100 protein-coding genes, 2 pseudogenes and 1 riboswitch are annotated in these 115,343 nt (G+C 37.4%); of the genes and pseudogenes, 88 read left to right on the forward strand and 14 right to left on the reverse strand.

Features of this window, described 5'->3' with window-relative positions:
• Nucleotides 1-244: 244 nt before the first annotated feature.
• From ncs1 to ABIE66_RS10785, 3 genes are all read left to right on the forward strand, one after another.
• A complete protein-coding gene (ncs1, locus tag ABIE66_RS10775; RefSeq protein ID WP_370014674.1) occupies nucleotides 245-1,663 on the forward strand; it encodes an NCS1 family nucleobase:cation symporter in 1,419 nt (472 codons plus the stop codon).
• 461 nt (nucleotides 1,664-2,124) lie between these two features.
• Entirely contained in the window at nucleotides 2,125-2,874 is a 750-nt protein-coding gene (locus ABIE66_RS10780) for an aspartate/glutamate racemase family protein (RefSeq protein ID WP_289324677.1), read from the forward strand.
• A 285-nt stretch (nucleotides 2,875-3,159) separates the two neighbouring features.
• Nucleotides 3,160-4,620, forward strand: coding sequence for an NCS1 family nucleobase:cation symporter-1 (locus ABIE66_RS10785; RefSeq protein ID WP_370014675.1), 1,461 nt, complete (start codon nucleotides 3,160-3,162; stop codon nucleotides 4,618-4,620).
• Here the strand turns inward: ABIE66_RS10785 and ABIE66_RS10790 are convergent.
• Complete coding sequence (locus tag ABIE66_RS10790) at nucleotides 4,613-4,906, reverse strand: hypothetical protein (protein WP_370014676.1); 294 nt, start codon at nucleotides 4,904-4,906, stop codon at nucleotides 4,613-4,615. The genes ABIE66_RS10785 and ABIE66_RS10790 overlap by 8 nt on opposite strands.
• Before the next feature lie 201 nt (nucleotides 4,907-5,107).
• Between ABIE66_RS10790 and ABIE66_RS10795 the strand changes: the two genes are divergently transcribed.
• From ABIE66_RS10795 to ABIE66_RS10870, 15 genes and pseudogenes are all read left to right on the forward strand, one after another.
• Entirely contained in the window at nucleotides 5,108-5,272 is a 165-nt protein-coding gene (locus ABIE66_RS10795; RefSeq protein WP_289324680.1) for a hypothetical protein, read from the forward strand.
• A gap of 440 nt (nucleotides 5,273-5,712) precedes the next feature.
• The gene (locus tag ABIE66_RS10800; protein ID WP_370014677.1) at nucleotides 5,713-6,522 is read left to right on the forward strand and encodes a histidinol-phosphatase; all 810 of its coding nucleotides are present in this window, start codon (nucleotides 5,713-5,715) and stop codon (nucleotides 6,520-6,522) included.
• A 554-nt stretch (nucleotides 6,523-7,076) separates the two neighbouring features.
• Nucleotides 7,077-8,003, forward strand: a complete 927-nt coding sequence (gene yhfZ / locus ABIE66_RS10805) for a GntR family transcriptional regulator YhfZ (RefSeq protein ID WP_289324682.1) — start codon at nucleotides 7,077-7,079, stop codon at nucleotides 8,001-8,003.
• Nucleotides 8,004-8,071: 68 nt separating this feature from the next.
• Nucleotides 8,072-8,437, forward strand: a complete 366-nt coding sequence (locus ABIE66_RS10810; RefSeq protein ID WP_260357358.1) for a PRD domain-containing protein — start codon at nucleotides 8,072-8,074, stop codon at nucleotides 8,435-8,437.
• 12 nt (nucleotides 8,438-8,449) lie between these two features.
• Nucleotides 8,450-8,812, forward strand: a complete 363-nt coding sequence (locus ABIE66_RS10815; protein WP_260357359.1) for a DUF2620 domain-containing protein — start codon at nucleotides 8,450-8,452, stop codon at nucleotides 8,810-8,812.
• A gap of 23 nt (nucleotides 8,813-8,835) precedes the next feature.
• On the forward strand, nucleotides 8,836-10,134 hold the full coding sequence (locus ABIE66_RS10820; RefSeq protein ID WP_260357360.1) for a YhfT family protein: 1,299 nt from the start codon (nucleotides 8,836-8,838) through the stop codon (nucleotides 10,132-10,134).
• A 146-nt stretch (nucleotides 10,135-10,280) separates the two neighbouring features.
• The gene (locus tag ABIE66_RS10825) at nucleotides 10,281-11,150 is read left to right on the forward strand and encodes a phosphotriesterase family protein (RefSeq protein ID WP_289324683.1); all 870 of its coding nucleotides are present in this window, start codon (nucleotides 10,281-10,283) and stop codon (nucleotides 11,148-11,150) included.
• 9 nt (nucleotides 11,151-11,159) lie between these two features.
• A complete protein-coding gene (locus ABIE66_RS10830) occupies nucleotides 11,160-12,269 on the forward strand; it encodes an aminotransferase class V-fold PLP-dependent enzyme (protein ID WP_260357362.1) in 1,110 nt (369 codons plus the stop codon).
• A 40-nt stretch (nucleotides 12,270-12,309) separates the two neighbouring features.
• Nucleotides 12,310-13,530 carry a phosphopentomutase gene (locus ABIE66_RS10835; RefSeq protein ID WP_370014678.1) on the forward strand — a complete coding sequence of 407 codons (1,221 nt, stop codon included), beginning with the start codon at nucleotides 12,310-12,312 and terminating at the stop codon, nucleotides 13,528-13,530.
• 15 nt (nucleotides 13,531-13,545) lie between these two features.
• Nucleotides 13,546-14,697, forward strand: coding sequence for a YhfX family PLP-dependent enzyme (locus ABIE66_RS10840; RefSeq protein ID WP_289324686.1), 1,152 nt, complete (start codon nucleotides 13,546-13,548; stop codon nucleotides 14,695-14,697).
• Between the two features lie 148 nt (nucleotides 14,698-14,845).
• Nucleotides 14,846-15,595: an HAD family hydrolase gene (locus ABIE66_RS10845; protein ID WP_260357368.1), complete on the forward strand. Its 750-nt coding sequence runs from the start codon at nucleotides 14,846-14,848 to the stop codon at nucleotides 15,593-15,595.
• 238 nt (nucleotides 15,596-15,833) lie between these two features.
• Nucleotides 15,834-16,577, forward strand: a complete 744-nt coding sequence (nagB, locus tag ABIE66_RS10850; RefSeq protein ID WP_289324687.1) for a glucosamine-6-phosphate deaminase — start codon at nucleotides 15,834-15,836, stop codon at nucleotides 16,575-16,577.
• Between the two features lie 214 nt (nucleotides 16,578-16,791).
• The gene (locus tag ABIE66_RS10855) at nucleotides 16,792-17,670 is read left to right on the forward strand and encodes an aldose 1-epimerase family protein (protein WP_289324688.1); all 879 of its coding nucleotides are present in this window, start codon (nucleotides 16,792-16,794) and stop codon (nucleotides 17,668-17,670) included.
• Between the two features lie 974 nt (nucleotides 17,671-18,644).
• Nucleotides 18,645-19,634, forward strand: a pseudogene (locus tag ABIE66_RS10860) (IS110 family RNA-guided transposase); the annotation flags it as partial.
• A gap of 128 nt (nucleotides 19,635-19,762) precedes the next feature.
• Nucleotides 19,763-20,242, forward strand: coding sequence for a hypothetical protein (locus ABIE66_RS10870; RefSeq protein ID WP_370014681.1), 480 nt, complete (start codon nucleotides 19,763-19,765; stop codon nucleotides 20,240-20,242).
• 181 nt (nucleotides 20,243-20,423) lie between these two features.
• Here the strand turns inward: ABIE66_RS10870 and ABIE66_RS10875 are convergent, their stop codons facing one another.
• Nucleotides 20,424-21,662 (reverse strand): IS110 family RNA-guided transposase, encoded by a 1,239-nt coding sequence (locus ABIE66_RS10875; RefSeq protein WP_370014682.1) that lies wholly within the window; start codon nucleotides 21,660-21,662, stop codon nucleotides 20,424-20,426.
• Nucleotides 21,663-22,318: 656 nt separating this feature from the next.
• Between ABIE66_RS10875 and ABIE66_RS10880 the strand changes: the two genes are divergently transcribed.
• Nucleotides 22,319-23,038, forward strand: coding sequence for a UTRA domain-containing protein (locus tag ABIE66_RS10880; RefSeq protein WP_144553238.1), 720 nt, complete (start codon nucleotides 22,319-22,321; stop codon nucleotides 23,036-23,038).
• A gap of 39 nt (nucleotides 23,039-23,077) precedes the next feature.
• Here ABIE66_RS10880 and ABIE66_RS10885 read toward each other — a convergent pair whose 3' ends face one another.
• Nucleotides 23,078-23,665, reverse strand: coding sequence for an MGH1-like glycoside hydrolase domain-containing protein (locus tag ABIE66_RS10885; protein ID WP_370014683.1), 588 nt, complete (start codon nucleotides 23,663-23,665; stop codon nucleotides 23,078-23,080).
• A 280-nt stretch (nucleotides 23,666-23,945) separates the two neighbouring features.
• Between ABIE66_RS10885 and ABIE66_RS10890 the strand changes: the two genes are divergently transcribed.
• Nucleotides 23,946-25,052 (forward strand): hypothetical protein, encoded by a 1,107-nt coding sequence (locus ABIE66_RS10890; RefSeq protein WP_289324693.1) that lies wholly within the window; start codon nucleotides 23,946-23,948, stop codon nucleotides 25,050-25,052.
• A gap of 219 nt (nucleotides 25,053-25,271) precedes the next feature.
• Nucleotides 25,272-25,427 carry a hypothetical protein gene (locus tag ABIE66_RS10895; protein ID WP_289324694.1) on the forward strand — a complete coding sequence of 52 codons (156 nt, stop codon included), beginning with the start codon at nucleotides 25,272-25,274 and terminating at the stop codon, nucleotides 25,425-25,427.
• 721 nt (nucleotides 25,428-26,148) lie between these two features.
• Here the strand turns inward: ABIE66_RS10895 and ABIE66_RS10900 are convergent.
• On the reverse strand, nucleotides 26,149-26,823 hold the full coding sequence (locus tag ABIE66_RS10900) for a GntR family transcriptional regulator (RefSeq protein WP_289324695.1): 675 nt from the start codon (nucleotides 26,821-26,823) through the stop codon (nucleotides 26,149-26,151).
• 517 nt (nucleotides 26,824-27,340) lie between these two features.
• Here ABIE66_RS10900 and ABIE66_RS10905 point away from each other — a divergent pair.
• From ABIE66_RS10905 to ABIE66_RS10950, 10 genes are all read left to right on the forward strand, one after another.
• Nucleotides 27,341-28,540, forward strand: coding sequence for a CaiB/BaiF CoA transferase family protein (locus tag ABIE66_RS10905; RefSeq protein WP_370014684.1), 1,200 nt, complete (start codon nucleotides 27,341-27,343; stop codon nucleotides 28,538-28,540).
• A gap of 17 nt (nucleotides 28,541-28,557) precedes the next feature.
• A complete protein-coding gene (locus ABIE66_RS10910; RefSeq protein WP_370014685.1) occupies nucleotides 28,558-29,835 on the forward strand; it encodes a 3-isopropylmalate dehydratase large subunit in 1,278 nt (425 codons plus the stop codon).
• On the forward strand, nucleotides 29,835-30,332 hold the full coding sequence (locus ABIE66_RS10915) for a LeuD/DmdB family oxidoreductase small subunit (RefSeq protein WP_260357383.1): 498 nt from the start codon (nucleotides 29,835-29,837) through the stop codon (nucleotides 30,330-30,332). Before ABIE66_RS10910 ends, ABIE66_RS10915 begins: the two co-directional genes overlap by 1 nt.
• A gap of 21 nt (nucleotides 30,333-30,353) precedes the next feature.
• On the forward strand, nucleotides 30,354-31,247 hold the full coding sequence (locus tag ABIE66_RS10920) for a hydroxymethylglutaryl-CoA lyase (RefSeq protein ID WP_260357384.1): 894 nt from the start codon (nucleotides 30,354-30,356) through the stop codon (nucleotides 31,245-31,247).
• Between the two features lie 37 nt (nucleotides 31,248-31,284).
• Nucleotides 31,285-32,040, forward strand: a complete 756-nt coding sequence (locus tag ABIE66_RS10925; RefSeq protein ID WP_289324698.1) for a maleate cis-trans isomerase family protein — start codon at nucleotides 31,285-31,287, stop codon at nucleotides 32,038-32,040.
• A gap of 115 nt (nucleotides 32,041-32,155) precedes the next feature.
• Nucleotides 32,156-33,262 (forward strand): tartrate dehydrogenase, encoded by a 1,107-nt coding sequence (locus ABIE66_RS10930; RefSeq protein ID WP_370014687.1) that lies wholly within the window; start codon nucleotides 32,156-32,158, stop codon nucleotides 33,260-33,262.
• A gap of 808 nt (nucleotides 33,263-34,070) precedes the next feature.
• Nucleotides 34,071-35,360, forward strand: a complete 1,290-nt coding sequence (locus ABIE66_RS10935) for an SLC13 family permease (protein WP_289324700.1) — start codon at nucleotides 34,071-34,073, stop codon at nucleotides 35,358-35,360.
• A 676-nt stretch (nucleotides 35,361-36,036) separates the two neighbouring features.
• Nucleotides 36,037-36,726, forward strand: coding sequence for a GntR family transcriptional regulator (locus ABIE66_RS10940; RefSeq protein ID WP_370014688.1), 690 nt, complete (start codon nucleotides 36,037-36,039; stop codon nucleotides 36,724-36,726).
• Between the two features lie 102 nt (nucleotides 36,727-36,828).
• On the forward strand, nucleotides 36,829-37,479 hold the full coding sequence (locus ABIE66_RS10945) for an isochorismatase family protein (RefSeq protein ID WP_289324702.1): 651 nt from the start codon (nucleotides 36,829-36,831) through the stop codon (nucleotides 37,477-37,479).
• A 56-nt stretch (nucleotides 37,480-37,535) separates the two neighbouring features.
• The gene (locus ABIE66_RS10950) at nucleotides 37,536-38,900 is read left to right on the forward strand and encodes an MFS transporter (protein ID WP_289324703.1); all 1,365 of its coding nucleotides are present in this window, start codon (nucleotides 37,536-37,538) and stop codon (nucleotides 38,898-38,900) included.
• Nucleotides 38,901-39,614: 714 nt separating this feature from the next.
• Here the strand turns inward: ABIE66_RS10950 and ABIE66_RS10955 are convergent.
• Nucleotides 39,615-41,345 carry a sigma-54 interaction domain-containing protein gene (locus tag ABIE66_RS10955; RefSeq protein WP_370014689.1) on the reverse strand — a complete coding sequence of 577 codons (1,731 nt, stop codon included), beginning with the start codon at nucleotides 41,343-41,345 and terminating at the stop codon, nucleotides 39,615-39,617.
• A gap of 378 nt (nucleotides 41,346-41,723) precedes the next feature.
• On the opposite strand from ABIE66_RS10955, the gene ABIE66_RS10960 reads away from it, so the two are divergent.
• The 27 genes from ABIE66_RS10960 to ABIE66_RS11090 all read left to right on the forward strand — a co-directional run bounded on the left by ABIE66_RS10960 (nucleotide 41,724) and on the right by ABIE66_RS11090 (nucleotide 71,724).
• Entirely contained in the window at nucleotides 41,724-43,850 is a 2,127-nt protein-coding gene (locus ABIE66_RS10960) for a hydantoinase/oxoprolinase family protein (protein WP_370014690.1), read from the forward strand.
• 82 nt (nucleotides 43,851-43,932) lie between these two features.
• Nucleotides 43,933-45,096 (forward strand): hydantoinase B/oxoprolinase family protein, encoded by a 1,164-nt coding sequence (locus tag ABIE66_RS10965; RefSeq protein WP_370014691.1) that lies wholly within the window; start codon nucleotides 43,933-43,935, stop codon nucleotides 45,094-45,096.
• A complete protein-coding gene (locus ABIE66_RS10970) occupies nucleotides 45,093-45,710 on the forward strand; it encodes a hydantoinase B/oxoprolinase family protein (protein ID WP_370017020.1) in 618 nt (205 codons plus the stop codon). The genes ABIE66_RS10965 and ABIE66_RS10970 overlap by 4 nt, the downstream gene beginning before the upstream one ends.
• A 121-nt stretch (nucleotides 45,711-45,831) precedes the next feature.
• A complete protein-coding gene (locus ABIE66_RS10975) occupies nucleotides 45,832-47,166 on the forward strand; it encodes an MFS transporter (RefSeq protein WP_289324707.1) in 1,335 nt (444 codons plus the stop codon).
• On the forward strand, nucleotides 47,150-48,571 hold the full coding sequence (locus ABIE66_RS10980) for an amidase (protein WP_370014692.1): 1,422 nt from the start codon (nucleotides 47,150-47,152) through the stop codon (nucleotides 48,569-48,571). Before ABIE66_RS10975 ends, ABIE66_RS10980 begins: the two co-directional genes overlap by 17 nt.
• A 331-nt stretch (nucleotides 48,572-48,902) precedes the next feature.
• Nucleotides 48,903-49,541, forward strand: a complete 639-nt coding sequence (locus ABIE66_RS10985) for a GntR family transcriptional regulator (RefSeq protein WP_289324709.1) — start codon at nucleotides 48,903-48,905, stop codon at nucleotides 49,539-49,541.
• 15 nt (nucleotides 49,542-49,556) lie between these two features.
• Nucleotides 49,557-50,141 (forward strand): amino acid synthesis family protein, encoded by a 585-nt coding sequence (locus tag ABIE66_RS10990; RefSeq protein WP_370014693.1) that lies wholly within the window; start codon nucleotides 49,557-49,559, stop codon nucleotides 50,139-50,141.
• A 9-nt stretch (nucleotides 50,142-50,150) separates the two neighbouring features.
• A complete protein-coding gene (locus ABIE66_RS10995) occupies nucleotides 50,151-51,080 on the forward strand; it encodes an NAD(P)-dependent oxidoreductase (RefSeq protein ID WP_289324711.1) in 930 nt (309 codons plus the stop codon).
• A gap of 617 nt (nucleotides 51,081-51,697) precedes the next feature.
• A complete protein-coding gene (locus tag ABIE66_RS11000; RefSeq protein WP_370014694.1) occupies nucleotides 51,698-52,555 on the forward strand; it encodes an HpcH/HpaI aldolase/citrate lyase family protein in 858 nt (285 codons plus the stop codon).
• 235 nt (nucleotides 52,556-52,790) lie between these two features.
• On the forward strand, nucleotides 52,791-53,249 hold the full coding sequence (locus tag ABIE66_RS11005) for a tripartite tricarboxylate transporter TctB family protein (RefSeq protein WP_056520282.1): 459 nt from the start codon (nucleotides 52,791-52,793) through the stop codon (nucleotides 53,247-53,249).
• Between the two features lie 18 nt (nucleotides 53,250-53,267).
• Complete coding sequence (locus ABIE66_RS11010) at nucleotides 53,268-54,788, forward strand: tripartite tricarboxylate transporter permease (protein WP_056520281.1); 1,521 nt, start codon at nucleotides 53,268-53,270, stop codon at nucleotides 54,786-54,788.
• Between the two features lie 43 nt (nucleotides 54,789-54,831).
• The gene (locus ABIE66_RS11015) at nucleotides 54,832-55,845 is read left to right on the forward strand and encodes a tripartite tricarboxylate transporter substrate binding protein (protein WP_056520279.1); all 1,014 of its coding nucleotides are present in this window, start codon (nucleotides 54,832-54,834) and stop codon (nucleotides 55,843-55,845) included.
• A 121-nt stretch (nucleotides 55,846-55,966) separates the two neighbouring features.
• Nucleotides 55,967-57,406, forward strand: coding sequence for an SLC13 family permease (locus ABIE66_RS11020; protein ID WP_370014695.1), 1,440 nt, complete (start codon nucleotides 55,967-55,969; stop codon nucleotides 57,404-57,406).
• A gap of 274 nt (nucleotides 57,407-57,680) precedes the next feature.
• Complete coding sequence (locus ABIE66_RS11025) at nucleotides 57,681-59,063, forward strand: MmgE/PrpD family protein (RefSeq protein WP_370014696.1); 1,383 nt, start codon at nucleotides 57,681-57,683, stop codon at nucleotides 59,061-59,063.
• Nucleotides 59,033-59,242: a hypothetical protein gene (locus ABIE66_RS11030; protein ID WP_289349713.1), complete on the forward strand. Its 210-nt coding sequence runs from the start codon at nucleotides 59,033-59,035 to the stop codon at nucleotides 59,240-59,242. Before ABIE66_RS11025 ends, ABIE66_RS11030 begins: the two co-directional genes overlap by 31 nt.
• A gap of 102 nt (nucleotides 59,243-59,344) precedes the next feature.
• Nucleotides 59,345-59,752, forward strand: a complete 408-nt coding sequence (locus ABIE66_RS11035) for a PaaI family thioesterase (RefSeq protein ID WP_370014697.1) — start codon at nucleotides 59,345-59,347, stop codon at nucleotides 59,750-59,752.
• Between the two features lie 90 nt (nucleotides 59,753-59,842).
• Nucleotides 59,843-60,688, forward strand: coding sequence for a fumarate hydratase (locus tag ABIE66_RS11040; RefSeq protein ID WP_056520270.1), 846 nt, complete (start codon nucleotides 59,843-59,845; stop codon nucleotides 60,686-60,688).
• 5 nt (nucleotides 60,689-60,693) lie between these two features.
• Nucleotides 60,694-61,257 (forward strand): Fe-S-containing hydro-lyase, encoded by a 564-nt coding sequence (locus tag ABIE66_RS11045; protein WP_483313977.1) that lies wholly within the window; start codon nucleotides 60,694-60,696, stop codon nucleotides 61,255-61,257.
• Between the two features lie 44 nt (nucleotides 61,258-61,301).
• Nucleotides 61,302-62,486, forward strand: a complete 1,185-nt coding sequence (locus ABIE66_RS11050; protein ID WP_370014699.1) for a CaiB/BaiF CoA transferase family protein — start codon at nucleotides 61,302-61,304, stop codon at nucleotides 62,484-62,486.
• Between the two features lie 159 nt (nucleotides 62,487-62,645).
• Nucleotides 62,646-63,302 carry a GntR family transcriptional regulator gene (locus ABIE66_RS11055; RefSeq protein ID WP_370014700.1) on the forward strand — a complete coding sequence of 219 codons (657 nt, stop codon included), beginning with the start codon at nucleotides 62,646-62,648 and terminating at the stop codon, nucleotides 63,300-63,302.
• A 275-nt stretch (nucleotides 63,303-63,577) separates the two neighbouring features.
• Nucleotides 63,578-64,504, forward strand: a complete 927-nt coding sequence (locus tag ABIE66_RS11060; protein ID WP_370014701.1) for a hydroxymethylglutaryl-CoA lyase — start codon at nucleotides 63,578-63,580, stop codon at nucleotides 64,502-64,504.
• Between the two features lie 47 nt (nucleotides 64,505-64,551).
• A complete protein-coding gene (locus tag ABIE66_RS11065; RefSeq protein WP_370014702.1) occupies nucleotides 64,552-65,346 on the forward strand; it encodes an enoyl-CoA hydratase/isomerase family protein in 795 nt (264 codons plus the stop codon).
• A 55-nt stretch (nucleotides 65,347-65,401) separates the two neighbouring features.
• Nucleotides 65,402-66,562 carry an acyl-CoA dehydrogenase family protein gene (locus ABIE66_RS11070; RefSeq protein WP_201225323.1) on the forward strand — a complete coding sequence of 387 codons (1,161 nt, stop codon included), beginning with the start codon at nucleotides 65,402-65,404 and terminating at the stop codon, nucleotides 66,560-66,562.
• 427 nt (nucleotides 66,563-66,989) lie between these two features.
• Nucleotides 66,990-67,334: a YolD-like family protein gene (locus ABIE66_RS11075; protein ID WP_289324719.1), complete on the forward strand. Its 345-nt coding sequence runs from the start codon at nucleotides 66,990-66,992 to the stop codon at nucleotides 67,332-67,334.
• A gap of 1,048 nt (nucleotides 67,335-68,382) precedes the next feature.
• Nucleotides 68,383-69,621 (forward strand): group II intron reverse transcriptase/maturase, encoded by a 1,239-nt coding sequence (ltrA, locus tag ABIE66_RS11080; protein WP_370014703.1) that lies wholly within the window; start codon nucleotides 68,383-68,385, stop codon nucleotides 69,619-69,621.
• Nucleotides 69,622-70,183: 562 nt separating this feature from the next.
• The gene (locus ABIE66_RS11085; protein WP_370014704.1) at nucleotides 70,184-70,480 is read left to right on the forward strand and encodes a hypothetical protein; all 297 of its coding nucleotides are present in this window, start codon (nucleotides 70,184-70,186) and stop codon (nucleotides 70,478-70,480) included.
• A gap of 1,016 nt (nucleotides 70,481-71,496) precedes the next feature.
• Complete coding sequence (locus tag ABIE66_RS11090; RefSeq protein ID WP_289324721.1) at nucleotides 71,497-71,724, forward strand: hypothetical protein; 228 nt, start codon at nucleotides 71,497-71,499, stop codon at nucleotides 71,722-71,724.
• Nucleotides 71,725-72,277: 553 nt separating this feature from the next.
• On the opposite strand, the gene ABIE66_RS11095 is transcribed toward ABIE66_RS11090, so the two are convergent.
• Nucleotides 72,278-73,036 carry a GTP cyclohydrolase II gene (locus ABIE66_RS11095; RefSeq protein ID WP_289324722.1) on the reverse strand — a complete coding sequence of 253 codons (759 nt, stop codon included), beginning with the start codon at nucleotides 73,034-73,036 and terminating at the stop codon, nucleotides 72,278-72,280.
• A gap of 424 nt (nucleotides 73,037-73,460) precedes the next feature.
• Between ABIE66_RS11095 and ABIE66_RS11100 the strand changes: the two genes are divergently transcribed.
• From ABIE66_RS11100 to ABIE66_RS11145, 10 genes are all read left to right on the forward strand, one after another.
• Nucleotides 73,461-74,360, forward strand: coding sequence for an ABC transporter ATP-binding protein (locus tag ABIE66_RS11100; protein ID WP_289324723.1), 900 nt, complete (start codon nucleotides 73,461-73,463; stop codon nucleotides 74,358-74,360).
• Nucleotides 74,353-75,603, forward strand: a complete 1,251-nt coding sequence (locus ABIE66_RS11105) for an ABC transporter permease (RefSeq protein ID WP_370014705.1) — start codon at nucleotides 74,353-74,355, stop codon at nucleotides 75,601-75,603. Before ABIE66_RS11100 ends, ABIE66_RS11105 begins: the two co-directional genes overlap by 8 nt.
• 54 nt (nucleotides 75,604-75,657) lie before the next feature.
• Nucleotides 75,658-75,960, forward strand: coding sequence for a hypothetical protein (locus ABIE66_RS11110; RefSeq protein ID WP_370014706.1), 303 nt, complete (start codon nucleotides 75,658-75,660; stop codon nucleotides 75,958-75,960).
• Nucleotides 75,961-76,293: 333 nt separating this feature from the next.
• Nucleotides 76,294-77,505 carry a glycoside hydrolase family 5 protein gene (locus ABIE66_RS11115; protein ID WP_370017021.1) on the forward strand — a complete coding sequence of 404 codons (1,212 nt, stop codon included), beginning with the start codon at nucleotides 76,294-76,296 and terminating at the stop codon, nucleotides 77,503-77,505.
• 83 nt (nucleotides 77,506-77,588) lie between these two features.
• A complete protein-coding gene (locus ABIE66_RS11120) occupies nucleotides 77,589-78,236 on the forward strand; it encodes a response regulator transcription factor (RefSeq protein ID WP_370014707.1) in 648 nt (215 codons plus the stop codon).
• Nucleotides 78,220-79,611 (forward strand): sensor histidine kinase, encoded by a 1,392-nt coding sequence (locus tag ABIE66_RS11125; RefSeq protein ID WP_370014708.1) that lies wholly within the window; start codon nucleotides 78,220-78,222, stop codon nucleotides 79,609-79,611. The genes ABIE66_RS11120 and ABIE66_RS11125 overlap by 17 nt, the downstream gene beginning before the upstream one ends.
• 117 nt (nucleotides 79,612-79,728) lie before the next feature.
• The gene (locus tag ABIE66_RS11130) at nucleotides 79,729-80,616 is read left to right on the forward strand and encodes a glycoside hydrolase family 73 protein (protein ID WP_370014709.1); all 888 of its coding nucleotides are present in this window, start codon (nucleotides 79,729-79,731) and stop codon (nucleotides 80,614-80,616) included.
• A gap of 209 nt (nucleotides 80,617-80,825) precedes the next feature.
• Nucleotides 80,826-81,164, forward strand: coding sequence for a metal-sensitive transcriptional regulator (locus tag ABIE66_RS11135; RefSeq protein WP_370017022.1), 339 nt, complete (start codon nucleotides 80,826-80,828; stop codon nucleotides 81,162-81,164).
• A gap of 16 nt (nucleotides 81,165-81,180) precedes the next feature.
• Nucleotides 81,181-81,387: a copper chaperone CopZ gene (gene copZ / locus ABIE66_RS11140; protein ID WP_289324730.1), complete on the forward strand. Its 207-nt coding sequence runs from the start codon at nucleotides 81,181-81,183 to the stop codon at nucleotides 81,385-81,387.
• A gap of 104 nt (nucleotides 81,388-81,491) precedes the next feature.
• Nucleotides 81,492-83,879 (forward strand): heavy metal translocating P-type ATPase, encoded by a 2,388-nt coding sequence (locus tag ABIE66_RS11145; protein WP_370017023.1) that lies wholly within the window; start codon nucleotides 81,492-81,494, stop codon nucleotides 83,877-83,879.
• Between the two features lie 211 nt (nucleotides 83,880-84,090).
• Here ABIE66_RS11145 and ABIE66_RS11150 read toward each other — a convergent pair whose 3' ends face one another.
• A complete protein-coding gene (locus ABIE66_RS11150; RefSeq protein ID WP_370014710.1) occupies nucleotides 84,091-84,594 on the reverse strand; it encodes a DinB family protein in 504 nt (167 codons plus the stop codon).
• A gap of 677 nt (nucleotides 84,595-85,271) precedes the next feature.
• Between ABIE66_RS11150 and ABIE66_RS11155 the strand changes: the two genes are divergently transcribed.
• The 4 genes from ABIE66_RS11155 (at nucleotide 85,272) to ABIE66_RS11170 (ending at nucleotide 88,026) form a co-directional block, all read left to right on the forward strand.
• Nucleotides 85,272-85,562 carry an FtsW/RodA/SpoVE family cell cycle protein gene (locus ABIE66_RS11155; protein WP_370014711.1) on the forward strand — a complete coding sequence of 97 codons (291 nt, stop codon included), beginning with the start codon at nucleotides 85,272-85,274 and terminating at the stop codon, nucleotides 85,560-85,562.
• A gap of 1 nt (nucleotide 85,563) precedes the next feature.
• Nucleotides 85,564-86,445 carry an FtsW/RodA/SpoVE family cell cycle protein gene (locus tag ABIE66_RS11160; protein WP_370017024.1) on the forward strand — a complete coding sequence of 294 codons (882 nt, stop codon included), beginning with the start codon at nucleotides 85,564-85,566 and terminating at the stop codon, nucleotides 86,443-86,445.
• A gap of 754 nt (nucleotides 86,446-87,199) precedes the next feature.
• Nucleotides 87,200-87,622 (forward strand): hypothetical protein, encoded by a 423-nt coding sequence (locus ABIE66_RS11165; protein ID WP_370014712.1) that lies wholly within the window; start codon nucleotides 87,200-87,202, stop codon nucleotides 87,620-87,622.
• 38 nt (nucleotides 87,623-87,660) lie between these two features.
• Nucleotides 87,661-88,026 carry a hypothetical protein gene (locus ABIE66_RS11170; protein ID WP_370014713.1) on the forward strand — a complete coding sequence of 122 codons (366 nt, stop codon included), beginning with the start codon at nucleotides 87,661-87,663 and terminating at the stop codon, nucleotides 88,024-88,026.
• Between the two features lie 220 nt (nucleotides 88,027-88,246).
• Here ABIE66_RS11170 and ABIE66_RS11175 read toward each other — a convergent pair whose 3' ends face one another.
• Both ABIE66_RS11175 and ABIE66_RS11180 read right to left on the reverse strand, forming a co-directional pair.
• Nucleotides 88,247-88,606 (reverse strand): DnaA N-terminal domain-containing protein, encoded by a 360-nt coding sequence (locus tag ABIE66_RS11175; RefSeq protein ID WP_370014714.1) that lies wholly within the window; start codon nucleotides 88,604-88,606, stop codon nucleotides 88,247-88,249.
• Between the two features lie 325 nt (nucleotides 88,607-88,931).
• The gene (locus ABIE66_RS11180) at nucleotides 88,932-89,120 is read right to left on the reverse strand and encodes a Spo0E family sporulation regulatory protein-aspartic acid phosphatase (RefSeq protein WP_370014715.1); all 189 of its coding nucleotides are present in this window, start codon (nucleotides 89,118-89,120) and stop codon (nucleotides 88,932-88,934) included.
• Between the two features lie 577 nt (nucleotides 89,121-89,697).
• A riboswitch (cobalamin riboswitch) is annotated at nucleotides 89,698-89,886 on the forward strand.
• Nucleotides 89,887-90,040: 154 nt separating this feature from the next.
• Between ABIE66_RS11180 and nikA the strand changes: the two genes are divergently transcribed.
• The 7 genes from nikA to ABIE66_RS11215 all read left to right on the forward strand — a co-directional run bounded on the left by nikA (nucleotide 90,041) and on the right by ABIE66_RS11215 (nucleotide 97,928).
• A complete protein-coding gene (gene nikA / locus ABIE66_RS11185; protein ID WP_370014716.1) occupies nucleotides 90,041-91,672 on the forward strand; it encodes a nickel ABC transporter substrate-binding protein in 1,632 nt (543 codons plus the stop codon).
• Nucleotides 91,673-91,709: 37 nt separating this feature from the next.
• Nucleotides 91,710-92,648: a nickel ABC transporter permease gene (gene nikB, locus ABIE66_RS11190; protein ID WP_289324739.1), complete on the forward strand. Its 939-nt coding sequence runs from the start codon at nucleotides 91,710-91,712 to the stop codon at nucleotides 92,646-92,648.
• A 2-nt stretch (nucleotides 92,649-92,650) separates the two neighbouring features.
• On the forward strand, nucleotides 92,651-93,481 hold the full coding sequence (nikC, locus tag ABIE66_RS11195; protein WP_370014717.1) for a nickel transporter permease: 831 nt from the start codon (nucleotides 92,651-92,653) through the stop codon (nucleotides 93,479-93,481).
• Nucleotides 93,482-93,875: 394 nt separating this feature from the next.
• Nucleotides 93,876-95,618 (forward strand): alkaline phosphatase D family protein, encoded by a 1,743-nt coding sequence (locus tag ABIE66_RS11200; RefSeq protein ID WP_289324741.1) that lies wholly within the window; start codon nucleotides 93,876-93,878, stop codon nucleotides 95,616-95,618.
• Between the two features lie 74 nt (nucleotides 95,619-95,692).
• Nucleotides 95,693-95,905: a twin-arginine translocase TatA/TatE family subunit gene (locus ABIE66_RS11205; protein ID WP_063233420.1), complete on the forward strand. Its 213-nt coding sequence runs from the start codon at nucleotides 95,693-95,695 to the stop codon at nucleotides 95,903-95,905.
• Nucleotides 95,906-96,052: 147 nt separating this feature from the next.
• Complete coding sequence (gene tatC, locus ABIE66_RS11210) at nucleotides 96,053-96,754, forward strand: twin-arginine translocase subunit TatC (protein ID WP_370017025.1); 702 nt, start codon at nucleotides 96,053-96,055, stop codon at nucleotides 96,752-96,754.
• An 886-nt stretch (nucleotides 96,755-97,640) separates the two neighbouring features.
• Entirely contained in the window at nucleotides 97,641-97,928 is a 288-nt protein-coding gene (locus ABIE66_RS11215) for a UTRA domain-containing protein (RefSeq protein ID WP_370014718.1), read from the forward strand.
• 158 nt (nucleotides 97,929-98,086) lie between these two features.
• On the opposite strand, the gene ABIE66_RS11220 is transcribed toward ABIE66_RS11215, so the two are convergent.
• On the reverse strand, nucleotides 98,087-98,575 hold the full coding sequence (locus ABIE66_RS11220) for a divergent PAP2 family protein (RefSeq protein ID WP_289324744.1): 489 nt from the start codon (nucleotides 98,573-98,575) through the stop codon (nucleotides 98,087-98,089).
• A gap of 250 nt (nucleotides 98,576-98,825) precedes the next feature.
• On the opposite strand from ABIE66_RS11220, the gene ABIE66_RS11225 reads away from it, so the two are divergent.
• Together ABIE66_RS11225 and ABIE66_RS11230 are read left to right on the forward strand one after the other, a co-directional pair.
• Nucleotides 98,826-99,197 (forward strand): hypothetical protein, encoded by a 372-nt coding sequence (locus ABIE66_RS11225; RefSeq protein ID WP_289324745.1) that lies wholly within the window; start codon nucleotides 98,826-98,828, stop codon nucleotides 99,195-99,197.
• A gap of 30 nt (nucleotides 99,198-99,227) precedes the next feature.
• Complete coding sequence (locus tag ABIE66_RS11230) at nucleotides 99,228-100,496, forward strand: erythromycin esterase family protein (protein WP_289324746.1); 1,269 nt, start codon at nucleotides 99,228-99,230, stop codon at nucleotides 100,494-100,496.
• 754 nt (nucleotides 100,497-101,250) lie between these two features.
• Here the strand turns inward: ABIE66_RS11230 and ABIE66_RS11235 are convergent.
• Nucleotides 101,251-101,691, reverse strand: a complete 441-nt coding sequence (locus ABIE66_RS11235; protein ID WP_370014719.1) for a GNAT family N-acetyltransferase — start codon at nucleotides 101,689-101,691, stop codon at nucleotides 101,251-101,253.
• Nucleotides 101,692-101,814: 123 nt separating this feature from the next.
• Here ABIE66_RS11235 and ABIE66_RS11240 point away from each other — a divergent pair, with 123 nt between their 5' ends.
• Entirely contained in the window at nucleotides 101,815-102,267 is a 453-nt protein-coding gene (locus ABIE66_RS11240; protein ID WP_289316735.1) for a MarR family winged helix-turn-helix transcriptional regulator, read from the forward strand.
• A 128-nt stretch (nucleotides 102,268-102,395) separates the two neighbouring features.
• On the opposite strand, the gene ABIE66_RS11245 is transcribed toward ABIE66_RS11240, so the two are convergent.
• Genes ABIE66_RS11245 through ABIE66_RS11255 form a run of 3 tightly spaced genes read right to left on the reverse strand, consistent with a single transcriptional unit; the run spans nucleotide 102,396 to nucleotide 106,452 of the window.
• On the reverse strand, nucleotides 102,396-104,255 hold the full coding sequence (locus ABIE66_RS11245) for an ABC transporter ATP-binding protein (RefSeq protein WP_370014720.1): 1,860 nt from the start codon (nucleotides 104,253-104,255) through the stop codon (nucleotides 102,396-102,398).
• On the reverse strand, nucleotides 104,252-105,976 hold the full coding sequence (locus ABIE66_RS11250; RefSeq protein ID WP_370014721.1) for an ABC transporter ATP-binding protein: 1,725 nt from the start codon (nucleotides 105,974-105,976) through the stop codon (nucleotides 104,252-104,254). The genes ABIE66_RS11245 and ABIE66_RS11250 overlap by 4 nt, the downstream gene beginning before the upstream one ends.
• Nucleotides 105,973-106,452: a MarR family winged helix-turn-helix transcriptional regulator gene (locus ABIE66_RS11255; RefSeq protein ID WP_289324750.1), complete on the reverse strand. Its 480-nt coding sequence runs from the start codon at nucleotides 106,450-106,452 to the stop codon at nucleotides 105,973-105,975. Before ABIE66_RS11255 ends, ABIE66_RS11250 begins: the two co-directional genes overlap by 4 nt.
• 497 nt (nucleotides 106,453-106,949) lie before the next feature.
• Between ABIE66_RS11255 and ABIE66_RS11260 the strand changes: the two genes are divergently transcribed.
• The 6 genes and pseudogenes from ABIE66_RS11260 (at nucleotide 106,950) to ABIE66_RS11285 (ending at nucleotide 115,324) form a co-directional block, all read left to right on the forward strand.
• Nucleotides 106,950-107,945, forward strand: a complete 996-nt coding sequence (locus ABIE66_RS11260) for a thiamine pyrophosphate-dependent dehydrogenase E1 component subunit alpha (RefSeq protein WP_289324751.1) — start codon at nucleotides 106,950-106,952, stop codon at nucleotides 107,943-107,945.
• Between the two features lie 12 nt (nucleotides 107,946-107,957).
• Nucleotides 107,958-108,942: pseudogene (locus ABIE66_RS11265) on the forward strand (alpha-ketoacid dehydrogenase subunit beta).
• A 314-nt stretch (nucleotides 108,943-109,256) separates the two neighbouring features.
• Nucleotides 109,257-110,627, forward strand: coding sequence for a sigma-54 interaction domain-containing protein (locus tag ABIE66_RS11270; RefSeq protein ID WP_370014722.1), 1,371 nt, complete (start codon nucleotides 109,257-109,259; stop codon nucleotides 110,625-110,627).
• A 444-nt stretch (nucleotides 110,628-111,071) separates the two neighbouring features.
• Nucleotides 111,072-112,625, forward strand: a complete 1,554-nt coding sequence (locus ABIE66_RS11275) for an acyl-CoA synthetase (protein WP_370014723.1) — start codon at nucleotides 111,072-111,074, stop codon at nucleotides 112,623-112,625.
• Between the two features lie 187 nt (nucleotides 112,626-112,812).
• Nucleotides 112,813-113,607 carry an enoyl-CoA hydratase/isomerase family protein gene (locus ABIE66_RS11280; RefSeq protein ID WP_370014724.1) on the forward strand — a complete coding sequence of 265 codons (795 nt, stop codon included), beginning with the start codon at nucleotides 112,813-112,815 and terminating at the stop codon, nucleotides 113,605-113,607.
• 250 nt (nucleotides 113,608-113,857) lie between these two features.
• Nucleotides 113,858-115,324: a GntP family permease gene (locus ABIE66_RS11285; RefSeq protein ID WP_370014725.1), complete on the forward strand. Its 1,467-nt coding sequence runs from the start codon at nucleotides 113,858-113,860 to the stop codon at nucleotides 115,322-115,324.
• The last annotated feature ends 19 nt before the right edge of the window (nucleotides 115,325-115,343 follow it).

The raw sequence follows: 115,343 nt of genomic DNA on the forward strand, positions 1-115,343 counted from the left end.
ACTTACTGATAGGTGGAAAAATAATTGTTAATTAACTATTTGAAGGTGAATTATTGATGTTAGGCCCCAACATCAACGTTATTTTCTCCATAAGTATTAGAAATGGTTTTGCTCTTAGACAATCATCACAATAAAAACTAGTAACACAAACAAAATGTCCTGTTATGAGAGAATCAATCGGAACATTATGAAGAACTTCAAAGAAGATTTCTTTCTAAGGAAAAATTAAAAGGAGGTAATTTCTTTGAATAACGTTAATGAAAAGGGGATTAGTTTAAAGGGAAAAGACATCATGCCGACAGTGAACAAGGAAAGAAATATGTCCGCAATAGCGTATTTTATTTTATGGGTTGGGATAGCTGTACAACTAGTAACCCCCATAACAGCGGCTCAGCTTTATCCAGCATTATCACCCCTGCAAATCATCATAGCTTGTATCCTTGGTAATCTAATTGTCTCTATTCTTTTAACATTATTAGGGGATATTGGGGTGAGATATGGAATTCCATATGCGGTTTATATTAGGGCGAGCTTCGGTTATTTAGGAGCCCATATACCAGGTATTGTACGTGCCGTTCCAGCGGTATTCTGGTTTGGTTTTCAAACATGGATGGGTGCATATGCCTTGGATGCAATCATGGAAATGTTAACGGGTTACTCGAACCTTAAATTGTTAATTATTTTATTTGGTGTAGTGCAAATCATTAACACTGCCATGGGAATGGAAGCTATTACAAAATTTGAATGGCTGGCTTCTCCTAGTATTTTAATTATAGGTATTATTTTACAAGTATATATTATGAAACAGCATCATTTAACATTCAGTGAGATTTTCTCCCATGGGGGTGACGGTGGTGTTTCAATGGGCTATGCTGTCGTCGTAATGATGGGAACATATATTACGATGGCTTTAAATGCCCCGGATTTTACCCGGTTCTTAAAGACAAAAACTGGTAGTGGTGAGCCTAATTGGTGGAAAGTCAATAAAGGAAGTTTTTGGGCACATACATTTGGTTTGGTAGGATCAATGCTACTCTTTACGATTATCGGTTTAACGAGTGGGGTTGCAACGGGAACATGGAATCCAATTGATGCTATGATCCAAACAATGGGAAAAGATAACCCTTTCCTTTTAATTGTATGTTTAGCCTTTGTTATTTTAGCTCAATGGTCTACAAATATTAGTGCGAATCTATTGCCTCCAGGTTATATCATAGTAAACCTATTCCCACGTAAGATATCATTTCCGATGGGTGCGATAATAGCAGGGATTATTGGATTACTTATTCAACCATGGAATTATGCGGAGTTTGTTCCTCAAATTCTAATGGTTATAACAGCCACACTAGCCCCAATCGTAGGTATTATGTTTACCGATTATTATTTGCTTAGAAAACGCAGGCTGAACTTAGATGAACTGTATAAAGTCGATGGTCAATATAAGTATTGGAAAAATGTTAATCCCGCAGCCATCATTGCATACATTCCATCCGGTTTGTCAGTTCTTTTGTTTCCTGATTATGGATTTGTTACAGCATTGTTAATTTCTATGGTTTTGTACTATACCTTAATGAAATATTGGATTTGCAAGATATATGAACAGCCTGAAATTACCGATGCAAATTTTAATATAAAAAGTCAAGGATTTACGAAGGAGGGATAATGTATAAAAATTAAAGTAATTAACCCGAAATGACGAATGGCATTGTACACAGGTCAAAAAGTGAGCTGGATCGGACATACAGATCATTACGGTACCCGAAATGGGTCACGCATCAATTGAAGCCTACTATGATGGAATACTTGAGTATTTCTGGAGTACTCCTGATAATACAAAAGAAATGTAGAGGGCACTACACTTTCAGTTGAGGAAGGTAAGTTACTAGGTTGTGCCGGTATGGCGGATTTAACCGATAAACTCGAGAAAGAACTTGGGGTACCTGAAATTGATGGTGTAGTAGTGATTGATAGTTTATAGAAACAATTGTTGACCCTTGGAAAAAACAAGCAAACTAAAAACTTATAAATCTCCTGAAAAGAAAGAATATAGCGGGAAATTAAGAAATTTGGGTCCGTGGAAAAAGCTATAAAATAAATTCACTAAATTCTAGGAGGAAAATGGTTATGAAAATTAAAGTTATCAACCCGAATACCACTTTGGCAATGACAAAGGGAATTGAACATGCTGCTAAGTCAGCTGCAAGATCTGATACTCAAATTGTTGCAGTGAGTCCTAAAATGGGTCCGGCTTCAATTGAATCCTACTATGATGAATATTTAAGCATTCCAGGAGTAATTGAGGAAATTAAAAAGGGAGAAGAAGAAGGAGTAGATGCATTTGTTATAGCATGCTGGGGAGACCCTGGATTGCATGCTGCGAGAGAAGTAACAGATAAACCAGTTGTAGGCATTGCGGAATCCTCCGTTTTTTTAGCATCAATGCTTGCTGCCAGATTTTCCGTGGTCACAGTTTTACCTAGAATTAAAACAATGTTAGAAGACCTGGTTGATTCATATGGTATGCAAAAACGTGTACTAAACATCCGTACGACACCGATGGGCGTATTAGATTTTGAGAGAGATCCAGAAGCAGGAATTGAAATGTTAAGGCAGGAAGGGAAAAGAGCGGTAGAGGAAGATAATGCAGAAGCTATTTTACTTGGATGTGCTGGTATGGCAGAATTTGCGGATAGCCTTGAAAAAGAATTAGGAGTTCCCGTTATCGATGGAGTTGTAGCGGGTGTGAAATTCGCCGAAGCAATTGTTGATCTAGGAAAGAAAACAAGTAAACTAAAAACTTATAAATATCCAGAGAAAAAAGAATATGTTGGGGCATTGGAGAACTTTGGACGGAATCAAACAACTACAAAATAAAAAATTAATTGGTTTTGTGCACAAAAATTAAAGAGTTTTCACACTTGTTAAATGATAGATAGTTTATATCAATTTTATTTAATTTTGGGCGAATTTCACTTACTAGTGAAATTGCCCATTTTTTAAAAGCATAACAGGGATTTCAGTGATATTGACTGTTAGACAGAACAGAAATTATATTATACATCCCTTGAATGAATTATTGCATTTTTAATCGAATGGGTGAACTGTAAAAGTTCTTACATCAATATATATCAATAAAATGAAAAAGGAGTGGAGATATTCATGGATTCAAATTCTAACAGCGTCATCAATCCAGATCCTTCGTTATACAATGAAGATCTTGCCCCGGTTCCAAAAGAAAAGAGAACATGGAATTGGATATCCTACTCAATGATTTGGATGGTAATGATACACAATATCGTTTCTTATGAGCTTGCCGGAAGTTTAATTGCTATGGGAATGAGTGTATGGCAGGCATTGGGTGCAGTTATCTTTGCAAACGTAGCGCTAATTGCGGCCATTTGGTTAAACAGTGCGGCGGGTACAAAGTATGGTTTGCCCTTTCCTGTTTTGATAAGAGCCTCATTCGGATATAAAGGGGCACATATACCAGTATTAACTCGGGCGTTCGTGGCCATTTTTTGGTTTGCTGTGCAGGCGTATGCTGGGAGTAAAGCAGTTGGTGCTGTAATAACTGTACTTTATCCTGGATGGGCTTCTCTTGGAGACTACTCTTTTTGGGGAATGGGCCTTAATGATTGGATAGGCTTTGGGACGTTTTGGTTGCTCCATGCTTTGGTGATTTCTCATGGGATGGAGAGGGTTAGACGTTTTGAAATGTGGGCTGGACCGTTAGTCATTGTATTAGGTTTAGGTTTGGTGTATTGGGCAGTTGATGTAGCAAATGGCTTTGGGCCGCTTTTCTCCATTCCTGGTACCCTTACTGGAGATGAGTTCTGGAAAAGCTTTTTTCTTTCAGTTACGGGGATGATTGGTGTATTAGCAACCTTAGTTTTAAACATTCCCGACCTTACTCGATTTTCAAAAAGCCAAAGAGATCAAGTCATTGGCCAGGCTGTAGGATTACCCATTATGATGACGTTTTTTGCATTTATGAGTATCATGATCACGGCAGGAACAATTATTGCATTCGGAAAGCCGATAACAGATCCAGTACAACTACTAGTCCAATTTGATAATCCTATTGTTGTATTATTGGGGGCATTTTCCCTGCTAATAGCGACCCTTTCCGTTAACGTTGTTGCTAACGTTGTCTCGCCGGCATACGATCTTATTAACTTGTTTCCAAGAAAGCTCAATTTTGTCAAAGCAGGAATTATTTCTATAGGGATTGGTGTATTTTTTGCACCTTGGCTATGGTTTAACAACGCAGGCACGATTTTTAATATCATTGGTGCTATAGGAGGAACATTAGGACCAGTATCAGGAATTATGATCGTGGATTATTTCCTTGTCAGACGCAGTCAATATGATTTAAATAGTTTCTTCGTGAAGGATGGGCAGTATACATACCGTAACGGGTGGAACCCGCGGGCGTTTATTGCAATGTCAATGGGTGTAATTGTTGCCTTGATAGGACTAGTGGTACCTTCTTTACATTCTCTCTATACCTATAACTGGTTTTTAGGGATAGCAGTAGGCGGAGTATCCTACTTTTTCTTGATGCGTTCAAACCAAAAGTCCATAACCACTGTTGTGGAGGAGAATGCTATTATTAAATAAAACGAAGACCGCTCATACCTATATAGGTAGAGCGGTTTTTTGCGTGCTTGTTAAAAAGAGAAGGTGCCCAAGCCAAACTAAATTGAGTCCCTTTATGCAAGGTAATAACCCAAGCTAATATCTGTAGCTTCATCTTGCGCTTTTGGCGGAAAGCTGACAATATATAAACGCCTTTTTTTTCACTTGGAATGTATATAGTAAAACTTGGAGGTACACCCTTACATCCTGTCAACGAGAAATTCTCCATAACAAGCCATAGCACCGGATAATTCCATGTTAGCCCCAATTTTAATCGTATCGGTATCGCTTCCTTCTGAACTTTTTTTAGCGTCTGAACAACCAGCTTACATTCCAATCATTAACGCTGAATCCAAAGCATCTTGGTGAATTTTCCCCTCATAATAAGATCCCTTAATGGCTGATATTTTTGAATCCTGGCTAACTCAAGTGTCTGGAAATAAAGGAAATATGTGCAGGGGGTATAAACATGTGGTTTCAGAATCGGTACCGTAAAATAACGAGGAGGGAAAAACGAAGTGATAACCTGGAAACTTCATGTAATACAGGCGGACTTTCCCTTCACGGTATATTAAAAGATAACCTTCACCAAATTAGACGGGAGCTTGGAAACAGTTCTGATGCTGGAAAATAGATGGAGATACTGATATTCTTAATATCAAGATAAAGAGCGGTCATTCGATTGAATATGGTGATTATCTGGATTCACTTGCACGCCTTTACAGTTATTTCTAATCCCACACAGGAAACTTCCTGGTAAGTTATCACGAAACCTAGGTTTGAATTCATTGGAGAGGGATCTCCACAACATGTGTGGGGAGCAAGCAGTGGTTCATTGCATAAACAAGACACACACTTTCCCATGATTGTAACATGGTGGATTTAAGATAGATTTTTCACATTTTAGATGAATGAAATTCGTCAATAAAACAAACTTAATATTCATTGTTCATTTTTTAGGAGTCGGGGATTTTGTTTATAACTCTAATTTTGATGGAATGTTAATTTGTTTTCCTTGGGGAGTACGATATAAGTTGAAATGAAATTTATTTTGATAGAGGTGGGAACTAAAAAATGAATCCATTTGATCTTCATACCCATCACCAACGCTGTGGACATGCTCGGGGGAATATTCGTGATTATATTGAAGCTGCTAACCGCAATGGGCTAGGTATGATTGGTATATCTGATCATTCACCATATTTTACAAGTGAAGAAGATCAGCGTTATCCTCTTATCGCCATGAGCAAAAGCCAATTTCCTGAATACGTATCAGAGGTTCTGCAGCTTAAAGAAGAGTATAAAGGGAAGATTGAAGTTTTGCTTGGTGTGGAATCAGACTTTTTTCCGGAACATGTAGAAAATTATCGTAGTTATTACGAACGTTACCCATTTGATTATATTATTGGTTCCGTACACCATGTGGATGGCATAAGCATATTTAAGAAGGACCGGTGGGATGGTCTTTCGAATAAAGAAAAATTACAAACGAAAGAAACATATTATAAACTCATAGAACAATCCGCCAAGAGCGGGATGTTTCAGATTCTTGGCCACATTGATGCGATGAAGGGTTTTTATCCTTCTTTTTCCTCAATTCAAACGGAGGCTATAGAACATACATTAAAAGTTATTGCAGGATATGATATTGCAATTGAAGTAAATACGTCCGGTAAAACCAAATACTCCGGGGGCTGGTACCCGGCAGATGATATCCTTGAGATGGCACTACATTACGGAGTAAAGGTTACCTTTGGTTCAGATGCACATGACCCGGACCGTGTAGCTGATGATTTTGAATTGGTAAGACTGAGACTCAAAGAAATCGGCTATAAGGAATGGGCATTTTTTAGAGAAAAGGCCATGTTCCTTATTCCTCTATAGAAAATTTATCAATAATAATAGTATATTACAAACAGGTGGCGATTCTTCTGCCGGAAACTGGTGTGATTGATTTGATCCTTATTGGGCGATTGATTGGATATTTCTGCAGTCAAGGTAACACTTCCTTCAAAGTTATTTGTAAACTCAAAGAACTAATTAATTCTCCATCTAGATTTTACAAAAAACCCCTCTGGATATATCTTAATAAAAAGCCCTTCTCGATTGAGAGTGGCTTATTTCTGTTTAAAAAGGTAAATCATCTGAATGGTAGGTTTAACCTGCTTAACTAACTCCGTTTAATTAGTGGGGGTCCTTTACATAATTCTCGTGTTGTCTTGTTAAATTACGAAGGTTTGGCATATACTCACTTTTTTCGTGAAGTGTATTTATAGAGAGATTACTTGGTACATATGCTTAAATGTGTTTTGGGAATTAGAGTGAATAATCTAATTTTTTTTAAAAAAGTAGTAAAAACTATTGTGAAATCGTGTAAAAACGTTTACACTTGCAATATACTAAATTTAGTATATTTAATTTGTTATAGGAAGTTGATTATGTGGGATAAATTTTATTCTAAAAATGGGTTAGCTGCTAAAAATATAGCCAAAGTGTTGATAGAACTAGAGATAGGCAAAAGAATACCCCGGGTTTCAGATTTTTGTGAAGTACTTTCATTTGGACGCGGGACCATTCAAAGCGCTCTTAATTTGTTAGAAGAAATGAAAGCGATTAAATTGGAAGCGCGTGGTCATCTTGGAACCTTTTTATTAGGAAAAGATGATGAGTTGTTACTTGAAATTGCTGGTATTGCACCTTTGGTTGGATCCATGCCGCTTCCTTATTCACGCAAATATGAAGGGTTGGCAACAGGGTTAGTTGAAGCCTTCGAATCAAAAGGTAAAAGAATCAATTTAACTTTTATCCGGGGGGGAATTAATCGAATTGAATCCATTCGTATGAAAAGATGCGATTTCGCAGTTGTTTCTAAATTGACTGCAGAAGCACAAATATTACAGTTTCCAAATTTAAAAATATTCGAAGAGCTTACGCATAATAGTTATGTATCAGCTCATAAAGTGTTTCTGTCTAATTCGAGTGAAACTAGAATTAGACAAGGAATGAAAATTGGTTTGGACATTGAATCCCTTGACCAAAGCAGATTAACGTTTGCAGAAGTTGAGGGCATGGACGTTCAGTTAGTTCATGTAAACTATATGCAGTTGTTTGATATGCTACATGCCAAACAGATAGATGCAACTATTTGGAATGTGGATGAAAAAAAAATGATTGAAACCTTTAGAGCTGTAGAGTTTCAATCACCTTTAGCTCGGCAATTGTCATTGGACACATCCGAAGCTGTCATAGTTATTGATGGTAACAGGGAAGATGAAATTAAACAAAAATGGAACTGTGTAACCAAAGAAATGATTCTTAAAGTTCAAGCACTTGTTGAAACAGGAGAAAAGATTCCTCGGTATTAAAAATATCGAGGAAATTTCTAAAATATTTTTATCAAAATACTAAATACAGTAGATTGGAGTATGTGAAATTGAATAAAGCAGAAATGAATCAAAAATTAGATATATTAAAAGACAATAAGATTATTACCGATTTAGCCTATGACATTACAAACGAAACATTTGATTTAATGTCAGAAAAGTACAAAAAGACCGATTTATCTGAATCCGATATGTTTTGGACACATATGTGCATGGCATTAACAAGGATTCAATGTGAGGAATCTATAGAAGGACCACTTGAAATGATTATGGTAGAAATCAGACAAACACCTTATAAAAATGAAATAGAGGAAATTATCAAATTTGTTAATAATAGATTTCCTCAGGGAATTCCTAAAGAAGAACAGGATTATTTCTATCTGCATCTACATCAAGTACTAGATAAAAATCAATAGGAGGTTTTAATAATGATCAAAATTGTAGTAGGTGGACAGTTAAATAAGCAAACAATCGAAAAGCAAATCAAGGAGTTAGGAGGAAGTGAGGTTGAAGTAAGTGTTAAGAGTGATTTAGAAGCCGTAATGGCGTTAAAAAATAAACAGGTTGATTATTATGTTGGAGCTTGTGAAACAGGGTCTGGTGGGGCGCTTGCTATGGCATTAGCACTTTTAGGACATGATCATTGTGTAGCACTTGCTTCCCCAAGTAAAGTTAAGAATCAAGAAGAAATTCTTGAAGAAGTTAATAGTGGGAAAATCGCTTTTGGCTTTACTGCCCCTTCGTCCGCTAATGTGTTAAAAGCTTTAGTTCCAGCATTACTTAATAAATAAAAAAAATATCAGGGGGAGTACTTTTGGATTTTACTATCATGCAACTAATAACCATAGCCGCTCTTGGTTCTATGGGTTCCATTCTTGTTAACCGAGGTGTAGCTGTTTTTAATGACGGTTTACGTCCAATTGTTCCAGAGTTTTTAGAAGGCCGCATTACCAGAAAAGAATTGGCAGCAACCAGTTTTGCGTTAAGCTTTGGATTAATTATTGGGTTTGGTATCCCGCTATCCATAGGTGCAACAATCATTATTGCGCATAGTATTTTACTTGCATGTGACATTATCGGAATATGGTCACCTGACAATAAAAAGGGCATAATCATTTCTGGTGTCGTAGGTGCTGTTTATAGTATTGGTGTATGCCTTGGACTACAATTTGTTGTTGATCTTTTTGATAAACTACCTATTAACTTCCTTGACTCTTTAAGTCTAGTAGGTACACCTATTATTATTGCATTTACTGTATTCCCTGCTGTAGCCGTAGGTTACCAGCATGGTTTTAAGAAGGCTGTAATTACTGCTAGCATTACATTTATTTCTTATCTATTGTTCGCTCGCTTTGGAACTTTTACTATTTCAAGCTACAAAATTGCATTAAGTCCTGAAGGAATGTCTTTATTATTTGGGATGTTTATGATGGTTTATTTTGCAGCAAGAGTAAAAGGTGGGGAAGGTACTACAAACGCAGATTTAGTTAATATATTTACAGAACGCGTGAACAGAATTAAAAAAAATCGCTGGTTGCTTGCGATTATGGGTGGCTTGGTTGCATTAGTTTCAGCCCAGATGATTCTTGCGGTTGACGCGATGCCACAAGCTTTAATTAATGATGGGAAATACTCGGAAGCAGCAATAGCAACTTTAGCACGTGCCATAGGATTTATACCTTTAGTATTCTCGACTGCCATTGTGACAGGTGTATATGGATTAGCCGGTACAACTATGGTGTTTGTGGTAGGGATCATTTTTAGAGAAATGCCGATTCTAGCATTTTTTGTTGGTGCAGTCGTTATGTATGGGGAAGTTATGCTGTTATCTGTTGTTACAAAAAGCATGGATAAATTGCCTGGTGTACGAGAAATGGGAGAACACATTCGTACGTCCTTAGCTGATGTTCTCGGGATGGCTATCTTAATTGGTAGTGCGATGGCAGGAGAAAAAATTGCACCAGGAATGGGCTTCTTCTGGGTAATGGGCTTTTATCTGCTTAATCGTATAGCGAAAAAGCCATTAGTGGAATTAGCAGTTGGACCAGTAGGGGTTATTGCCTTAGGTATCTTAGTGAATATTCTTCATTTATTTGGTTTATGGTCTAAATAAAGGAAAAAAGAATACCTCTTCCGTGATTATTTTAAAGATAATAATGGGGGAGGTATTCATTAGTTAATAGAAACTACGCATCTAATTATCAACAAAACTAAATCAATTCAATCAAAATTTTATGAAAGAAAGTGATTTTAGTGTTAATGGACGGTATTACTCTTATGCACGAACATACTACGATTGATTTATCAGAAGTTAAAAATACAGAGGATTGTCAACTTGATGTCTTTAGTGAAACTTTAAAAGAATACAAAAAATTATATGAAAAGGGTGTTAGAAACATTGTAGATGTAACCGTTTTTGGAATGGGAAGGAATATCCCGTTTGTCCAAAAGATAGCTGAAGAAAGTGGCATCAACATTATTTATTCTACTGGTTTTTATCAAGAGGAATTTTATCCAATCCAGGTATTTCGTGAAACACGGGAACAATTAGTTGAAAGAATGATTAATGAAATCAACCATGGAATTAAGGGAACGGGAGTAAAAGCAGAAATCATTGGTGAAATCGGAACAAGCTATAACGTATGGACAGATACAGAGAAAAAAGTGTTTGAAGCGGTTGTAATTGCCCATCAAGAAACCAAAAAACCTATAACCACTCATACCTCAATTGGTACATTGGGACATGAACAAGTAGACTTCTTTAAAAAGCATAATGTCGACTTAAATCGTGTTGTTATTGGTCATGTTGATTTAACTGGGGATGCTGATTATATATTGAAAATGTTAAAAGATGGTGTTTATGTTGAGTTTGATACTGTAGGAAAAGAGAGCTATATGCCTGACCGAACACGTGCAGAAATCTTGAAAAAAATTCAGGATGCAGGATATATCGATCATGTTTTCCTTTCAATGGATATCACAAGAAAATCACATCTGGAATATAAAGGTGGGCTAGGTTACAACTTTTTACTAGACTCCTTCATTCCTTTACTTACTAGCCATGGACTAACAGATGATTCTATTGAAAAAATGTTAGTCACAAATCCCTTGGTATTTATGAATCAATGAGGTGATAAAATGCAAACATTCCCTTTAAAAAGTCTTTCAATGGAAGAAGCCCAACAAAAGCAATTTCAGTTAATTGATATCATTACTCGTTATTTTCGAGGTGATGAAATACTTTCGCTTGGAGATTTAGGTGTTGTGAGAGGTGTGAATAAACCCCAATATACAAAAAAGGTAGAAGAAATATTGGCAGATTTTTTTCATGTCGAAAGAGCCTTGTTTGTACGAGGCGCAGGAACTGGAGCACTACGATATGGTTTTATGAGTTTTTTGAAACCAGGCGACCAAATCTTGGTCCATGACGCACCCATTTATCCAACAAGCAAGACAACGCTAGATAGCATGGGGATAGAAGCGATATTTGTTGACTTTCATCAAAAAGAGAAAGTGAAAAAAGTGATTCAACTTCATCCTGAATTAAAAGGCGCACTCATTCAACATACACGTCAAAAAATGGATGATCATTACGATATAGGCAAAGTCATTGGGCACATTCGTTCAATGAATCCTTCTCTTTACATCCTTACTGATGATAATTATGCAACAATGAAAGTAGAACAAGTAGGGGTTCAAGCTGGTGCTGATTTGACAACCTTCTCATTATTTAAATTGTTAGGTCCAGAAGGAATCGGTCTCATAATTGGTAAGGCAGACTTGATTAGAAAAATAGAAAAAATGAACTACTCTGGTGGTAGCCAGGTACAAGGTTATGAGGCGCTAGAAGCTTTACGTGGGCTTGTCTATGCTCCAGTTATGTTAGCCATTCAAGCTGAAGTAAATGAAAAATTAGTATCAAATCTTAATCAAGGGATAGTAACAGGTGTAAAACGTGCTTTCTTAGCAAATGCGCAATCAAAAGTAGTATTAGTAGAGCTAACGGAACCAATCGCAGAAGACGTACTCCATTATGCAAACGAACTTGGGGCAGCCCCGTATCCAGTAGGTGCCGAATCCAAGTATGAATTTGTTCCTATGTTCTATAGAGTTTCAAATACCTTTCTTACATCAGATCCTACTTTAAATAAAAAAATGATTCGGATCAATCCACTAAGAAGTGGAACAGATACGATTATCAGGATATTAACGCAATCCATTCATAAGGCTCAAGCTAAAAGTCAGTGACTTTTGGGTCAGACTGCACTAGATGGAGGAGTAATAACTAATGAATAAAAGAGTAATCGTTATAATTTTAGACAGTTTAGGTGTTGGTTATATGGATGATGCAGTAGAATATCATCCCCAAGATGTTGGTGCAAACACCTTTTATCACATTTTAGATGCCGTTCCATCACTTCGGATTCCTACTTTTGAAAAGTTAGGAATTAATAAAGTCCTGAATCATCCAAGTTTAGAAAAGAAAGAAAACCTGGCCAGCTACGGTGTATTAAAACTTATGCACCATGGTGCTGATAGTTATGAAGGTCATAATGAAATAATGGGCTCAAAGCCTAAAAAGGCCTATCTTGCCCCTTTTATCGATAATATGACTGAAGTTCGAACTGCCCTTGAATTAGATGGCTATAAAGTAAATATTCCTAATCGGGATCTCCCCTATTTATTGGTGAATGATTTGGTCATCGTCGCAGATAACATTGAGACTGATTTTGGACAAATTTATAATGTGAGTGCGCCGCTGGACAATATATCCTTTGAGGAAGTTCTAAAAATAGGCGAATGTGTTCGGAGAAATGTGAGGGTCAATCGAGTAATTGCGCTAGGCGGTGAGAACGTAACACCTGAACACCTACAAAATTCAGTGGAACTTCGTGAAGATGGATTGGTTGGGGTTAACTCACCAAAGTCAAATGTATATAAAAAGGGATATCAAGTTCGGCACTTAGGGTTTGGCATTTTACCTGATCAACAATTGCCAACTTTGGCTGTTAAAGAGGGAGTAGAAGTTTCTCTCGTGGGTAAAATGCAGGATGTGATCTATTGTGAAGGGGCAAATAAATTCCCTGGTGTTGATACTGAACAAGTAATGAAGGATATCCTAAATCAAATGGACCATGTTCAAAATGGATTAATTGCTGCAACTATACAGGAAACAGATTTAGCTGGGCATGCTCAAGATCCAGAGCGCTATGCTAACCGGATTTCGTTAGTAGATCAATATTTAGCAACAATAGTAGAAAAAATGACGGAACAAGATTTACTAATCATAAGTGCAGATCATGGAAACGATCCTACCATCGGCCATAGCCAGCATACACGAGAAAAAACATTCTTGTTAGTCTATAATAAATTGCTTAAACCAATGAATCTTGGAGAAAGAGAAACACTTTCTGATATAGCTGCAACAGCGGCTGAATATTTAGGGCTTGATGCCACTGAAAACGGGACGAGTCTTTACAATATCAAGGAAAGTAACAAAGGAAATTAGATTGGAGAGATATTAATGTTTTTAGACATAACTCAACAACGCAATCCGAAGTTAATAGAAGCTTCCTTAGAACTACATCAACAAGGCGCTATTTCTCCAAATACGTACGTACTAGATCTGGATACCATAAAATCGAATGCTACTCTTTTAGCCAGAGAAGCCAAAAAACAGGATATTGAATTATTGTTTATGTCCAAACAATTCGGTCGAAATCCGTTGGTAGCTAAAGCTATTGTTGCGGCAGGAATTGAAAAAGCAGTGGCTGTGGATCCGTGGGAAGCCCTCACTCTCAGCAAAAATGGAATTAAAATTGGTCATGTTGGACATCTTGTTCAATTGCCAAAAAGAATGATACCGAAGATTTTAAATATCGAACCCGATTTTATCACCGTTTTTAGCTATGAAAATGCAAAGAATGTTAGTGATGCTGCAAAACTGGTGGGAAGAATCCAAAAAATTTTCTTGCGCATTGCAAACATTGGTGACTTTATTTATAACGGTCAAGAGGGTGGTTTTACTCTTCATCAGCTCCAGGAAGAAGTAAAGAAACTTGAAGAGTTGGATGGTATTGTTATAGCGGGATTAACGAGTTTTCCTTGCATATTAATACAAAACGATACTCCTGCCGTTACACAGAATGTCAAGTCGATGCAACTGGCAAAAGAATTGCTTCAGCAAAGAGGACATCAACATTTGCAGATGAATATGCCGAGTGCAACTTCCGTATCAACGATACAATTGTTAAAAGAAAACGGAGCAACTCAAGGAGAGCCAGGACACGCTCTTACTGGTACGACCCCTTTACACGCAATCCAACATTTAGAAGAAAGACCAGCAATGACATACGTTTCTGAAGTTTCTCATTTTTATCAAGATCGAGCTATTGTCTTTGGAGGCGGTTTTTATCCGCGTTCCCATATGCAAAATGCTTTTGTAGGGAAAAATATAAATAGTTTGAAAAAAGTGCCTATCATAGTAAATGACCCCTCCAATATCGATTACTATGGAACATTAAATACACGTGATGTCAAAATTGGTGACACTGCCATATTTGCTTTTCGTACTCAAATATTTGTCACTCATGCCCAAATAGCAATTGTAAAAAATCTTTCAACTAAACCGGAACTTCTTGGGATTTATGATGCAACTGGTAATTTAGTAAATTAAGAGAAAAAGGCGCTAAACTTTAAATAAGTTGAAGACTCAATGATACATTAACTTCTTTTAACTTGTGGGCTAAGCCCCCTTCTTCCTACTCGCCTGTATATCCAATGACATAGGCAGTGGGTCCACCATAATAAGGATGTGTGATAGTATGTATCGAATTGTTTTTCTGGATATTGATGGAACTATTTTAAACTCTAATGAACAACTTGAAGAAAGACTCATTGAAAACATCATTAAGTTACAACAAAAGGGTATATTGGTAGCTTTAGCTTCAGGAAGATCTTTGGTTGCTTCAAAAATATATGGAGAAAAATTTAGATGCTCGATATATGTAACATACAATGGGAGCTTTGTCATTTCGAATAATGAGGTATTATATGATGTCAAAATACCATCACAGTTAGCTTTTAATTTATGCAGCAAAACGAAAGAATACAATGGTGCTTATTTTCATTTTTCATATAAGACTTCCCGTTCGAATCGTCCCCAGCCTGATATTGAACATTTACTGCCACAAGCTACACAATCTAATCTTACTGATACAAATCGCGACGCTCACCGCTTAGCCCTTTATCTTGATTCTACTAAAGACCGTGAATCCCTTAGAGCTGAAATAACGGATGAATATGTTTTTGATGAAGGCAATCGATTGGAAGTTTATCCGGTTGGATCTAAATGGTCTGGCATTATACCTATCTTGAATCGGCTGGGAATTTCTGCGAGTGAAGTAGTGGCAATTGGTAATGGCATAAATGATATAGAGATGCTAGAAGCAGCCGGATTAGGAATCGCTATGGGAAACTCACCTGATTACGTAAAAAAATGTGCGAATTTGATAACTGAGGATAATGATCACGATGGTGTTGCATTAGCATTAGAAGAAATATTTAATTTATAAGCCAATAATCAATAAGTAACAAACCATGGTAATGGTCCCACGGTCGAACCCTAATGGGAACACCTACTTATAAATAGTTTGCAAAAAATAAAAATAGTTATTGGAAATAAAGAAGCGTTATAGATACCTCAGCAATCTTAGGCAACTTGGAAAGTGTATGAGACCTGAGTTCGATAATAGTATTTAAAGGAACGTAGGATAAAACGATAATTTTTTCTAAAAATTTAGGAGTGTTAAGATGAAACTTGTTAAAGTTAGAAATCCTGAAGAGATGAGCGCTTTTACAGCAAGACGAATCATTGAAAAAGTAAGTTCTTCCTCTATGTTATCACTTGGTCTTGCAACAGGGGGTACACCTGTTGGTACTTATGAATTTTTAATTGATGACTATAAGAAGAAAAAAACAACCTACAGGCATGTTTTTACGTATAATCTAGATGAATATGTTGGATTAGAATCTAGCCATCCAAATAGCTATCATTATTACATGTATAATCATTTATTTAATTACATTGATATACCAAGCAAAAATGTAAATATTCCTAATGGTATGGCAAGCAATCTGAAACAAGAAGCTATAAGCTATGAAGCAAAAATAGACAAAGTACGTGGTGTGGATTTACAACTGTTGGGAATCGGTGAAAACGGACATATTGGTTTCAATGAACCTGGAACAGCGCTAAATATGCCAACACATGTGTTGGCTCTTACAGAGTCAACCCGGCAAGTAAATGCACGTTATTTTAATAATTATGATGAAGTACCAAATCATGCAATCACAATGGGCATATCAACTATTTTAAAAAGTAAAGAAATAATACTTCTTGCTTCTGGAGAAAGTAAGGCAGAAGCAATATACCGCATGTTTACAGAAGAGGTAGGTAGTAACTGTCCAGCTACTGTACTAAGAAACCACTCAAATGTGGTAGTAGTTGCAGATGAGAAGGCCGTCTCCAAATTGGAACATTATTTGTATTGTTAATGTTTATCTGGGGTGTTTAGTTCTAAAACCTTAATAATGTTCATTTTCATAATGTAACTATTTCTGTCCGAGAATAGTTACTTTTTTTGTCTTTGTTTCCTCTTACTTTGTGATGAAAAGATATATATCGTTCAAAAGGTAGATGAAAGATTGCAAATCCAATGTTATATAATAAGTGCGAAAGAATCAATAACGGAACAGAAAGGAGCCTGCAATGATAGTCCTTGAAAATGAAGCATTAAAAGTAAGTATCTCCACTTCCGGTGCAGAAGTACGTGAGGTTCTAAATAAAAAAACAGGGCTGAGTTATCTGTGGAGCGGCGAAAGCACGCATTGGGGAAGAGTGTCGCCGATACTGTTTCCAATTGTTGGGCGGTTAAAAAAGGATCAATATAAGCTGAATGGAAAAACATATCACTTGTCGCAGCACGGTTTTCTGCGAGATGTTGGATTTACTGTTCAGGCGCAGCATGTAGATCATGTTTCTTTCTGCTTTGAGTCGTCTGATGATTTTTTGGATGTGTACCCGTACCGGTTTCAGGCAGTAATTCACTATGCATTGAAGGAGCAGTCACTGAACGTCCGCTGGGAAATTAAAAATGAACAGAAAGAGACAATGTATTTTTCCATTGGAGCTCATCCTGCATTTAACGTGCCGCTCACAAGCGAGGAAAAAGCGGAAGAGTATACGTTAGCTTTTACATCGGCCATTGGCAAACGCGTCACGCGATATGAACTGGCCAAATCATTGATCAAAGAAAAAGAATCGGCTGAAACGATTGAGCCGATCTCTATTCAAGCGTCTTTATTTAAGAATGATGCATTTATATACAGTCACATTGACCATGTTTCGCTTTTATCAGACCGGACAGGTCATGGAGTTGAAGTTGACTTGGCTGCTTTTCCATTTGTCGGAATATGGTCGAGCTACAATCAATCAAATGGCACGATGGCTCCGTTTGTATGCATTGAACCTTGGTACGGTCTTGCCGATACGGAAGACACATCTGGTCAGTTAAAGGAAAAAATAGGAATTAATAAGCTTGAAGCAGGCGGCTGGTTTGAAGCAAACTATACGATGACATTCATTTGACATTTTTTAGAGTATGACAAAATAAAAACATACTAAGATTAGTAGCACAGACCAAGGCCATTGTTTGCTACTATATTTTGTAGTAGAAGTAAATAAAAGGTCGAGTCAACCACTAGAGTTATTTTTGGATATAAACCTCATACTTTTTCTTATAATGTATTTACATTCTGTTCTTTCCCATTTAAACTCTAAATCAAAAATGTTGATTTGAAGACATTCAAAGTTACCATTGCATTTCACTAATCATCATCTTACAATCCCTTATAAATATGGTTTGGACAATGATTACATCAGAAGCTAATCAAACCTCATATAAAATAGGAAGAAAGACATTTTAGACGTAAAAGTACACTTTTATAAACATGCTAAACAGCCCTTGTCTATTAATAGTAAGGGTAATGCTGTTTAGCATGTATAGTTTCTCTAAGGAATAGAGAGTGTAAGCTTTTTACTAGTGTCTAATTGACGCGGGTAAAATCGTTATTTATAAAATGTAGATGATGTATTTCTTAAATACTTTTTTTGGTTTTTTATACTTTATGACTTTACTGTTGAACAAATAAAGATTTGAGGGAGTTGAAGAAGGAGATATATTAGGGGTACCGCCAGCAAATCGGAAAAAAAACACGCTAAGAAAACTTTTGAATGAGAAAAGCCGATTTTTCCTACGCTAAGGAATGATCGGCTTTTCTATTATTGGGGTCCGGTAGCTTTACGATATTTATTCTTATAACTTGAAATAACGAAGGCTATGAAGAGTATGTCGTGCGAGTACAAACATCTTCTTTTCGTTTTTTTAACGTCCTTTACAAAGGGTACAGTTTAAATATCTGGCTGACCTTATAATACGAAAGGGGCAGCATTCCTGTAATACTGAAAATGAGGTTTGAACGGAAAAAGACCTCTTGATAAGATGAATGTGTCCTAAGCTGGCCAGCTAAAAAGGACAAAAACATCTATTTGGAGGTCTCACAATGAATTATAACCAAAATCACAAAATCTCTCAAATTACTTCTGAAACCTTAATAGTCGGAGTAGATATCGCCAAGCACAATCATGTCGCGAGAGCACAGGATTTTAGAGGATTGGAACTGGGTAAAACGTGTTTTTTTGAAAATACGAAAGCAGGATTTCATTCGTTTCTAGATTGGATTAACCAACTTGTTAAAGGGTATAAGCTAAATCAAGTGATTGTAGGCATGGAGCCAACCGGTCACTACTGGTTAAATCTAGCTCATCTTCTAAAAGAGAATAATATTAAGTTCGTATCTGTCAATCCACTACATGTTAAACGAAGTAAAGAATTAGACGATAATTCACCTACAAAGAATGACGTGAAAGATGCAAAAGTCATCGCACAGTTAGTCAAAGACGGAAGATACGCCGAACCGACAATTCCACAAGGAATTTATGCAGAACTCCGAGTGGCAAAAAAACTTCGCGATCTTCTCAACGTTGATTTACAGGTCGTTCACGGACAAGTTCATAACTGGCTTGATCGTTACTTTCCCGAATTTTTGACGGTGTTCAAAAGTTGGGAAGGCAAGACAGCTATTCATTTTCTAAAGCTAGAAGCCTTGCCACATGAACTTGTAAAGTATACGGATGAAGAGCTCTTACTTTCTTAAAGACGAGTGGTAAAACGCAGTATAGGCTTAAAGAAGATACGAGCACTTAAAGGAGTAGCCAATCGTTCGATGGTATTCGTCAAGGGGCAGCTATGGCGAAATTAGAGTTGAGAGCTTTACTAGAGAAGTATGATTTTATTCAAATGAAATTCGAAGAATTAGATCATCAATTAGAACAGTTATTAAGACCATATCCCAGGTGTCACACAGATGTTAGAGGTGTCAGGAATCGGTCGAGATACAGTAGCAGGGTTTTTCGCAGAGGTCGGCGACCTCAGAGACTATCAACATCCTCACCAAATTGTAGGGATAAAAGGTACTGGAAAGACAGCCAACCTTATAAAACTTAAAAATGAGCTCTCCTCGGGGCAGGTTAGTTGAATACGGAAGGACTATTAGAAAAATTACAGAATAAATAAGATTAGAGAAAAAAATTAATTAATTGAACAATAAGGAGAATTTAAATGAATAAAGCTCGCAACAATAAAATGAAGAAAACGTGGAAGTTAATTGGCATATTCATAGTACTCTTCTTTGTTTATTATAGCTTTTTTTATTTTCCAACTGTACCAACCGCTTCGATAAAAAATGAGCATAAGACATATGAATTGAAAGCAAAAGATTATGATTATAGTGCTTTTGGCAAAAGTATTACAAAAAATCTTACTTATAAAAGCGTAAATGAACTAGATACATATTTACAAAATGAACCAGAAATGACGGTCATTTCTAACCATCATTTTACTTATAAAAATAGTGCATCAACTACTGCTACGAACATATTTTTTTACAGTGTAGATCGAAATAAAGTTATACCACGTTTTGAAACCGAATCAACCGTTCAATCCATTTCAGAACCTGGTCATTATATTCTTGAATACTTATCTGAATTTGAATCAGGAAAAGTAGCAAGTTATTTTGTTAAGATTAATGTAGTAAAATAATAAAAATATCAAAGAATTGAAGCAAAAAATCTGAAATTCCTTATGTAACTAAACCAGCCAATAGTTTGTCAATATTTTTCAATAAAACCTTAAAATATTTCATGCTATACTAAATTTGTGCATACCAAATAACCTTCCAAGTTTCTGTGTTTGGAAAGTTCTGGGTGGTTTAGTTATACTTTCAAACTAGGCTATCTTGGAAAGGTGAGTTGCTTTTTAAAAGTGCATAAATCCAATGTAAGAGTTTATTGGCACATGCTATCACAGCTACTTTAAAGGGCTTTCCTTCTTCACGTTTCTTATCATAAAACTCTCGTAATCGCTTGTTACGAGGGATGATTTCATCTGTCGTTTTCTTCTTGCGACAATTACGAATGGCACATTTAACAGCCATATACAAGGCGTGTCTTAGTCTGCCAGAACCTCTTTTGGTAATCCGATTTACTGTGCCTTTAAATTTACCTGATTCAAAGATACTTGGATCAATTCCGGCAAATGCCACTAGTTTTTTAGGGTGATTAAACCGTTCAATCTCTCCAATTTCAGAAATAATCGTTGCAGCGATTTTTTCACCGATTCCAGGGATGGATTGGATAATCTTATATTCTTCAATTTCTTTTGCCAAAGCATCTATCTCGTCTTCAAATTTGGATAGGTGCTTTTGGTATTCTAGAAGCATTTTTATATACATTTCAAGGCTTAAAATGTGACTCTGATATAAGGTTCTCTGAAAAGGGTTTCGAGCTGAGGCAGCCGTAAGTTTCTCTGCCTGTGTATTTGCCCACTTTTTAGAACGACTTGGACATAGTTCATTAATCCTATTTGCTACAGTTTCTTCACCGACTGCTAATATGTCTTCAGAAGTAGGGAATTCTAATAGAGTAAGCAAAGAAACAACCGAATACAAATCTCCAAAAACCCCTCTATATTCAGGAAATACTTGATCAAGAACAGCCTGGAACTGTAGTTTTGTTTGTACATAGATACCTGTTATATTTTCGTGTTGTCTTGAAAGATTACGAAGATTTAAGAGTTGTATCCCTCGTTTTTTATAAGGCTCTAAATCCTCTTTATAGTACAGCTCGCAGAGGTGACGTGCATCGATTATATCTGTCTTTACTTTGCGTAAACTTGAGCTCTTCGCACGATAAGAAATGAGTGGGTTAACGACAATTAATAAGTAGCCTCTCTCCTCAAAATACTGTACAACTGGCGTATGATAATGCCCCGTGGATTCCAATACAATCGGAGGTTTGATTCCTGTTTTATTTTCTATTTTTCTCAGAAACTGAAATAGCGTTTCTAATCCTTCAATGGTATGTGTAACTTTGAAACTGCCTTGATAAGGCTTCTTCTTTTCCAAGAATGCTTGAACCTGACTTTCACCTTTAGCTACATCCAGACCAACCACTGGATTCATTTTTTATCTCCTCCAAAAACATAATATTTGCCGGTAACCCCTAATCCTTCTTGCAGTATCATAGCTTCGCTTGTTATACGAGATCTTGGTCCCAACCAGCCAAATCATGTTTAAGCAAGTAGGGGGCGAACTGTTTAGTTGACGGGATCTTAAGCCCCACGGGCAGGTACGTTCTACCCCGGCTACCGTTATAATAAAACTATATAAAAATTGGTCAACCAGAAATATCTGGCTGACCTAATAATACGAACGGGGCAGGTTACTTGAAGGGGTACCACCAGCAAAACGCGGATTTACAACGTTAAGGGAATTCGGAAACAAAAATAGCCGGTTTTCACCACGATAAAGTGTAACCGGCTGATAGCTATCATTGGTTTAACGGTCGTAATGACTCTAAGGTAGTAACTCCTTTTGGGTCAAAACGATACTCGCCAAGAAAGTTGATATGCTCCCATCCCAATGGAGCTTTCAACTTTTTTGAGCTGATACTGTAGATCAGGGCCAATTAATTGAATAATGTTTATTGAATAAACAGGCATCATTAACTTAAGAAAAGTAATGTATAAAGTTTTAATGATATACTTAAAAAAGGAAAGTGGGGAGACATTATGTGTACTCCAAACTTACTACATACAGATAGGGCATAGGAGGCTGTCATGCCAAGAACAAAGTACGTAGAAATATATGAAGATTTAAAAAAGAAAATTGAACAGAATGATTATCAGTATCAACAACTCCTTCCTTCAGAGAATACATTGATCATAGAGTATGACTGCTCAAGAAACACATTACGAAGAGCAATCGGAAATCTTGTAAACGAAGGGTATGTACAAACCAAGCATGGGAAAGGTGCCCGCGTGATTTATCAAGATTTTAAGGGAAATGAATATATGTTTGGTGAGACGGAAACGTTTAAGGAGTTTGCTATTCGAAACAATAAGAAACATCGGACAGACGTCACCGTCTTTGAGGAATTGGTTGTAGATGAAGGCATTCATGAGCATACCAGGTTTCCAATCGGTGTTGAAGTGTATCACCTGAAGCGTGTCCGTTATTTAGAAGGCAATCCCGTAATTATGGATTATAATTATTTTAGGAAAGATATTGCTAAAGGATTAACGATTGAGGTAGCAGAGGATTCCATTTATGAATACTTAGATAGAGAGCTGAACCAACGGGCGGTCACTGCAAAGCGGAAAATGGTGGTAGAAAGAACTACTGAGATGGATGAGAAATATTTAAAATTAGATGGGTTTAATAGTGTTGTCGTTGTGACCAGTCATGTTTTTAATGCGGATGGAGTGATGTTTGAACATACTCAATCAAGGCATACTCCGGGTAACTTTGTGTTCTTCGACCAAACACAGCGAAAATAAGAAAAGTGTATGAGATGAAGTTCTCATACACTTTTTTAATTAATTTGCCAGTTTTGATGCTAAATGGATAAACACGCTGGACGTCCACGTATGGGCAAGGTCTCGCAATCCTTCCCCCGTTTCAGCATGGAAGTTTTCCGCAAACCCTCCATATTTACAAAGCTCTAGGAACTTCTCGGTTACTTCATTTGCTAATTGTTGTTCGCCGCATTCTTCAAATGCTTCTATAAACAAGAGAGTGGTAGGAGCGATTGGTCCTCTCCAGTAAGCGTCCTCCTCATAATAAGGACTGTCGATGGCTTCCGACGCAATTCCCCACTTTGTTAAATACCTTTCGCTCTTTAGAAGATTGAGGATGTTCTTTTTAGCAGCTTCAGGAAGTTTGTTTCCCAAGATAATTGACATTAAAGGCAGGATTCCTTGGCTCTCAATTACTTTACCGTCTCTTGTAAAGCGAGCAAATGGAAGGTCCTCAATAAGGAAATAGTCGCAAAATTTCTGCATGTATTTTGTGGATTGTTCTTCCCAATATTTCTTATCTTCTACTTTATCAAGTTTTTCTGCCACAACAGCCAGCATATCCATCGACTTAATCAAGAATGCTGTTAAGTCTGAATTAAAAGGCATGAGCCCAGTAGATTACCGGGTTCATGCCCTCAGGGCTGCCTAATTAAATAAAGTGTCTAACTTTTTGGGTTCACTTCATAAGTGGTCTCTTTTATTTCTTCAAAAAATCAACATTATTGTTTAACAAAGCCTAACAAAAAAAGATACGGCAGGTAGGAAATAAAAACTGGCAGTTATTTATTTAAGTACTCTGAATAATCATAGTGCTTTTATGGTTCAATTAGATTAAAATGAAGCAGGATATCTTTACTAAACGAGAGAAAATAGGGGATTTATTATGATGAGCAAATGTATTTTAGCAGCAAGTGTTATCTCAATCGGATTGCTTGGAGCTTGCAGTCAAACAGAAAAAACAGAAGATACAAAGGCCACGGCTGTGGCAAAAGAAGAAACGGAAACTGTAGTTTCAAAAGAATGGAAAGATTTAACGGTGGCGAATGATATAATTGAAGGACCTCAATCAGCAAAAGAGTTTATTTCGATGTATGACGAATCTTTCAATGCAAATGTTGAAATCGCGTTTAATCAGCGAACTGAAGATGTCTTATCTACTATCGAATACTACTACTATGAAGAATCTATATCTCTAGATAACTCTCTTCTAGATTTACCTATCGTAGTCGAAGGCGAGTCCATAGAAAAAGACTTCAAAAATATGAAGTCTCTATCGTACATCATTAAAGGAGAACAAGCCAAAGTTTTAGATGGGGTTACCTTACCAAAAAGTCATCCCTCGGAATATGATGAACAAAAGTATTGGAATCCACCGACTAAGAGAATGAAACAAGCTATCAAGTACATGAAAGGCTTGTTAAATGACCTTGATATTGCAATAAGCGAAGGTAAAGGAGAACTGACTGGATACTCATACCAAGCTGGTGGTAAGAAAACCGACGAACTTGAAGAATTTATCAAAGGTTCTAATCAAGATAGAATAGATGCTCGTGAAGCAGCTATCACTCCAGAGCTCAAAAAAGTGGTTAAAGATAATTTCGAGTATTTTGACAAGATTCTCAATAGCGATTACTTCTACAAATCTCGAAATGCTGACGAAAACGACCCAATTTTTGACGAAGGTAAAGAGGATGTTTGGCTAACTGAAGAAATCAAATCAGAAGTGAAAAAAAGAGCTGATGAAATTGAAGCTTTAATCCCAACCAAAAGTAGTACTCTTGATCGAGATTTAGGAAATGTTGTTGGAGAAATGAGAACAGGATTTGATTATGAAAATGGTGGAGATATTTACATGCCTCATAGAATCCTTTATGGCTTACATGCCGGTATGAATGGATATAGATATGTTGAACGAGACGAAAATGGAAGAAAAAGACTTGATCCAGAAGGGAATTGGACAGAAACTTTTACTGATGAAGAAGTAGGTTATTAAAAGAAGAAATCGATCGGTAGTTCGAAATCTGTTCCAAAGCTGGCACATATTGTATATACGATTTTACATAAAAAAACGAGCCTACGATCCTTGTTATTCAGGGAAGTAGGCTTTCATTATCTTTCGTATTGTGAGAAAAAGATATTCAACCTTTAACGAGACCTGCTTAAAGGGGAATGTTGATGAGTTCAACAGATAAATCGAGAGGGGAAATCAACGTTGAAAAAAATAATTATTACATTGTTGGCAACAAATCTTTTTACAAGTATCGCAGCAACACCTTCTAGTATTGTAAAGGCAGAAGAAACGTCATCTGTTGTAGCACCCGCTGCGCTGGATCTCACTCATTCCCCGGCTATTATCCAATACGGTTAATAGGTAAAAAGCAACCTGGAAAATCGACTTGCGGCTCAAGTCCTTTCCACATGGACTATCTGGTTTCCGCAATTGCTCACTACAAAATAAAGAGAAATTTTCCAAATAGATACAAAATCGACACAGACTACTTCCTAACAAACTTCTTTTGGTTCCCTCTCTCAGCTAGAATTTCTTTCCCCTACTTAAAAACATTTCAATTCTGATACTTTACAATCCTGAGAGATACTAAGACGTACGTTTTTAATGAACTAATTCTCTATCACTCTAATTGTCCTAAAAAAACTATAGTTTCAGATAAGGGTACAGTACAGTCAGAAAAATGTGGATTTATAATGTTTAGGAAAACGCAGTTGCCTGAATATCCCCCCTTAATATATAAGGCCGTGTTAAAGAATATAATACCACTCTATCATCATGGATTAATAGGTGAGGCAAAATCATAACATCTGGATCATTCAACTTTAAAAGAAGATCTAATAAATGAAGAATAAGAGAACAATTCCAATATACGGCGCTTTAAATGGAGAATGATATTGTAAGTAAGCTGCTGATTGTAGTACGAAAGTAAATGTGATCAAGAAGCGGCACATGAAAACTTACAAAAAAGGCAGCTTTACATTAGAGTAAAACTGGCCTACGGTTTAGATAGTTCGTTCGTTTTATTGCTTTCTATGAAACGGTTTATATCATTTAGCTGTTGATTCCAAAGTAATTTAGTTTACTTTTTTGGCAAATCCAATTGCTTATTAAGTGCGGCATGGGCTACCTTTAAGCTTCTTTGAATATGTTCACTCATTTTTTCTTCGGTTTTTAAAGGATCTCGGTTTCTCAGAGCGGTGTAAATTTGAATGTGATCTTCAACCAGTTCAGGAAAACAATCTGTACGTTCCTTAAGGATACAGTTCCGAATATAGAGTACTTTAGTTTTAATTACTTCAAATAATTTAATAAGCTGCTTATTTAGAGATGCACTTGCAATAATATCATGGAATTGTTGATTTAAGCATGTAAGCTTCTGCTTGTCGTTTTTTCTCAGAGCTTCCTTTGATTCAATAATAATTTGTTCCAATTCGTTTAATTGGTCCTCTGTGATATGAGTGGCTGCCAGTTTTGCTGATAGTGATTCAAGGCTTTTCCGGCATTCATAGATATCTAAAATATCTTGAGCATTAGGGTTATAAACTAATAAGATATTACCACTTTGAACAAGCATGTCATCTTTTGTAAGCATTCGAAACGCTTCGCGAACTGTCCCTCTGCTTACCCCAATATATTCTGCTACCTTGGTTTCGACTAGACGTTCTCCGGGCATGTATTTTCCTTCCATAATCATTTCTTTAACAATAGTATAAACCTGGCTATGAAGCGGTTCAGTTTTTGTAATTCCCCTCATAACAATCCTCCCACGGTATGTAAATAATTTGAACTTTCACTCATTGGTGAAAGTTTTTGAAACGGTTACTTCTTAGAATATTTATAGAGGGCTCCCTAGATTCTCCCTTGTCTGCTTATAAACATCTTAAAAGTTAATCAGGAATGCTTCTTCTGACGGTAAAAGGCTTCTTGTATTTATTGATTTGTATCATTATTTATTAACAATAGTTTACTATACTTCATGTGTAAGTGAAAAGCTAGAACAGTAAACCCTCGCTCCGTAAATTTACACCATGCAAATAGACTTAAGATGATTTAAATAAGATGATTTAATTATAGAGTGAATATGTAAGAATAAAAAGTCAGAAAATTTAGTGTTAACTGTTGACAGTCTACCATTTTGAGATTAAAATAAAAAAATGAAATCGCTTACCAATATTTTGTAGATTTAAGCGCAAGAACGCTGATATACAGTTTCTTACAGAATTTTAGATTTATATACATAATTAATAATTCTAATTCAGGGGATGTTCGACATGGCAAAGAAAGCACTTGAGGGATTAAGAGTTTTGGAAATGGGACAATTGATTGCGGGACCTTCCGCATCAAGACTGTTAGGTGAATTTGGAGCAGAGGTAATTAAGGTCGAAACTCCTGAGACTGGTGATCCGATCCGAACATGGCGTGTTGTTGAGAATGGAACCAGCCTTTGGTGGTATGTTCAATCTCGAAATAAAAAATCAATCACGATTAACCTGCGTGAAGCTGAAGGCCAGCGATTAATTCGTGAACTTGTTAAGGAAATTGATATTTTAATAGAAAACTTCCGCCCAGGAACAATGGAAAAATGGGGATTGGGATATGAAGATTTAAAGGCAATCAACCCACGTCTGATTATGATTCGTGTATCAGGCTATGGACAGGATGGGCCATATCGTGATAAGGCCGGATTTGGTTCGATTGGTGAAGCACTAGGAGGACTTCGTTACATAACTGGTTATCCGGACCGTCCACCTACACGTGTAGGGATTAGTATTGGTGACTCATTATCTGCTCTTTACTCCGTAATTGGGGCATTAATGGCCGTTCATCATCGAGATGTAAACGGAACTGGAGAAGGACAAGTTATCGATGTTGCACTGTATGAATCTGTATTTAGCATGATGGAAAGTACACTTCCTGAATTTGACCGTGCGGGAGTAATTCGTGAAAGAACGGGAAGTACGCTGCCTGGAATCACCCCATCTAACACATATTTATGTAGTGATGGAAAATATGTTGTTATTGGAGCAAACGGTGATGCTATATTCAAACGTCTTATGAATGCAATGGGTCGCAGTGATATCGCGGAGGATCCTCGTTTTGAAAATAACTCGAAACGCTCTGAGCATGCAGATTTCTTAGATGCATTAATCGAAGAATGGACGAAGACTATGCCTTTTGATGAAGTAATGACATGTTTAGATGATGCAAAGGTTCCAGCCGGTGCGATTTACTCCATTGAGGATATTGTGAACGATCCGCATTATCAAGCCCGTCAAATGATTCAAGAAGTGAACGTTGAAGAGTTAGGGACATTAAAAATGCCAGGAATTGTGCCTAAAATGAGTGAAACACCTGGTAAAATCGAATGGGCAGGCCCGAAATTAGGTGAGCACACTGATGAAGTGTTATCAGAGAAAATCCATTTATCCGAAGAACAAATCAAAAGCCTGAAGGAAAAAGGAATTATCTAATAAGGGGTTGGATGATAATGGGAATGACTATGTCGGAAAAGATCTTGGCAAGAGCCTCTGGACAGCCTGGCGTGAAAGCCGGGGATATTGTATGGGTCAATGTAGATATTGCGATGATGCACGATTTGCTCGGACCCTGGCTGGTAGACGGTGGCTTCCGTCGTCTAGGCGGGAAATTGTTTGATAAAGAAAAGGTTGTCGTCGTTTCTGATCACTGTACCCCACCAGCAACCGTTCAACAAGCAGATATTCTGAAGTTCACGCGGGAATGGGCACGACAACAAGAACTTCCATACTATTACGAATTTGAAGGTCCTTGTCATCAGGTAATTATGGAACACGGTCATGTCCGTCCGGGGCGATTGATACTTGGAACAGATTCTCATACGTGTATGGCCGGGGGGCTAGGAGCTTTCGCAACCGGTATTGGTTCCACCGAAATGATTGGGGTCTTATTGACAGGTGAAACCTGGCTAAAGGTTCCAGAAACTATCAAAGTTATGTGGGATGGGGAATTGCCTCATGGTGTGTACTCCAAAGATCTAGTACTTAAAACAATCAAAGATATTGGACATGCAGGAGCAACGTACCAAACCATTGAATTTTCCGGCAGTGCCATAAGAGGCTTATCCATGGATGAACGCTTGGTTTTATCTAATATGGCGGTTGAAGCCGGTGCAAAAACAGGGCTGATCCAACCAGATGAAACTGTTGCTGAATTTTTACGCTCGAAAGGTGTTCTCGAAGAACTTGATATGATAAAGAGTGATGATGATGCATCTTTTATCACAACCTTACATTATAATGCTTCTGAATTAGAACCCCAGGTAGCCTGTCCGCATGAAGTCGATAATGTTCATCCTATTAGTGCAGTAGAAGGAAAAGCAGTGGATCAGGTATATTTAGGTTCCTGCACAAATGGTCGATTAGAAGATCTGCGGATTGCTGCTCAAATCCTGAAGGGGAAAAAGATCTCTAAAAATATTCGTTGTCTCGTGGTACCAGCCTCACAGCATATTTGGATGCAGGCAAATAAAGAAGGAATTTTGGACATTTTGACGGAAGCAGGATGCTTTGTAAACATGCCATCTTGCGGCGCTTGTGGAGGATTCACCAGCGGAGTCATCGGGGCAGGAGAGGTGGTCATGTCTTCGTCGAACCGGAACTTTAGAGGAAGAATGGGTTCTCCAAAAGGTGAAGTGTATTTAGGATCTCCTGCTACAGTCGCTGCCACTGCAATCGAAGGAAAAATCGCTGATCCGCGTAAATATCTGCGAAAGGAGGTTAGGGTATAATGTCACTTATCATCCGAGGTCGTGTATGGAAATATGGGGATAACATTAATACTGACATCATTTCACCTGGGCAATACATGGGTTTGCCTGTAGAAAAACAGGCCGTGCATGCCATGGAAGCGATTGATCCTGGTTTTGCGGGAAAGGTTCAGGCTGGTGACATACTGGTAGCAGGAAAAAATTTCGGGTCAGGCTCCAGTCGGGAAACGGCACAAATGGTATTGAAGCATTTCCAAATCGGCGCAATTATTGCAGATTCCTTCGCACGTATTTTTTATCGGAATTCGATCAATGTTGGTCTTCCGGTAGTGGAAATGATGGACACCTCTGTCATTCAAGAAGGTGATAAGGTTGAAGTCGATCTTTTGGCTGGTAAAATCATTAACCACACGCAAGGGACAGAATACAAAGGTACAAAACTCCCTGAACATTTAATCGAAATGGTGACGCTTGGCGGTTTAGAGCCTTATCTAGCTAAGAAACTAGGTATCTCGTAAGTCAGAAAGGAGATGTTAACCATGAATTTACCAAAAACGGTAGAGATAATTGAAGTTGGACCAAGGGACGGCCTTCAAAATGAAGCAAACTTTATCCCAACAGGAAAAAAGATTGATTTGATTAATGCGTTAAACAAAACCGGCATTAAAAGAATGGAGGCTACATCTTTTGTACATCCGGTGTATGTACCCCAAATGAAGGACGCTAAAGAAGTGCTGGAAGGTATGGAACGCGAACTTGATGTGCAGTATATGGCCTTGATTCCGAATGAAAAAGGCTATGACCGAGCGATTGAGAATGGGGTAAAGGCCCTTTCTCTCGTAGTAGGAGCAAGTGACAGCTTTAATCTGAAAAATGTCAAAATGACCAGTGAAGAATCCATCACGAAATTTGTTAGTGTGATTGAGAAGGCAAAAGCAAATGGTATTTTCATTCGGTTTAATATCGCAACTTCGTTCTGGTGCCCTTTTGAAGGAAAGGTACATCCAGATGTGGTATTGGAAATCGTTCGTCGAGTTGACAGTTTAGGTGTTGATGAAATTGTTGTTTGTGATACAATCGGCCGTGCAAATCCGGCACAAGTTCATAATTTATTCGAGCAAATCTCAAAGGTGCAGCCGAAAGCGATGATAAGCGCACATTTCCATGATACATATGGCTTTGCGCAGGCAAATATTATAGCAGCCCTTCTAGCAGGGGTTACACGTTTTGACACTTCCGTTGGAGGCCTTGGAGGATGCCCGTTTGCCCCAGGTGCGGCAGGAAACGTCGCTACTGAAGATGTAGTATGCATGCTGCATGAAATGGGGATTGAAACAGGAATTGATCTTCCTTCCCTTCTTTCTTGTGTAGAATTAGTAGAATCGTTAACCATTCGTGAATTAAAAGGTCATTACCATAAAGTCAAAGCATGATCCAACAAAAATATCATTTCATTAGGAGGAAACAATTATGAGTAAAAATTATCGAGTAGGTCTAATCGTACCAAGTTCAAACACAACAATGGAAACAGAAATTCCGGCCATGCTTCATTCTAGAATTCAGGTAGAACCGGAAGAGACGTTCACATTCCATTCATCACGTATGCGTATGATGCATGTTAATCCAGAAGAATTGAAAAAAATGGACGTGGATAGCGTACGTTGTGCAGTTGAGCTTTCTGATGCTCGTTGTGATGTTTTAGCATATGCTTGTTTGGTTGCCATCATGTGTCAAGGTCCTGGATACCACGAAATCTCTGAAGAACGCCTTGGAAAGGCAACTGAAGAAAATGGTGGGGCAGCTCCAATGGTCAGTAGTGCTGGTGCATTAATTGAAGGCTTAAACACTATGGGTGCGAAAAAGGTTTCTATCATTACACCGTATATGAAGCCTCTGACTAAAACAGTTATTGAATATTTAAACGCAGCTGGTATTGAGGTAATCGATTCTATCAGTCTAGAAGTGGCAGACAATCTCGAAGTTGGCCGTTTGAATCCTATGAACTTGATTGAGCATGCAGATCGTTTGAATATTGAAGGTGCAGACGCTGTGGTATTATCGGCTTGCGTTCAGATGCCTTCTCTTCCAGCGATTCAAGCGGTGCAGGATCGTATAGGGGTACCGGTTCTATCTGCTGGAGTTGCTACGGTTTATAAGATTCTTAAGCAATTGGGCTTGAAAACTGAAGTTCCGAATACTGGAGCATTGCTATCAGGGAAGTATTAAGAAAAGCGAAGCTAATCAACTGGCGAAAAGAATAAAGAATGACTCAGAATTTGCCGTCCTTTTTCTATAGGACGGCGCCAGCCGAATATTTAATAGGATAGGAGAACAAAAAACGATGAGAAAACAATACAAAATTGCCGTTATTGCTGGAGATGGAATCGGTTCGGAAGTATTGACCGAGGGAATCAACGTATTAAACAAAACGGCAGAGCTGGACGGATCGTTTGAGTTTCAATTCACCTATTTTCCATGGGGCTGTGAATATTACCTGAAGCATGGAAAAATGATGGATGTTGATGGATTAGAACAGCTAAAGGCGTTTGATTCCATTTATCTAGGAGCAGTAGGGTATCCGGGTGTTCCGGATCATATTTCCTTATGGGATCTTTTGCTTAAGATACGCAAAGGCTTTAATCAGTATGTAAATATCCGTCCGATTACACTTCTAGAAGGAGCGCCATGTCCGTTAAAGGATGTAAGTCGTGAGCAAATTGATATGTTAGTCATCCGCGAAAATAGTGAAGGCGAGTATGCAGGGGTCGGTGATTGGTTATTTAAAGGGCAGCCTCATGAAGTGGTCTTGCAGACTGGGGTATTTTCTCGCATAGGTACTGAACGGATTATTCGCTATGCCTTTGAAGAAGCAAGAAAACAGGGAAGATCTTTGACGAGCATTAGTAAAGGAAATGCATTGAATTATTCCATGGTTTTTTGGGATGAAGTCTTTGACGAAGTAGCCAAAGAGTATCCTGATGTGAAAACTTATTCATATTTAGTGGATGCTGCTGCAATGTTCTTCGTGAAGCAACCATGGCGCTTTGAAGTGGTTGTTACTTCCAATTTATTTGGAGACATCGTTACCGATTTAGGAGCCGCCATTGCAGGGGGACTAGGACTTGCAGCAGGTGCAAATATCAATCCAGAACGAGAATATCCATCCATGTTCGAGCCAATTCATGGATCCGCTCCTGATATCGCAGGAAAAGGAATAGCTAACCCATTGGCTTCGATATGGTCCGCTAGTCAAATGTTAGATTTTTTCGGTCACGAGGACTGGGGTAAAAGAGTTTTAAGTGCCATGGAAAGAGTGATGATTGAAGCAGAGGTATTGACACCAGATATGGGTGGGACTTCTAGCACCACTCAAGTTGGAGCTAGAGTTATAGATGAAATCCAAGATATCCACACTAGTGATATATCGACTGTTCAACCTACCCTATAATTTTTATAGAAGTGAATTCTGAACTAATGGTTGCAGAACTGGGATTATTCTTCAGTTATCAGGTGTTTATACAATAAAGTCATGTAAGAAACTAAATCACTTCAAAGAAAGCTTTGAGTTAGTGTTATAAGCGATTTCAAGTCTTAGAAGTGACTCTGTTTACAGCAATGGAAAAAAGAAATTGGAGCTTGCATAGTTGTAAGCAGTGTCCTACTAAAAATTTTGTAGGTTTTTAATGTAGACTGTTAACGGTAAATGGTTGAGATTTTTTATTAAACAGAATATTTTAAAATTTTAAAAAGTGATTAGGGGAATTATAATTCTTTTGAGTCTCGACCGCTACATGTGAAGCTTTCAATAAACTTTAAGAAAAATAGAATCGAGATTTAGTGAAGAATACAAGATGTAAAATCTCAAGGGACTGAAAATTATTGGCACTTAGATTTCAAATATTCATTATACCTATTTCTATAATTAAGTAAAAGAGTAGTCTGAGTCCTTAGTTATGAACGAATAAGTTGTTCGGGTGACGATAGGATTATTTTTTTGCGAACCAAATGTAAGCGTTTTACATATAACGGCGGATAAATGAATTTTGTGAATACTGTGCAGAGGCTGGTCATGTAGATTATTGATTAAGATTACATAATTGATAGTTGGTTCAGGTTGGCAAAAAATTTACAATTTATTTGAGTGTAAAGATCTATAGGCAGTTTTCATAGTATTTCATTGAATGTAACGGGGCTTTTCCGGTACCAGATTTGTCACCCAAAAACGTTAGCACACATTTAATTAGGAGGCGAATAAAATGAGTCTAGAACTTATTACAATTTTTGTGCTTTTAGCCATGTTCATTATCGGTTCCGTTATTTCTGTTAACATGGGTATTTTAGGAATGGTTGCTGCTTTTGTCGTCGGTACGTATGTCAGTGGTTTAGCTGTAGAGGATATCTATGCCGCTTTTCCTATTGACATGTTTATTCTTCTCACAGGGGTCACCTACTTGTTTGCAATTGCACTAAACAACGGTACTCTTGACTTAATTATTTCCGGGGGGCTCAAATTGGTTAAGGGTAACGTTGGCCTCCTGCCTTGGGTATTATTTTCACTTGCAGCGTTGTTATCGGCAGTTGGAGCATCAACCGTTGCAGTTGGCCCTATTTTATTCCCAATCGCTTTAAGATTAGCTCACCAACATAAGATTAATCCGATCCTGATGGGTACTTTGATTTCTACTGGAATGTATGCCGGTTCCTTCTCGCCACTGAATATCTTCGGCTTGGTTGTAAACGGTATCATGCATTCGGAAAAAATCCCACATTCACCTATAATGCTTTTCATCAACAGTTTTATTTTTTATGTATTAATTTCAATCGTTATATTTATAGCTTTCGGAGGACTTCGTTTACTTAAGCACACTACAAGTGCTCAATTGGAAATAGCAGCTACAACTGAAGGGAATGCCGGAAGTATTCCTAACGAAAAAGAAGACCATGCTACTTTATGGTATCAAGTTGCGACACTTTTCGGTATCGGTCTTCTTATCACTATGGCTCTTGCATTCGAAATGAACATGGGCTTTGGCGCATTGATGATTGGTCTGGTTCTTGGATTTATGGCCCCTTCAAAACAAACCCAAATTATAAAGCAAATGCCATGGGCTGTAATGATCATGGTAACAGGTATCATGACATATGTAGGGGTAATGGAAAAGGTTGGAACGATGGACTACATGACTGAACAAATCGCAAGCGTAGGTAATCCTGTACTTGCATCTCTTATGGCTTCATATGTTGGTGGGATTATCTCAGCGTTTGCTTCTACAACAGGTTTCCTAGCGGCTGTCATTCCACTTTCGGCTCCTATCTTACAGGATCCTACTATGTCGTCAATCGGTGTAGTTTCTGCACTAGCTGTAGCAGCCAGTGTTGTGGACATCAGTCCTTTCTCTACAAACGGGGCACTAATTATGGCAAACGTACAAGGGGTAAATGAGAGTCTATTCTTCAAAAAGCTATTAATGATTGCTGGTCTCTTCATTGCAATTGGACCAGGACTAGCTTGGTTGATTTTCGTTGTTATCGGAACACCTTGGTAATAGATAAGATTATTAATATAAAATTGACTCTGCCGCTGATGGAATTTGGAGTCTCGCTTTAACACATCAAAAGAAGCAATGGAAATTGTTTTTGATCCAGATAATGGACAATATGGATGTTTATATTAACAGCACTTCGACTAGAAAAAGTTGGGGTGCTTTTCCTTTTGGTCGCTAGGCTGGAGTACATGCCTAGAATTAAATAATTTATTAACCTAATGGACTTTGTCCGCTTGAAGGAGCAGATGCTGTTGTATGGTAACAATCTAATTATTTATTATGTTCAGTATTATCCGCTTCTGTACAGATGCCTTCCCTCACAGCGATTCAAGCTGTGCAAGATCGTTTAGGACTGCCGGTTCTATCGGCAGGAGTTTCTACTGTATGTAAGATCCTAGCAATTAAACCTTAAGAATGAGGTTGGGAATGGAGGACACTTGCTATCAGGGAAGTTTTAACGGAGTCAACAGAATCCAGAAGGATAAAAATTAATAGAGGGTGGAGTCATTAAATCAATCCTTTTTTAGTGGATTTAAAAAAAGTATAATAACAGTTCTATTAAATAGGTTAATAAAAACTATAATAGTGTAAACGGTTGACAGTAAACATATAAGTCTGTATATTATAATAGACATAATATTTTAAAAATTCAGTACTAAGGAAAGGGGATACAGCCATGCAGATTATACGTCCTGGGCCACTTCATGAGCAAGCCTATCAGATCCTTCTCACTATGCTTTTAGAAGAGGAATATCAACCTGGGGAACGTTTGGTAGAAACAAAATTAGCAGAAAAACTTGGAGTAAGCCGAGGAACCATCCGAGAATCAATTCGGATGCTAATAAAGGATGGCCTTTTAATTCAGAATGAAAGCGTTATCAGCGTTTATAAACCAACACTTCAAGATGTTATTGATCTATACGAATGCCGAGAAAGATTAGAATCCCTTGCTGCTAAATTAGCAGTTGAAAATATGACAGAGTCTCTTGAGAAACAAATTAATGAAGTCTTAATGAAGTCAAAAAAAGCTTTAGCAGAAGAACATCCATCTAAATTAGTTGAATTAAATACACAATTTCACGAACTGATCATTAGAGCTTCCCGTAATAATCCACTTATGGGGTTGTTGGAAACGATTAGGACCAAGAGCTTATATATGCGTAATAATATTCTTCGGGACTATTATTTGACTTCAAATCGTAAGAGCTATATTGGTGAACATGAACAAATCTTCAAGGCAATTATAGAACAAGATCCAATTAAAGCCGAAGAAGAGATGAGTAAGCATATTAATAATGATTTAAGTGCTTTCAATGATTTATTTAAAAATAAAACGTTGGACAATGTAAATATTTGTAACAAATGATAGTTTGGTGAATTTCGGAAAAGTTTTAAAGATTATTAAAAATATAATGATTTTCAAGATAGGTTTTACAAGATCTTGGAGGTTTACGAAGGGAAAAATATCATGGCTAAAAATGAAGCAGATGATACTTTATTTAAAGAAAGAGGATTTGGAAAATTATTAGGATTCGGTAAGAAACCAGGATTGGTAGTCGTGGATATCATTACAGGATTTACTGATCCTACAATGCCTATGGGTTCTGATTTAACCCCACAGATTTCTCAAGTTAATAAGCTTTTACATACTATGCATACACTTAATCTTCCAGTATTCTTTACTACCATTTCTTACGATGATGATACACTGGCGGATGCTGGATTATGGCATCAAAAGATGGAAGGGTTACACACATTAAGAACTAGCACGGAAGCTGTAAAGGTTGATAGCCGACTAGACTTTCGGGCAGGAGATAGCTTAATTGTTAAAAAATATGCCTCAGCCTTCTTTGGGACAGACCTAATTTCACGCCTTAATACAAACGATATTGATACAGTTATAATCGTTGGGTGTACTACATGTGGATGCATTCGTGCCACAGCTGTGGATGCGCTGCAATATGGTTACAGACCGATTGTAGTTGAAGATGCAGTAGGGGATCGCTCATTGGCCTCGCATGAACAAAGTCTGTTTGATTTACAACAAAAATATGCTGATGTCATAAAAACGGATCAAGTCATTGAAACTGTGACATCTAAATATGCCCCTATTTCATAAAGTGGCCATAACACTAAATAATAACAACTTAATTTTTTTCAAAGGGGGAAAATAGAATGGAAGCAACCATTTCACAGCGCCTAGATCGACTTCCTGTTAAAAAGATCCATAAAACAGCAACAATATTGATTGGTACAGCCCTATTCTTTGAATTTTTCGAAGTGTTTTTAACTGGTGTTTTGGCCTCAGTTCTCCAAAATGAATTTCAAATAGATAAGGGTTTGATGCCTCTTATGTTGGGCTCTAGTTTCTTTGGAATGTTTTTTGGAGCAATCTTCCTAAGTCGGGTTGCTGATAAATACGGTCGGAAAAAGGCGTTTGTCATCAATTTGTCTATCTATTCTGTGTTTACCTTTTTAATAGCGCTGAGCCCAGACGTAACCTTTATTATTCTGTTTAGATTCTTAGCAGGGGTAGGTCTTGGGGCACAACCACCACTGTGTGCAACATATCTGAGTGAAATTCTTCCGGCTTCTAAACGCGGAAAATTTATTGCTTGGGCCTATACGATCGCGTTTCTAGCGATTCCAATTGAAGGTTTTTTAGCAAGACTTCTCGTTCCTCTAACCCCCCTTGGAATTGATGGATGGCGATGGATGTTCATAATTGGATCCATTGGAGCTATAATCGTATTTTTACGTATTAAAAAATTGCCAGAATCACCTAGATGGTTAGAGTTAGATGGACGGAAAGATAAAGCAGAGGAGATCATGAAACAATTTGAAGGAAATGATAACTGTGTTAGTGAGACTCCATTAAAACAGATAACCAGTCCAGCTAAAGCTAAAGTCGCACAACATGCACCCTTTTCTGCTATCTTTCAAAAGCAATATATCAGGCGAACTTTAATGATGTATATATTCCAAATATTCCAAACAGTTGGATATTATGGTTTTGGGACACTCGCACCGATCATTTTAAGCTCCAAGGGATATACAGTTACTTCATCTCTAGAGTACACAGCCCTGTCTTTCCTTGGATATCCTTTAGGCTCTTTGCTTGCTGTGCCATTGATTGAACGCATTGACCGCAAATGGTTAATTGTCCTGACCGCCTTCGGTATGGGAGTGTTTGGCATGACGTTCGGCATGGCTGAAACCCCATTCCTCATTGTGTTTGCAGGATTTCTATTTACAGTAGTCAGCAATATCTTTACCAGTACCTTTAATGTTTTCCAAGCTGAGATTTTTCCAACATCGATTCGAGCGACAGCATCCGGAAGCGCATACAGTTTGAGCCGTTTAACGAGTGGATTACTACCATTTATCTTACTGCCAGTGTTACATGCAAGTGGAGCAACGACAGTGTTTATGATAATTGCAGCAGCGATGTTAATTCTTATACTGGACATTGCCATACTTGCACCACGGACAACAGGCATATCCCTGGATAATGTCGAGGAAAGTACACATGCATCTTAAATAGGTGCACCTTGTATGTCCATTATACTATAGGCATTGAATAGTGAACTGGAATTCTTTAAGGGTTTTTATCTGATTGCTCATTTTGCATTTTGTATAGAAAGGTATGACACCTCGCAATATTCAAGACATGAAATTTTTAGGAGCTGATACAAAGATTGATGGCACTGTATCAGCTCCTTATAATCGTCGGAAAATAATGTCATACATCGTTTGTAATGATGAACATATAGTAATAATGTTAATAAGTGGAAATTTGAGCTTGCAGGGCCAGGTGGGATAGAAAATGTTAATTACCTGGGGATTGAAGAAGGAGTTGGGCCATGCTAATAATTTTATAACTTAAACTCATTTCGAAGATAAAACACTGGTATATTATAATATTTTCCAGATAGAGCAAATAATATTAAACATGAATTATCAAAATTTGCTGAAGTGAGTGTGGAGAACATACAATACGCTTTAAAGAACCATGATAAGATCCTAATTTTAAAAGTATGACTATATCGCAGGTCCACCATGTGTAACTCATTCACAAAGGTATACCCTCATTTTTCAAATAAAGAAAAAGTTCTAAAATCAAAGATTAAACCAGTAACCACCTCTAACAATCAGTTTTGAGAGGTGGTTTTACTTGTATATACAATATTTATAGTATTGAATTTTACTATGTGGCAACCTTATTGAAAGTAATGGAGCTGTCCGCCAATAACCCTATTGTTTTATATTTCTATGGTTAATATTATATTTTTTCAACTTTTTACTAATGGTTGATTGATTTACACTTAAGGCTTCAGCAATTTCTGTTGTTGTTCTATATTTCATCGAGGCGCGTTTTATAATTAGAGCTTCAACTGACTCTAAAGTTTTAAACAAGTCCAACTTATCTTCAAAGTAAATATTAATAGGTAGTGTTTCTTGTGAATGATTTGATAGTAAATATTTAATATCCTTTTTATTTATTTCATCATTCTTTGAAATGATTAATAATCTCTCAACAAAGTTTTTTAGTTCACGGATATTACCTTTCCAGGGTTGTTTAAGTATTTCGTGGATTGCATCCTTAGAAAGAGTTTTCTCAACCTTATATTCCATGCAAAATTCTTGGGTGAAGTAATCTACTAAAAGAGGAATGTCTTCTTTTCTTTCACGAAGAGGCGGTATTTCAATTGGAATAACATTTAATCGATAGAATAAATCTTCCCTAAATTTACCTTCCCTGATTAAAGTCTCTATTTTTCGATTTGTGGAAGCTATTATACGTACGTTGATCTTATTAGTTTTCACACTGCCAATTGGGCGTATTTCTGATTCTTGTAATACACGTAGCAGCTTCACTTGAAGAGAAAGTGGCATTTCTGTAATTTCATCTAAAAGTATTGTTCCATTGTTAGCGGCAAGAAATAAGCCATCTTTACCCTCTTTAACTGCTCCTGTGAATGTACCCTTTTCATAACCGAATAATTCAGACTCTAATAAACTCTCAGGAATTGCACCACAGTTTATTTTGATAAAGGGTTGAGCAGCACGGTTACTATATTCATGTATCATAGAAGCAATGATTTCTTTTCCAACACCCGACTCTCCTGTTATTAGAACTGAACTGTTATATCTTGCAATCCTTTTTGTCTGTTCTGAGATTTTGTCCATTGTTTCACTTGAAAAAAGAAGCTTTTTAGGACTTGAATAGTCTCTTTTTACTTTTTCAAGCTCCCTTTGATAGCGTTCAACAATTGAACGAACTTCAAGTAATTCATCCTGTAACTTATTGATTTCTGTTATATCTCTTGAAGCATTCACTACTCTAATAATATTTCCATCTTTATCTTTTACAGGCGTACCGACTACGAGCAGGGTTTTACCAGTTGAAGTTTTTTGGATAGTTGATATCTTACGCTTTTCTTGAAGTACCATTTTCGTGATTGAAGGAGTAAAAATTTTCTGTTTTTCTAATTCATAAACATTTTGTTCTAAAAACTCTTTTTTGCTAATTCCCCAATATCGCTCACAAGCAGAACTTACCCTTAACGTTTTTCCATTGGCATCTGAAACAAAAATAGCATCATAGGAAGAATCAAACAAAACTTTTAAATCTGTTGCCATTTCTTGATATTCTTCAATGTTTTTAATAACTGGTTTGAAATAGATAACTAAGATACCTTCAAAAATTTGTTTTTCAAAAATCGGGATCATTCGTATAGTTACTTGCATATCAGTATTTTTTTTACTAACAATTGTTCCTTGCCACAAATCCTTTGATTCAAATGCATAACTTATATATTGGAGAAACTCTTCCTTTTGGTACTCAAACAAATCATAAACTTCATAATTAAGGATCTCATAAATTAGTTTTTGATTTTGATTATAAACCTGATAGGAAATACCAGACGAATTGATTACTTCAGTTAAAATTTTATCTGATAAAAAAGATGTTACAGACGTCATAAAATCCCCCCTATATTCTAAATTAACTAAACATTATGATTATTATAATAACTCAAATGATAAAAAGATCAATTTTCAGATTATTAGATTTGTAAATCCAAAAGAAAAAAATAAAAAAATCCCTTTCAAATCAATAATTCTAGGGATTTTTATACAAAAAAAATTAAAAGTTACAATATTGGCACTTTAATTGCTTTATTTAAATTAATCGCCTGTAAGGGAGGGGGATTTCATTTGATAAGAAGGATTTAGGAGAAATGAAAAGGTTGGTGTTAATAATTTGGATGAAAAACGACTTATTAGAAGTGGGGACACGAACCTTTTAAGTTTCTGATGGGGAATATTAAAGTTTAAACAAATTAGTGAAGGAGGAATACAATGATACGCTTAGGTGTCGATGTTGGAGGAACATTTACTGATTTGATTTTAATTCATGAGGAGACCGATCAATCTTGGATTCATAAGGTACCTTCAACACCCTCAGATCCGTCGGTAGCTATTATTAATGGTGTCACTGAAATATGTGTAATGGCAGGTATTGAACCGTCTAAGATTGATCAATTTTTCCATGGTACTACAGTTGCAACCAATATTGTATTAGAACATAACGGTGCAAATGTTGGAATGATCACGACTGAAGGGTTTAGAGATATCTTGCACATAGCACGTCATAAACGCCCATACAACTTTTCTTTATATCAAGATTTACCCTGGCAAAAATTTCCACTCATTAAGCGTCGTAATCGTTTAGTTGTGCCTGAAAGGGTTTCAGCAACTGGTGAAGTATTGACTCCATTAGATGAAGAAGCAACTCGTCAACAAGTACGAAAACTGAAAGAAGCAAAAGTTGATGCTATCGCCGTTTGCTTTTTATATTCATTTAAAAACCCAAATCATGAAAACCGCGTAAAGGAAATTATTCAAGAAGAGTTTCCGGAAGCCTATCTATCTATTAGTAACGAAATCTTACCCCAATATCGTGAGTATGAGCGCTTTAGTACAGTTGCTCTGAATGCCTTTATCGGACCTAAAACTAGTCGATATATTAAACGTTTAGAAGATGTATTAAAAAAGATGGGTATAAAAACGAGTGTAAACTTAATGCAATCTAATGGTGGTATTGCTACTGCTCAGGTGGCGGCCGAAAAGCCAATTAGCTTACTTTTATCCGGACCTGTTGGTGGGCTAATCGGAGGAATTAAAGCAGCTAAGAACGCAAAATTTGAAGATATTATTACCCTTGATATTGGTGGAACATCAGCTGACATTGGTGTTGCACCAAACGGGAAAATGAGAATGCGTCATTTATTAGATACTCGTATTGGTCAATATAATGCAATGGTTCCAATGGTGGACATTGATACGATTGGTGCAGGTGGAGGTTCGATTGCTTTTGTCGATGAAGGGGGAATTTTTCGCGTAGGACCTCAAAGTGCAGGTGCTGATCCTGGTCCAGCTTGTTATAACCGTGGTGGAACAGTTCCAACTTCTACAGATGCAAATGTTCTATTGGGGCGTATTCATCCGCAAAGTCGTTTAGCAGGTTCAATGCAAATTAGACCAGAGCTTTCTGAAAAGGCATTTGATGGGCATATAGCTTCCAAGTTAAATATGACCCCTTTAGAAGCTGCAGCGGGTGCGCTAAAAATCATGACGCATAACATGGTAAACGCCATAGAAATGAATAGTGTACGGAAGGGCTATGATCCTCGCGACTTTACATTGGTTGCAGCTGGCGGTGCAGGTCCTTTATTCGCTTGTGATATTGCTGAGGAATTAAATATTCCGTATGTTGTTGTTCCACCGTATCCGGGAATTACAGCTGCAATGGGACTTCTATCCACAGATATAGCTTATGAAAAAGTTCATACACTATGGGGAAGCTTAACAAATCCTGATGTGCCAGCTATTCGTGATGTGATTGAAAAACTTGAAAATGAATCATTATTAACGCTAAAAGAGGACGGACTCTCAAATGAACAAATTTTCCTACGCCGAGTATGTGATTGCCGCTATACTGGTCAAGGTTACGAGCTTCGTGTTGATGCACCAGAAGGCGAAATCAATGAAGTGTGGGTAAAAGAAGTCATTGAACGCTTTCACCAAGTACATGAACGGGAGTATGCTAGTCAATTTCCAGAACAAGAAGTCGTCGCAATTAATGTTCGTGTTATTGGTACCGGTCTTGTTCAGTCAAATAAAGAACAATTATTCGTAGATCAAGGAAAGGAAAATTTCACTGTAAACAATTACCCTTCTTATCCAGTTTATTTCTGGATAAAAGATCAGCTTCAAAAGCAGGATACAAAATTTATTAATCGTGAGGATGTACCGGTAGGAACAAAACTTGTAGGACCTGTTGTAATTCAACAGAAGGATAGCACTACTCTTTTACCTCCAAACTGTACCGCTACCTTTGATAATTACGGAAACATAGTGATTGATATGAAAGCAAAACTTTCTACAAAAGATTCTAAAGATGTATTAGCAACGGTAACCAAATAAAAGTAGATTTCAATGTCTACATTTCAACACTGGAAATTTTTTTTACCTAATACAACACTTTAAAAAAAGAAAGGAGATTTACATGACTGATAAAAATGCATATGAAAATATTGATCCCGTTACACTTGGGGTTATTGCTGGATCATTTAATTCAATCGCCAAAGAAATGGCACTAGTACTCTACCGGATGGCTTATTCCAGTATTATTCGTGAGTCTGAAGATCTCGGTGCTGGATTGTTTGATATAGATGGTAATGAGATATGTGAGAGTGATTCCACTCCTATGCATATTGGTTCTCTGCCAGGATATATTGATGGGGTACGTCACTTTTTAGGGGATAATATTAACGATGGAGATATAATTTTGCATAATAACCCTTATTATGGGGCTTCACATACTCCAGATCTAGCAATAATAATTCCAATTTATTATGAGGGTAAGCTTGTTGCATTTGCAGCTAATACAGGACATGTTCTTGATACTGGTGGTATGTCCCCAGGTTTGATGGTGGATGTCGTCGATGTTTATGCCGAAGGAAAGCATTATAACGCTATTAAATTATATAATAAAGGAGAAAAAAACGAGGAAATCTGGCGTCATATTTTTGAAAATGTACGTACACCAAAGGAAAATAAAGGTGACGTTGAGGCAATGATCGCATCGGCTAGGCTAGGTAAACGGCGCTACCTCGAGCTGATTGAACGATATGGTTTACAAACCGTGTTGGCAGCTCAAAAACGGTGGATGAATTATTCTGAAGAAATGATTAGAAAAGAAATTGCAAAGATTCCAGATGGTATGTACAAAGCCCCTACAGGTTGGCTTGATGATGATGGCAGAAATTATGGTGATCGCTTACGAATTGAAACTAGCATAAAAGTTAATGGAAGTGATTTAACCGTCGACTTATCAGGAAGTTCAGATCAAGTCGAAACCGCTTATAATGTCCCTTTCTCAGGTTCGACATTACCTGCGACTTATACAATTGTACGAGCAATCTTGCTGGATGAAGCTATTTCAGAAGTTTTTATTCCACAAAATAGCGGGATCTTCAAACCAATCAAAGTGGAAGCTCCAATTGGAAGTATATGGAACCCTAAATCTCCTGCAGCCTGTACAGCCCGCATTAATCAGGTGCAGCGATTGGCAGATCAAATCAACTTAGCCCTTTCTGGGGTCCTACCTGATAAGACTACTGCGCGGGTAACTCAGCACATGTTCACTTTAACTCATATGCTGGTATAAAAGAAGATTCAGGCGATTATTGGGTATATATCGAAGTAAATGAAGGTTCCTATGGAGGACGCCATGGAAAGGATGGATTAGATAGTGTCGATAATCTCGTAGCAAATACTAGAAACAATCCTATTGAAGAATTGGAAATGCGGCTCCCAATGAGATGTAACAGATATGAGCTCCGAGAAGAAGGTGCTTCAGCAGGAAAATGGCGTGGTGGAATTGGTATTGTTAGAACGTGGGAGTTTTTAACTGATAGCTTGTTTACAGGGGAAGGCGATAGACATACAGACCCTCCGCGTGGTGTCTTTGGTGGCCAGGACGGATTAACCGGTTCCATGACATTGAATCCTAATACTGATGGTGAACAAAATCTTCATGCTAAACTAACAAACTATAAAATTCGAAAAGGTGATTTACTAGAAATTCGGACTCCTTGTGCAGGTGGTTATGGAAATCCAAATGAACGGGATCCTCAAATGGTTTTAGATGATATTCTTGATGATTTTATTTCTAAAGAAACAGTAAAAGAAGTTTATAAAGTCGTTATTCGTAATGATTTTACAATTGATGAAGAAGCAACGAAGCAATTAAGGAAAGGTTTGGAAGTATTAAATAGTTAAAGATGTAATGTGATAAGTCGAGTTGGAGGGGGATTATCCCCCTACTACCGTTCTAGGAACAACCAAACTAACTTCTTGGGGTGACAGCATAACTAAAAAATGTTTTAAAAGGGGGTAGAATATGAAAAATTACCGCTACTTTATCATGGGGATGATTGTTTTTATGACCGTGATTAATTATGTTGACCGCGGGGCCCTTTCTTATGCTCAGCAGGAAATGATTAAAGAATTTGGTTTTGATGCCATTTCATGGGGAGCGGTACTTGGTTTTTTTGGTTATGGCTATCTGTTTGGTTCTTTTTTCGGCGGTTTGTTAGCTGATCTCAAAGGACCCAAGTTTGTATGGATAGTTGCAGGAACAGCATGGTCGATTTTTGAATTGGCCACTGCCTTTGCAGGCGAAATTGGTATGATGCTTTTTGGGGGTTCGGCTTTAGCAGGGTTCGCTGTATTTCGTATATTATTCGGTTTGGCAGAGGGACCGACATTTTCTACGATTAATCGAACAAATGCCAATTGGGCAGCAACGAAAGAGCGAGGTTTTTCAGCATCTTTGGGGCTATTGGGAAGCCCTTTGGGTGCATTGTTGACAGCACCAATAGCTGTTGGTTTATTATCCATCACAAATTGGAGGATGATGTTTATCATTCTGGGTGCAATAGGACTTCTTTGGGTTATAACCTGGTCAAAAGTTTTTACAAACCTACCGGAAGATAATCCAAGGGTTTCCAAAGAAGAATTGGCTCTTATCCGCTCAAAAGCAGACCTTCTTCCTAATGAAAAATTGGTAGAGGGGGGTTCTTCTAGCACAAAAAAATGGTACCACTTTTTCAAAAATCCAACCTTAGTCTTTAATGCGTTTGGCTATTTTGCTTTACAATACATTACCTTCCTTCTTTTAACATGGACTCCTAAATATCTTCAGGATGTTTATGACTTTGAACTTTCTTCACTCTGGTATTTAGGGATGATCCCTTGGGTCGGTGCCTGTTTTACCGTAATCTTAGGAGGAAAGCTTTCAGATTACTTGAGAAGAAAAACAGGAAATTTACGAATTGCCCGTTCTGGTTTGGCGGTCGTTTCGCTATTCCTAACTGCTGTTTGCTTCCTGTTAATACCAACGGCCGACAGCATCGTCGGTGTAATGTTTTGGATGAGCATTGGTAATGCTTTCAATTTTTTACCTAATTCGGTTTATTGGTCTGTCATTCTTGATACTGAACCAAACCTCGCTGGTACATTTGGGGGAATCTCACACTTCATTTGTAATCTAGCTACCATTATTGCTCCTACATTAACAGGTTTTTTGGTTATCAAATATGGTTATCCTTCGATGTTTACCGCAGCTGTTGTTGCAACACTTATCGGAATGGTCGCTATGATGTTCGTAAAGCCAGGGAACTCAGTTATTAATAACAAGCAGAAAGGGGATATCGCTAGTGGAAGCAACTTATAAAGATGAGATACTCCAATGGGACTTATTCAAATTGTCCAATGCAATCTACAACAAACAAATCTCGCCAGTTGAAGTAACGGGGCACATCATCGAACGAATTTCTCAAGTTAATCCAAAAATAAATGCCTATATTACTGTATTAGAAGATCAAGCGATAAAGGATGCGAAGCAAGCCGAGAAAGAAATCACTATGGGGAATTGGAGAGGACCCCTTCACGGCATTCCAATAGGTGTGAAGGATATGATATATACTAAAAACATTAAAACAACGATGGGTTCGGAATTGTTTAAGAATTTTTTACCGGATTACAATGCCACAGTTGTTGAAAAATTAAAGCGGGCTGGTGCCATAATCATCGGAAAACAAAATACACATGAATTTGCCTATGGTCCTACTGGCGACCGTTCCTATTTTGGTCCTGTAAGAAATCCATATGATTTGTCAAAAATGACGGGTGGTTCTAGCAGTGGATCTGCTGCAGCTGTTGCGTCAGCATTATGTTACGGAGCTTTGGGTACTGATACAGGCGGATCGGTAAGAATCCCCTCTTCAATATGCGGGATTGTTGGGATGAAACCAACTTTTGGACGGGTTAGCAAATACGGGTTATATCCGACTAGCTGGACGCTGGATCATATAGGGCCAATGACAAGATGTGTAAAAGACAACGCGATTCTCTTAAACGTGTTGTCAGAGTATGATAGCCAAGATTATTATTCTATCAAAACAACAAAGGAAGACTTCACTAGGCTATTAAATAAAGGAATAAAAGGAAGTGTAATCGGCATTCCTTCATCCTTCTTTTTTGAGAGAGTCGAATCAGAAGTAAAGAATCAGGTCTTCCAAGCGATTGAAGTTTTTAAAAGCCTCGGTGCAGAAGTTCGTCCAGTGAATATACCTCAGATACAGAAAATATCTTTGGCACATCAAATGATAGTTAAATGTGAGGCATATACCATTCATGAATCACCGCTTGACAACTCCCCGGAGTTGTATGACACGGAAGTAAAAGAACGATTATTAAGCGGCTCAATACCAAAAGCATTGGAGTATGTTAAAGCCTTACAGATGAAACAGGTGGCTATTCATGAATTTAACCAGGTGCTTGAAAAGGTAGATGTCATATTATTTCCGACAGTATCCGTTTTGCCTCCCGATATCGAACAACGAGAAGTAACGATTGACGGCCATCCGGAACATGTCCGCTCCGCAATCAATCGTCTTAACGGTCCAACAAATTTAAACGGTTTTCCAAGTTTACAAATTCCTTGCGGCTTTTCATCGTCAGGCATACCAATTGGCCTTCAGTTAATCGGAAAACAGTTGGATGAAGCTAATCTGTATCGTTTCGCTCATTCATTTGAGCAAGAAGTCTCCCTCCCAACAGTAAAAATGAATATATAGGATAATTCGTGAGTCATTACTTAGATGTTCCCATTGAAACAGTTTACAACTCTATTACTGGTAGTTTAGAGCCCTTAGCTAAAGATAAAATGAGGTGTCGTCCGAAATCGGATGACGCCTTTTTAATTAGTAAAAGTTAGATATTCAACATATTTTTTATAGTTATTGACTGATGAGCAAATCGTTTCAATCAATATTCAACTTAGAATGTATTTATAACTAAAAATTCACACTTGTGTGAATTGATTAAATATTATATATTTAAAAGAGGAAACATTGTCGACAATATCGTAATACAATTTTCTTTTAGGGGGTGTCAGGGTTAGCAAACGTGAAAAAAACAATAGCCTTAAAGATAGCAGAAGAAATTACTGCAAGAATTGGAAAGCGTATTTTAAATCCGGGTGAACATCTCATTGAGACTGCTATAGCTGATGAATTTCAAACTAGTCGAGCTCCTGTTCGAGAAGCTTTATTAATGTTAGAGCGTGACCGGCTAGTTCAACGTATCCCGCATCATGGTGTCGTAGTTAGACGGTTTACTAGAAACGATATTCATGAGCTATATGATGTTATTTACCGCCTTGAAGAAATTTCAATGGAAAAGGCGATTGCTAGGGTTAGTCAAGAAGATATAAAAAACCTAGAAGAAGTAGTTGATAAACAGATTCAGGCTGTAAAGGATCATAACATTGAGGAATACTATGATTTAAACGAACAATTTCATAACTTTATATTTTCCATTGCTGGAAACACAGTATTGAGTGAAACGTATTCTTCACTTAGGCGGTCAGCTAAGCCTTTCAGGATGTTATCGATGGCTCAAGGAAGTAATCTAAGTTCATCGTTAGACGAGCATAAAAAACAAGTTAAAGCTCTGGCAGGCAAAGATGTAAGTGAAGGGAAGCTTGCTATACATGAGCAAGAAATTCGTTCACTCCAATCGTTAGACATACTATTTCCAGAATAGAGAGGAGTATTCATGATGGAGATCAGAAAATTGTATACAGTGTTAGAGGAAACATTTATTGAGGGTTATAAGAAAGTTGAGATACCTGTAAGGGTTGCTGTTGTGGCGGCAGTTATTAGAAATCCATATGCAGGTAAATATGTAGAGGATCTTCAGCCTTTAATCGATACTTATTCTGCTAATTTAGGGCAACTATTACCTACAAAGGCACTTGAGGCACTGGGGATAACAGGCGAAGAATGTGAGGCTTATGGAAAGGCCGCACTCGTTGGGATTGATGGAGAAATTGAACATGGTTCCGCAATTATCCACACGATGATATTTGGCAACGAATTCCGAAAAATCTGTGGCGATGCGAAGACATTGTTGCCTTCAGCTGAAAAAAGGGGTACTGCAGGTGCGTCTATCGATTTAGCGATCAAACACAAAATGGATCCAAAGGTCCGCTCTCATCATATGAGTTTTGAATTTAGAATTCCTGATGCACCTAGAGCAGATGAAATTCTTGTTGCTGTAGCCGTTACTTCTAGCGGCAGAGCACACCCAAGAATTGGATCCCTGCATTCAGAATTAGCGGCACAAGGTGAAGACCAGGATTAATTGGAAGGAATGAATGCAATGGTTAATATTGGCTTTATCGGGATCGGGAAAATGGGTCGATTGATGTCAGAGAATTTATTGAATAGTGGATACAAACTTTCTATTTATGATAAAAATTTAGATTCGATGAATCAATTAAAAGAAAAAGGGGCGATTATTGCGTCTTCCGTTCACGAGATAGGTACAAGAAATGACATCATTTTCACTATGCTGCCAGATTCACATTCAGTAGAATCAGTATTGGATGGTGAACATGGTTTATTCCATTCTATGAAGCAAGGTGGAATGATTGTGGATATGAGCAGTTCTTATGTTTTTTCTACAAAACAACTGGCAAAGAGAGCATCTGCATTAAGATTAACGTTGGTAGACGCACCAGTTTCCGGTGGTATAAAAGGTGCTAAAGAGGGGACTCTGACAATTATGGTCGGAGCAAATCAAGAAGATTTTTTGAAAGTGCTCCCCTATTTAAAAGCCGTGGGAAAAGTAATCAATCTGGTGGGAGATACAGGATCAGGTCATGCTCTGAAAGCTATCAATAACTTTCTTTCAGCAACTTCCCTATATGCCACAAGTGAAGCAATGATATTAGCTAAAAAGCTAGGAATTGATTTAGAAATTGCTTTAGATACCATAAATAAAAGCTCTGGTCAAAGTTTTTCGACACATTATAAATACCCAGCGTTTATATTACCGCGTAGTTTTGATTCGGGTTTCTCACTTGATTTACTTCTAAAAGATGTAAAAATGGTATCTTCAATTGCAAAGGATACTAAAATACCAGTTTTGTTAGCTGCGATAGTTGAACAAATTTATGAAGCAGCAAGTAGAACAGGAGAAAAAAATCAGGATCATACGGAGGTTATTAAATTTTTGGAGAGAATTTCAAATTTCAGTTTACAAGAGGTTGATGAGTTGCAGCATAATAATCATACCTAAGCACAGAATGTAAGGGAATATCCGTTTAAATTAGTTTATTACTATTGGATTTTGGCAAATTATATATATACTGGAACCCTCCGTTCTTCATTATTCAGCAGATAGAATTGGTTTTTCTCGTTTCTCAATTTCACAGTTAGATCGGAGGGGATTTTCTGTACTATGTCTACGTTAAGTTTATTACCTTATGAATCGAACCCACCATTCCTCATATCAATTTCTATCCTATTTTTTTTTAATCCATGAACAATTTTATATATGACTTTAATTTACAACAAAAAATTTGTCAGGTTTATCTTTTTAAAATGTTTTCAAGAACGTTTATTCACTTATACCAACTTTTCAAAAACCTGCTAATGTGGGCATTGAAACGGTTTATCAAAAGAGTGTTTTCACTTTCTTTAAGAATAGATAAAGTTTTTAAAAATAATTATAATATTTTGAAATTTTTGTTTATTTATGGATAAAATTCTTGTATATTATAAATTAGAAAGAAAAAATTGGATCTAATCTACATAAAAATATTGATAGTTAGCCTGATCCTCTCAAGAAGTGGATAGCAGGTCATTTCTTTTTTTGTTTTTTTTGGATCCAATATCCTAAAAGGAGGCTTATAGTTGAATATAAAACGGTCCTATTTGTTCGTTCCTGCCAATTCAAGAATGATTGAGAAAGCTCTTAGCAGTGAAGCTGATTGTGTCATTCTTGATTTAGAAGATGCAGTAGCCATTAATGAAAAGAAGACAGCAAGGGAAATGGCAGTAGTTGCTCTGCAAAACAGCCGTTCTCAAAAGGATGTTTATATAAGGATCAATGAGATTACCACCCCGCTATGGAGAGAAGATTTAGAGGCCGCTGTAGATGCTGGTTCAAAAGGAATAATCGTACCAAAGGCGGAAAGTGCTGGTAACATAAAGATAATTTGCAATGCAGCACTTGAACACTTCGATAAGAAAAATAAAAAAAGCAAACATTTCGAGGTTCTGCCTCTAATTGAAACGGCAAGAGGGGTACAATTTGCTTATAATATTGCAACTTCACATTACCTTATTTCACGCCTAGTCTTTGGTTCTCTTGATTATTCCCTCGATATAGATTGTCAGTTAACAGATCATGGAGATGAACTACTGTATGCTAGGTCACAGATCGTAAATGCTTCAAAGGCGGCAGGTGTTGGGAGTCCGGTGGACTCAGCTTATCCAGACCTTGGGAATGATCAAGGATTGAATAGTGAGACATTGAGATCAAGGAAGCTAGGATTTAGGTCAAAATTAGCTATTCATCCAAAACAATTGGAGCCCATTCATCATGTTCTTACACCAAGCCAGAAAGAGGTTGAAGAGGCAATGTATATTGTGAATGCTTTTGAACTGGCTGAACAAAAAGGGAGTGCATCCATTTCAATTGGAACAAAATTTGTGGACTATCCTGTTTATAAAAAAGCAAAGACAATTTTGCAATATGCCAGCTTATAAAAATATCAATGTTCTTTTATAGAAAGGAGTTGATAGAAAAGTTTAAAAAATGCTTATTTTGAATGAATTTTGAAAGCGCATTCATTTCATTAGAAGAAATATAAGTGAATATCAAATAAACAAAATATTAATAAATTAGTTTGCATTATCATTGGATACAGAATCCAATTAGACAAATTAAAAGGACAATATAGTAAAAACTATCTATTTAATGTTTGATAAAGGGAGGGAAAGTATGTTAGCAAGAAATATGCTGGCCGACCGTATCGGAGGAATTATATGTATTATTGTTGGTGGAATCGCGCTATCGGAAGCTGTGCGTTTGTACCCAATGCGGACGGGTCCGTTAATAGGAGACCATACGATGCCGGGGGTTATAGGCGGGTTAATGATCTTGTTCGGTTTATTAATTTTCATTGTTAAGGGAGAAATTTTTAAGACTGAATACCCCAACAGTAAAACAATGAGAAGAATGCTTCTCACACTATGTTTGTTATTCATCTATTGGTTTTTACTTGGTATTTTAGGTTATACCATTACTACCTTGTTAGTATCCACAGGTTTATTTAAAGTTATTGGCAACTACAGCATAATCAAATCTCTTATTTTTGGAATTTTGTTAACATTGGTTCTTTATTTACTATTTATTTTTTGGCTCGGTATGCCGTTCCCAACTGGAATTTTTAATATTTAATAAAGTAGAGGTGATGATATGGATGCAGTGGGTATGCTTATATCCGGTTTTACAGAAGCTTTAACGCCAATTAACCTAATGATGGCTGTAATAGGTGTTTTGGTAGGAACATTAGTTGGCATGTTACCAGGACTCGGACCTACATCCGCAATTGCCATTTTGTTGCCGTTAACAACTGTACTTGGCCCTGTTGAAGGGATCATTATGTTGGCTGGCATTTACTATGGTGCCATGTATGGTGGTTCTACAACAGCAATTTTGCTTAATATTCCAGGAGAGGTTTCATCTGTTCCCACCTGTCTAGATGGTTACCCGCTTGCTAAACAGGGAAGGGGAGGGCCGGCGCTTGGCATCGCAGCGATATCATCTTTTGTTGCAGGAGTTTTAGGGGTAATTGGTCTCGTGTTTTTTGCTCCGATCCTTGCTAATCAAGCGCTGAAATTTGGTCCTCCGGAATACTTCGCCCTGATGATATTAGCTCTAACTGTCATTATTAATTTGGCAGGTAATTCAATAATTAAGGGCTTAATTATGGGCCTCTTCGGTTATATGCTATCGATGGTGGGAATGGGTCCTACAGGAGGACAACCTCGATTTGATTTTGGTATTGATGCTCTTTCTGCAGGATTTGACATGATCAGCATTATTATAGGGTTGTTTGCTATTACAGAAGTTATAAAGGGAATGGAAGAAAAACAAACAGCAATTTCTGTAGGTAAGATTGGAAGTGTATATCCAAGCAAATCAGATTTACGGAAGAGTTCCAAAGCGATGATCCGTGGTGGGTTCATAGGATTTATAATGGGAATTTTACCTGGTTGCTCAACTGCAGTTACAACGTTTTTATCCTATGACATTGAAAAGAAGATGTCCAAAAATCCTGAAAAGTTTGGTAAAGGGGCAATTGAAGGAGTTGCAGCACCAGAAGCAGCAAACAACGCAACAAGTTCCGCTGGTTTTATTCCATTGTTTGCACTCGGGATTCCGAGTTCGCCGCCTTTGGCAATTCTTCTCGCTGGCCTAATGATTTATGGTCTTCAGCCTGGACCAGTCCTGTTTGAGCAAAGCGGTAGTTTTGTTTGGACCGTTATTGCCAGTATGTTTATTGGAAACATCATGTTATTAGCGTTAAACTTGCCATTGGTTGGTTTGTGGGCGAAGTTGACTCAAATTCCATACGGGGTGATTGCACCTATTATTCTGATTCTTAGCTTTATTGGTGCCTACACGGTTCGAAACAATCTATTCGATGTATTCGTTGCATTGATATTTGGTGTGCTAGGATATTTTTTACACAAATATCGTTGGCCTGTAGTTCCGCTCATTTTATGCTTTATCCTCGGGCCAATGTTAGAACAATCCTTTGTTCAATCATTATCTATGTCAAAAGGAGAGTTCTCCATTTTTATAGACCGTCCAATTTCATTGACTATTCTCTTGGCTTCTCTGGTGTTGTTTGTTATTTCTATCATTTTAATAAAACGCACGAAAACACGAGTTAAAGAAGTGGTGGGTACAGATCTTGATATTTCTGAATAAACAATTAATTTTTTCTGCTATAAACTATTAGGGGGGAATTATTATGAAGAAAAAAGAATTATTTGGTTTACTTTCTGGTGTGATGGCATTGAGTATCGCTTTATCAGGCTGTACTTCAAATGCGGCTTCAGGCGATCAAAAAAAAGTGTCTGAATATCCGACAAAACAAATTGAGGTAATCGTACCATTTGCAGCCGGAGGTGGGACTGACCTTTCTGCCAGAGCAATGAGTGAATATTTAAGTGAAGAGTGGGGTAAGTCAGTAGTAGTCATAAATAAACCAGGTGCTGGCGGTGCAACAGGAACTCAAGAGGTTCTTAAGCAAGGTTCTAAAGACGGACATACCGTATTGGTTCAGAGTGTTTCTGCTGTATCAGCACTTTACGCAGGTAATACACATTTACCTTTTAGTATGAAAGACCAAAAGTTTCTAGCCAAAATGACAGGCGACCCTCTTGCATATGTTGTAAGTGCAGATTCTCCCTTCCAGAATATAAATGATTTAAATGAGTGGGTAAAGAAAAATCCAGATAAGTTTACATTTGCTAGCAATGGTCCCACGGCTATAGGGACTTTCGGTACGATCCAGTGGATGGATAGTATTGGTGCTGATTTCTCAAAAGATAGTCTTGTTGCGACCAATGGTTCAGGTGACGCACTTCCAAAGGTGGCAGGTGGACATATTACACTTGCCGTACAAGGGGTAAGTGAGGTATCCAATTTAACGAAAGCAGGCAAGTTGAAAATATTAGGTATTGAAGCACCTGAGAGAAGCCCGTTCTTCCCTGATGTTCCTACCATGAAAGAACAAGGTGTTAATAATATAGATGTTACGTTATGGTACGGCGTAACCGCACCTTCTGGAACTCCTGATTATGTAGTGAAAAAGTGGGAATCTACAATTAACAAAATGATAAAAGACCCTAAATTTCTCAAAAAATTAGACAGCATTAATGTTCGCCCTAATTATGCAAATGCTGCTGATTTTACCAAATCAGTAAAAGAAGAAACAAAAGATTATACGAAAATTGCAAAGGAAAAAGGATTAGTTAAATAGTATATTTTTTCGAATACGTGAAGGGGATATGGGTATACATATCCTTTCTTTTTCTATGTATCGTTAGGTAAAAGTTAAATCCGAAAGCTCAAATTTTGAAAGGAAGGAGAGGTGAGAGGATATGAATTCACCAAAAATGAAAATTTCGGCGAAACCGTCACAGTCTTTGTCTGTGCTTACTCTCACTTTAGGTCTGATTATTATGATTGTTGTCTACGTTATTCTTCCGCAGGAGTATACAGAGTCAGCAAGAATCATGTTAGCCTTTCTTGCACTTAGTGTATTTTATTGGACGTTTGAACCTATACCAATTGGGTTAACAGCACTAATCTTACTGGTTTTTATGCTCGTGTTCGGTGTGGTTTCTACAGAAGTGGTTTACAGTGGCTTTGCCTCCCCCGCTATTTTTCTTATTATCGGTGGAATGATGTTGGCACGGGCTGTCAATGATACTCCTCTTGCCGAAAGAATTGCCTATATATTTTTGGCAAAATGGGGTGGTACAGCTAAGGGCCTATTAGCAAGCATTCTAGTCATACCGCAAATTCAATCGTTTTTTATACCAGCTGCCGCTGTTAGAACCGCTTTGCTCCTTCCTGTTGCATTAATGTCACTTGATACGATTGGAGAACGAGGAAAAGGTAACCTTACAAAACTGATCTTGCTGGGTGTCGCGTTCGGTTCCACTATTAGTGGAACAGCTGTCATGACAGCAGCTATTGGAAATATATTGACCGTTGAGTTATTAAAAGAATTTCTCGAAATAAAGATTACCTATCTTCAATGGTTTTTTTACACGTTTCCTATATGGATTGCCCTTATTCCTATAGCTTGGTATGTATTATTAAAAAGTTTCCCATTAACAGATGAAGAAAAAAACTTTCCCCATGTAAAAAAGGAAATAGAAAATAAACTTGCTGACCTTGGTAAAGTAAACAACGAGGAAAAAAGATGTATTGGTATATTACTATTAATTGTGGCACTTTGGTTTACAGAGCCCTGGCATGGTCTACATCCTAGTGTCCCAGCGCTTATAGGGGTCGTATTAATGACACTTCCAGGTATTGGGTGTACAAAGTGGGATCATATAATCAAAATTAATTTTGATACGGTTCTCTTAATGGGGGTAACGTTATCACTTGGTTATGCCTTTAATAAATCCGGAGCTGCTACTCTTGTCGGTAAAAGTTTAAGTACAGAGTGGATTATTGACCTCCTGCGTTCTCCTGTATTGGCGGTGATTACCATCTTAGTTCTTACTCAAATACTACACATTGCCGTAGCAAACGTCTCTACGGCAGTAGTAACTTTGATCCCAATTTTTATAGGGTTAGCGACTCAAGCCGGAGCAGATGCTGTTCTTATTTGTTTGACAGCCTCACTAGCATGCTTGCACGGATATATTTTGGTTGTTGAAGCTACTCCAAATATAATTGTCCATAGTTCGGGGAGAATTCAACAAAAGGAGTTTTTTATACCAGGAGTAAAATTAACAATTTGGATGAGCATCATAACACTCGTAACTGCTGTTACTTGGTGGAACTGGGTGGGATTATTATAAATAGTTACTATAAAACTTTCACATTTGAAAGAATTAGAAGAGCGGAATTTCAATGTACACATAAAGAGATCTGTTATATAATTTAAATATTCAAATTTATTAAAATATATAGACTTCTTTTTTTGGATCCTGTATCCTATAAATGAATACTGTTTTAAACAGCATTAAAGTGACTGTTTTTTTATAAAAAAAATTGGATCCAATATCCAAGGAAGATTTCTTACTTACTTCTACTTATATACTAAAAAATTTTAGGAGAAATGAGGGTTTCTTAATGACACATAGCCAGACACTTGCAGGTTTTATTTCTGAAACAAAGTATGAAAATATCCCAGATGAAGTGATTGAATTTACGAAGCTTTGTATTCTTGATTGGCTCGGGACTGCACTTGCGGGAAAAGATAAGGCCCCTATTCAAATGATTAACCAGTTCGTCGAGGAAACTGGAGGAAACCCTCAATCAACAACGATTACAGGCATTAAAACCTCGGCTGTAAACGCTGCGCTTCTAAACGGGGCAGCAAGCCATATTGTTGAACTTGATGACGTTCATAAGGGTTCTATTTTACATGCTGGCACTGTCGTGATACCGGCCGCGTTAAGTATAGCTGAAGCAAAAAATTGTAGCGGAAAGGAATTAATTGAAGCTGTGGTAGTAGGTTATGAAATCTGTTTCAGAATTGGAGAGGCTGTTTCACCTTCTCATTATTACTACTGGCATAATACAGCCACTTGCGGAACCTTTGGTGCGGCAGCTGCTGCGGCTAAGCTATTGGGGTTGAATGAGGCTCAAATTGCATCAGCTCTTGGAAGCGCAGGCACACAAGCGGCTGGTTTATGGGAGTTTATTGAGGACGGGGCGATGTCTAAACAACTTCATCCAGCAAAGGCCGCTTCAAATGGATTAATTTCTGCCCTTTTAGCGGAAAAAGGATTTACATCAGCAAGTAAAATTCTTGAAGGAAAACGGGGATTCTTCAAAGCAATGTCCGATGAATATGATGAATCGAAAATTACTCAGGGGCTGGGAAAGAGCTATAAAATTATTGAAAATTCCTTTAAAATTCATGCATCTTGTCGGCATACCCATCCTGCCATAGATATGATTATTGCTCTAGTGAAAGAAAACCCAATTCAATTAAGCCAAGTCTCTAAAATAAATGTTAAAACCTATCAAGTCGCATTAGATATTACGGATAATTCAGATCCTCAATCCGTGTATGCAGCCAAATTTAGTCTTCAATTTTGCGTAGCACTGGGATTAATTAACGAATCAGCCAGTTTATATGATTATAACGAAGATACATTATGGGATGAAACGATTCGTAAAACGATGTCACTAATAGCTGTATCAGTAGATCCAGAAGTAAATAGGGCGTATCCCGAGAAATGGGGAGCTGTGGTAGAGATTGAATTAACGAACGGAAAAATCCTTAGCAAACAAACAAATTATCCCAAAGGGGACCCTGAAAATGCTGTTACATCTCAAGATTTGATTGCAAAATTTGAACAGCTTACCAGTGAATTCGATGTAAATGAAACCAAGATGTATATTGAGCGGATAATGAATCTGGAGACATTCCATGTCGTTAGTGATTTTTTTGAGAAACAAATGGGGGATGAACCATGGGGGCAAGAGAAATTGCACCAGCATTAATGACCAAGAAATGGCGGTTCCATTGGAATCGAGTTACTGGGATGGTGGATAATAAGACGGTCAATTTAAGTGGAAATTTCCGGAACGCTATGAAGAACATTGATGAAATTTGGTTGAAAGTAACTATTGCTAAGCATACATCACTGTACCGCAATTTAGTTATGAACCACTTTATTTAAAATCTATTAAACCATGTTTAAGGAGGTATGATGTGAAAATAGAACTGATGTAGATGATCAGAGGCCTACAACTAAAAAATAATACAAAGAGGCATTTAAATCATGGATGGACAAAAATTAAAACAAGAAATCAATGCGCGTATAGAGAATTGTACCGTGAAAGAGCTAAAACATATACAGCATATGATTCATACGATGAAAAGTCCAGAAAGAGGGGGTTTACATTACTTAGGAAGCTTTCTGGGAATAAATCTAACAGAAATAGATAGGATTTCGATGGATCTTGGTATGCAAAATGCTAATAAATATGGAGTAGCGCAAGGTGGGGCTGTATATACTCTCGCCGATGTCGCTCTTGGTTATAAAATTATTTCAGACGTTGGTGACGAGAGTAAAGTTCTGACCATTGAGTTGAAGGTCAATTACATGAAGCAAGGAAAAGGCCGAAAACTTTATGCAGAACCCATTATTCTACATCGGGGAAAAGTACGGTTGTTGGACAATGTATGATTTTAGATGAACAAAATGATGTTATTGCTGCTGCGCTAGGAACTTTTTTTGTAATGAGGCCAACCCATTTATTAAAGGGAGGTTAATAGATTGAGAACCATCCATTATAAAGATATTGTTCAAAAGGTTTCGGTCATTTGCCAGGAAGCAAATTATGACCTTGGAGAAGATGTAGTACATGCATTTAAAACTGCTATGAAAAACGAAGCATCAGAAATAGGAAAAGATATTCTTGGCCAATTGATAGAGAATGCGAATATTGCAACGACAGAACGAGTTCCGATGTGTCAGGATACAGGAGTTTCTGTTTTTATTGTGGAATTAGGACAAGATTGCCATATTGATGGAGGCAATTTAAATGAAGCAATCAATGAAGGAGTCAAAAAAGGGTATGAGGAAGGCTATTTAAGACACTCAATTGTTGATCATCCAATTACACGAAAAAAAAGCCTTGGGTATAATACCCCTTCCATCATTCATGTTGAAATTGTACCAGGAGATCAGTTAATCATCCACATGTCAGCTAAAGGTGGAGGAAGCGAAAACATGAGCACGCTTAAAATGTTAAAGCCTTCGGACGGTCTTCAAGGAATAAAGAATTTTATCCTTGAAACCGTGCGAACAGCAGGGCCCAACGCGTGTCCCCCACTTGTAGTAGGAGTAGGAATCGGCGGGAACTTTGAAAAATGCGCCTATTTGGCTAAAAAGTCTTTGTTCAGGCCAATCGGGGTACGAAGCCATCTTGAAGAAATAGCGGTACTCGAAGCGGAGTTAATGGAGGAAATCAACAAACTGGGTATCGGTCCTCAAGGGATGGGGGGGAGTACAACGGCACTTGATGTGAAGATTGAAATTGCTCCTTGCCACATCGCCGCATTACCAGTAGCCATTAACTTAAACTGCCATGCAAGCCGACATAAAGAAATCACTCTTTAAATGAGGTGTTTATTTTGACTGTTAAAAGAGTAACTGTTCCCTTTGATATAGAAACTGTTCAATCATTAAAAGCGGGAGACCGGTTGTTAATAAGCGGAACTGTTTACGCAGCAAGGGATGCTGCGCACAAACGAATGGCAGAATCCCTGGAAAAGGGTGAAGAGCTTCCTTTTAATATGGATGGAGAAGTCATTTATTATGTCGGTCCAACTCCAGCCAAGACAGGACAAATCATAGGCTCTGCAGGACCGACTACAAGCGGCAGGATGGATAAGTATACACCAGCACTGTTGGAACTAGGCTTAAAAGGGATGATTGGTAAAGGATATCGAAGCCAGGATGTTATTGATTCGATAAGAAGTAACCAGGCACTTTATCTGGGGGCTATAGGGGGTTCTGGAGCTTTATTAGCGCGTACGATAAAAGAAGTAGAATTAATCGCCTATGAAGACTTAGGAACCGAAGCCATTCGTAAAATGGTTATAGAAGATTTTCCGGTTATTGTCATAAATGATTCGTTCGGTAATGATTGGTATAAACAAAGCGCTGAAGAATTTCGTATTATCTAGGATGATATTTAGGGTTCTTATATTAAAACATAAGGAGGATTTCTATGTTGCCGTTAGAAGGTATAACTGTAGTAAGCTTAGAGCAGGCAGTAGCCGCCCCCTTTGCTACCAGACAATTAGCTGATTTAGGAGCGCGCGTTATTAAAATTGAAAGGCCAAATACAGGAGATTTTGCTCGAAACTATGATACAACTGTTCACGGCATGTCCAGCCATTTCGTTTGGTTAAATCGTTCCAAGGAATCCGTGTGTCTTGATTTAAAACAAGAAGAATCAACCATCATATTGGATAAAATTCTGTCACAAGCTGATGTTTTTGTACAAAATTTAGCACCAGGGGCAGTTGATAGACTGGGTTTCAGCCCATCTATCCTCAAGGAAAAATACCCTCAACTCATTATTTGTGGAATATCAGGATATGGATCGAATGGATCTTATCGGGACAAAAAAGCCTATGACTTACTCATTCAATGTGAGGCAGGTTTAGTTTCAATTACGGGAACCGATGACAATCCCTCAAAATCTGGAATATCGATCGCAGATATAGCTGCAGGCATGTATGCGTATACTGGTATTTTAACGGCGCTTCTTGCCCGTCATAAAACAGGTAAGGGTACAGTCATTGAAGTGTCTATGCTTGAGGCTCTTGCGGAATGGATGGGTTATCCGATTTATTATTCTAAATATGGGGGGACAGATCCAAAACGGACTGGTTCAAGCCATGCTACTATTTATCCGTATGGTCCTTTTAAAACAGGAGATAACAAGCTTGTTTTTATGGGAATACAAAATGAAAGAGAGTGGGCTTATTTCTGCGAAAAAGTTTTAGAAAGCCCTGATTTGGCCATTGATAGTCAATTCATTAGTAATTCGAAGCGTGTTTCTAACAGGGATATACTGAAACCGATTATTGATTCTGCTTTCCATAAATTAAATGCAGATCAAGTTATTGATCTTCTTGAGAAAGCAAAAATTGCAAATGCACGTCTAAATACTGTAAATGATCTGGTTAACCATCCTCAGTTAAGGGAACGGAATCGTTGGAGGGAGGTTCATTCACCGGTTGGAACTTTAAAAGCATTATTGCCACCCGTAACGTTTGAAGATTTAGATGTAATTATGAATCCTATCCCGGAAGTAGGAGAACATACAGAATCAGTTTTAAAAGAATTTGGAATTGACACAGAAAAACTTCAACAAAGTAAAAAGACAGATGTTTTACAGAATTAAAGTAAACTGATAAAACCTATCATCCCTTTGTTTATGGTAGGTTTTTTACCGTATACTTTGTAAGATAATGAAAATTTATATCGTTAATTACTAAGGGTAATGATATTCTAAATATAAGATAATTTCACCGAGAATGGATTGATATAATTGAAGAAAAACTTGAATTTAAAATTGGAAGATCGTGATACACTTCATTTAAAAGTAACGAATGTAATACGACAAGAGATATTAAATGGTAATTTTGAGCCCGGGGAAAGATTAGTTCAAGAAGAGCTAGCTAATTCTTTAGGAGTAAGTAGAATGCCTGTACGAGAAGCTTTACGATTGTTAGAAGCAGAGGGATTAATTCAACTTGAACCTCACAAAGGTGCAATCGTGAAATCCATGAATGTGGAAGATGTAGAAGAAATATATGAAATGAGGTCAAGGCTTGAAGGGTTAGCTGTAAGTATAAGTGCAAATAAGCTAAGTGAAGAAGAGATTATCGAATTGGAAAAGTTGACTATGCAAATGAAAAACAATAATGAGGAAGAAGACTTTGTAAAAGCAAATATAGAATTTCATTCTATATTAATGAAGCACTGTAACTGGAAAAGATTGATTGGTGTGATTGAAAAGCTATGGAATGGATTTCCCCAACAAACACCTACCATGCTGTCAGGGCAAATAGATCAATCAAATAAAGAACATGAACAGATTTTAGAAGCAATCAAAAGAAATGACGCAGAACATGCAGGAGTTCTTGTGTCGAATCATATTAAACGAACCGGTAATTTACTGGTTAAAAATATGCAGGAGAATAGAAAGAAAAGGTAAAATAGAACTCAAAGACAGTATACCTTTATTCTCTTGACTAAACCTTATCAAAAGATAAGGTTTTTTTGCGCACTTTAAGTAAACAGATGTTAATTGCAAGTGAGGTAATACAAATACAGCTTAAACTCAGTAAATAAAAGAGATTGAAAAAGGGAAATCACAGTAGTTAAATTAAAACTCAAAATAAATTGTTAAAATATTTCGAATATGTAGACAAATTAAATTGGATCCAGTATCCTATTATTATATAAAATAATAAAAGGAGTGATACGCTGTTGAAACTACAAGGTAGTATTCAAATAAATGAAGTGGGTTTGAGAGATGGGCTTCAATTAGAAGATCGGATATTATCGGTCGAACAAAAAATCAAATTAGTAGATGCTCTTATTGATGCAAATGTTAAGACTATTGAATTTGGTTCATTTGTTCATCCAAAGCTTGTACCTCAAATGAAAAATTCCAGAGACCTATATGAATTGATATCTGAAAAGCATCAAGATATTGACTTTATTGCGCTAATTCCTAATTTAAAAGGGGTAATTCTTGCAGCAGAAGTAGGAGTTCAACGGGTGAATACAGTTCTTTCGGCTAGCAATACTCATAATCTTCAAAATGTAAGAAAAACTAAAAGACAATCATTAGAAGAATTTTTAAGAATAAAGGAATATTGTGAAGAGAAGGAGATATTGCTTGATTGTTCTATAGCTACTACATTCGGTTGCCCATTTGAAGGGGACATTCACGAAGAAGTCATCTTTTCAATTATCGAGAGCGTTATCCAAGCTGGAGTGAATGTAATTACTTTAGCAGATACAACGGGTATGGCAAACCCAAAACAGGTCTATGATCTTTCTAAAAATGTGTTGGAAAAATGGCCAAACCAACCTTTTAATTTACATTTTCATAACACAAGAGGAATGGGTTTGGCAAACGTATTAGGAGGGATCCAGGCGGGTATTAGTAGTTTCGATGCATCACTGGGTGGCCTGGGAGGTTGTCCGTTTGCACCAGGAGCAACAGGAAATATTTGCACAGAAGATGTAGTTCATATGTTAGAAGAGATGCAGTTGAAAACAGATATTTCCTTAGATGACTTATTGGAAGCTTCCAAGATGTTACGAAGCATATTAGATCATGAGCTGCCTGGACAAATTCTCAAATCTGGAAAGAGTTCCAGACTATATCCTGTTCCAGCGATTTAGTAAACAATATTACTGCGAAAAAATGATAGTACAAGGAGCTGGAAGATATGAAACAATGGGAAACCATCATTTTAGAAAAAAGTGATCGTCTTCAAGGTGTATATATCATAACTTTAGATCGGCCTGATTCTATGAATGCTCTAAATACACAAATGGGCAATGATCTGATTGAATGCTTGAAAATGCTGAAAAAACAAAGTGATTGCAGGGTTTTACTACTAACAGGTTCAGGAGAAAAAGCTTTCTGTGTCGGGGCTGATCTAAAGGAAAGAAATGGAATGACAAAAGAAGAATGGAAAAATCAACATGATATTTTTGAGGAAGTGACATTATTAATTCGTGAATTTCCCTTTCCAGTGCTAGCTTTACTCAATGGTTACGCACTTGGTGGCGGCTTTGAAATAGCGTTAAGTTGTGACATGAGAATTGCTGCCTCTAATGTAAAGTTAGGTTTTCCAGAAGTAAAGATTGGAATTTTGCCAGGGATAGGAGGCACACAACTATTAACACGATTGGTGCCTACTGGTTTAGCGAAAGAATTACTATTTAGTGGTAAACAAATATCTGCCTCAGAAGCTGAGAAGATAGGGTTAATTAATAAAGTAATCAGTACTGATAACAATATAGAGGAAGCGCTTTCATTTGTAAAAAATATCGCGAAAAATGCTCCTATTTCTCTTCAACAGATTAAAATGGCTGTGAATGCTGGCTCTCAAGTAGATTTAACCACCGCTTTAAAGATCGAACTTCAAGCTTATTATAAATGTGCAGATTCTGAAGATAGATTAGAAGGAATCCAGGCATTCAATGACAAAAGAGAGCCAGTTTGGCAAGGTAAATAATAATCGGAAATCGTTCTCAAAATGAAAATTTTATAGATGACTAGGAGGAATTAAAATGACTACAAGTACAGTAACAGACCTTGATATAATTCGGAAAAGTGTTCGATCCCTTTGTGCGAAGTTCCCTGAAACATATTGGAAGGAATTAGATGAAAAGAAAGCGTATCCAGAAGAATTCATTAAAACCCTAACACAAGAGGGATGGTTATCAGTTCTTATTCCTGAAGAATATGGCGGTGCAGGTTTAGGAATGAAGGAAGCTAGCGTAATTCTTGAAGAAGTGAACAGATCTGGTGGAAACGCAGGTGCAGGGCATGCGCAAATGTATACAATGGGAGCAGTACTTCGTCATGGGAACCAAGAACAAAAACAAAGATTCCTCCCTAAAATCGCCAGTGGTGAACTCCGCCTTCAAGCATTTGGAATTACCGAACCTACAGCTGGAAGTGATACAACAAGCATCACGACTACAGCGGTAAAGAAAGGTAATCGATATATTGTAAATGGACAAAAAATTTGGATTTCACGTACAGAACATTCAGATTTGATGTTACTTTTAGCAAGAACCACACCTAAGGAACAGGTTGCCAAAAAGACCGATGGGTTAAGTTTATTCTTGCTTGATATGAAAGACCAAAAAGATAATATTACAATTCGGCCAATAGACACAATGATTAACCATCACACAACAGAAGTATTCTTTGAGAATGTAGAAATACCAGAAGAAAATTTAATAGGTGAAGAAGGAAAAGGATTTCGTTATGTACTTAGTGGAATGAATGCAGAACGAATTCTTATTGCCGCTGAAAGCATTGGCGATGGATTATATTTCATTGATAAATCTGTTCAATACGCAAATGAGAGAGTAGTATTTGACCGCCAAATCGGACAAAATCAAGGAGTTCAGTTTCCAATTTCCCAGTCCTATATGGAGATTCAAGCAGCTCAATTAATGAGAGATAAAGCAGCGGAAATGTTCGACAAAGGTGAAAACTGTGGAGCAGAAGCTAATATGTCGAAGTATTTGGCAACAGAAGCTACTTGGAAGGCTGCTAATGCTGCTATGACTACATATGGTGGCTACGGTTTTGCTACTGAATATAATATTGAAAGAAAGTTTCGTGAAGCACGATTGTTTATTGTGGCCCCAGTTACTAATAATCTTGTATTGAGTTATGTTGGCCAACATGTTTTAGGATTACCACGATCATTTTAATCCCTGATGATATTTTATAAGAATTAAATAATACCTTAAAAGTCGATCTTTATCCGGAGTTTTCAGCCAACAAGGATCGACTTTTAAATGTACAATGGTAGTATTCGTATAATACTAATTATTGGTTAAATTGTAAAGTGACAATAAAGTCATATAATAAGTAGATTAGACGACACCAGTTCAATGTTCCTCGGTAATCCTTCCGGAAGGTATCGAAAAAAAGAATTAGTTGTCCCTTATAATTTTTAATAGGTTACTTTCTAATTGTTTTATCAGTAGTTGCAATTATTAAGTCAGTGAATTGTTGTCTTAAAAAATAATAATTCTGGAGTACTTTGAAGAAGGGAAATTTTTCTCTTCTTTTTTTATACATAAATAAGAACTTATGTTCTATAATATGAGTTATAGGATGAATGGAGATGTTCTTATGACGCTTAAAGATCGTGGAAACATAAAGTGGCAATCGTCGATGTTCCTGCCCGAACACGTTAAACTGCTTAAAGACTTAAATAAGGATTATTATCGTCAAGTAAAGCCAATATTAGATGAATACCAGTTAGAGGAGTTTGAGAACAAGATACACACTGCTATGGAGTTTAGTTCAACTGTAAAGTTTACTGTTTTTGAAGATGGTTTTGATTGGGAATATACGGGAATAATACACAGATTAGATCCGTTGACAAAGCTGATTCATTTAGAGTTGGAGAAAGATAAGGGGCATATTATTAGGGTGAAGTTTGAGGATCTTGTAGCTGTAGATGTAATAAAGTGAAGATATAACTAATACTGAAACATCTACTTGTTTAAAATAATGAATTGCTAAAGCATCCTTTCGAGGGTGTTTTTTTACAAGGGTGCGGAATAGGTAGATGTTAGGCATAGTACTGATACGTCTCAGTGAGGTTTTCTTTAGCTTTTACATTATCTACCTCAGAGAATATTGTAATATTAGTGCTACAATTATCTTGAGGTGATAACTTTGTTTATTTCTCCAATGCTTTTGCACAAAACAGAGCAACCCTTTGAGGATGATGATTTTATAACCGAGCTCAAGGTATCTCCATAAATGTTCATGTACGTTATTTGAAATTATATCCATATGCTTATATAACATTTGTTTTAGTCTAATTGATTGTGTGTACATAATTATTTCACTGTACATAAATAGCAGATATTAACGGATATCTTTGTACAAGAGTTAATTATATTTTCTTGTTAAACTAACAGGTGCTTTACTTCATTACCAGGAGCTGATCAGCAGCTCCTTTTCGTGCGCCCGGCATGGGTGCAATCTATAGGGTGAAAGTCCCGAACCATGAAGGCAGTAGTAGTGGTTAGCTTAATGCAAGGGTGTCCACGGTGACGTGGAATCTGAAGGAAGCAAGCGGCAAACCTTCGGTCTGAGGAACACGAACTTCATATAAGGCTAGGTATCATTGGATGAGTTTGCGAAACAAAACAAAGTCCTTACTGCCGAAGGTGGTACAGAGTAAATGAAGCAGATAGATGGAGGGAAAGATTGCACTCTTACCCGGGGAGGTCTGATGACAGCCAAGTACACTTGGTAACCTGTCCAGTGATGGACAGCTGAATCATCAGAAGTCAGCAGAGGTCATAGTACTTGTCTACTCGAGAAGATAAGGAAGGACCGAACAGATTAAGGAGGATGAATACTAGGCGTTCGTTATCTGCGAAGAAGCAAACAATTCCTAACGGAACTTATTTGAAGGAAGATGTGGTGAATACACGGGGAACTTCAAAAGGGTGGAGCAGATAAAGGCACAAATAGACCATTTATCCACGTAGAAAGGATATCAACGATGTTAATGGAACAGATACTAGAGAGGGAAAACTTAATACAGGCATTGAAGCGTGTAGAAAGAAATAAGGGAAGCCATGGTGTAGATGGAATGCCGGTTCAAAACCTGAGACCGCACCTCGCAACCGAATGGTACAACATGAAAACTTCCCTTTTACAGGGTACCTATCAACCGAAGCCCGTCCGTCGTATCGAAATCCCGAAACCAAACGGCGGAGTTCGGCTATTGGGTATTCCAACCGTTCTAGACCGTTTCATTCAACAAGCCATTGCCCAAATATTAACCAGGATATATGACTCAACCTTTTCGGAGAATAGCTATGGTTTTCGCCCTAACAAACAAGGGCACCAGGCGGTTCCAAAGGCAAAGTCCTATATAACCGAAGGTTATACATGGGTAGTGGATATGGACTTGGAGAAGTTCTTCGATAAAGTGAATCATGACAAGCTCATGGGAATGTTAGAGAGGAAAATTGAAGATAAACGAGTTCTCAAACTGATTCGTAGATTCCTTCAAGCAGGCATTATGATAGGCGGACTTTTTCATAAAAGTGAGGAGGGAACTCCGCAAGGAGGTCCGTTAAGTCCTTTATTATCTAATATCATGTTAGACGATTTAGATAAAGAACTAGAGAAACGCAATCTTCGATTCGTAAGGTATGCGGATGACAGTACTATCTTTGTGAAGACACGAAAAGCCGCCAAACGTGCAATGGGAAATATCTCAAGCTTCATTGAAAATAAACTGAAGCTAAAGGTCAACTACGAGAAGTCGAAGTATGATCGCCCTTGGAACAGAACGTTTCTCGGTTTTAGTTTCACGAAGTCAAAGAAGAACCCGAAGGTTCTACTGGCTAAACAAACGGTGAAGAGAGTAAAGAAACGAATCAGGGAAATGACCTCGAGAAAATTACCGAAACCCATGAAACTCCGAATAAATAAGTTAAAGCAATACCTTAGAGGTTGGATGGGTTATTTCGCCCTCATTGATACTCCGAACGTTTTGAAGAATTTAGATTCATGGATTCGAAGAAGACTCAGGATGTGCCTATGGAAGCAATGGAAATTGCCAAGAACGAGAGTGAGGAAACTCAAAGGATTAGGCGCCCCATTTGGAAAAGCGTATGAATGGGGAAATAGCAGAAAGGGTTATTGGCGCATAGCGCATAGTCCTATTCTAGACAAAACCCTTAATAATGTTTATTGGCACCACCAAGGGTTAGTAAATCTATATGAATGATATACAAAACTACGTCAGACTTAAACTGAACCGCCGTATACCGAACGGTATGTACGGTGGTGTGAGAGGTCGGAGGCTAGGCGCCTCCTCCTACTCGATTTTTCACGGACAATTTATCAATTAAGGTGTACCATTACTTTTAGTTCCGTTACATCTTCCTTGAGAGGTTGATAATCTAAAAAATGCCATTTCAAAAGCGTAAAAATACGCTTATAGTAAGGTGAACAAAGCTACATCATCACTTTATTATTTTTTCTACAATCAGCAGTCCACACATGTTGAATGTGTCTCGCAGCTCATTTTAAAAGAAGGCAACTAACCCTTATGGGAGTTGCCTTCTTATGTTTATTGTAATGGATTTACAAAGCTGTATTTAATATGAATTGTTATGTCTAACGGGTGCGATTCCCAATAATGAAGTATCGCTTTTTCTTATTCGAGTAAAAGGAAGTTTTATGGAAGAAGGAGTTTGTGTATTATTTGTAGAAGTTTAAAAAGTTACAAACGAATGGTTTGAGGAATTTCTCTGAACGACCTAATTTTTATTTTAGGAGGGAACAACATGGAAGTTTTTGCGAAATATTTAGCGGGTATCGATAACCCCGAGCACTGCGAACGAACAGAGGAAATTTTGGCGTGGGTTGCTAATATATTCCCCAATTTGGAATCACAAATCAAGTGGAATACGCCAATGTTTTCCGATCACGTTTGGCAACAATATGGTAATAACCATAGCAATAATCCAAATGATGTCTTCATAATTGAGGTATGGACAGAGCGAGGTTATTCGCTTTGTCGTTTCTTTATTAATTATGAAATAAGAATGCAAGGGGTTGTCCAGAAAGTCAGTGAAAACTAACTGACTGGCGGCCTTTTTATTTCTGCTCTTTTCCCGCCCTTTCCACGGTCGAGCGTCGAGCTTAGTGTAGATTTTATCTGTGTCCTTTAGCTTAATTCCGCTACTTAATTAACAAGGTTCGTTAGTTTTTTTATGCCATTTATAGAAATTGCGAAGGATTTTAATTAAATACCATGAAAATAAACTTCTGTAACAGATAAAAAAGACAATACCAAAGAAGACCCATTCCATTCCGTAAATAATGGAACCAATAAAAATACCCTTAACTAATGAATCACTATAGGATTTTATTCATCTACAAAAGTTCCTAAATAATCGCAGAGAAAAATAATTTATTCCTTTTCGATTTGTGTAGACGGTGCAGCCTTTTTTATTTGCTGAAAATCGATTGAAATAGTACTAATGAGTACATTCACCAAGTTTCATTCATATAGAGATAACCTGATTTTAAACAATTCTCGATATTCATTAACAACCAAGTATATTTTGCCCGCCGATGGTCATTATAAATAAAGAAGAAGGGGCTAGTGATTACGTATGATTCACATCATATAGTAAATGAGGTGTCGGTTAAAGACGTTTAACTTAACTACTGGAAGCTTCATTAAAAAATCGATTCGAGCAAGGAGATGGTTCTCTTGCACGTAAAAGCAGAAAACTCATTCAATAATTGTCATTTATGCTTTGAAAGTTGATAATACTTTTAAGATATAGGGGATGGTTGCTTTGGATGGTAAACTCTAGTCAGATACCAGTATTTACTCTAATGTAGATGAGGTGTTTATCGCAGAGAATTTATGCTGATTCGAAATGAAGCAAACCCCTTTTTCAGACAGGGTGCAACTTTCCGTTGCATCCTGTTTTTATGTATTTTCTTTTCTTGTTATCACTAGGGTGAGCCATTTTATGTTATAAAAAGAACACAATAAGGAAAAGCATATGTGTAACAAGATGATAAAAAAATAATACACTAATATCTGAGAAGGCATAAATCAAACAAGAAGGATGGGATCCTGATGGTTGATGAAAATAAACAAAAAAACAAACGGGAACAATGGAAAAAGCAATTTATGAATAATCTGAAGAAGGAAGCTGTCAAAAATATCATAGCAGGAATGGGAGACCTAGCAAAATTAGATGCTAAAGTCAATAATACTTACACTGTATACATCAAGGATGGAAGGGTGATAAAGCAACCTACAAATGGGAAGCGTGTTGTCATTAATGGAAAAGTCCAAAATTAACAGAGAAGAGTTAGGAAAAACATTAAGGATTTCTTTATTAATTTAACTCAAGCTCCTCTTCAATTAAAAGATTTCTACAATCCAATTTTTAATAAAGAAATAATGACAAGGAATCACTGCGATTTGGCAGGACCACCACAATTGTTATAGGGATGATTCCCATTCCTAAGCAGCATAAGCAAATAAGGAAGGTAAGGTCATCAACCTTGTAGCTATTTGGACATAGGGTATATAACAACAAATAAATATGATATAAAAAGAGGAGGGATATGCCCTCTTTTTTTATAATTCATCCAAAAATCTGCGATTGAATTGAATGACATTGTGAGGAACTGTATTAGATATGTCTTTATGGAATTAATTCCTTCTTCAACAACTAGTTTGGTCGAATCGAAAATCTTTTCTTACTTTTTATCAAATATTCTTTTACACATTTGATTTCCATGACAAATGATACATTCAACAATTCTTGTGGTTCCCCTGGTTATTCCAACAATTCGGATTCGTATAAACCTATTCAGGGGTATAACCAATTTCATATGATACAAATCAGTCATTCATTTTTAATATCTTTTAAATGACCGGAACGTACGACTTTAGTTTTTAAATATTTTTCATTAAACTCGGAAATATCTCCCCATAACGGAACTCTGCCTGCAACATTGGCACCTGAGTTTTGAAGGGCTTCTAATTTTCTCGGATTGTTGGTGATAAGAGTCACTGGATTAGAACGCAGGTTTTTTAACACTCGAATGGCGTCATCATAGTTACGTGCATCATCCACAAATCCAAGCTCCAAATTCGCTTCCACCGTATCCAAGCCTTTTTCTTGCAGAACATAAGCCATGGCTTTACTAAATAATCCGATGCCTCTTCCTTCGTGATTCGCTAAATAAAATAAAGCACCAGATCCATGAGTCGCAATCATTTTCATAGCCTGCTTTAATTGAAAGCCACAATCACAGCGTTTGCTGCCAAATATATCCCCAGTATGACAAATACTATGCATACGGATAAGGGCATCGGAGGAGCTTTGAAAATCTCCATACAGTAACACACTTGATTGCTGCATTTCCGCTAAGTTTGAAGAGGCTAAAGTTTCAATGATCTTTTCTATATTATAAGTGCCGTCACCACAAAAATGACCTGCCATATTCTCACATCGTAACCAGCAATACCATTGGAATATAATTGTTTCGCCCTCTAAGTTAACTGGTAATTTGATGGGGCCGACTAAATAAATGGATGTTTCATCACTTTTAATAACGTTAATTTTATCTTCTAATATCAAAGCCACTTTTTCATTAATCATTTAATTCCTCCTGATGCTTCAAAATATTTAGTTTACTGTTTGCATAATAATATTTTGGACAATTTATACTACGCTTAATAGTTCTTTTCATATTGTACCCAATCCATTCTTTGTGAATCTTTTTATAAGTAGAAAAAAACTCCAAATTTACTAAAGCAAAGGACAAGAGTAAAAGTCCCCTTTTTTGGTGATGGAAAATTCATATCCATACTCTAAATTTAACAAGACCCTTACAACAACCTCAATGACGAGGAACTGCAGTTTGTACCCATTGTTTTATTCAAGGGGCTAGATAGTGAAATTTTTTTCTGGAACATGCATATAATCGAAGGTGAAAAGGAGTTATTTAGTCCTTGGTGATAGTTGAAATTGGAAAACATTTCCGTTAACATGGAATAAGAATCATATATTAGGAGGTTATACATTGGCTTTACAAATCAATCAAGTTACGAAAAAGTTCGGGGATTTCACAGCTGTCAATCAGCTTGATTTAACTATTCCCGAGAAAGAAATGTTCGGTTTTTTAGGTGGGAACGGAGCGGGAAAAACGACCACGTTCCGGATGATACTCGGCCTGCTTGACCCCACTGAAGGGGAAGTGATCTGGGAAGGTAAGAAAATTGATTATACGACCAGTTCATTGATTGGCTATCTTCCTGAGGAACGCGGACTATATCCAAAACTGAAGGTCCGTGATCAAATTGTGTATTTGGCTAGATTAAGAGGGATGAACAAACGGGATGCTTTGAAAGAGTTGGAGTATTGGTTAGACCGCTTTATGGTACCCGAGTACATCGATAAACGAGTTGAAGAGCTTTCAAAGGGAAATCAGCAAAAAATCCAGCTGATCGCCTCCATGATTCATAAACCTAAATTACTTATCCTTGACGAACCCTTCAGTGGGCTGGATCCGGTTAATGTGGAAATACTGAAGAAAGCGGTCATCGACTTAAAGGACGGAGGCACTACAATCGTTTTCTCGAGCCATCGCATGGAGCATGTTGAGGAGATGTGTGAGCATCTTTGCATCATGCATAAAGGTTCCCCCGTTGTGGCTGGTAAATTAAAAGAAATTAAGCGTTCTTTTGGTAAAAAGAATGTGTCAATTAAAGCTGATTTTGATTTATCATTCTTGGATACTTATTCAGGTGTAACAAAAGTTAAGAACACGATGGAAGGGAAAATTCTTCAAGTCACTGGTGAAGATGTAGCTGAGAACATGATTCGTGACCTTGTTCCAAGGGGTTTCGTTCGAAAATTCGAATTGGAAGAACCATCGCTGACAGATATTTTCATTGAAAAAGTAGGTGCTGTCTATGAATAAATTTTGGATTGTCCTTTCCCATACATATCTATCAAAATTAAAAACGAAATCCTTCATCATTTCTACAATCATAATGATGGCCTTGATTCTCGTCCTTACGAATATTTCGAAACTTATAGATTCATTCGATAGTGATGATCAGGAAAAGGTTGCCGTCATCGATCAGACTGAAGCTGGCTTATTTGATTCATATAAAAATGGGGTAGCAGGTGTGAACGAAGGAATCTCGATCATATCCGCCCAGGATGAAAAGAAAGCGGAGGAAATGGTCAGCTCAGAAGAAATCGTTGGGTATCTGGTAATCGAAAAGGATGATGCCTCAGGGTTCAAAGGAACGTATAAAGCGAATCAAATTTCAGATTCTGCGGTTAGTAATGATTTGCTTTTAGCGCTTACCCAATTGAAGGGTCAAAAAACTGCGAAGGAATTGAATTTGACAGAGCAGCAAATCGCTCAATTGAATACGCCGCCAGCATTTGATACGATTGCGCTTCAGAAAAATGCCAAAACGGAAGAGGATCTTAATCAAGCGCGAGGTCTCGTGTATGTGCTCCTATTTGTCATTTACTTCGGTGTGTTGATGTATGCAACGATGATTGCCATGGAAGTAGCCACTGAAAAAACATCACGAGTCATGGAAATCCTGATTTCAAGTGTTCCGCCAGTCACACAGATGTTTGCCAAAATAATGGGTGTTGCTTTGCTTAGTCTTACTCAAATGATTTTATTTTTTGGAGTGGGTTATTTCTCGATTAAACAAAACTTGACAGAAATGGATGAAGGATTCTTCTCGTTTTTTGGTTTCGGCAGCACCGATATCTCGACGATCATTTATGCAATCATTTTCGCTTTGCTTGGTTATTTTCTGTACGCAACTCTTGCGGCATGCCTTGGGTCCGTTGTCAGCAAAATTGAAGATGTCCAGCAAATGATTTCACCGATGACCATGTTAGTTGTCATTGCCTTCATGATTGCGATGTTTGGACTGGGGAATCCGTCAGCGAGTTATATTACGATTACATCATTCATTCCATTTTTCACGCCTATGATCATGTTCTTGCGCGTAGGCATGCTTGATGTTCCATTCTGGGAAATCGCCATCAGCATTGCAGTGTTGATTCTAACCATTGTTTTACTTGGAATAATCGGAGCAAAAATCTATCGTGGCGGAGTCTTGATGTACGGTAGCTCAAAATCACTGAAAAGCATCAAGAATGCCCTGCAACTATCAAAGAAAAATTAAAAGAAACCTGAAAATATATTCCATTTATGCAACCACGATTAGGAGTGAATTATGATGAGCAATCTGGTAACTTTGACGATAGCATCAGAAGCGTTTCTCTTGCTATCCTTTATCATTATGATTTTATCAACAAGGAACCCGAAATGGAATGTTCTCTTAGTCATCCTGCTGATCATTGGAGGTGCACCGCTTCTATATTTAGCCATAGATCACGTGAAAAGCGATTATATGGATGCAAATATTGGATTGGGTCTGGCCTTTATGTTTACCTGGATCTATAGCGTAGTAGCCTTTATCATTGCCATCATCCTTTTAGTGAAAAAGAAAAGGAATAATAATATTTCAAAAGAACTGTAATTATCGCTTTTTGGAATCTGAAATCATATGAAAATAAAAACTTTTATATAAATGCAGTGGATACATAAAAAAAATGTATTCACTGCATTTTTTTTATGTTTACGATAATGCACAGCCGATAAGTTCCGGAACATTCTTTAATGATGTCTTGTCAGCCAGAGAAATCATACTTTCTTTAAATGTGACATTCCTGTAACAAACATTTTCTACAATAAATGTTGAATTGAGAGCTAGAAAATATAACGTTTAGGAGAGAATTATATGAAGTCCATTAAAATTTTGATTTCCTTTATAATTACAATGTTGGTACTATTCAACTCTGGATGCAATATCATGATTCCTAAGGAAGAGGAAGAGATAGAACTAATAGCTGATACCTCAAGCGGAAAAATTGGTTTTTGGGATGAACAGAAAAGAGGAACGAATTTCATGAATTCCAAATCCTTGCCTGAAAACTATAAAGCAGCCAATGAGTTTAATATTGAATTTATTCGTTTGGCTCCCGATAAATGGGCAAAAGACTATGACTTTTTGTTTAATGACCAGCCTGATGATCATCCTAAAAGAGATTTTTTAATGGGAAACGCAGATGAATACAAAGGTATTGATGAGGAAGATTTTTCTAAATTGAAGTCAGATTTGGATGCTGCGTATGAACGTGGATCTAAGGTTGTTTTGACAGTACTCAGTCTTCCAGGAAACCGGTGGAGACAGTTTAACAATTATGAAAACGATGATCGCATTTGGAAAGATTTTAGATATCATCAACAATCCGCTTTATTCTGGAGAGATCTTGCACAGAGATTGAAAGATCATCCGGCTGTGGTAGGTTATAACTTGATTAATGAACCACATCCCGAAACAGCTACAGGATTCAATGATTTTTGGACAGAGGATTACAGGGAGTGGTATAACAATGTAGAACATACAGCAGCAGATTTAAATGAATTGTATAAAACAATTGTACATTCTGTTCGAACTGTGGATAAAGAAACACCGATTATTCTTAATTCGGGTCTTTATGCCACGCCATGGGCATTTGAATATTTAAAACCAATTAAGGATGATAAGGTTTTATATGCGTTCCATATGTATGAGCCATATGAAATGACAAGTCAAAATAAAAGAAAAGGTTTTAAATATAAATACCCTGGTCCCGTGAGAGTTGGAGAACAGCAAACAGTGAAAACATTTGATAAAAGTGCCTTAAAGGAATTTTTAGAACCTGTTAGGAAGTGGGCAAAAGAAAATAATATACCAGATAATCGTATTATTGCCGAAGAATTTGGTATTAATCGTAGGGTCGAAGGCTCTGACAGGTATATTGATGACTTAATTTCAGTTTTCAATGATTATGGGTGGCATTGGGCCTTTTATGCATTCCGTGAAGATACTTGGGAGGGGATGGATTATCAACTCGGGAATCAGGCGCCTAACTGGAAATACTGGGGGGCGTTGGATAATGGTGAAAAGCCAAACCGAGAAGAAATAGAAATAAATAATCCGATTTGGAATGTGCTGAAAAAGGAATTAATGGGGAAATAACTTCTATTTGTAATAAAACATAAAAAGAAAGTGAAGTCTTATATTAAGGTTTCACTTTTTTGGATGAATAAGGAGAGTTTTCAATGAACATTTTGATAGCTGATGATGAAAAACGGTTGACAGTCATATTGAAGACTTATTTCGAGAAAGAAGGACTTAATGTGTATGTTGCTTATGATGGTGATGAGGCTTTGAACCTCTTCTTTTCTAATAAAATCGATTTGGTTGTGTTGGATTGGATGATGCCGAAATTAAATGGAATGGAAGTCTGTTCTGAAATAAAGAAAGTGAGTTTGGTGAAAGTAGTGATGCTGACAGCTAGATCATCTAATGATGATGAATTCAGTGCACTAGATATTGGAGCCGATGAGTATATACGAAAACCATTTGACCCGCGAATATTGATTCTAAGAGTGAAAAAGATGCTTGGTATGGAAAAAATAGTAGGGATCAGGGATTTGAAAATCGATTTGCTTAGACTGAAAGTATATAAAAATGGTAATGAAGTAAGTCTTTACAAAAAAGAATTTGAGTTGTTGGCATTTTTATATAAAAATAAGGGGCAAATATTGTCCAGGGATACTTTGTTATCAATGGTATGGGGAATGAGTTATATCGGGGAAGAAAGAACAGTCGACACGCATATTAATAGATTGCGGGATAAGATTGGGGCTCACAACATTCTCACTCATAGGGGATTGGGGTATAGCTTCCATGATAAAGAGCAATAAAATAAGCACTAAATTATTATCCATGGTCAGTATAATAATGGTTATCGTTTTCGGTATATCTTATTTATTAAACAACTATTTTTTGTCTGATTATTATTTGTATAAAATGAAGCAAAAACTCACATCAACTTACGATGAAATAAATGATTTGAGTATCAATAAATTAAAGGAAATTGAAAATTCCACTGAAATTACTAACAATGTAACAATCGTTATCATCGAAAATAAAAGTAATATCGATGAACTGAATGAGCTTATGCAATTTAGTCTATATAAAGAAAAAATTCCATTGAATAAGTTTTGGATAACGGAGGATACATTAAAAAAGGTAAACGAGGGTGAAATTGTCAAACAGTTATATAATCAAGGGAAAATAAAGTCAAGCTTGCTGACTTTATTGTATGAGCAGGAGGGTCACCTGGTTTTAATCGGTACAGTTGTCGTTCATAATACCGATGCCATGGAAATTATCAATCAACTAAATTTTTACTCCATTGTTTTCGGTATCATCATCATCTTATTGTTAGTCGCATATTATTCCAAAAAAATCATTACTCCATTAGAAAAGCTACAAAGTGTGGCAAAAGATATTGCCAATTTGAACTTTAAACAAGTAGATATAAAGTCAGGAGATGAAATAGAGGAATTATCTCACAGTATCAATGATATGAGCACTCGCTTAAAAAATGCCCATTTACAATTGGAAATGAAAAATCAGAATTTAAATTCATTGGTAACAAACATATCCCATGAGGTGAAGACACCGTTATCATTAATACAAGCCTATACAATCGGCATAATGGATGGCTTAGATGATGGGACATATACAAATGTTATCTTGGAACAAGTGAAAAATACATCTGATATGGTAGATCATTTAATTATGCTTGCTAAAGTGCAAGCCTTGGATGCCAGCAAAGAAACGTTCGATTTAAGAGAGTTTCTCCAAAAGTTAATTTTCCATTATAAAGCTCTATTGAATAACGCTGGCATAGAAGTTCGCGATCACTTAGATTCAGCTGAGAAATGCATGGTAAAAGCAGATAAAAGACAAATGGATATTGTATTTAACAACCTTATTAGCAACGCCATTAAGTATGGGGAAGAAGATTTTTTTGTCATAACATTGGAGAATGATTTTGACGGCAGTTTGAAATTCGAAATAAAAAATAAAACAACAATAGTAAAAGAAGAACATTTGCAAAATATATGGGATTCTTTTTATGTGATAGAAAAATCGAGAAATAAAGAAATTTCTGGAACGGGATTGGGCTTAGCAATAGTAGCCAATATATTGGCTAAAAATGATTTAAGATATGAAGTTACTTTAAACGAGATGAATATTCATTTTACGATATGGTTTGAAACACAGTAGGGCATCACCACATTGGTGATGCTTTTTTTGTCATACTGTTGTGACATATGAAAGGTACTATATTAATCAGAGATGGACTTTCGATGTTCCAAATAAGGGATGAAAAGGGGAAGAAAAGTGAAACGAGCAAGATTAGGGAAAATTATTATTTTTGCATTGATATTGATAGGAGCTCTGAATTTTATAAAATTATTTGATATTAACTCAATTTCTACAGAAAAAATGAAAGAAATTCAAAATGTTATTGATGAGACAAGTATTGGGAAAATACAAGTGAACTGGAAAGACGTTGCTGCGATAGCGAGTGTGGAATATGCACTAGACACAATGACAAAGCAAGAAATAGAAAAGACGGCAAATCTGTTTATTGAGAAGAAGAAAAATCAATATCGATTGAAAGAGGTTGATGAAGTGATTGAAGCGTTAGGTTATAGTGAAAAACAAAAAAAAGAAGTCCATGCATATTTGAAATATTTAAATGCTGAGGGTACTAGCTCAAATAAAGAAAATAAAGATAGCTTGCAAGTGAGTTTCATTTCCAGCATAAAAGAGGGGGCCATTGATAATTATAAAGAAAATGGTATTCTTCCTTCTATTACAATAGCACAAGCTATATTGGAATCCGGTTGGGGAAAATCAGAGTTGTCTGTGAAGTATAACAATATATTTGGGATAAAAAGTTATAACTGGGATGGCAAGTCGGCAAATATTAGTACGAGAGAATTTCATGAAGAGAATATTCAAGCTGATTTTAGAGTGTATGATACGATTTCCGATTCTCTCCAAGATCATGCAGCTTTTTTAACTAAAAATCCCCGATATGAAAAGAATGGTTTATTTTCTTCTAAAACTTATACGGAGCAGGCGACAGCATTACAAGAAGCAGGGTATAGTACAATAGAAAATGAAGCGGGCGAGAAAATATATAGTGAGTTATTAATAGAATTGATTAGGCAGTATCAATTACAATTGATTGATAGTGAAGCACATCTTAATTATGGTTAATGTTTTAATAAACTGTATGGATGATCTGCTAATTACCTGTCCCTTAAACAGTATATTGTGAAAGTGAGTTTAGTTGCTAGAAAGACCTAATCCCAATGATATGAATAAAGAACTAAGATTTTAGTAAATAATGAACATAAAACTAATTCTTTGCATAGGGTAGGAGGGTATGGTATATTAATTTTCGAGGAGGGATGGGAATGGATGAAATGATGAATAGTCAAGATTCTATGAATGAAGAAGAATGCTGTACGACTTCTTCTCACGGCCGAAAGAGTCATCACTCAGAAGCAGTAAAAAAGAATTTAACAACCCGGTTAAATCGAATCGAAGGTCAAATTCGCGGTATAAAGGGTCTTATTGAAAAAGATACGTACTGTGATGATGTGATTACCCAAATAGCAGCTACACAAAGTGCGATGAATAGTGTGGCCAAGATTTTATTGGAAGGCCATCTAAGGAATTGTGTGGTCGAACGCCTGAATGATGGGGATACAGAGGTTATAGATGAAGTGCTTGTAACGATACAAAAATTAATGAAAAAATAAAGGAGTAGTGGTTAAAATGGAAAAGGTAACATTGAATGTAAGTGGAATGTCTTGTGGTCATTGTGTGAATGCAGTTGAAGGGAATGTAGGTAAACTGGCAGGTGTTGAAAGCGTAAAAGTGCATTTGGATGCAGGCAAAGTGGATGTAGCGTTTGATCATGAAAAAGTATCACTTGAAAAAATAAAAGAAACGATTGATGATCAAGGCTACGATGTCGAGTAAGATTTGAGGGTGCTGTTAAAGCACTTCTTTTTTACAAAGAATTATACCCCATAGCGGTATAGGAAGGCGGGGATGATGTGAGCAGACAGATAAAAGAAACAAGTATGCAGATTTCAGGCATGACTTGCGCTGCCTGTGCAACCAGGATTGAAAAAGGGTTAAACAGGATGGAAGGCGTTGAGGAAGTCACCGTTAATTTGGCCCTTGAGAAATCGGTCATTAAATATGATTCGGAAAAATTAAGCACCCATGACTTTGAAAAGAAAATACAAGACCTTGGCTATGATGTAGTGAAAGAGAAAAAGGAATTTACGATTACTGGCATGACCTGTGCTGCCTGTGCTACCCGAATTGAGAAAGGGTTAAATAAGTTGGATGGAGTGAGTATGGCTAATGTGAATCTTGCGCTCGAAAATGCGACCGTCGAGTATGATCCTTCCGAAGCCTCCCCACTTGATATCATTCAACGAGTGGAGAAGTTGGGGTATGGGGCGATCATCAAGGAAGATAATAGGGATTCAGTGGATTTCCGTCAGAAAGAAATTCAAAAACAAAAGAATAACTTCATCTTTTCGGTGATTTTATCTTTTCCATTGTTATGGGCGATGGTAAGTCATTTCAGTTTTACTTCGTTCATCTATATGCCTGATTTCCTCATGAATCCCTGGGTGCAAATGGCATTTGCCACCCCTGTGCAATTCATCATTGGGAAGCAGTTTTATGTTGGTGCTTATAAAGCCTTGAAAAACAAAAGTGCCAATATGGATGTATTGGTTGCAATGGGAACATCCGCTGCTTATTTTTACAGTGTCTATCAGGCAATCATCTCAAGCGGTTCCCATCACAATACAGCACAACTTTACTTCGAAACTAGTTCGATTCTTATCACCCTCATTCTTTTAGGGAAGCTTTTTGAAGCAAAAGCAAAAGGGCGTTCTTCCGAGGCCATCAAAAAATTGATGGGGCTTCAGGCCAAAACGGCATTGGTGTTAAGGAATGGGGAAGAACGTGAAATACCGCTTGAAGAAGTCATTGTAGGGGATACTGTTTTGGTGAAGCCGGGTGAAAAGATCCCTGTCGATGGAGAAGTGATCGAAGGGAACTCTGCAGTCGATGAATCCATGTTAACGGGTGAGAGCATTCCGGTGGATAAAACAAAAGGGGATCCTGTGATCGGATCAACATTGAATAAAAATGGTTTTCTCAAAATGAAAGCGACAAAGATCGGAAGGGATACAGCTCTTTCCCAAATCATCAAAGTCGTCGAAGATGCGCAAGGGTCCAAAGCTCCGATTCAACGGCTTGCTGACCAAATTTCCGGTGTTTTCGTTCCAATTGTTGTCGGGATCGCCCTTTTAACTTTTCTGGTTTGGATGATATGGGTTAACCCTGGAGAATTCACACCAGCTTTTGAAGCGATGATTGCAGTGCTTGTCATAGCCTGTCCATGTGCTTTAGGTCTGGCCACCCCCACATCCATCATGGCAGGATCAGGTCGGGCCGCCGAATTCGGTATTTTATTTAAAGGCGGGGAACACTTGGAAACCACTCACCATATTGATACGGTCATTTTGGATAAGACGGGAACGGTAACGAATGGTACCCCGGTACTGACCGATGTCCTCATCGAGAATGGAATGGAACAAGAACAGTTTTTATCTCTTATCGGTGCAGCTGAAAAACAATCTGAACACCCTCTTGCCCAATCGATCGTTCAAGGAATTCAAGCAAGACAGATATCACTTACGGTGGTTGAGGAATTTGAAGCGATTCCTGGTTACGGGGTGAGAGCTGTAGTGGATCAAAAAGTGTTATTCGTGGGAACGCGTAAATTGATGAAGCAAAATAACGTGGATATCACAAAGGCGCTAACAGCGATGGAAGAACTTGAAGAGCAAGGGAAAACCGCGATGCTCGCAAGCATTGGAGGAGAATATGCAGGCATCATTGCTGTTGCGGATACGATTAAAGATACCTCCCTAACGGCGATTAAAAGGTTAAAAGCAATGGATATCCAGGTCATCATGATAACCGGGGATAATCAAAAGACAGCAAATGCAATCGGCAATCAAGTGGGCATTGACCAAGTGATTGCAGAAGTCCTTCCAGAGGGGAAAGCGGAAGAAGTTAAAAAACTGCAGTCAGCCGGTAAAAGAGTGGCAATGGTCGGGGATGGGATTAATGATGCACCCGCGCTTGCACTTGCTGATATAGGAATGGCTATCGGAACAGGGACGGACGTAGCCATGGAAGCTGCTGATATCACTTTGATCCGGGGTGATTTGAACAGTATTGCAGATGCAATCCTCATGAGCAGGAAAACGATGCGAAATATCAAACAAAACCTATTCTGGGCATTTGCCTATAACGTAATCGGAATACCAATTGCGGCAATTGGACTGCTTGCCCCATGGTTAGCGGGTGCTGCCATGGCTTTCAGTTCTGTATCAGTCGTATTAAATGCACTTCGTCTTCAACGGGTAAAGCTCTAAAGAGCATGTAACCATATATTGAAGGCATTGGTACTTATATCAATGCCTTTTTCTATCTGCCATACGCCTCGAGCAATCCGATTGTCATTCCTTATAGTAAAAAAGCAGATGATCCTGGAAAGGGGATCATCTGCATTCATCTGGAATGAGCTTTAGATATTTACAGCCACCCCTAATGATGTTTCTTTGTTTTCGAGGTGCCATACCGAGCTTATTTTAAACAGTAAAATACATAATCTGTAGGTGTGCCACGCTCGCCTTGTTGATGGAGCATCGCCGACACATTACCGCGATGATAGGTCCCGTGATTCACTACATGATGGATGAGGTCGGCAAGTACAAACTCACACGCCCCCATTTTGGGATGTTCGGTTACAATGGTCCGTTCAAGATCAGGCTGCGTAGCAAGAAAAACGTCATAATCCTTTGCAAGTTCATCATAGTAGGATTCAAGTTCATTTATTGAAACTCCATCCACTTCTTCCCGTACCCTTTCAACTTTCTTAAAGGTATCTTGAATGGTGCTTCCTTTCATTATCTCCAACCATGTGACGTCTGTTGCGTAAAGGTGAACCAGGACTTCCTTTATGGAGGGAAAGACACTTTTTAACGTGTCGCCATAGACTCCGTCCGGTAATTGTTTTAGGTTTTGGAACACTTGCTGATTAGCCCAAACGTGGTAATCATACATTTTCTTGGCACGGTCCTTTTCCATTTTCTCACTCCTTCCATTGTTACTAAATCCCTTTCGACATAATTTAAAGAATACCTTTATCAAAAGCTGAATGTTCCAGATGCCGAGCATTCCCCTTACTATTAATCCAGTAACTTCCTATTGATAAACACATACACAATTGTTAAAAGTACTAATATGGCTAGGATAAGAGTTTTACCTTCATAAGGATAGTCGGTCATGCTATTTATAATTATTAACAATCCTAACGGAAGAAAAAAGCCCCCGCCAGTCACTTTCCCCAATAAAGACTTATTATTAATCATCTTTTCATTAAATCCTGCTAACAGCCAAGTTTGTTTTTTGATTCCCCCAAATAGGAAATAATAAAAGAGCCATTCCAATAATCAATAAACGATAGTCCATCTCAACAACTCCCAAGTAAAGTTTTATCCTATTAGTTTATTATGATCTGTAATTACAAAAGTTTCCTTTTATTAAAAGACATTCTCCATCCTCACTACGTAAACCTTGGATTGGGATGGGATAATTAGAAAAAAAATGAAATAAACGCACTAAAAAATGGTAACATTATATTGTGGTTATTTATGGATCGGAGGTGGAGTGAAGGGAACGGTGTAAACCATATCTGGAATAATCGATTCGAATGAGAAAGAAATAAAAAGGTTAAGTAGAATGATATTATTACTATAAAAAAAATGAAAAGATTCGGTGATTTTGTGAATAAACGTAAAAGTTACTTTGATTCAAATCTAGCTATGTTAATCATCATTCTGATGGTTTTCAGTAGCGTTAGTTTATACAGTGCCCAAAAATATGCACAGCTTGATATAGATTATTTTCAGCAGCAAATTGTCTGGTTTGTAGTAAGCGGAGTGATTGTTCTGGCCATTTTTTATTTTGATTTTGAGACGATCATGAAACTAACTCCCTTTATATATTCATTCGGCATTTTGCTGCTACTATTTGTATTGTTAGGGTCCCGATAGTATAGCCCCAGTCCGGAAGGGGGCTAAATCATGGATTGAAATTCCAGGATTAGGCTCCATACAACCATCCGAGTTCATGAAAATATTTTTAATATTGATGTTGTCTTATATCCTGACTAAACATATTGACAAGTTTCCGGTAGGGGGTATAAGGACAGATATTAAATTATTGTTTAAAATGGGATTGATAGCTGCTTTGCCAATCGGTCTTACGCTTCTGCAGAATGACTTTGGCACTTCATTGGTAATGGCCGTCATCACCATGGGAATCATCCTTGTATCGGGGATCAATTGGAAAATGATAGCTTCTGTAGTTTCTTTAGTGGTCAGTATTGTATGTTCTTTGGTAATCATCTATCTATATGATCCTGATCTATTATTGAACTTACTGGATGGATATCAATTGGATAGGATAAATTCTTGGCTGGATCCATTTGGCCATGGCCAGGGAATCGGTTATCAATTGAAGCAGTCCATATTAGCGATTGGTTCCGGTATGACTGAAGGGAAAGGCTTCAACCAAAGCAATGTATATATTCCTGAAGCACATACCGATTTTATATTTACCATAGTGGCTGAAGAATTTGGGTTCATAGGGGCAAGTTTGCTAATATCCCTTTATTTCTTCATCATTTATAAAATCGTTGCGACTGCATTGAGTTCTTCTTTTTTCGAATCTTTTATATGTGTAGGTGTCATCTCTTTCTTGACCTTCCACATATTTCAAAATATCGGAATGGTCATCGGTCTAATTCCAATCACAGGAATTCCTCTGCCATTAATGAGCTATGGAGGGAGTTCGGTGATGGCTACGATGATGGGACTTGGTTTGGTATTGAATGTTTCATTGAAGAAAAAGGATTATATGTTTTCGAATGAGTGACAAAACTTTTAGGATTTATTTAAAATACGATAGGCTAAACTAATTTCAATAATAGAAAGTGTAGCCCAAAGAGGAAGGTTAAGAAATATGTGCCCCTACTTAACTCTTACCTGGAGAGAAATGTTAGCACTCAGATCAAGCAATGCTTGGTCTTTTTTTTATGAATAAACGGCATGAAGAAATGTAGGATACTGCTTAACAAATACTATTACAGCATTCATAAGTTGGAGGAATGTGATCCATTTTAAAATTAATAAATTAGTAGGCCGTTCAGAGGTTCCACAGGGGTAGCATAAAAAATGCGACTAACAAAATAGGTATCGATATTTTTGGTTTTATGGTTCTTTAATCCTGTAATTTAGATTTTTTTTAAAAAAATATACATTTAATATAGATATATTATCATATAAATGCTAAGGTTGAATAGTAACTAATACTCATTCTAAAGGGCGCCGCATTCTATTTACTGGAACAGTTCCGGCTTCACCTTCCACTTAGATTCATTACATAAACGTGCATGTTCCATGAAGGAATTTATTTTTACTTCTTTCTTTAAATGTAGGAAAAATGTTAGATTAAAAAACTACAAAAAGGGGAATCGAATATTATGAAAAAAATGTGTGCTTTTTCAGTATCTTTGGTTATTTTATTTACCTTTGTAGCTCCTTCCTTTGCAAGTAAAGAAGTTATCACCGAGACATCTACAGAACAAGAATTAAAAGAGTAAGCCTTTTTTTTTAAAGGTCTAGAAATAATGAGTAATACAATTTTAACGGAACAAGAGATTGAAGACTTGTATAATGAAGTTATGAGTATTGGAACACCTAACGTTGGTGGTATTACTTCCTATGCTCCTATTTCAGGTGGATCAACGAAAACAGAAATACCTCCAATTTATAGAACCTACAAAAATACTGATGTAAATGAAGCTAAAAATCTAATTTTCGCATATATGATGAAAAAGATTCCTGAAAAATTAACAGATAGCGTATTTTTAAATTGGCTTTTTGTAAAGTTAAATAGCTGGTCTAAAATTATTCCAACTTATGTGGGTTCTTGGGTATCAAGTTCTTATAGCACTGCAGAAAAGAAAAGGAATTATCATGCAACAGTAGTTCATTATGGAAAAAGTAATTATACATCACCTAAATCTGTTCAATATTTCCAATGCAATTAATGGTTCGGGAAATAATAATCTAGGGAATGGGGGATTAGATGAAATTGAAAATATTATTAAGAATAGGTATCTTATTATTATTTTCTTTTCTAATGATTTTTGATTATTTCCCACATATCGTTTTCAATGACATACCTAAGACGGCACTGACATTTGGAATTATCTCAGTGGCGATTATCTATATAGTCCTTAATCGAAAGACTGAAAAAGAATGTGAACATTCATTAATTGTAGAAGCAGTATTTATTTTTTATACTTTAGTGCTAATAGGAGTATTAACATTAATGGGGGGGGAATCCACTGTAGGAATCTCCTTAAAAAATCCTATCTTATGGTTTGTTTTATTATTGACAATAGTTGATATGACATTAAGATATAGGAAAATTAATGATAGCAAACTCTAGACTTAAGAAATCGGGGCATTTCGGGGCGATAAAAAACAGCCACATGGCTGCCTCTTTACTTTAAATTATCTAAGACTCAAAAGCTTTAGGAACGGTACATGTACTTTATTATTTTTTATAACAAACGAAGAAGCCTTTATAGCTTCTTCGTTTGAATGTTTAAGAGTGTTCCCTTATTTCGCAATAAATCGAATGCTATAATCTTTTCCATTGATACCCTTCAGCAAGATTTTATTAATTTTGCGTACCTTTCCTCCAGCCAATCTCGGGCGAACTCATTAGGTGCAACCAATGTCATTTGGTCAATTTCAATCGAAGACAAGTGTACATCTTTCAACCATGTCTCATAGCTCGGCTTAGAGATCTTTTTCTGCAATTGTACTTTAACGAGGGAGAATATATCTTGATCGTCCAACAATTCAGTTTGTAATGTGACATCTTCAAACGGTGGCACAGCTTCTTTTTCTGGTTTTAAATGATTTATTATTTGAGTGACACGATTTAATTCATGTTCAAGTGAAAGTTTAAGCTCTTGTAACTCTTTCATTAAAATATCTTTAGATTTATCATTTCTATCCATTGTACGTCCCCTTGCTATCTGGTTATCTTTTTATTTAGTATAACTTCTTTTTGTTCTAATCCCATGACGAATTCTACACGAAATAACGTAGAAAACTAAACTAAGAAGCATTAGGTAAGAAGTGATGATCATTTTCATTAAATAATCCAGAAAAATTAGTCCACGAGTCCAAGAATTGAACACGAGGTGGTTAAGTAAGGGAAATATACTGCATGAAATGCACAGTGATCATTAAAAATAATTCCAATATAATTCAGAGAGATAGTTCCTACAGCTATCATGATTGAATGAAGTTAGAAAGATTAAATCAAATTTCATTCCTGTTTTAGAAATATTGTACATTTGGTTCTTTTTCATGCTCAAGTAAATTCAATAGTTTATCCAGTTCCTGGCTATTATGTAATGTTTTTGGAGAAGTTAATCCATATGTCAATGCGGTAGTTATTAAATCTTTCCTCAATATCTCAATTTTTTCATGTAATGCTTCAATACTTACCAATGCAAAATCCCTCAAGTACTTTCTTTTATTGTTATGAATCTATTATTACATAAATTAGGTTGCTTTCAAATACAAAGTAAGTGTTCACTTATAAAAAATAACTTATTCGGGAGGGAGCAATACAAATCTGAAAATGAAAAATCTACATACTATCATTCATATATGTCGTTACAAATAACTGTTTGTATAAGATTATTGCCTCCGTATAAAACGAACCGTTAAAAAACATCAGGATCTTAATTTGATATGGCATAAATTTGTGATAAGGAATATAATTTGTATTAGGTAAACTTTTTGATTTTATTTTCATATAGTTAATATCCATTTTTAGAGAGTTGTAATCGTAAAACCGTATAATATTGGAGAGTTTTTAATATTTGTTAAATTCTTAAGAATAGATATTTATTCTCCTTTTTACTAACTGTTTTTCGTTTATTGCTAGGATGGAAATGATTAGTTGCTGAGTAGCTGAGTTTATCAAAAATTAATTAGAGATGAAACTATTAAAGTGTTAAGAAGCATCAAGAGGTTTTGACTTAATAATTTTAAGATGGACAAGCTCTATATTTTACTATGAAGATGAGGAAAAATTTCATATTTTATTGGAATGGGTATATTCGTTTAATAGCGAATATTTAAAAGGGAAGCCGGTGCAAAATCCGGCACGGTCCCGCCGCTGTAAGGGTGAGTCCTATGCAAGAAAGTCACTGGATAATATCCGGGAAGACGCATGGAGATGATGAACCTAAGTCAGAAGACCTGCCTGTTCTAGAAATGCTGTTAACCTACGGGAGATAGGGAGGTGTTAGAGTGCCAGAAGACGAATTTGTTCTTAATATATAAGCATTTCTGACCGTTAAATCTGGTTGGAAATGCTTTTTTGTATTTCGTGATTTTTCAAATAGTTAAAATTCCATAATTGAAGGTGAGAAAGCATGTTTATAAAACGGTCTAATTTATTCCATTCTTTTGTTGGACTACTAGTAATTTTCACAATCTTAGTTACAGGTTGCAGCAACACAACAATAGATCAAGAAAATACATTAGATAATGAAAAGCAAAAAGTTGTTACTTTTTCATGGCCTGGGGATATAGGTGACTTAAATCCACACACATATTTTCCGAATGAGTTTTTTTCCCAGGCTATGGTATATGAATCCCTTGTTTATTACGGTAAAGGTGGAGAAATTCAGCCTTGGCTTGCGGAGAGCTGGGATATATCGAAAGATGGAAAAGAATATGTATTCCATCTAAGAAAAGATGTAAAATTTTCCGATGGTTCGGTATTTAATGCTGCAATCGTCAAGAAAAACTTTGATACCATTTTAGATAATCGCAAACAACATGAATGGGTGGGATTAATTAACCAAATCAAAGATACAAAAATAATAGATGAATATACTATTAAACTTATTTTGAACAACGCGTATTATCCAACTCTTCAAGAACTAACTTACATCAGACCTTTGAGATTTGTAGGAGAAGCTGCTTTTCCTGACAGCCAAAACACATTTAAGGACGGACTCAAGTCTCAGATTGGCACTGGACCGTGGGTATTGAGCGAGTATAAGAAAAATGAGTTTGCTGTTTTCAAAAGGAACGAACATTATTGGGGCACTAAGCCTAAAGTAGATAAGGTGGTTGTTAAAGTCATTACTGATGGAGAGTCAAGAGTGTTAGCTTTTGAGAAAAAGGAACTCGACTTTATATTTGGAAACGGGGTCATCAGCCAAGATTCATTCCAATTTTTGAAGAATTCAGGGCAATATGAAACCAAATTGTCAGAACCTACAGCTACAAGAACGCTGCTTCTTAACTCAAACAGAGAAGCGACTAAAGATCTTAAAGTTCGGTTAGCTCTCCAACATGCTTTTAATAAACAAGCTGTTATCGATAAGATCTTTTATGGTATGGAAAAAAAGGCTGATACTTTGTTTCCACCTATTTTGCCTTATACGAAAATTAATATAGAGCCATATGAGTATGATGCAGAAAAAGCAAAAATGTTATTGGATGAAGCTGGATGGAAACAAGTGAAGGGGAAACCATTTAGAGAAAAAGACGGAAAAGAATTGCAATTGGAATTACTGTTTAATAGTACAGATAACATCCAAAAGTCAATCGCAGAATTTACACAAGGTGATTTTAGAAAACTGGGAATAGATGTTAAGTTGACCAGTCAGGAAACTAATACTTTTTGGACAACGGCATTTCAAGGTAAGTTTGATTTATTATTTACAGCAACATGGTCTGTACCGTTTGATCCACATTCCTATTTAGCGTCTATGACGACTAATTCGGAAAATGGTAGTCCAGATTATAACGCTCAATTAGGGTTGCCAGTAAAAAAAGAAATAGACCAGAAAATTAAGAAAGTATTATTAACTACTGACGAGGAAGATAGAAAAATACTGTATTCAGATATATTAACGACATTGCACGAACAAGCCATTTATTTACCGATATCTTATCAGTCTAATATAGCGGTGTATCAAAAAAACATTAGTGGAGTAGATTTTTTACCTCAAGAATCTGAGGTCCCTTTAACTTCAATTGATGTTAATTGAAATAGGGGATACTTAAAAACAACTTAAGGAGTGCTACATGAGTTGGTTTATTTTTAAACGTCTCACAAGTTTAATTCCAATATTATTCGGAGTTTCGCTCATTACTTTTATCTTGCTTCACTTAATTCCTGGAGATCCGGCAGTAGCTTACTTAAGGGCGTCACATATTCCTCCTACGAATGAGACAGTGGCTGCCCTTCGAGTTGAGCTTGGTTTAAACAAGCCTTTATATGTCCAGTATTTTGGATGGCTGGGAAAAGTGTTGCAATTGGATTTAGGGATGTCTTACGTGTCCAATAACTCCGTATGGGAAGAAATTGTGGTACATTTCTTCCCAACAGTTCAATTAACATTTGCTTCGCTTATCTTAATTGTTGTTATTAGTTTACCTATAGGCATGATTTCTGCTATTTACAAGGGGAAATTTGTTGATCAGTTTAGCAGAATAGCAGCCTTTGTAAGTGTCTCTATGCCAACCTTTTGGTTTGGGTTTCTTTTGATCTATTTTTTATCTGTAAAGTTAGATTTATTTCCTGTATTGGGAAGGGGGACCTTGGCGCATCTAGTGCTTCCTTCCTTGACATTGGCTTTTACCTATATAGGGACGTATATGCGATTGCTTCGAGCTAGTATGCTAGGAAATTTGAATGAGCCATTCGTTGTGTATGCTAGAGTGAGAGGGTTACGCCAAAGACTAATCGTTATCAGACATGTCTTAAAAATGTCCTTATTACCTATGATAACTGGACTTGGAATGAGCTTCGGGAACATGCTAAGCGGAGCGGTTATTGTTGAAACAATTTTTTCTTGGCCCGGCATGGGACAGTTATTTGTCACATCTATTTTAAATCAAGATTATCCAATGATTCAGGGGTGTGTATTGTTTATGGGTGTGATCTTTGTGGTCTGCAATCTTCTTGTGGATCTTACTTATTCTTTCCTGGATCCCCGTATACGCTGGGAAGGAGAGAAATAAGAATGGTGCAAAACATGAAAAGAATGCTGATGACACATATGCTCATGATGATCAGTATCATGATTATTTCCTTTCTGACAGTATTGGCTCTTTTTGCTCCTTTTTTGGCTCCTAATGATCCGAACTTGATTGATATCGTTCAGAAGCTGCAAGGGCCCTCCTCTCAGTTTCCATTGGGGACTGATCATTTAGGGAGATGTATATTGTCCCGATTAATCTATGGAACACGAACCTCGTTGGGAACAGCTTTCCTTGTCATGGGATTAATGATGATTATTAGTATCCCACTTGGTATTTATGCAGGCTTTATAGGGGGTAAAGTTGATTATCTCTTCATGAGAATGTGTGACATTCTCATGGCATTTCCAAGCTTTCTGCTGTCCTTAGCTTTAATCGGAATTTTAGGACCAAGTCTTGGCAATCTGATCTTGGCGATGGTGCTTGTCCAATGGTTTTTTTATGCACGCGTCATCCGAGGAATGGTTCTTAGTGTAAAGGAGCAAAACTTTGTCTTAGCAGCCAAAATATGCGGGACACCAATGAGAGTAATTGTCATCAAACATATTTTACCTGCCATCATTTCTCAAGTTGTTGTATTAATCTTTATGGACATCGGAGGAGTTATTTTAGCAATTTCTGGACTCTCTTTTCTTGGTCTTGGCATACAGCCGCCAGAGGCAGAGTGGGGAATGATGATCAATGATAGTAAGCCATTTTTTAGAGAAACCCCTTCATTGATGCTTTACCCTGGGTTGATGATCTTCATCGTTGTGTTTGCTTTTAACTTGTTTGGCGAAGCTTTGAGGGATGCTCTAGACCTAAAAAAGGAATAGAAGGGAGGATGGATGGAAGATGGGACAACACCCCATTCTAACGTTTAGGGTACGAAAATGATTCGCAGATAAAAGTGAATAAAACTTAAACGATTATCAAATAATATGAAGCATTAATTGCTGCATCCTATTTGAGCTTAAACCCAGTTATTTGTAACGATTAAATAAATGATTCATGAAGAAAAATAGGTTGAAAGACTGTCGTTGTTTGTAAAAGTTTATAGGTCTATGTAAATGCATGAGTGAATAATTTCCTTTTTTTTAAAAAAAGTGTTCCATAGGACCTGCATGAAAACTCCTAGTTGGGATTTTATTGTTTTTACACTTCTTCATACACCTTTAAAATTGTCCTTTTATACTTGAACCAGATTCAAATAATAGGAGGGAAAGATCAATGAATAATGAAAGAGCAATGGATGATTTAATTAAGAATTGGAGCGAATTAGGTAAGAACATGGACCGCCGGAACTTTATCCAGGGAGCAAGTAAGCTTGCCGGACTTTCATTAGGTCTTGCCCTTGCCCAATCAATGGGCGGTATTGAAGTGAATGCTGCCCCGAAATTCAGTGATTATCCATTTACTCTCGGAGTAGCTTCAGGTGATCCGCTCTCGGATAGTGTAGTTTTATGGACAAGGTTGGCACCTGATCCTTTGAATGGCGGAGGAATGCCACAAGAAGCCATTTCCGTTAAATGGGAAGTGGCAAAGGATGAGAATTTCAGAAAGATTGTCCAGCAAGGCAAGGAAATAGCCAGGCCGGAACTTGGCCACTCCGTTCATGTGGAAGTAAGCGGGTTAAAACCTGATAAGGTCTATTTTTACCGATTTAAAAGCGGTGGGGAAGTAAGTCAGACTGGGAAAACGAAAACACTTCCGCCAGTAGGTTCAAGTGTTTCGAGCTTGTCATTCGCGTTTGTTTCATGCCAGCAATTTGAGCATGGTTATTATACGGCCTATAAACATTTGGCAAAAGAAGATTTGGATATTGTCTTCCACCTTGGCGATTATATATATGAATATGGACCAAATGAATATGTTGCTTCTACAGGTAATGTCCGTGTACATAGTGGTCCGGAGATCATCACGCTTGAGGATTATCGAAATAGATACGCACAATACCGCTCTGATACCCATTTAAAAGCCGCACACGCAGCTTTCCCATGGGTCGTGACTTGGGATGATCATGAAGTTGAAAACAATTATGCAAATGTCATCCCGGAAAAAGGGCAATCGGTTGAAGCGTTCATCAAGAGAAGGGCAGCGGCTTATCAGGCTTATTATGAGCATATGCCCCTTCGTAAATCGTCTTTGCCTAAAGGAGCGGATATGCGGTTATACCGAAATTTCACGTATGGCGACCTGGCCTCTTTCTTTGTACTGGATTCACGTCAATACCGCGATGATCAGGCAAACGGAGATGGAAGTACACCGCAAACGCCTGAGTCACTTGATCCGAAGCGGACATTGCTAGGTCCCGAGCAGGAACAGTGGCTAACTGACAATCTATCAAAATCAAAAACGAAGTGGAATGTACTGCCGCAGCAGATTTTCTTTTCACAACGGAATTATGGAACACCTACCGCTCCCAAATTCAGCATGGATTCCTGGGATGGTTACCCGGCTGCGCGTGATCGTTTGATTGATGTAATCAAAAGAAACAACCTGGAAAATCTGGTCGTGTTGACCGGTGATGTACATGCAAGCTGGGCAGCCAATTTAAAGGCGGATTTCGATGATCCAAATTCCAAGCTTTTCGGTGTGGAGTTTGTTGGCACTTCCATCACATCTGGTGGAAATGGTGCGGATAAGCGTGCGGATACGGATAAAATACTAAGTCAGAATCCACATATAAAGTTCTTTAATGATTACCGGGGATATGTCCGATGCAAAGTAACACCAGAACAATGGAAGGCGGACTACCGTGTAGTCCCATTCGTGACAGAACCAGGTGCGGATATATCGACAAGAGCATCCTTTGTTTTTGATAAGGATCAAACAGGGCTGAGAAAGGTTGCATCAGCAGCGGTTACGGAAGGTGTACAAAAAACGAACGAAGTCGAGGACGATCGGACACGTGCCCATAATCGCGCGCATGAAAAACAAAGATTGAACAAGCAGGGGAAAGTTACTCACTAATTGATAGGGAAAGATTATGATGCTTGATAAGGACATTGTGAAGAAAAATGAGAATATCAAAGGAGTGAATAAGAATGCTTTCAAATATAGGGATACCCGGTCTGGTAATCGTCCTAGTGATTGCACTGATTATTTTTGGACCGTCCAAGCTTCCGGAAATAGGCCGTGCATTTGGCCGGACATTATCCGAATTCAAAAGTGCAACCAAAGGATTGGTGAATGATTCAGAAAAAGAGGATGAAAACGAGAATAAAGCCGCGTTAAGAGCTGTTAAAAAAGAGGGATGAATTAAATGAGATATAGCGGGCGGAAAGACTCGCCTGCTTCTTTTCATGAAAAGAGTTCGAGTGGAAGTGCTATTTGCAATATAGCAAGAAAATATCTAAAAAGGAGGAGTGAAAGTGGAGAGTAAGGATTTACATGTTATAGAGCATATGGAGGAACTACGAGGAAGAATCATTAAAACACTGATAGGCTTTCTTGTTTTCTTCATAGTGAGTTTCATATTTGTACAGGATATTTATGAACTACTAATTAAGGATTTAGATGGGAAGCTTGCTGTGCTTGGTCCAAGTGACATTCTGTGGGTATATATGATAATTGCCGCGGTTTGCGCAATAGCCGCAACAATTCCGCTAGCTGCCTATCAGTTATGGCGCTTTGTGGCTCCTGCGTTGAAACCTGAAGAGAGAAAAGTTACATTTCGGTTCATTCCGGGGCTGTTCATTCTATTCATAACAGGTATCTCATTTGGATATTTTGTGTTGTTCCCGATAGTGCTGGGTTTCCTCACTTCCCTATCCGCTGGGCAGTTCGAGATGATGTTCACAGCGGAAAAGTATTTTCGGTTCATGATTAATTTGATCTTACCATTCGGGGTTTTATTCGAAATGCCGCTTGTGGTCATGTTCCTGACCAGATTAGGAATCATCAATCCAACAGTGTTGAAAAAGTCTCGTAAGATTTCTTATTTCGTCTTGGTCATCATCTCAATCTTGATTACGCCTCCTGATATAATTTCGGACATTTTGGTTATCGTCCCATTGCTTGTGCTTTATGAAGTGAGTGTACAGCTGTCCAATATGGTTTATCGAAAAAGGCTGATGAAAGATGAGTCAGCATTACCTGTAACATGAAATGCGTTCTGAAAAAACATTTCTTGGGAAATAGTTAATGGAACACACTTAAAAGTTGAGGGGGCGATTCCTCAACTTTTTTTATTGCGGAATAATACTTGATGGATTAAGTAAGTGCCTTACCCTTAAAAAATAAGCTTTTGCTTCCTCTAAGTGGACTTTTTGAATTGCGTAACCCATTTTAAAATTGTCAGGTTCCCAGATCTTTTGGATTTGAATCTTTGTCATTCGTAAAAACATGCTTCTGAGGGAAAGAGTACTTTTTTAAGTCGATTGTAAGTTCCCTTAGCTATATGCTGTTTTTCAATTTTTTTTATTCATTGAATATTAATTTTGATGTAAATATCTTTTTAGTGATTATCTTTTCGTCGATTTTGATAGCGATAAAATGTTTCCTGCGATAATTTTCATTAAATCCCTCATAAACTTCTCACCATCCCTTTCAATATTTTGATGATGCTTTTCCCCCCTAGATATATATTTATACTTGAACGACGTAATCAACATTCACTTCTGCATCCCAATTTTTCCGGATCATTCACCTTTCTACTCAAATTAATCTTCAAAATGACCCCTTACCTCATTCATGTTGGAATGGGCGAAATGAAGATTACTGGTTTTTAAGTTCAAGTGATTACATTTATTCGCTAACCAGAATCCTCGCTCCTTCTAAAATATAAAATAAAACATGCCCCATTTTATCCAGAAAAACTAAACAAATGATTAATAGGAATCCTGTAACGAAATTGGCGAGCATGGCAATGTTATAACCCGATAATGCATGCAAACTGCAATATCTATTTTTTCATTTTTATGATGTAGAATTAAGGCGAGCACGTCAAACCCAACAGTGGATGCATTTGCTGTTATACATAAATAGTATCCTTTGGACTTAGGACAAAAATTGACGAAATTCGATTTAAGCACCACAGTATTATATGACGCGCTCGAAGGTGATCTTAACATTAACTTTTGTGAAGCGGAACAAATTATAACATGCGGCTTTCCAACAAAAGAAGATGCTGAACATTTAGGTATAACAGAAACGATGTGCTTGCTGATTACAGAAAGAATGATTTTTGATTCTGATGGTAATTTAGTAGAATATTATAAAGGTTTATTCAGGTCGGATATGTACTCATTCGCTATGAAAATGTCCCGGAAGAATAACTGATTTTATTTTACCGACGCAAAAAATGACCTAAGCCTTTAGAGTGGTTTAGGTCATTTTCGGTTCTCAAATTTTATAAATATGATCAACAAAATTATTCGTGACTGTACATTCTTCCGGATGGATAACTAAGAAAAAACACCTTTAATGAGGTGGTTTTTTTATTCAGCCGAATTAGTGGGCTTACCATCCTCCAATTTAGCCGAAATAAGCCCAAGTAGAACTCCAAGCAGCGCACCTGCTCCTACTTCCACAGGCTGATGTCCGAGCAGTTCATTCAGTTCTTTCTCACGCTCCACATACTCAAAACTTGGAAACTCACCAGAAAATTTCGCCAGATTATCTTCAAGATCATTCACAAGCTTTGCAATTTCGCCTGTATGGCGCCGAATCCCTTGAGCATCATACATCACAATTACGCCAAACACTGTCGCAAGTGATGTCTCCGTATGCAACCATCCTTTATTGGCTGCCACATAGGATGCCAGTGCTGCCACACCCGCAGAGTGCGAACTAGGCATGCCGCCTGTTGTTAAAGCCTGCTTCAAGTCCCACTTTCCCGTAAGCCTATTATGCGTTAAAATTTTCAATCCTTGAGCAATGCCAATTGCCGATAGCGCCGTTAAAATTCCCCGATTCATCTTTTCCATGAGCAACTCCTCCACTCCAGACCAGTCCCAATCCAATCCGGGAATTTGTCTTCTCTCTTTTGATACCCAAAATATAATCTTTATATGCGGAAGTCATCCATGATTTATCAGCATTTATTAAAAGTCTACTTGTGATATTTTGCTTCAGTTTTTACGGGGAAAGGCGTTATTTCATATTAATATTTATAGGATTGGTCCCTTAAGGAAAATCTATAACGGAAGATTAACAAGGTGTTAAGGTGGCTATGGAATGAACAAGTTCAAGGATATAAATCCGGAAGAGTTAAAAAGGATTCAGACTGTAACCAAGCAATTGTCTTTCACAAAAAACTTCAGGTCTGCTACTGCTGAAGAATGGTTTGTTTTCATTCCCGGCTTTAAGGATCCAGTTACTGGGGGTGCTGCTGGAAAGGCTATAGTTCACTACAATCTATATGGGAACAAAGATATGTTTATTAACACAACGGTCATTCTGGATGACCCTGTTCTATTTGAGGAAGAAAATTTTCAACTGGTTTACTCTATATGTGATGAACTTGTAAATCGACTGGTAGGATACGCTGATACATTGCTGTCAGTGCACGCAGGTTCAAACTCTTATAATGCTGAGTACAAACGGTAATGGTGGTAAGAAGAATAAGGAGGAAAAACTGTGCATCATAATCTGGTTCAATCAATAATTGAACATTCAGTACCGCTTACAAATGATGGTGATTGGGGTAAGCTCGTTCAACAAGTTGAAAATTCAAAATTTGTTTTGCTGGGAGAGGCATCACATGGAACATCCGAATTTTACACGGCCCGAGTTGAAATAACAAAAAAACTGATTAAAGAAAAAGGGTTCACCTTTGTAGCCGTTGAAGGCGATTGGCCCGCATGTCAGGCAATTAATAGATATGTTAAAGGCTATGACCTAGTGACGAAAACAGCAAAGGATGTGCTTAAAAGTTTTGACCGCTGGCCAACCTGGATGTGGGCAAACGAGGAAATGATCGACCTGATTGAATGGATGAAAGAATACAATGAATCTGGACAAAAACAAACGAAAGTTGGATTTTATGGGATAGATATCTATAGTCTTTGGGAATCCATGGATGAAGTCATCCATTACTTAAAACAAATAGATTCACCTGACCTCGAAGCTGCCAGACAGGCGTTCACATGCTTTGAGCCATTCAATCGGAATAACGAAGAGTACGCAGTTTCCGCAGGCATTTTTTCTGAAGGCTGCATAGAGGAAGTAGCCAAATTACTGACAACCATTCAGAGAAAAAAAGAAAAATACCCCCATCACGAGGAATTGAATTTGAATCTTCAAGTGAATGCATTGGTAGCTTATAATGCAGAAAATTATTACAGGACTATGGTGGTTCATGACGATAGATCATGGAATATTCGAGATATGCATATGGTGGATGCACTTAATGAAATTATGGATTTTTACGGTTCAGAAGGCAAGGCGATTGTATGGGAACATAATACCCATGTCGGCGATGCCAGCGCTACTGATATGAAGGATTCCGGGATGATTAATGTCGGCCAGGTCATTCGTGAGCAAAACCCAACTGAAGATGTATTTATCACAGGTTTCGGAACCTACAGGGGAACTGTTATTGCAGCAGATGAGTGGGGCATGGATTTTGAAATAAAAACAGTACCCCCGGCAATGAATGGAAGTTGGGAGGAGGCAATGCACCTTTCGGGGGCGAATGATAAGTTGCTCATTTTCACCGATGAAAATCGTCAGCTATTCCAAGATAGTATTGGACATCGGGCGATTGGAGTTGTTTACAGACCGGAATATGAACAATATGGAAACTATGTACCTTCTGTAATGTCGAATAGATATGATGCTTTTGTTTACATTGATGAAACTCAGGCCCTTCACCCGCTTGTTCATGAAAAAGCACCCGTTATGTAAAAAATATAAATATACAAGCCCTTTATAACATGTCGAGTTATAAAGGGCTTTGCCTTTTTGTTCGTGCTAATTCTTAATGCTACCCAATGTGGTCTTATCATCTTAACGGAAACTAAAGTCTTTGCGTTTGATCGCTTCTGTTTTTTAAGCTTTATTAAAAGGGATTAAAATATTTAAAAACCATTCTATAAAGAATGGTTTTTATCTTGATATCTATTCGCGGATGGACTGGATTTTTTAAATGAACCTTCAATTAATAAGGTGAGTAATTAAGAATCGGGCCCCCTAAACAGACGGTTAATAAAGTTCCGAAACCAATTGATCCTGAAAATGACTGCCATAACTAAGAAGAAAAGATAAATGAATGTTTTTGAATATGGTGTATTTCTTCCAGTTAAATCTTGAATGATCAGCATCAAAAGGTCTACAGGATTTGGGGCGGAATTTGTGCATGTAAGTAGATAGCCGTTCCTATCCTAGTACAATAACCATTAACCCAAACGTTAAACAAACAAGTTTAATGAGCAGTTGCTCTGGCTTTACCAAGTTATTCAGTAAAAAAGGCCTTTTATCGATACCAAAACCTATTATTAAAGCAGTTAGTAGACCCAATAATTCTGGTCATTGCCTTTTTAAAAGCGAATTTAGAAATATCATGATAGGTCTGATTGAATGGTTAAAGAACAACCAAGGGTTAATAGTATGATCCCCATCAGATAAAGGTTAATATTTGTTTTACTCGCATTTAACACACTTATTCATTAACTAATTCTTTTATCATCAAAAGATGTGGACCGCCATCTTCCATAAAGACATCGGATGAAGTGTGATAGCCAAGTTTTTTATAAAAACCCTCTGCCTGTGTTTGCCCATGTAATTTAACCTGGGATATTTCCTTTTTATTTGCAATTTCTTCCAATGCTTTAATTATTATTTTTCCAAGACCAAATTTACGGTAAGGCTCTAAGATGCAAATTCTCTCTAATTTACCTAAACCATCAACAACTCTTAACCTACCAGTTCCGACTGGTTTTTCATTATAATAGACTAATATGTGTTCAGATAAAGCATTAAGTGTATCAAATTCATCAAATTCACTTTCTAAAGGGAAACCTTGTTCCTCGACAAATACTTCTTTTCTGATTTGAAAGGCTATTTTTAAATCATTTTCTGTAGTTATTCTCTTTGAATCCAATGTTCTTCATCCCTTTTCTAGATTTATTCAGTAAGACAAGTCATAATATATGTATATCCTTTTTATAGTATATACGAAATTATTTTTGTTGTAAATACAACAAAAAAGTCGGGAGCTTTTTGAATGAAGGAAATACTCCGTGAAATTGGAATGATAGCAAGGGCATTGGATTCTATAAGTAATATCGAATTTAAAGAATTAGACCTTACAAAAGGGCAGTATTTGTATCTTGTACGAATATGTGAAAATCCAGGAATCATTCAGGAAAAGGTAGCAGAAATGATAAAGGTTGACCGAACGACAGCAGCTCGTGCAATTAAAAAACTTGAGATACAAGGTTTTATTGAAAAGAAAGATGATGCTGACAACAAAAAAATCAAAAAGTTATACCCTACTGATAAAGGTGAAAAAGTATATCCCTTTTTACAGAAAGAAGGGGAGTATACCGACAAGGTGGCATTAACCGGATTTTCTAGGGACGAAACGGAATTGATTTTTCATCTTCTTCAAAGGGTCAGAAAAAATATTGAGGTAGATTGGGAATTTGTGAAAAAAGGCAATAAAAGGGAGTATTGACGCATCTTATAAGTTATTTGCTTCATGGATGACTGATTGGAGCTATTAGTTAAAGCGCTTATGCTGGTTGTGGAGATAAATTGATAAAAAGAGGCTCGATTTCGTTTGGAAATCGAGCCTCTTTCATATTATCCAGCTACATTTTCAGTGAACTGACTATTGTATAACTCTGCATAGAAACCATTCACCCTTAAAAGTTCTGAATGTGTTCCTTTCTCTATCACTTTTCCTTGATCCATAACTAGAATCAAATCTGCATCCTTAATCGTTGAGAGACGATGGGCGATGACAAAGCTAGTTCGTCCTTCCATGAGTCGGTTCATGGCCTTTTGGATAAAGACTTCGGTCCGAGTGTCAACACTGGACGTCGCTTCATCCAATATCATGACTGGTGGATCTGCTAGAACAGCTCGGGCGATTGTCAAAAGCTGCTTTTGTCCTTGTGAGATGTTAGAAGCTTCTTCGTTTAAGATTGTCTCATACCCATCTGGCAGTGTCCGAATGAAATGGTCGGCATGTGCCATGCGGGCAGCTGCAAAAATTTCTTCATCAGTTGCTCCATTTTTGCCATATGCTATATTTTCTTTAATCGTGCCATTAAAGAGCCAGGTATCTTGAAGCACCATCCCAAAGTTTTTTCGAAGATCACTCCTGGACATATTCCGTGTATCAAGACCATCAATATTAATCTTTCCGCCATTGAGTTCATAAAATCTCATCAAGAGATTTATCATGGTCGTTTTTCCAGCACCAGTCGGTCCAACAATTGCGACCGTCTGTCCAGGCAAGACATCGATGTTCATATCTTCAATTAACATTTCTTCCCCATATCCAAAGTCCACATGTTCAAAAGTGACAGCACCATTTGCTCTCTTTATATTAGCTGTGGTTTTTTCTTTCATTTCCTCTTCTTCATCAAGTAGCTCAAAGACACGCTCAGCTGCTGCAACCGTCGACTGAATAATGTTTGCGATGTTAGCTGTCTGTGTGATCGGCTGGGTGAACTGCTTTGAATATGTGATGAATGCCTGAATATCACCAATCGAGATCGAACGTTGCGTTACCAATATTCCGCCGACAACGCTGATGAGTACATAACTCAAATTTCCGATAAAGAACATCATGGGCATGATGATACCGGATATAAACTGAGCTTTGCTTCCCGCTTTATACAACTCTTCATTAACCATGGTAAACTGGGCACTCGCCTTTTTTTCATGTCCGAATGCTTTAACGACTTGATGGCCAGTATACATTTCTTCAATGTGCCCATTTAATTGTCCGAGTGTACGCTGTTGATCGGCGAAATGTTTTTGGGATCTTTTCAAAATTGGCCGGATTGCAAATATTGACAAAGGTAAGCTTACTATCGAGATTAATGTCAATAACGGGCTAATCGAAAGCATCATGATGATAATCCCCAAAATCGTTACGATCGAAGTGATGAACTGCGTTAAGCTTTGCTGAAGGGTGCTTCCGATCGTATCAATATCATTTGTCATTCGGCTAAGTGTTTCCCCGTTTGGACGTCCCTCAAAATATTTGAGAGGAAGTTTCCCGAGCTTTTCGTTAACATCTTCTCGTAAATCATATACTGTGTCCTGTGCAACACTTGACATAATGTATTGTTGTACATAGTTGAAAAGGCTGCTTAAGGCATAAAGTCCGGCAAGCAGTAGAAGGATCTGGCCAATTTTATCAAAGTTAATAGCTGCTCCTGGTATTCCCTGGAATTTCCCGTAAGCTCCTTCGAATAATTCTGTAATTGCATTTCCCATGATCTTTGGTCCAACAATCATAAAAATAGTACTCATGATTGCAGCGAAGAACACGGAAATCAATTTGTTGCGCCGCGGTTTTAAATAGGCCAAGAGGCGTCTTAGTGTTCCTTTAAAATCTTTTGCTTTTTGACCCATCATCATCATGTTACCGCCACCGGGACCATGCCCAACCTGACCGCCGCTTTGAGGTTTTTTTTGATTACTCATGCAATTTCCTCCTCTGTGAGCTGTGATAAGGCGATCTCACGGTAAATGTCGTTTGTACTAAGCAACTCTTGGTGTGTTCCCATACCTACAATGTGGCCTTCGTCCAACACAATGATTCGGTCAGCGTCCACGACCGTACTGACACGCTGGGCAACGAGTAGCACTGTCGAATTTTTCGTTTCATCTTTCAGGGCTGCGCGAAGGTTGGCATCCGTCTTGAAGTCAAGTGCAGAAAAACTATCATCGAATATATAAATATCGGGTTTCCGAATGAGTGCCCGTGCGATCGAAAGTCGTTGTTTTTGCCCTCCTGATAGGTTTGAACCGCCTTGTTCGATTTCTGCCTGATATCCGTCTTTCATTTTGCTGATAAAATCTTCCGCTTGCGCGATCCGAGCCGCATGCTCGACTTCATCTTGTGTGGCTGTTTGTTTTCCAAAGCGAATGTTTTCAGCGATAGTACCAGTAAAGAGGACGGCCTTTTGTGGTACAAAGCCAATTTTTGAGCGAACTTCATCTTGTGATGACTTACGAATATCAACACCATTGACGCGAATCGTTCCACTTGAAATATCATAGAAGCGAGGGATCAAATTGACGAGCGTCGTTTTCCCTGAGCCTGTTCCACCGATTATTGCGGTGATTTCACCAGGACTTGCAGAAAAACTAATATCCGATAATGCAGGTTCTTCTGCTCCTGGGTAACTGAACGTCACATGTTCAAATTCAAGTGTACCGTGTTCACGATCTGCCTTTTCTGTACCCTCATCCAGGAATGAAGGTTTCATGTCAAGGACTTCGTTTATCCTTGTTGCCGACACGGCCGCACGTGGAACCATAACGAACATCATGGATGCCATAACGAGGGCGAACATAATTTGCATAACATATTGGATAAAGGCCATTAAGTCCCCGATCTGCATACCGCCGTTATCAATACGAATTCCACCAAACCAAATGATACCAACAACCGTCAAGTTCATTACTAGCATCATTACAGGCATCATGAATGCCATGATTTTATTGACCTTGATCGAGACATCCGTCAATTCTTTATTCGCTTTCTTAAGTCGTTCCTTCTCTTGTGTTTCACGATTGAAGGCACGAATGACGCGAATACCAGTTAAATTTTCCCGTAATACAAGGTTCAACCTGTCTAATCGTTTTTGCACCGTTTGAAAGAGTGGCACACCTTTATATAGAATAAGCAGGATCGACCCAATCAACAAAGGCATTGTGACAACAATGACAAGGGATAATTTTGCATCCATGGATACTGCCATGATCAAACCGCCGATTAACATGATAGGTGCACTGATAACCATACGTAGCATCATGATAACCACTTGCTGGACTTGTGTTATATCATTGGTCGTCCGAGTAATCAATGATGCGGTACCTACTTCATCAAATTCTTGTAACGAAAATTTTTCAACATGATTAAAGACTTTCAGCCGGAGATCGCGTCCCATTCCCATAGCCGCTTTTGACGAATAGTAGCTTGCGATTATGGAAGCGCAAGCGCCAAGAGCGGAAACCAGCAGCATCAAACCACCAATTTTCCAAATGTATGGAGTGTCTCCTCGAACGACGCCTTTGTCAATAATATCGGCCATTAATGTAGGCAAAAAGAGGTCCGACATCGATTGAATAAAAACCAGTCCGATGACTGCTGAAATAATCCACTTATAAACGGATAAATTTTTCAGTATTTTTATCATTTTGTACACTCTCCCTGTTGGGTAGCTTGTGCTTCTAAAAAGTTTGTAATTTGAAGATGCGTTTCAAGCAGCTCTTCAAACTGTTCTTCCGAAAGCAATTCAATGGCCGATTGGAAAATTTGGTGAATGCTTCCTTCGTGAAAATGGATCGTTTTTAATAAATTTTCCCCCGTTTCGGTGATTGACAACTGAATCTCACGCCGATTGCCCTCCACATGCTCGCGATGGAGCATACCTGCCCGAACGAGACCATCAACCGCTTGGCTCAAGGTGCTTTTTGGAAGAAATGTTTTCGCCCCAACGGTTTTTTGAGTCATCTCCGTTTGAAGAGTGATGGCCATCAAAATGGAATATTGCGGAACTGTCAACCCATTTTCTGCCGTTGTCTTTTGAACGAACCGCATTATATTTTTCTGCACGTTCCAAAATGAACGCAAAAGTTGTACGGAACGCATCAACTGTTTTTCATTCTCCACTCACATCACCATTCTTTCTTTTTCAAACTGTTCCATATTGAACAATTAATTTTATGAATCATTTTAATTTACATCTATCTTTCCGCTTCGTCAACAAAAAATCGACTTCAACACCCCAGGGTTATCTGGACTTTGCTGCATATATGGAAATGGGTTTTAAAGTCAGGGGAGGCTTTCGCGTGAAAACAAACCATTCAATGTGAAATTAACTTGAAAATGTGAACTGATAAGTGTTAGGATAATATTGAGTTAGTACCAGGTAATAATAGTAGATGATAACGCAAATGAGAATGTACGGGTGTTAAATGGAAGCATGTATACATAATAGAATTTAATTTTTCTTCCGTAGAAATGCGAGACAAACAGACAGCTAATAAGAAAGATTGGTAATTTGTGACACAGAGCCCCATTTTAAATAAGGTGCCAATATGAGGAAAATATTCTGGTTTTAACGGGGAAATGTTTTAATTATTAGGTAATAGGAGGGATGATGACATATGGTTGAAAACCGTCATCTACAGGTAGGTCTCAGTGACGAAAAAGTGCTTGAGATGTATAGAGTTATGTTGTTGGCAAGACGTATAGATGAACGAATGTGGCTGTTGAACAGATCTGGAAAAATCCCATTTGTCGTTTCTTGTCAAGGACAAGAAGCAGCGCAAGTGGGTGCAGCTTTTGCATTGAATCGTGAAAAGGATTATGTCCTTCCTTATTATCGGGATCTAGGAGTGGTGCTCGCGTTTGGGATGACCGCCAGGGATTTGATGTTATCCAGTTTTGCCAAAGCGGAAGATCCAAATTCAGGCGGGCGTCAAATGCCTGGGCATTTTGGGCAAAAAAAGAATCGGATTGTGACGGGATCTTCGCCAGTTACCACTCAAGTGCCACATGCAGTGGGGATTGCACTCGCTGCAAAAATGGAAGGAAAAGATATTGTTTCATTCGTTACATTCGGAGAGGGTTCATCAAACCAAGGTGATTTTCATGAAGGAGCGAATTTCGCAGGTGTACATAAACTTCCGGTCATCTTGATGTGCGAGAATAATCAGTATGCCATTTCCATCCCGATAGAAAAGCAATTGGCTTGCAAGAAAGTTTCGGACCGGGCCATTGGTTACGGCATGCCAGGGGTGACGGTTGATGGAAATGATCCGATCGAAGTATACCGGGTGGTGAAAGAAGCGGCTGAGAGAGGAAGGCGTGGTGAAGGCCCAAGCTTAATCGAAACGGTTTCATACAGGCTTACACCACACTCAAGCGATGATGATGATAGTCAATACAGGTCGCCTGATGAAGTATCGGAGGCAAAAAAAATGGATTCGATCATTACTTTTGCTGCCTATTTAAAAGCAGCAGGGATCATGGATGATTCACTGGAGAAGCAAATGAACGAGGAAATAATGGAAGTAGTGAACGAAGCGACGGATTATGCAGAAAATGCTCCATTTGCGAATGAAGACACGCTCTCAAAATACGTTTACGCAGAAAGGTAAGGAGGAAAGAAAATGGCAGTGATATCTTATATAGATGCGGTGATAATGGCGATGCGGGAAGAAATGGAACGTGATTCCCGTGTATTTGTATTAGGTGAGGACGTAGGGGGTAAAAGGCGGCGTTTTTAAAGCGACTTCAGGGTTATACGAACAATTCGGGGAACAGCGTGTCATTGATACCCCGCTTGCTGAATCCGCAATCGCAGGAGTTGGCATCGGTGCGGCCATGTATGGAATGAGGCCGATTGCGGAAATGCAATTCGCTGATTTTATCATGCCTGCAATCAACCAAATTATTTCAGAAGCTGCTAAAATTCGTTATCGCTCCAATAATGACTGGCAATGCCCAATCGTCATCAGGGCACCATACGGTGGGGGCGTACATGGGGCGTTATACCATTCACAATCCGTTGAAGCCATTTTTGCCAATCAACCGGGACTTAAAATTGTCATGCCCTCAACACCGTATGACGTGAAAGGGTTATTGAAAGCAGCCATTCGCGATGACGACCCAGTCCTTTTCTTTGAACATAAACGTGCCTATCGCCTTATTAAAGAAGAAGTGCCGGCTGATGATTATGTTTTACCCATTGGTAAAGCGGATGTAAAACGTGAAGGCGAGGACGTTACAGTGATTACTTACGGCCTTTGTGTTCATTTTGCGCTACAGGCAGCTGAAAGGCTGGCCAGTGATGGCATATCTGTTCATATACTTGATTTACGAACCGTTTACCCATTAGATCAAGAAGCCATTATGGAAGCTGCATCTAAAACAGGAAAAGTCCTATTGATTACTGAAGATAATAAGGAAGGGAGCATCATTAGTGAAGTATCGGCGATCATTGCAGAAAACTGCCTCTTCGATCTCGATGCCCCAATCATGAGACTTGCGGGTCCGGATGTTCCAGCAATGCCATATTCACCATCATTGGAGAAATCCTTCATGGTTAATCCTGAAAAAGTGGAAAAGGCACTGCGGGACCTGGTTGCCTATTAAATGATTGGCATGGAGGAACGAACCTTGCGCATCCGTTTAAATTGTTGTTTATATTGGGATTGATCTTAAAAATGAACTTAAGTCTAGCAACTATAAAAAAGGTTGCCAGGCTTTTTTTTGCGCTAAATAAATCATCTATAGTGAAAAAATAATCCGTTTGATTACGCTAGAGAGGGCATATAAAACTCCACCGTATTCTTTTTAATGAACACTTTATTTAGCAGTGATTTTTGGGGAATTTTCACTTCGTAAATATATATTAAATAGAAATGCGTGGTATTATATGGGAAAGAATTCTAGGTAAAGGAGAACTAATGATGAATACTGGACAATTATCCAATAATAAACTATTAGATATGGTATTTGAAAGTACATATTATGGAATTGTAATTGTCGATAGTAACGCAAAAATTCAATATATTAGCAATAAATATTGTGAATTTTTAAATGTTGAACGCAGTACAGTGATTGGTGAACATGTGACGAATATAATTGAAAATACAAGGCTACACCTAGTAGTGCAAATAGGTAAATCGGAAATCGCTGATATACATTTTCTTCGTGGTGATTTTGTTATCGCTAATCGCATTCCTATTATCGAAAATAAGGAAATAATTGGTGCGATTGGGACAATAATGTTTCGTGATCTTGATGACTGGAACAAAATGAATAGCCACATTAAGGAGATACTGACAAAACATAATTTTTACACAAATGAAAGAGATGTTACAAATGGAGTAAAGTATTCCTTACACAATTTAATTGGAAATTCACAAGAAATACAACAGTTAAAAGAACGTGTGAAAAGGGTTGCTAGAGGTGATATCTCTGTACTAATTAGAGGAGAAAGCGGTACAGGCAAGGAAATAATAGCACATAGCATTCATCAGTTAAGTGGGAGAAGCGACAAACCACTTGTGAAAATAAATTGTACTTCAATTCCGGAACACTTGTTAGAATCTGAACTTTTCGGTTATGAAGAAGGTGCCTTTACAGGGGCAAACAAGGGAGGTAAAATAGGAAAGTTTCAATTTGCTGATGGTGGGACTGTTTTCCTTGACGAAATTGGTGATATGCCTCAGCAAATGCAAGTCAAGTTATTAAGGGTTCTTCAGGAGAAGGAATTTGAGCCTGTAGGTTCGCTTTATCCAAAAAAACTAAATGTTCGAGTGATTGCTGCAACAAATCGCCCTTTAGAAAAATTGGTTGAAGAAAAACTATTTCGTGAAGACCTTTTTTATAGAATTAATGCTGTCCAATTATTTGTTCCTCCTTTAAGAGATAGAATTGAAGATATCCCTTTACTCGTAGATTATTTTTTTAAAAAAGTCACAGCTCGAATAGGAAAACGAGTAACCTCTGTACATCCTGAGGTGCTTTCATTAATAGAGCAATATAACTGGCCAGGGAATATCAGAGAACTAGAGAATGTGATTGATGCAGGTGTTCACCTATCAAATGACGAAGTAATCGGAAAAGATGCTTTACCTGATTATCTAAAAGTTCATAAGGTTAAAATGAAAGAAGAAAGTTTAAAGGATATTGTGGAGGAAACAGAAAAGAAGGCAATCGAAAGAGCGTTAAGGAGGTTTAAGTTTGATAAAAAGCGGGTTGCGGAAACTCTTGGAATAGGGAATTCTACCCTTTACGATAAAATAAAAAAATATCGAATTTCTGACCAATAAAAATAAATCCAGGATTTCAGAATTCATTCCGAAATCCCGGATTTAATTTTAATTTCCGTATTAGTGTAGATAAAGTTACATTAAAGGAGAAAAAAGGCTATAGAACAGATTTAATTTTTATTTAAATTATGAAAATTAATGAATAAAAAATCAACTGATCTAACTTCAGTTGATTTTTTTTGATTCTTTTCTGAAAAATCAGAAAATAAATAATTGGATATTCCTCAATAATTAGGAAAAGTAAGTCAGTATAGGGGGTTTACGTTTTGGAATGAATCTTGCATTCAAATTAGAAGAAAGGAGGAAGGAATCGATAAAGACGAGTGGTCAATTTAATGGCATTTTAGAGGCACTTGTTTAGTAACAATTACTTTGAACATTATTGAATTTAGCGCTTCGATATCTGTAATTTGAATCTGCTTACATTGAAAAGGAGGAATTTCATTGGATGTCGGTTTTATAACAAGAAAAATGGCAAATGATTTAAATAATATAAATCATAGAAAAATAGCAATAAAAGAAGAAGTAGGAAAGTCAATGACGTACATGGATCTCCACCATATATCAAATGCGTATGCAAACAAGCTTTACGAATTAGGAGTTCGAAAAGGGGATCGTGTCGGTATTTTACTTTACAACTGTCTCGAATATTTTAGTCTATATTTTGCCATTGCGAAAATCGGCGCAATTGCCGTTCGACTTAACTTTAGGCTATCAAGTGCTGAGCTTGAGTATGCATTAAATGATTCACAGACAAAAATATTATGCTTCCATTCGAGCTTATCCAATCAGCTGGAATCAGTTTGTAATCATGTTTCTGTTGAGCGATATTTTTGTCTTCCTCATAGAAATGGCTCAATCCCAGGTTGGTCTGAGTCATGGAGTGTTTTAGAAAGTGGTTCGGTAGATGAGGTCAAAGTCGATAACATTAAATTAAACGATCCGGTCATGCTTATGTACACATCAGGCACAACGGGAAGACCTAAAGGTGCGATTTGGACTCATGATACAACTTTCTGGTTTTCCACGATACAAGCGCTGAAATGGAAATTTACAGGGAGAGAAGTTGCGATGACGACAGGACCACTATATCATGTTGGAGCGATGGAAGATATCGCACTTCCTATTCTTATGATGGGTGGAAGCGTAGTAATTACAAAAAGCCAAGAATTCGAGATTGGAAGAATTCTTTCCGTTATTGAACAGGAAAATGTGACCGATGCTTTTTTATTCCCTTTTATGATTTATGAAATGCTAAATTTGCCTGAAATTGAAGAGTATCAGCTAAAATCTTTAAAAACTATTTATACAGGTGGTGACCCGCTAATGCCATGGGCATTAGAACAATTAAAAAAGAGGTTTCCTCAAATTGGAGTTGTTCAAGTTTACGGGTTAACTGAAGGACAACCAATTGCGGCTTCGCTTGAACCACAGGATGCTTTTACAAAAGGCCATACCGTTGGAAAGCCTATGCCACTTACAGAAATTAATATTATCGATGAGGATGGAACGCCCTTGCCTGTTGGTGAAATTGGTGAAATTGCTATTAAAAGTCCAGCGGTTTCTGAGGGTTATTGGAGGAAACCTGATGCCACAATGGAAACATTTGTGAATGGGTGGTGTAAAACAGGAGACATGGGAAAATTCGATCATGATGGGTATCTATCAATTGCAGGCAGAAAAAAAGATATGATTCGAAGCGGTGGTGAAAACATTTACTCAGCGGAAATTGAAGATGTCTTATACCGCCATGAGGAAGTGAAGGAAGTTTCTATAATTGGTATTCCTGATCCGAAATACATTGAGGCTGTATGTGCTGTTATTGTTAAAAAAGAAGGAGCCAAACTTACGGAAGAAGATGTTGTTAATTACTGTAAGGAACATCTTGCTAGCTACAAAAAACCTAGAAAGGTCACATTTGTTGATGAAATTCCACGTACCCCATCCGGTAAGGTTCAAAAGTTTATTCTTCGAAAACAGTATAGTGGTATGGAATAAATAAGGAATTTTCCAAAGGTTAAAAAGGTACAGGTTTTTTAAATACATTATTTCAATTTGTTTAAAAAATGCACATAACCACAAAGGATTCTATAAAGATAACTGGTTTACCCACTGATGCACGTTTTCAGCAATGCAAGAACATCTGGAACCCCACAAGTACACTTAAGGTTGAGGAGGAAAGCCGATGAAGAATAAAAATCAAGTTGTTTCATGGTCGAAACAGGGTAATATTGCAACGATTATTATTGATAATCCACCTGTTAATGTATTAAGCGCAGATGTTATAGAACAATTGAATCTTGTGGTGGATGAAATTGAAAGCGATTACAATGTTAAGGTCATTATCCTTACAGGTGAAGGCGAAAGAGCTTTTGTTGCTGGTGGAGATATTAAAGAATTTCCAGCATGGATAGGAAAAGGAGTCGAAGAAGGAAAGGGGAAATCACTTTGGCTTCAGGAACCACTTAATAAAATTGAACGTCTATCTCGACCAACCATTGCTGCAATCAACGGATTAGCATTAGGTGGAGGATGTGAACTTGCCTTAAGTTGTGACATTCGGATTGCGGAGGAACAAATTAGGATTGGGCTTCCTGAAATTAAATTGGGGTTGTTTCCAGGGGCAGGGGGAACTCAAAGACTTCCTAGACTGATAGGTAAAGCAAAAGCAAAAGAATTGATCTTTACTGGTGAGCCACTGATTGCTGAAGAGGCCAAACAAATAGGACTTGTTAATCATGTCGTGCCAAAGGGGGAATCCATAAAAAAAGCAATGGAAATCGCAAAATGTATTTGCAATTATTCTTTACAATCTTTAACTTTTGCAAAGCACTCAATTGATTATGGTTATGAACAAACACTTGAAGATGGACTTGTGATTGAAGCTGAAAATTTTGGCCATGTTTTTCAGACTAGGGACGTTAAGGAAGGCGTTGAAGCCTTTATTAATAAAAGAGAGCCTAACTTCGTTGATAAGTAATCCTTCATGACAAAACCAGAGTCAAGTCCTATTTTTGAAAAAAATTCTGATGTAACTAATTTTTGTTTATAAACTAAATAGATAAAGTTATTTTTAAAAAAACAACGGATCTATTCGGGAAATTAATTAGAGTTCTTTACTATGTTCACTAGAAAAGTGAATTATGATGCCCAAGAAGTCTTGAGGCAATGCATTCAAACCAGCAACAAATGATAACATATTATATTTTGAGAAAAAGGGGGAAATCAATATGGATGTAATAATTATTATTATTTCACTAGGATTACTTATGTTTCTAGCATATCGAGGATTTTCTGTTATACTTTTTGCACCATTGTGCGCTTTGTTTGCTGTATTTTTAACGGATCCTGGACATGTTTTACCTTTCTTCTCTAATATATTTATGGTTAAGTTAGTTGAATTTGTTAAATTATATTTCCCGGTTTTTCTACTAGGTGCTATTTTTGGGAAATTGGTTGAAATAAGCGGTGTTGCAAAGAGCATAGCTAAAATTATTGTCCGTTTTATCGGGGCTAAACAAGCCATTCTAGCCATTGTGATAATGGGCGCAATCCTGACTTATAGCGGAGTTAGTTTGTTTGTTGCAGTGTTTGCCATCTATCCATTTGCTGCTCAGCTGTTTCGCGAAGCTAATATTCCAAAGCGTTTAATTCCTGCGACAATTGCAGTTAGTGCTTTTACCTTTTCCATGGATTCACTTCCAGGGTCTCCGCAAATTCAGAATGTCATTCCAACGGGGTTCTTTAAAACTGACATCTATGCTGCACCGACATTAGGAATTATTGGGGCAATATTTATCATTTCCTTGAGCCTTTTATACTTAAATCATTGTCGACATAAGGCAGCTAGAAATGGTGAAGGGTATTTTGGAATTGGGGATAAAGCTATTGATAAGGAAGCTGCTGAAGCAGAAATGGCAGCTAGTTCTGCTATATCGCTGGAAACGACTAATAAGTTGGGAATGGATTCTGAAAAAGCTATAAGTAGAAAAGATTGGCTTGCTTTTATTCCGTTGGTGTTAGTTGGAGTGATGAATAAGTTTTTTACTGAGTCTTTTCCTCTTTGGTATGCCAAAGGATTTGATTTTTCTACAATTGGGTTAAAAGATTATGGAAATGTTGATATGTCTAAAGTTATTGGTGTTTGGTCTGTAGAGATGGCTCTTATTCTCGGAATAATAGCAACCGTCTTATTAAACTTAAAAGCTGTCAAATTAAATTTCAATTCGAGTATTAATATAGGGATTAATGGGGCATTGCTTGCAACCATGAATACGGCAACCGAATATGGTTTTGGGGGTGTGATTGCTGCTTTACCCGGCTTTACTGTGATACAAGATTATCTTACTGGAATGTTTTCGAATCCTTTAATTAATGGGGCGATCATGACAAATGTTTTGTGCGGCATTACTGGTTCAGGATCTGGCGGGATGAGCATTACGTTGAGCCTAATGGCGGATACGTATATACAAACAGCTGCTCATTTTGACATTCCGTTGGAAGTTTTACATCGTGTCATTGCTATGTCAGCAGGTGGGTTTGATACTTTGCCACATAACGGAGCTATAATTACTCTTCTAGCTGTTACTGGACTCACACATCGCCAGGCATATAAAGACATTTTTGTTATTACCATTATAAAGACACTTGCTGTATTCTTTGTAATTGGTATATTCAGCTTGTTTGCCATCGTTTAAATATTTGCCGGTGAGCATT

It is taken from the genome of Peribacillus sp. B2I2 (genome assembly GCF_041261685.1).
Lineage (GTDB): Bacteria > Bacillota > Bacilli > Bacillales > DSM-1321 > Peribacillus.

Bases quoted from the DNA above. Each gene is read 5' to 3' on its own strand.
- ABIE66_RS10780 (WP_289324677.1), top strand. From the start codon at position 2,125: ATGAAAATTAAAGTTATCAACCCGAATACCACTTTGGCAATGACAAAG.
- ABIE66_RS10785 (WP_370014675.1), top strand. From the start codon at position 3,160: ATGGATTCAAATTCTAACAGCGTCATCAATCCAGATCCTTCGTTATAC.
- ABIE66_RS10795 (WP_289324680.1), top strand. From the start codon at position 5,108: ATGTGGTTTCAGAATCGGTACCGTAAAATAACGAGGAGGGAAAAACGA.
- ABIE66_RS10800 (WP_370014677.1), top strand. From the start codon at position 5,713: ATGAATCCATTTGATCTTCATACCCATCACCAACGCTGTGGACATGCT.
- yhfZ (WP_289324682.1), top strand. From the start codon at position 7,077: ATGTGGGATAAATTTTATTCTAAAAATGGGTTAGCTGCTAAAAATATA.
- ABIE66_RS10815 (WP_260357359.1), top strand. From the start codon at position 8,450: ATGATCAAAATTGTAGTAGGTGGACAGTTAAATAAGCAAACAATCGAA.
- ABIE66_RS10825 (WP_289324683.1), top strand. From the start codon at position 10,281: ATGGACGGTATTACTCTTATGCACGAACATACTACGATTGATTTATCA.
- ABIE66_RS10830 (WP_260357362.1), top strand. From the start codon at position 11,160: ATGCAAACATTCCCTTTAAAAAGTCTTTCAATGGAAGAAGCCCAACAA.
- ABIE66_RS10835 (WP_370014678.1), top strand. From the start codon at position 12,310: ATGAATAAAAGAGTAATCGTTATAATTTTAGACAGTTTAGGTGTTGGT.
- ABIE66_RS10840 (WP_289324686.1), top strand. From the start codon at position 13,546: ATGTTTTTAGACATAACTCAACAACGCAATCCGAAGTTAATAGAAGCT.
- ABIE66_RS10845 (WP_260357368.1), top strand. From the start codon at position 14,846: ATGTATCGAATTGTTTTTCTGGATATTGATGGAACTATTTTAAACTCT.
- nagB (WP_289324687.1), top strand. From the start codon at position 15,834: ATGAAACTTGTTAAAGTTAGAAATCCTGAAGAGATGAGCGCTTTTACA.
- ABIE66_RS10855 (WP_289324688.1), top strand. From the start codon at position 16,792: ATGATAGTCCTTGAAAATGAAGCATTAAAAGTAAGTATCTCCACTTCC.
- ABIE66_RS10870 (WP_370014681.1), top strand. From the start codon at position 19,763: ATGAATAAAGCTCGCAACAATAAAATGAAGAAAACGTGGAAGTTAATT.
- ABIE66_RS10875 (WP_370014682.1), bottom strand. From the start codon at position 21,662: ATGAATCCAGTGGTTGGTCTGGATGTAGCTAAAGGTGAAAGTCAGGTT.
- ABIE66_RS10880 (WP_144553238.1), top strand. From the start codon at position 22,319: ATGCCAAGAACAAAGTACGTAGAAATATATGAAGATTTAAAAAAGAAA.
- ABIE66_RS10885 (WP_370014683.1), bottom strand. From the start codon at position 23,665: ATGCCTTTTAATTCAGACTTAACAGCATTCTTGATTAAGTCGATGGAT.
- ABIE66_RS10890 (WP_289324693.1), top strand. From the start codon at position 23,946: ATGAGCAAATGTATTTTAGCAGCAAGTGTTATCTCAATCGGATTGCTT.
- ABIE66_RS10900 (WP_289324695.1), bottom strand. From the start codon at position 26,823: ATGAGGGGAATTACAAAAACTGAACCGCTTCATAGCCAGGTTTATACT.
- ABIE66_RS10905 (WP_370014684.1), top strand. From the start codon at position 27,341: ATGGCAAAGAAAGCACTTGAGGGATTAAGAGTTTTGGAAATGGGACAA.
- ABIE66_RS10910 (WP_370014685.1), top strand. From the start codon at position 28,558: ATGGGAATGACTATGTCGGAAAAGATCTTGGCAAGAGCCTCTGGACAG.
- ABIE66_RS10915 (WP_260357383.1), top strand. From the start codon at position 29,835: ATGTCACTTATCATCCGAGGTCGTGTATGGAAATATGGGGATAACATT.
- ABIE66_RS10920 (WP_260357384.1), top strand. From the start codon at position 30,354: ATGAATTTACCAAAAACGGTAGAGATAATTGAAGTTGGACCAAGGGAC.
- ABIE66_RS10925 (WP_289324698.1), top strand. From the start codon at position 31,285: ATGAGTAAAAATTATCGAGTAGGTCTAATCGTACCAAGTTCAAACACA.
- ABIE66_RS10930 (WP_370014687.1), top strand. From the start codon at position 32,156: ATGAGAAAACAATACAAAATTGCCGTTATTGCTGGAGATGGAATCGGT.
- ABIE66_RS10935 (WP_289324700.1), top strand. From the start codon at position 34,071: ATGAGTCTAGAACTTATTACAATTTTTGTGCTTTTAGCCATGTTCATT.
- ABIE66_RS10940 (WP_370014688.1), top strand. From the start codon at position 36,037: ATGCAGATTATACGTCCTGGGCCACTTCATGAGCAAGCCTATCAGATC.
- ABIE66_RS10945 (WP_289324702.1), top strand. From the start codon at position 36,829: ATGGCTAAAAATGAAGCAGATGATACTTTATTTAAAGAAAGAGGATTT.
- ABIE66_RS10950 (WP_289324703.1), top strand. From the start codon at position 37,536: ATGGAAGCAACCATTTCACAGCGCCTAGATCGACTTCCTGTTAAAAAG.
- ABIE66_RS10955 (WP_370014689.1), bottom strand. From the start codon at position 41,345: ATGACGTCTGTAACATCTTTTTTATCAGATAAAATTTTAACTGAAGTA.
- ABIE66_RS10960 (WP_370014690.1), top strand. From the start codon at position 41,724: ATGATACGCTTAGGTGTCGATGTTGGAGGAACATTTACTGATTTGATT.
- ABIE66_RS10965 (WP_370014691.1), top strand. From the start codon at position 43,933: ATGACTGATAAAAATGCATATGAAAATATTGATCCCGTTACACTTGGG.
- ABIE66_RS10975 (WP_289324707.1), top strand. From the start codon at position 45,832: ATGAAAAATTACCGCTACTTTATCATGGGGATGATTGTTTTTATGACC.
- ABIE66_RS10990 (WP_370014693.1), top strand. From the start codon at position 49,557: ATGGAGATCAGAAAATTGTATACAGTGTTAGAGGAAACATTTATTGAG.
- ABIE66_RS10995 (WP_289324711.1), top strand. From the start codon at position 50,151: ATGAATGCAATGGTTAATATTGGCTTTATCGGGATCGGGAAAATGGGT.
- ABIE66_RS11005 (WP_056520282.1), top strand. From the start codon at position 52,791: ATGTTAGCAAGAAATATGCTGGCCGACCGTATCGGAGGAATTATATGT.
- ABIE66_RS11010 (WP_056520281.1), top strand. From the start codon at position 53,268: ATGGATGCAGTGGGTATGCTTATATCCGGTTTTACAGAAGCTTTAACG.
- ABIE66_RS11015 (WP_056520279.1), top strand. From the start codon at position 54,832: ATGAAGAAAAAAGAATTATTTGGTTTACTTTCTGGTGTGATGGCATTG.
- ABIE66_RS11020 (WP_370014695.1), top strand. From the start codon at position 55,967: ATGAATTCACCAAAAATGAAAATTTCGGCGAAACCGTCACAGTCTTTG.
- ABIE66_RS11025 (WP_370014696.1), top strand. From the start codon at position 57,681: ATGACACATAGCCAGACACTTGCAGGTTTTATTTCTGAAACAAAGTAT.
- ABIE66_RS11030 (WP_289349713.1), top strand. From the start codon at position 59,033: ATGGGGGCAAGAGAAATTGCACCAGCATTAATGACCAAGAAATGGCGG.
- ABIE66_RS11035 (WP_370014697.1), top strand. From the start codon at position 59,345: ATGGATGGACAAAAATTAAAACAAGAAATCAATGCGCGTATAGAGAAT.
- ABIE66_RS11050 (WP_370014699.1), top strand. From the start codon at position 61,302: ATGTTGCCGTTAGAAGGTATAACTGTAGTAAGCTTAGAGCAGGCAGTA.
- ABIE66_RS11065 (WP_370014702.1), top strand. From the start codon at position 64,552: ATGAAACAATGGGAAACCATCATTTTAGAAAAAAGTGATCGTCTTCAA.
- ABIE66_RS11070 (WP_201225323.1), top strand. From the start codon at position 65,402: ATGACTACAAGTACAGTAACAGACCTTGATATAATTCGGAAAAGTGTT.
- ABIE66_RS11075 (WP_289324719.1), top strand. From the start codon at position 66,990: ATGACGCTTAAAGATCGTGGAAACATAAAGTGGCAATCGTCGATGTTC.
- ltrA (WP_370014703.1), top strand. From the start codon at position 68,383: ATGTTAATGGAACAGATACTAGAGAGGGAAAACTTAATACAGGCATTG.
- ABIE66_RS11085 (WP_370014704.1), top strand. From the start codon at position 70,184: ATGGAAGTTTTTGCGAAATATTTAGCGGGTATCGATAACCCCGAGCAC.
- ABIE66_RS11090 (WP_289324721.1), top strand. From the start codon at position 71,497: ATGGTTGATGAAAATAAACAAAAAAACAAACGGGAACAATGGAAAAAG.
- ABIE66_RS11095 (WP_289324722.1), bottom strand. From the start codon at position 73,036: ATGATTAATGAAAAAGTGGCTTTGATATTAGAAGATAAAATTAACGTT.
- ABIE66_RS11105 (WP_370014705.1), top strand. From the start codon at position 74,353: ATGAATAAATTTTGGATTGTCCTTTCCCATACATATCTATCAAAATTA.
- ABIE66_RS11110 (WP_370014706.1), top strand. From the start codon at position 75,658: ATGAGCAATCTGGTAACTTTGACGATAGCATCAGAAGCGTTTCTCTTG.
- ABIE66_RS11115 (WP_370017021.1), top strand. From the start codon at position 76,294: ATGATTCCTAAGGAAGAGGAAGAGATAGAACTAATAGCTGATACCTCA.
- ABIE66_RS11120 (WP_370014707.1), top strand. From the start codon at position 77,589: ATGAACATTTTGATAGCTGATGATGAAAAACGGTTGACAGTCATATTG.
- ABIE66_RS11125 (WP_370014708.1), top strand. From the start codon at position 78,220: ATGATAAAGAGCAATAAAATAAGCACTAAATTATTATCCATGGTCAGT.
- ABIE66_RS11135 (WP_370017022.1), top strand. From the start codon at position 80,826: ATGATGAATAGTCAAGATTCTATGAATGAAGAAGAATGCTGTACGACT.
- copZ (WP_289324730.1), top strand. From the start codon at position 81,181: ATGGAAAAGGTAACATTGAATGTAAGTGGAATGTCTTGTGGTCATTGT.
- ABIE66_RS11145 (WP_370017023.1), top strand. From the start codon at position 81,492: ATGCAGATTTCAGGCATGACTTGCGCTGCCTGTGCAACCAGGATTGAA.
- ABIE66_RS11150 (WP_370014710.1), bottom strand. From the start codon at position 84,594: ATGGAAAAGGACCGTGCCAAGAAAATGTATGATTACCACGTTTGGGCT.
- ABIE66_RS11155 (WP_370014711.1), top strand. From the start codon at position 85,272: ATGAAAAGATTCGGTGATTTTGTGAATAAACGTAAAAGTTACTTTGAT.
- ABIE66_RS11165 (WP_370014712.1), top strand. From the start codon at position 87,200: ATGAGTAATACAATTTTAACGGAACAAGAGATTGAAGACTTGTATAAT.
- ABIE66_RS11170 (WP_370014713.1), top strand. From the start codon at position 87,661: ATGAAATTGAAAATATTATTAAGAATAGGTATCTTATTATTATTTTCT.
- ABIE66_RS11175 (WP_370014714.1), bottom strand. From the start codon at position 88,606: ATGGATAGAAATGATAAATCTAAAGATATTTTAATGAAAGAGTTACAA.
- nikA (WP_370014716.1), top strand. From the start codon at position 90,041: ATGTTTATAAAACGGTCTAATTTATTCCATTCTTTTGTTGGACTACTA.
- nikB (WP_289324739.1), top strand. From the start codon at position 91,710: ATGAGTTGGTTTATTTTTAAACGTCTCACAAGTTTAATTCCAATATTA.
- nikC (WP_370014717.1), top strand. From the start codon at position 92,651: ATGGTGCAAAACATGAAAAGAATGCTGATGACACATATGCTCATGATG.
- ABIE66_RS11200 (WP_289324741.1), top strand. From the start codon at position 93,876: ATGAATAATGAAAGAGCAATGGATGATTTAATTAAGAATTGGAGCGAA.
- ABIE66_RS11205 (WP_063233420.1), top strand. From the start codon at position 95,693: ATGCTTTCAAATATAGGGATACCCGGTCTGGTAATCGTCCTAGTGATT.
- tatC (WP_370017025.1), top strand. From the start codon at position 96,053: ATGGAGGAACTACGAGGAAGAATCATTAAAACACTGATAGGCTTTCTT.
- ABIE66_RS11220 (WP_289324744.1), bottom strand. From the start codon at position 98,575: ATGGAAAAGATGAATCGGGGAATTTTAACGGCGCTATCGGCAATTGGC.
- ABIE66_RS11225 (WP_289324745.1), top strand. From the start codon at position 98,826: ATGAACAAGTTCAAGGATATAAATCCGGAAGAGTTAAAAAGGATTCAG.
- ABIE66_RS11240 (WP_289316735.1), top strand. From the start codon at position 101,815: ATGAAGGAAATACTCCGTGAAATTGGAATGATAGCAAGGGCATTGGAT.
- ABIE66_RS11245 (WP_370014720.1), bottom strand. From the start codon at position 104,255: ATGAGTAATCAAAAAAAACCTCAAAGCGGCGGTCAGGTTGGGCATGGT.
- ABIE66_RS11250 (WP_370014721.1), bottom strand. From the start codon at position 105,976: ATGATAAAAATACTGAAAAATTTATCCGTTTATAAGTGGATTATTTCA.
- ABIE66_RS11260 (WP_289324751.1), top strand. From the start codon at position 106,950: ATGGTTGAAAACCGTCATCTACAGGTAGGTCTCAGTGACGAAAAAGTG.
- ABIE66_RS11270 (WP_370014722.1), top strand. From the start codon at position 109,257: ATGATGAATACTGGACAATTATCCAATAATAAACTATTAGATATGGTA.
- ABIE66_RS11280 (WP_370014724.1), top strand. From the start codon at position 112,813: ATGAAGAATAAAAATCAAGTTGTTTCATGGTCGAAACAGGGTAATATT.
- ABIE66_RS11285 (WP_370014725.1), top strand. From the start codon at position 113,858: ATGGATGTAATAATTATTATTATTTCACTAGGATTACTTATGTTTCTA.